The sequence below is a fragment of the Ectopseudomonas toyotomiensis genome (assembly GCF_017167985.1).
Lineage (GTDB): Bacteria > Pseudomonadota > Gammaproteobacteria > Pseudomonadales > Pseudomonadaceae > Aquipseudomonas > Aquipseudomonas toyotomiensis.
In genome coordinates, this window is the sequence record NZ_CP070505.1 from 3,892,836 (window position 1) to 4,003,955 (window position 111,120).

A 111,120-nucleotide genomic window follows, 5' to 3' on the forward strand; every position below is an offset into this window, starting at 1 on the left:
TCGATGGGCCTGCCCAGGAGGTGCTGAAAGTTGATGGCCAGGCTCAGTGCGTCACTGGCGCGTTGGCTGACCAGGTCAGTGAAGGGCAGGCTTGGCCTGCTCGCCAGTTGGCTGTCGAGCAATTGAGCAACTGGTATGACATTCGTGTCGTGGGTCAGTCGCGCATAGCCAATCGTCCGGCAGTCGTTCTGGTGCTGGCGCCCAAGGACCAGCATCGCTACGGCTTCGAATTGCACTTGGACCGGGAGACCGGTCTGCCGTTGAAATCCCTCCTGTTGAACGAGCGTGGCCAGCTACTGGAGCGCTTCCAGTTCGCTCAGCTGGATACCTCTGTACCTGTTGAGGATGCCATGCAGCCGAGTTCGAGCTGCAGGCCGGTGCGTTTTCGTGCTGCCGACAGCATGGCCGAAGGTACCTGGCGATCCGACTGGCTGCCGCCGGGCTTTACTCTGACTACTGCGCAGGTACGCCGCGTGCCTTCCGCTGATGATCCCGTCACCTATCTCATGTATGGCGATGGCCTGGCGCGATTCTCGGTTTTTCTCGAACCCCTGAAAGGTCGCGTCGTCGAGGATGCGCGCAGCCAGCTGGGCCCAACCGTCGCGGTTTCGCGGCGGATGAGTACCGACTCTGGTGATGTCATGGTGACCGTGGTGGGTGAGATTCCCTTGGGGACTGCCGAACGCATCGCCCTGTCCATGCGCACCGGAGTGCCTGAACAGGCTAGCCAATGATCGAGGAGCAGGGGCGTGTAGTGGCGCTCGAGCCCGGCGCTGTCTGGGTCGAGACGCTGCGCAAGAGCACCTGCTCCAGTTGTTCGGCCAATGCCGCCTGTGGTCAGGGCCTGATGGATCGTCTCGGTGTAGGCCGACAGCGCGGCTATGTGCGCGCGCTCAGTCAAATGCAGCTGGCGATTGGCGATAGCGTGATCATCGGTGTGCGCGAAGATCTGCTGGTGCGCAGTTCTCTGCTGGTTTATCTGCTTCCGCTTCTGGGTCTGTTTGCCGCAGCGCTGCTGGCGGACGGTCTAGGTCTTTCCGAACCTCTGGTGATCCTGGCAGGCCTGAGTGGCCTGTTCGCCAGTTGGCTGATGGTTCGCTGGCGCGCCGCTCGCGTTGCCGAGAACCCCTTATTGCAGCCCGTTGTCCTACGTACGCTGCTGGTCACTGTGCCAGCGGCCGGTTGAGAGTGTCCGAGTTTTACATGGGGAGTCGTAGTTCGATGAGAAAACTCAAGTCCATTGCGCCGTTGTTGGCGGTTGCCTTGCTCTGGGGGCAAAGTCTGCTGGCTCAGGCCAGCCTGCCTGATTTCACTGATCTGGTAGAAGAGGCCTCGCCTGCGGTGGTCAATATCAGTACCCGTCAGAAGATGCCCGAGCGCGCCGTTGCCGGGCAGCCAGGCTTGCCTGATCTGGAAGGGCTGCCGCCGATGTTCCGCGAGTTCTTCGAGCGCAGCATTCCCCAGATTCCGCGTAATCCGGGTGGTCGCCAGCGCGAAGCGCAGTCGCTGGGTTCCGGTTTCATCATCTCGCCGGACGGCTACATCATGACCAACAATCATGTGGTCGCTGATGCCGATGAAATCATCGTGCGTCTGTCTGATCGCAGCGAGCTGGAAGCCAAATTGATTGGTGCCGATCCGCGTAGCGACGTCGCGTTGCTCAAGGTCGAGGGCAAGGACCTGCCTGTGGTTCGCCTGGGTAAGGCCGATGACCTGAAGGTCGGCGAGTGGGTGCTGGCCATCGGTTCGCCGTTCGGCTTTGATCACTCGGTGACGGCAGGGATCGTCAGCGCCAAGGGGCGTAACCTGCCGAGCGACAGCTACGTACCGTTCATCCAGACCGATGTGGCGATCAACCCGGGCAACTCTGGCGGCCCACTGTTCAACCTGCAAGGTGAAGTGGTGGGTATCAACTCGCAGATCTTCACCCGTTCCGGCGGTTTCATGGGGCTGTCCTTTGCCATCCCGATGGAAGTGGCCATGCAGGTGGCCGACCAGCTCAAGGCTGATGGCAAGGTGACCCGCGGTTGGCTCGGTGTGGTGATTCAGGAGGTGAACAAGGATCTGGCCGAGTCCTTCGGTCTGGACAAACCGGCTGGCGCGCTGGTCGCCCAGGTGCTTGAGGATGGTCCGGCGGACAAGGGCGGCCTGCAGGTAGGTGACGTGATTCTCAGTCTCAATGGCAAACCGATCATCATGTCGGCTGACCTGCCGCACCTCGTGGGTGGCCTGAAGCCGGGTGAGAAAGCCGAGCTGGATGTCGTACGTGATGGCTCGCGCAAGAAACTCAACGTCACCGTCGGCACGTTGCCGGAGGAAGGTCAGGAACTGGCGTCGTCCGGTTCGGCGCAGGGTGGCGAGCGCAGCAACAACCGCCTGGGCGTTACTGTGGTGGAGCTGACTGCCGAGCAGAAGAAAGGCCTCGACCTCAAGGGCGGGGTGGTAGTCAAGGAAGTGCTCAATGGACCTGCGGCCATGATTGGCCTGCGTCCTGGTGACGTGATCACCCATCTGAACAATCAGGCCATTGACTCCACCAGCACCTTTACCCAGGTGGCGCAGGATCTGCCGAAGAATCGTTCGGTGTCCATGCGGGTGCTGCGTCAGGGGCGTGCCAGCTTCATTACCTTCAAGCTGGCCGAGTAACCCAGGTACGTTGAAGAGGGCGCTTTCGGGCGCCCTTCTTCGTATCTGCACCAGCGCTGTGCAGACGTGACGCCGTTGCGAGGGATCGGGTACAATCCGCGGCTATTTTCGGCAAGCGTCTTGCCCGTGCCTTCTTTGAGTGTTGATCTGTGAGTGACCTGAGTCATATCCGCAATTTTTCCATCATTGCCCACATTGACCACGGCAAGTCCACCTTGGCTGACCGTTTCATCCAGATGTGCGGCGGTCTCACCGCGCGTGAAATGGAGGCTCAGGTCCTGGACTCCATGGATCTGGAGCGTGAGCGCGGCATCACCATCAAGGCCCACAGCGTCACGCTGCACTACAAGGCGCAGGACGGCAAAACCTATCAGTTGAACTTCATCGATACGCCCGGCCACGTCGACTTCACCTACGAAGTCTCGCGTTCGCTGGCTGCCTGCGAAGGTGCGCTGCTGGTGGTCGATGCTGGTCAGGGCGTCGAGGCGCAATCGGTTGCCAACTGCTACACCGCCATCGAGCAGGGCCTTGAGGTCATGCCGGTGCTGAACAAGATGGACCTGCCGCAGGCCGATCCGGACCGCGTCAAGGACGAGATCGAGAAGATCATCGGCATCGACGCCACCGACGCCGTGGCCTGCAGCGCCAAGAGCGGCATGGGTGTGGACGAGGTGCTTGAGCGCCTGGTGCACACGATTCCTGCCCCGACTGGCGATATCGAAGCACCGCTGCAGGCGCTGATCATCGACTCCTGGTTCGACAACTACCTGGGCGTGGTCTCGCTGGTGCGTGTGCGTCACGGTCGGGTGAAGAAGGGCGACAAGATCCTGGTCAAGTCCACCGGCAAGGTGCACCTGGTCGACAGCGTTGGTGTCTTCACGCCGAAGCACACCGCTACTGCTGATCTGAAAGCCGGTGAAGTAGGCTTCATCATCGCCAGCATCAAGGACATCCACGGTGCGCCGGTGGGCGATACCCTGACCCTGTCTTCGACCCCGGAGGTCGAAGTGCTGCCAGGCTTCAAGAAAATCCAGCCGCAGGTCTACGCTGGGCTGTTTCCGGTGAGCTCCGACGACTTCGAGGATTTTCGCGATGCCCTGCAGAAGCTGACGCTCAACGATTCGTCGCTGCAGTACATGCCGGAAAGCTCCGATGCCCTGGGCTTTGGCTTCCGTTGCGGCTTCCTCGGCATGCTGCACATGGAGATCATCCAGGAACGCCTGGAGCGCGAGTACGACCTGGATCTGATCACCACCGCGCCGAGCGTGATCTACGAGCTGGAACTCAAGACCGGCGAAACCATCGTCGTCGACAACCCCTCCAAGCTACCGGACGTTTCGTCCGTCGCCGATTTCCGCGAGCCGATCGTCAACGCGACCATCCTGGTACCGCAAGAGCATCTGGGTAACGTCATCACCCTGTGCATCGAGAAGCGCGGCGTGCAACGCGACATGCAGTTCCTCGGTAGCCAGGTGCAAGTGCGTTACGACATGCCGATGAACGAAGTGGTGCTGGACTTCTTCGACAAGCTCAAGTCCACCAGCCGCGGCTATGCGTCGCTGGACTATCATTTCGATCGCTACCAGTCCGCCAACCTGGTCAAGCTGGATGTACTGATCAACGGCGACAAGGTCGATGCCCTGGCATTGATCGTGCACCGCGATAACGCCGCCTACAAAGGCCGTGCGTTGACCGAGAAGATGAAGGAACTGATTCCTCGGCAGATGTTCGACGTGGCGATCCAGGCAGCCATTGGCGGCCAGATCATCGCGCGGACCACTGTCAAGGCGCTCAGAAAGAACGTACTGGCCAAGTGCTACGGTGGCGACGTGAGCCGTAAGAAGAAGCTGCTGGAGAAGCAGAAGGCCGGTAAGAAACGCATGAAGCAGGTCGGCAACGTGGAAATTCCACAAGAAGCCTTCCTTGCCGTGCTCAGGTTGGATAGCTAAGGCTCTATGTCGATCAATTTCCCGCTCCTGTTGGTTATCGCGGTTGCCGTTTGCGGCTTCCTGGCCCTGATCGATCTGATCCTGCTGGCTCCGCGCCGCCGTGCGGCGATTGCGGCGTACCAGGGGCGGGTCGACGATCCCGACGACAGGGTGCTGGAGCGCCTGAACAAGGAGCCGTTGCTCGTCGAGTACGGCAAATCCTTCTTCCCGGTGCTGGCTATTGTGCTGGTATTGCGCTCGTTTCTGGTCGAGCCGTTCCAGATTCCTTCCGGGTCGATGAAGCCGACCCTGGAAGTGGGTGATTTCATCTTGGTCAACAAGTTCGCTTACGGCATTCGTCTGCCAGTGATCGATGAGAAGATCATCGAGGTGGACAACCCGCAGCGCGGCGATGTGATGGTGTTTCGTTATCCCAGCGATCCGAGCATCAACTACATCAAGCGCGTGGTCGGTCTACCGGGCGATCGTATCGAGTACACCCAGGGCAAGCGCCTGCTGATCAATGGTGAGCCTGTAGCCGAGAAACTGATCGGCGAAGAAGCTGGTAGCCTGGGCAGTGCGACGCTCTACCAGGAGCGCCTTGGTCAGGTCGAACACACCATCCGCAAGGAAATGACCCGCATGCGCCGCGAGCCTGGCGGCCAATGGGTGGTGCCGGAAGGGCACTACTTCATGATGGGTGATAACCGTGACAACTCCAACGACAGCCGTTACTGGCGTGATCGTCATATCCCTCAGGAGCTGTGGGGCATGGTCCCGGACGACCATATCGTCGGCAAGGCCTTCGCCATCTGGATGAGCTGGCCGGAGCCCAAGACCAGCAATGTGCCCAATTTCTCTCGGGTCGGCCTGATTCATTGAGCACTGGCGCGCTGTTCAATACAGCGCCGCAGGCTATAAATAATCTAGCCGTCAGGCTTTCCAACAAGACCGTTCATTGGGGATACACATGACTTTCGCGCGCTCGCAGCAGGGGCTTTCCATTCTGGGTTGGCTGATGGTTCTGGCCGTGGTGGCATTCTTCGCCAGCACAGCATTCAAGATGTTGCCGCACTACATGGACTACATGTCCATGGAGAAGATCATTACTTCGGTGGAAACCGACAAGGCGTCGGATGTGCGCACCGTTGGTGAGTTTTACAACCATGTGAGCAAGGGCATGCAGGTCAACAACATTCGTGACCTGAATCTGCGTGATGTGCTCAAGGTGACGCAGGAGAACAATGAATTCCGCGCCCACCTCAAATATGAAAAACGCGAGCCACTGATCGAGAACCTCGATCTGGTGGTGAATTTCGACAAAGAATTTCGTGTACGGATGCCGTGAGTCCAAATCTGTCCCGCCTCGAGCGCAAGCTCGGCTATAGCTTCAAGGACCAGGACCTGATGGTCCTGGCCCTGACCCATCGCAGTTTCGCCGGCCGCAACAATGAGCGGCTGGAATTTCTCGGTGATGCCATCCTCAATTTCGTAGCCGGTGAAGCGCTGTTCGAGCGTTTCCCGCAAGCCCGCGAAGGCCAGCTATCGCGCTTGCGCGCGCGCCTGGTCAAGGGCGAGACCCTGGCCGTGCTGGCGCGCGGTTTCGAGCTGGGCGAATACCTGCGCCTGGGCTCTGGTGAGCTGAAAAGCGGCGGGTTCCGTCGCGAGTCGATCCTGGCCGATGCCCTGGAGGCGCTGATTGGCGCCATCTATCTGGACGCCGGTATGGATGCAGCACGCGAGCGCGTGCTGGACTGGCTGACCGGCGAGCTGGACGGCCTGACCCTGGTCGACACCAACAAGGATCCGAAAACACGCCTGCAGGAGTTCCTGCAATCGCGTGCCTGCGAGCTGCCTCGTTACGAGGTGGTGGACGTACAGGGCGAGCCGCACTGCCGTACCTTCATGGTCGAGTGCCAGGTTTCCCTGCTCAATGAAAAGACCCTGGGCCAGGGCGGCAGCCGGCGTATCGCCGAGCAGGTCGCTGCGGCTGCGGCGCTGATCGCCCTCGGGGTGGAGAATGGTAATGACTGATGCACCTGTGACCCGTTGCGGCTACGTCGCCATCGTCGGCCGGCCCAACGTGGGCAAGTCGACGCTGCTCAACCACATCCTCGGGCAGAAGCTGGCGATCACCTCGCGCAAACCGCAGACCACCCGCCACAACATGCTCGGGATCAAGACCGAGGGCGAGGTTCAGGCTGTCTATGTCGATACCCCGGGGCTGCACAAGAACAACGAGAAGGCACTCAACCGCTACATGAATCGCAGCGCCAGCACAGCGCTGAAGGACGTTGACGTCGTGGTGTTCGTGGTCGACCGCATGCGCTGGACCGACGAAGACCAACTGGTGCTGGAGAAGGTGCAGCACGTCAAATGCCCGATCCTGCTGGCGGTGAACAAATCCGACCGCCTGGAAGACAAGAGCGAACTGCTGCCGCACCTGGGCTGGCTGGCCGAGCAATTGCCGCAGGCCGAGATCGTGCCGATCTCCGCGCTGCAGGGGCAGAACCTCGATACCTTGGAGAAGCTGGTGGGCGAGCGCCTGCCAGAGTCCGAACACTTCTACCCGGAAGACCAGATCACCGACCGCTCCAGCCGTTTCCTGGCTGCCGAGCTGATCCGCGAGAAGATCATGCGTCAGCTCGGTGCCGAGCTACCGTACCAGATCACCGTGGAGATCGAGGAATTCAAACAGGAAGGCCGCATTCTGCATATCCACGGCCTGATCCTGGTGGAACGTGACGGACAGAAGAAGATCATCATCGGCGACAAGGGCGAGCGCATCAAACGCATCGGTCAGGAAGCGCGCAAGGACATGGAAACCATGTTCGACTCCAAGGTGATGCTCAATCTCTGGGTCAAGGTCAAAGGTGGCTGGTCCGACGACGAGCGCGCCCTGCGCTCGCTGGGTTACCTGGATTGATCGGGGCGCCGTGCGCATCCTTGTCGTTGCTCATGGCGCATTCTGGCGGTTACCCACATGATTCCTGCCGCCTACGTTCTGCATAGCCGTCCGTACAAGGAAAGCAGCGCCCTGGTGGATTTCTTCACCGCTCAGGGGCGCGTGCGTGCCGTACTGCGCGCCGCTCGCGGCAAGATCGGCAGCATTGCCCGGCCTTTTGCGCCGCTGGAGCTGGAACTGCGTGGGCGCGGCGAGCTGAAGACTGTCGGCCGCCTGGAAAGCGCCGGTATTCCGCTGCTGTTGACGGGCGAGGCGCTGTTCTCTGGGCTCTATCTCAACGAACTGCTGATCCGCCTGCTACCGGCCGAAGATCCGCACCCCGTGATGCTCGAACACTACGGTCTGACCTTACAGGCACTGGCTGCTGGTCGGGCGCTGGAACCGCTGCTGCGCGCGTTCGAATGGCGCCTGCTGGACGAGCTGGGCTATGGTTTCGCCCTGGATCGTGACCAGCACGACCAACCCATCGATCCAACGGCACTTTACCGCTGGCAGCAGGACATCGGCCTGGTGCCGGTGGTACAACTGCAACCCGGTGTGTTCCAGGGCAGCGAGCTGCTGGCCATGGCCGAAGCTGACTGGCAAACGCCTGGCGCGCTGGCCGCTGCCAAGCGCCTGATGCGCCAGGCGCTGGCACCTCATCTCGGCGGCAGGCCCCTGGTCAGCCGCGAACTTTTCATGACGCTCAAGGAGTCCAAGCGTGACTGAGGCCAATCGTATTCTGCTCGGCGTGAACATCGACCACGTCGCCACCCTGCGCCAGGCGCGTGGCACACGCTACCCGGACCCGGTCAAGGCCGCGCTGGACGCCGAAGAAGCCGGTGCCGACGGTATCACCGTGCACCTGCGCGAAGATCGCCGACATATCCAGGATCGTGATGTACGCGTGCTGGCCGATGTGCTGCAGACGCGGATGAACTTCGAAATGGGCGTCACCGATTTCATGCTCGGTTTCGCCGAGCAGATCCGCCCGGCGCACGTGTGCCTGGTGCCGGAAACCCGTCAGGAGCTGACCACCGAAGGCGGTCTGGACGTGGCCGGGCAGGAGGCGCGGATTGCCGCCGCTGTCGAGCGGTTGTCATTGGCTGGTTGTGAGGTATCACTGTTTATCGATGCCGAAGAGCGACAGATCGAGGCGGCCATGCGCGTCGGTGCGCCGGCCATCGAACTGCACACCGGACGGTACGCCGATGCCCATACGGCGGAGGAAGCGGCTCATGAGCTGTCGCGTATTCGTGATGGGGTGATCTGTGGGCTGAACCACGGCCTGATCGTCAACGCCGGTCATGGCCTGCATTACCACAACGTCGAGGCAGTGGCCGCGATCATGGGCATCAACGAGCTGAACATCGGCCATGCGCTCGTCTCACATGCGCTGTTCGTGGGCTTCAAGCAGGCTGTCGCCGAGATGAAGGCGTTGATCGTGGCCGCCGCCAACCGAGGCTAATGGTAGGCGCGCACTGGGTCGCGTAACGTTATGCCGCCGATCAACTATCGGTCGGGCGCTGACTTCTCCGCGCACCAAGCAAGCACCGCGGTATCCCGGGTGCGCACGGCGCACCCTACTTAGCCTTGCGCAAACGCTTGAATCATCTGTGTGGCGAGCGCCTCGATGGCATCGTTACGCTGATGGCCGCGTATCAATTTGATGTGGTACTCGCCTAGCGGCGGCAGCCCCTGTTCTGCGCCTAACCGGCGCAGTGGTGGCCTGACCAGGCTGCGTGGGAAGGGCGCGATGGCCAGGTCGGCGGTCATTGCCGCCTCCTGGCCAGCGCACTGCTCGCAGGAATAGGCGATGCGATAGGCCACACCCTGACGATCCAGTGCGTCGAGCGCGGTGCGGCGCCAGGCGCAGCCCGGGTTGGCCAGGGCCAGCGGTAAGGGCGAGCGCTGCATGGCCAGGCCACCGTCACGCCCGGCCCAGACCAGCTCCTCGGAATAGATCACTTCGCCGCGCGCGTCATCCAGGCCGTCGTTGCCGGCGTTGATCAGGGTCAGGTCCAGCTCGCCGGCATCCAGCTTTGCCACCAGATCCACACTGCGCCCGACATTGACCTCGACCTCCACGGCCGGATGGCTGCGGGCGAACAGAGTCAAGACACTCGGTAGTACGCGGTCGCCGATATCGTTCGGCGTGCCAAAGCGCACGCGGCCGGTCAGCGTCGGGGTAAGAAAGCGTGCCACCGCTTCCTCGTTGAGCTTGAGCAATCGCCTGGCATAGCCGAGTAGCACCTCGCCTTCGGCGGTCAGGCGAACTTGCCGTGCTTCGCGGATGAACAGGCGCTGGCCGAGGGTTTCCTCCAGACGCTTGATCTGCAGGCTGACGGCCGCAGTGCTGCGAAATACCTGCGCGGCGGTGCGGGTAAAGCTGCCGCTGTCGGCGATGGCGACGAAGGTGCGCAGCACATCGTTTTCCAGAAGCGGCAGGGAGATGGGGGCTGTCGCGTTCATAGTCGTTAAATATTTCTTAATTAGATGTTTGATATTTGTCGTTTGTTTGAACGATAGGCGCGTTTCATCCTGATCGCAAGCCCGGCAAGAAGCCGGCCGCGAAACGGAGGAAAGGTCATGAACAGTTCGAGCAATCGCGACAAGTCGCGCCCAGCCATGCCCGAGTTCTATATGCCGGCCATGTGGCCGCTGGATCTGCAAAACGCCATCGTCGACTGGATCGGCGCCTGGTTCTGGCGGCGGCGCATGCGCCGCCTGCTGGCGCAGGACATCGAGGGAAGGATCCGCCTGGGCGGTGCCCGTGGCGTGGTGGAGCAGGGCGCCAGTGAACCGCTGCGGCTTATCGCACAGCGGCGTGCACGTTGGCTGCGGCGGTAGCAGCAATTGTTGCAAGAGGGGTGCAGCCCGTAGGGCGTACTCGGCTTTGGCTTCCTGCGTCGCTCTACCTCCTGCATCCATGCAGTCGTCGCGAAGCAGTACGCCGTTGCGAAGTGAGGTTCATGCTGAGATCCGAGGATGCACCGATGGCGGACTGTTCGCTTCGCTCCTGAGTCCGCCCTACGAGCGGCTGGCGTCCCGGGCCGCCCTACGGCTTGCGTGCGATCAGCACGGCGCGTGTCGGTGCCGGCAGGCCTTCGATGGTGCGGCTGTGGTCGGCCGGGTCGAGAAATTCGGGCAGCGACTGGAAGCGCATCCACTCGGTGGCGCGTTGTTCCTCCACCGAGGTAGTGCTGACGTCGACGCAGCGCACGTCCTCGAAACCGGCGCGGCGCAGCCAGCGCTCCAGCGCCGGCACTGAGGGCAGGAACCAGACATTGCGCATCTGCGCGTAGCGGTCTTCGGGCACCAGCACCTGTTCGGCATCGCCTTCGACCACCAGGGTTTCCAGTACCAGCTCGCCGCCCTTGACCAGGGTGTCCTTGAGGTCGAGCAGATGGTCGATGGGCGAGCGACGGTGGTACAAGACGCCCATGGAGAACACCGTATCGAAGCCCTGCAGCTTGGCCGGCAGTTCCTCGAAGGCCAGCGGCAGGTGCCACACCGGTTGCTCCGGCAGATAGCGTTTCATCGCCAGGAACTGGCAGAGGAACAGCCAGTTGGGATCGATGCCGACCACGCTGTCGGCACCCGCGCCGAGCATGCGCCACATGTAGTAGCCGTTGCCGCAACCGACATCGAGGATGCGCTTGCCGGCCAGATTCAGATGCGGGGCGACGCGCTGCCATTTCCAGTCCGAGCGCCATTCGGTGTCGATGTGCACGTCGAACAGCTCGAACGGCCCCTTGCGCCAGGGAATCAAGCCCTGCAGAGCAGCCTTCAATTGTGCACGGCTCGACTCGTCGCAGGCGCCGCCGAAGGCGAAGCGCTGAGCCAGTTCTACCTCGCTCACCGGCAGATCCGGCAGAGCCTGGACGGCGCCGTACCAGCGGGTGAGGTCGCCGTGACCGATGGCTAGTTTGGCATCGAGTTGCCCAGGCAGGTCGGCTGTCCATTCTTGTAGCGGAGTGCCAGCCAGTTGCGCCTGCAGGGCATCGAGGTCCAGATCGCGCATCATGGCAGGGCCACCAGCGAGGCGAAGTTCAGGCACTGGAACCAGGGCAGCACCTTGCTGAAACCGGCGGCGAGCAGGCGCTCACGGTGCTGCTCGAGGCTGTCGGGTAGCATCACCTTCTCGATGGCGCTGCGCTTCTGCGCGATTTCCAGTTCGCTGTAGCCGTTGGCGCGTTTGAAGGCGACATGCAGCTCGGTGAGTAGCTCATGTTCGGCGGCGTCCTCGAAGCGCAGCTTCTCCGAGAGGATCAGCGCGCCACTGGGCAGCAGCGCCTGGCGAATGCGCGTGAGCAGCTCCAGGCGCCGCTCCGGCGGGATGAACTGCAGGGTGAAGTTGAGCGTGACCAATGAGGTGGGCTGCAGATCGAGGGCGAGAATATCGGCCTCGATCACCTCCACCGGCAGCAGCTCCTGGAACATGGCGTCCTGGGCATGCAGGTATTCGCTACAACGCGCGACCATGGCCGAGGAGTTGTCTACGGCGATCACCTTGCAACCGTCGACGCGCACATGACGGCGCAGCGCCTGGGTCACCGCGCCGAGCGAGGCGCCGAGGTCGTAAAGGGTGGTGTGCGGCTGGGCGAACTGGCCGGCGAGCACGCCGATGTTCTCGACGATGGTCGGGTAACCTGGCACCGAGCGCTTGATCATGTCGGGGAAGACCCGCACCACATCCTCGTTGAAGACGAAGTCGGGCACCTCGGGTAGAGGCTGGGCGAATAGACGATCAGGTTCTTGGCTCACGGCAGTCGCAACGGGTAGCGGAAAAGGCCGGCATTTTAGCCAAGTGTGGCGCAACAGTCAGGCGCTGTTGCTGCGTTGGAAGGCCGAAGCGGTGATGCCCCACTGACCGAGCCAGTAGGTGAGGATGATGGCGTAAGGCGCGGCGTCGAAGCTGGCGACGAAGCGGTCGATGCCGATCAGGCTGTCGGAGAGCACGAACAGTGCCGCGCCGCCGGCTGCGAGCCAGGTGGAGCGCGGCTGCAGATGCGGGTGACCGATGCGGGCCAGGGCGCGCCAGAGCATCAGGCAGATGGCCGTGGCATAGCAGGCCACCGGGATCAGCAGCTCGCCCAGGCCGCTGCTGGCCAGTATGGCGAACATTGCACCGCCGGCAACCAGTGCCAGTAGCAGGGCAGCGAGGGCAGGCTGCCGGCTGTCGGAGCAATAGGCGCGCAGGTAGGCCAGGTGGCCGAGCAGAAAGGCGCCGAGGCCAAATACGAACAGATCGCCGGGCCAGTCCAGGAGGATGTCGCCAGCCAGCGAGAACACCAGGCCGATGCCGATCCAGCGGCGGTAGGTGCCGGCTGGCGCCTGGCGCAGCCAGAGCAGCAGGGCGATCACCGGGATGCCCTTGGTCAGCAGGCTTAGTTGTGCATCGCCGGTGATCCGGCCGTAGAGAAATACCGCAGCACCCGCCAGACCGAGCAGCAACCAACGCATAGCAAGACTCCCTTCGTTATTGGAATGGCGCGACTATGCCCAGCGACCGAACGGCTGCCAACGCAAGGGATGCCAAATCGAGGGGCGGATCGTGCCGCTACTCGACGCCGCCGGCAGTATTGGGCACCGTATGCGTTCGTTCAGGAGAAGCGCATGTCGATATCGCCACCTGTCACCGAGCTGATCGAGCGCCTTTACCGCGAGGAGTCGCGCCGCGTTCTCGCCACCCTGATCCGTCTGTTGGGGGATTTCGACCTGGCCGAGGAGGCGCTGCACGAGGCGTTTCGCAGTGCGGTCGAGCAATGGCCGCAGAGCGGTGTGCCGGACAATCCGCGCGCCTGGCTGGTCTCCGCCGGGCGCTTCAAGGCCATCGACAACCTGCGTCGGCAACGTCGCTTCCAGCCGTTGGACGAGCAGGTCGAATTGCCAGATGAGAGCGACGCCGAAGGGGGCGAACTGCTCGAGGACGACCGCCTGCGCCTGATCTTCACCTGTTGCCACCCGGCGTTGGCCAGTGATGCCCAGGTGGCGCTGACCCTGCGTGAGGTGTGCGATCTGACCACCGAGGAGATCGCCCGCGCCTTCCTCTCCAGCCCGGCGACCCTGGCCCAGCGCATCGTGCGGGCCAAGGCGAAGATTCGTGACGCGCGTATTCCCTATGAGGTGCCGGGGCGCAGCGAGCTGCCCGAGCGGCTTGAGGCGGTGCTGCGGGTGGTCTATCTGGTGTTCAACGAAGGCTACTTCGCCAGCTCCGGCGATTCGCTGACCCGCGGCCAGCTGTCCAACGAAGCGATTCGCCTGGGACGGCTACTGCTGGAGTTGCTGCCCGAGCCGGAAGTGCAGGGACTGCTGGCGTTGATGCTGTTGCACGAATCGCGACGCGCTGCGCGCAGCGGCGTCGATGGCGAGGTGATTTTGCTGGAGGCCCAGGATCGCAGCCTATGGAGTCGCGAATTGATCACCGAGGGCGAGGTGCTGGTGCTGCAGGCGCTGCACTCGCGGCGTTTCGGCCCCTACAGCCTGCAGGCGGCCATTGCTGCTGTGCATGCCGAGGCGGCCAGTCTGGAAGAAACCGATTGGGCGCAGATCGTCGGCCTGTATGACGAGCTGCTGCGCCTGAACCCTTCGCCGGTGATCGAACTCAACCGCGCCGTGGCACTGGCCATGCGTGACAGTGAGCAGGCGGGACTGGTGGAGATCGACCGATTGCTGGCTGCAGGCGAACTGGAGGGGTACCACCTGGCCCATGCGGCGCGGGCCGATCTGCTGCGTAGGCTTGGCCGGCGCGAGCAGGCAATCGCTGCCTACCGCCAGGCACTGGCGCTGGCGCAACAAGGGCCGGATCGGCAGTTTCTGCAGAGCAGGTTGGATGAGTTGGAAGCACACCAGGCGGGTGATAGGCCGTAGGGTGCGCTGTGCGCACCGCAAACGAGTGAGTGCTGGATGGAGCGCTGTGGCCGCTGAACCCTATAAGGGATAAGGCCGGCTAGGCCGCTGGCACCTCATTCTTCGGCGCCAGCGGTCGGTGCGCACGGCGCACCCTACGATTGCCGATGCCGTGCTTTAACCCGCTACCAGTACGCGAATCGCTTCCAGGCGCAGGGCGGCCTTGTCGAACATCGCCAGGCTCTGTTCGCGCTGCTCGCGCAGGGCCTCGATCTCGCTGTCGCGTACGCTCGGGTTGACCGCGCGCAGGGCGACCAGGCGCGCCAGTTCCTCGTCCAGTTCGGCGATCAGGCGACGCTTGGCCTCGGCGACACGCTCGACATGACGCGGCATGACCTTGGCTTCGGCGTCGTTGATCTGCTTGGCCAGCACATCGCGCTGGGCCTGGACGAACTTGTTGGCGCTGGCCCGCGGCACGCTTTCCAGCTGGTCATTGAGGGTTTCGAAGCCGACCTTGGCGGCCAGGTCGTTGCCGTTGGCGTCGAGCAGGCAGCGCAGTGCCGCCGGTGGCAGGAAACGACCCAGCTGCAGTTTGCGCGGGCCGACCACTTCGCTGACGTAGAGCAGCTCCAGCAGCACGGTGCCGGGCTTGAGCGCCTTGTTCTTGATCAGCGCCACCGCGGTGTTGCCCATCGAGCCGGACAGCACCAGGTCCATGCCGCCCTGCACCATGGGGTGTTCCCAGGTGAGGAACTGCATGTCCTCGCGGGCCAGGGCCTGCTCGCGGTCGTAGGTAATGGTCACCGCCTCGTCGTCGCCCAGGGGGAAGCTGGCGTCCAGCATCTTCTCGCTGGGGCGCAGGATCAGGGCGTTGTCGGAGTGGTCTTCGCTGTCGATGCCGAAGGCGTTGAACAGCTCTTCCATGTAGATCGGCAGGGTGAACTGGTCGTCCTGCTCGAGGATGGCCTCGACCAGCGCCTCGCCTTCACCGGCACCACCGGAGTTCAGTTCCAGCAGACGGTCACGGCCGCTGTGCAGCTCGCCTTCCAGGCGAATGCGCTCGGCGGTGGCTTCGTCCACCAGTTGCTGCCACTGGCCGTCGTCACCGTTTTCCAGCAGCGGCAGCAGGCGTGGGCCGAACTGGTGCTGCAGGGCGTTGCCGGTGGGGCAGGTGGCGAGGAAGGCGTTCAGCGCCTGGTGGTACCACTGGAACAGACGTTCCTGCGGGCTGTTCTCCAGGTAAGGTACGTGCAGCTGGATGCGATGTTTCTGGCCGATACGGTCGAGACGGCCGATGCGTTGTTCGAGCAGGTCCGGGTGAGCCGGCAGGTCGAACAGCACCAGATGATGGGCGAACTGGAAGTTGCGGCCTTCGGAGCCGATTTCCGAGCAGATCAGCACCTGTGCGCCGAATTCTTCGTCGGCGAAGTAGGCGGCGGCACGGTCGCGCTCGAGGATGCTCATGCCTTCATGGAACACCGTGGCCGGGATGCCGGAGCGCACGCGCAGGGCGTCTTCCAGATCCAGCGCGGTCTCGGCGTGGGCGCAGATCACCAGCACCTTGAATTTCTTGAGCATCTTCAGGGTGTCGATCAGCCATTCGACGCGCGGGTCGATGCGCCACCAGCGCTGCTCTTCGTCGATATCGTCCTGCGCCTGGTAGCTGACTTCCGGGTACAGCTCGGCATGCTCGCCCAGCGGCAGTTCCAGATATTCATCGGGGCTCGGTAGCGGGTAGGGGTGCAGCTCGCGCTCAGGGAAGCCCTGTACGGCAGCACGGGTGTTACGGAACAGCAGGCGACCGGTGCCGTGGCGATCCAGCAGCTCGCGTACCAGGCGGGCGCGTGCTTCTTCGTCGCCGCCGTCGATGGCGTCCAGCAGTTCGCGACCTTCATCACCGAGGAAGCCGCCGATGGCGTCGCGCGCCTGGGCGCTGAGCTTGCCCTGGTCGAGCAGCTCCTGCACCGCTTCGGCCACCGGGCGGTACTGGCTGCTTTCGGCGCGGAAGGCTTCAAGGTCATGGAAACGGGCCGGGTCGAGCAGGCGCAGACGGGCGAAGTGACTGTCCTGGCCGAGCTGTTCCGGGGTGGCGGTGAGCAGCAGCACGCCGGGGATGACCTCTGCCAGTTGCTCGACCAGCGAGTATTCGGCGCTGGCCTGCTCCGGGTGCCAGACCAGGTGGTGGGCTTCGTCGACCACCAGCAGGTCCCAGCCGGCGGCGAACAGCGCGTCCTGGGCCTTTTCGTCGTCCTTCAGCCACTCCAGGGCGACCAGCGCCAGCTGGCAATCCTCGAAGGGGTTGCTGGCGTCGCTTTCCATGAAACGCTCGGCGTCGAACAGCGCGACGTCGAGGTTGAAACGCCGGCGCATTTCCACCAGCCACTGGTGCTGCAGGTTTTCCGGCACCAGGATCAACACGCGGCCGGCGCGACCGGAGAGCAGCTGGCGATGAATCACCAGGCCGGCTTCGATGGTCTTGCCCAGACCCACTTCGTCGGCCAGCAGTACGCGCGGGGCGATACGGTCAGCCACTTCACGGGCGATGTGCAGCTGGTGTGCAATCGGTTGCGCGCGAGCACCGCCCAGGCCCCAGAGGGACGACTGCAGCAGGCGGCTGTTGTGCTCGAGGCTGTGGTAACGCAGGGCGAACCAGGCCAGCGGGTCGATCTGGCCGGCGAACAGGCGGTCGCTGGCCAGGCGGAACTGGATGAAGTTCGACAGCTGGGTTTCCGGCATGGTCACCGGTTTATGCTGGGCATCGAGGCCGTGGTAGACCAGCAGGCCGTCGACGTCCTCGACCTCCTGCACGGTGAGCTTCCAGCCCTCGAAATGGGTGATCTCGTCACCCGGGGCGAAGCGTACACGGGTCAACGGGGCATTGCGCGTAGCGTACTGGCGGGTTTCGCCGGTGGCCGGGTAGAGCACGGTGAGCAGGCGGCCGTCCTCGGCGAGGATGGTTCCCAGACCCAATTCCGCTTCGCTGTCACTGATCCAGCGTTGCCCCGGTTGATATTGCGCCATGCCTGTCTGTCTCCCGCGTGAAAAAGCCGGCTATGTTAACGGATGCGGCGTCACGGCCAAAGCGGTCATGGCACTATTGCCGTGCGGCTTAGTCAAAAGTGTAGCGAGCGCCGGCTAAAGTCGCGGCTCACGGGGCCGACAGCCTGACCAAAGGAGGTGCTGCAACGTGCTACCGCCTATCCCCCATAGCCTGGTGCCGGTCACTGCCACGCAGGACGTGATCAAGCCCAAGCCTGAGATTCCCCCGGTGACCCCGGCCGAAGGCAGCGCCAAGGAAAGTGCGCTTAGCCTCGACAAGCGTCATCCACAGGAAACCGAGGAGCTGCTGCGCGAAGAACAGCGCCGTCGCCAGCGTCGTGGCTACACCCCCGAGCAACTGGCTGAGGCCGAGCCGGAAGAGGTGGAGCAAGCGCTAGGTGATCTGCCCCGGCGAGGGCTGTGGGTAGACGTTGAAGTCTGAGACACTCCTTTTCATTCTCGTTCATGTAGATCGTCATGCTGTTCGCCGACCCTTTGCCTGTACTCGCCGATGCCGAACTGGATTATCTGCCCGGCTGGGTCGACGCTGCCCTGGCCGATAGCTGGCTGCAAGCACTGGTCGAGCAAACGCCCTGGCAGCAACCTGAGTTGTTCATCCATGGTCGCTATCACCGCACGCCACGGCTGACGGCCTGGTATGGCGACCCCGAGGCGCGTTACCGCTATTCAGGGAAGATCCACGAGCCCTTGCCCTGGACGCCGCTGCTGAACGAGATTCGCCAACGGGTCGAGAAAGAAGTCGGTCAATCGCTCAATGCCGTGCTGCTCAATCATTACCGCGACGGCCAGGACTCCATGGGCTGGCACAGCGATGCCGAGCCGGAGCTGGGGCGTGATCCGCTGATCGCCTCGCTCAACCTGGGCGGCAGCCGGCGTTTCGATCTGCGCCGGGTTGGTAGCACGCGCATCGAACATTCGTTGACGCTGGAGCATGCTTCGCTACTGGTCATGCGCGGGCCGACCCAGCATCATTGGCAACATCAAGTGGCGAAGACGCGCCAAACCTGCGCGCCGCGCCTGAATCTGACCTTTCGCCTGATCCGGTTTCCGCTATGAGCCATGACGACAAGCTGATCGACTTTGCCGCCGAGCGCGACAAGCGTATCCACGACCTCAACGACAAGCGCCTCAACGAGATGCGCCAGGTTTTCGAGCAGGTGTTGCCGATCGGCAAGGCCAAGAAGAAGTCCAAGAGCAAACCCAAGAAACGCTGAAAATCCCGCCGTTCAATCGTTGTGCACGGCTGCCAGGCCGTGCTTCCCGCCTCGTACCCTCTCGATTTCTTGACCTGCGTCAGTATTCCCGTAGGCCCGCTCGCGCCTGCTCGTCGGCCATTGACCCAGATCAATTTTCCCGCCGCCAGCGCTGATAACGTGAAGCCATCCCAGACAGACAGGCACAACAGGAGGCAGCCATGTTCGTCGATACAGTGGTTCTCGCCGGAGTCGGCACCGTACTTCTGATGGTCGCGTTCTTCGGGGGTGTTGGTTACTTCATCTGGAAGGATGCGCACAAGCGCAAGCAGAGCTGATCCTTCCAGTTCAATGGGCACGCAAGGCAATTCGGGCGACTTCGGTCGCCCTTTTTTTATTTGCGCGTGGCCCTCCTGAGATCGCAGCACCTTCTGGACATAAATACTTAGCTAGCTAATAATTGAGTTTCGCACGGAGGCGCAACTCAATCGCTACAGCTATGTTCAGGGCTGAGATTCTTTCAGGTAGCCATCGTGCGTGATTCCTTGCTGGCGTTTCTCGCGCCAAGCTCGCAAGCCGTTCAATTTGCCATCAAGACCCTGCTCGGCGGTGGGCTGGCGTTGTGGTGCGCGCTGCGTTTTGGCCTGGAGCAGCCGCAGTGGGCGCTGATGACCGCGTTCATCGTCGCCCAGCCGCTGTCTGGCATGGTGGTACAGAAGGGCCTGGCACGGCTGCTCGGCACGCTGGTCGGCACCTTCATGGCTGTGGTGATGATGGGGCTGTTCGCCCAGGCGCCGCTGTTGTTCGTGCTGGCGTTCGCCCTATGGCTGGCGCTGTGCACGGCTTCCTCGACCATGCTGCGCAGCGCCTGGTCGTACTCTTTCGTGCTGGCCGGCTACACGGTGGCGATCATCGCCTTGCCGGCCATCGGCAAGCCGCATGTGGTGTTCGACGAGGCCATCGCCCGTTGCACGGAAATCTGCCTGGGCATCACCTGCGCTACGCTGAGCAGCGCCTTGCTCTGGCCGCAGCGGGTCGAACGACAACTGGCGCAGCAGGCGCGTAACGCCTGGCAGGCTGGCGTGGCAGCCTCGCGCCAGGCGCTGGCTGGCGAAGCCGACTCGCGGCAAGGCTTGCTGGAAGTGCTGGCGCGCATCGTCGCCGTGGATGCCCAGCGTGAGCACGCCTGGTTCGAGGGCGCGCGTGGTCGCCAGCGTGCTGTGGCGCTGCGCGTGCTGAGCCGTGATCTGCTCGGCATGCTGCGTCTGGCTCGTGGTGTGGCGCGGCAGTGGCGACAACTGAGCAGCAGCGAGGCGCAGGCTGTAGCGCCCTGGCTGCAAGTGGTGGATGAGCGCCTGCAGCAGGCACAACCGGTAGGCTTGCTGGAGTTGGGCGAGCAACTGCGCCAGGCGGCGCAGGACGAAGAACTGAGCAGTGGCCAGCAACTATTGCTGGAGCGCTTGATGGTGCTGCTGTTGCGTGTCGAGGATGCCAGTCGCGCCTTGCTCGCGGTCGAGGAGGGCAGGGCACCGGCCGATGCGCCGCGCGCCTTGTCCTGGCACTACGATTGGCAGAGCGCGCTGGTGTATGGCTCGCGCAGTGCGCTGACCTTCCTGGTTCTGGCTGCATTCTGGCTGGCCACTGGTTGGACCCACGCCACCGGTGCGCTACTGCTGGCCTGCGTGGTCTGCAGCCTGTTCGCCCGGCTCGAAGCGGCGCCGCAGATCGGCATGATGTTCCTGCGCGGCATCTTCTACGCGCTGCCAGTGGCGTTCTTCGTCGGGCAGATTCTGATGCCGCAGATCGACGGCTTCGTGATGCTCTGCATGGTGCTGGGTGTGCCGCTGTTCTTTGGTGTGCTGGGCATGGCCAAGCCAGCGACGGCTGCGACCTCGACCTCGTTTTGCCTGCACTTCATCGTGCTTTGTCTGCCGGCGCCGGGTGTCGGCTACAACGTCGAGTTCTTCCTCAATGAGGCGCCCGGCATGCTGATGGGTGTCGGTTGCGCGGTGATGGCCTTCAAGCTGGTGGTGCTGCGCAATCCGGTCTGGCATGGCCGGCGCCTGATGCAGGCGATCCTGACCGACCTCGGCCGCTTGACCCGTCGCGACCTGGGCCGCGCCGAAAACTGGTTCGGCGGGCGCATGGCTGATCGTCTGCTGCAGTTGGCGCGGCATTATCCGGCGCGGCCGGATCAAACACGTAGCGGCTGGGACGATGGCGTGGCTGGCCTTGATCTGGGCGACGAGTTGCTGCATCTGCGCAAGTGCCTGGCCAATGCCGATGCTGGCCTGGCACGGTCGCAGCAGCGTTTCCTGGAACGCCTCGACGACGCGCTGGAGCATGGCCCCGCGCCAGGCCGCGAAGATGATCTGAACGCAGCGGTGGGCGAACTGCAGGAGGCCCTGCGCGCCTGCATGCCCAGCATCGACAAGCGCCTGGCCGAGGCAGCGCTGTTGCAGCTGCAAAACGGTTGGCGCTACTGGTGCCAGCTCAGAGGAGAGACTAATGGGTTTGCATGAGTGGTCGCTGGGTGGCGTATTGCTGAGCCCGATGGCGGCCTACGCGGTATTGGCGCTGTTGCTGACTGGCGTGTTGCGCCTGGGCTTGCAGCGCATAGGGTTGTCGCGCTGGATCTGGCACGAAGCCCTGTTCGATTGTGCCTTGTATGTCTGCGTGCTGGCGGCCGTGATGGTCGCCCTGGCGCATTGAGGAGAGAAAGCATGCGTTCGACCATTCGAGTCGGCATAACCCTGGCCATGGTGGTGGCGGCGATCTTCGCCGGCTCCTGGATCTGGCAGCACTACATGTATTCGCCCTGGACGCGCGACGCCCGCGTGCGCGCCGACGTGGTGACCATCGCCCCGGACGTGTCCGGCTGGGTGGTCGAACTCAAGGTGCATGACAACCAGCAGGTCAAGGCAGGCGACCTGCTGATGAGCATCGACCGCGACCGCTATCAGGCGGCGGTAGAGAAGGCCAGGGCGGTGGTGGACATTCGCCGCCAGCAGTTGAGCCTGCGCGAGCACGAGGCCTCGCGCCGTTCCCGTCTGGGCGCCCAGGCGATCAGCGCCGAATTGCTGGAAAACGCGCAGATCAATGCCGAGATGGCGCGCAGCGAGTACCGCGAAGCGCAGGCTGATCTGCGTGTGGCCGAGCTGAATCTGGCGCGCAGCGAAGTGCATGCCCCGCGCGATGGACAGATCACCAACCTGGTGCTGGCGCAGGGCAACTATGTGAATGCCGGGCAGGCGGTGATGGCGCTGGTCGATACCCAGTCGTTCTACGTACAGGCGTATTTCGAGGAGACCAAGCTGCCTCGCATTCAGGTCGGCGCGTCGGTGGAGGTCTGGTTGATGGGCGGTGATCAGCAGCTTCGTGGTGAGGTGGACAGTATCAGTCGCGGCATCACCGACCGCAACGCCAGCCCGGACGGGCAACTGCTGGCCGATGTCGAGCCGACCTTCAACTGGGTGCGCCTGGCGCAGCGCATTCCGGTGCGCATCAGGCTCGATGAAGTGCCGGATGGCATGGTGCTAAGCGCCGGTATGACTGCCAGCGTAAGGGTGGAATAGCGCGTTTTCGCAGCTGTAGGAGCGGCTTCAGCCGCGAGCTCTTCAAGGGTAATCGCGGCTGAAGCCGCTCCCACGGTCGCTGTTCGCATGAGTTCATAGGGTGGACTACGCGAAGCTTGTCCACCGCTTGCACTGACGCAATGGTGGATGAAAGAAGCGTCATCCACCCTAGGATCCAATGAGCGTGATCAGGCGCGCTCGATGCTGGCCGGCGTACGGCGCATCAGCACCTTGCCGTGGCGGATGGATACCAGCGCGTGGCCCTGGCTGCGCACCATCTCGTAATCGTCCGGTGCCGAGAGGATCAGCAGGTTGGCCGGGCGGCCCACTTCCAATCCATAACGCTCGCCGAGCGCCAGGGCGCGGGCCGAGTTGTCGGTAATCAGGTCCAGGCTGCGCTTGAGGTCCTCGTAGCCGAGCATGTGGCAGATATGCAGGCCGGCTTCGAGGATGCGCAGGATGTTGCCGTTACCCAGCGGATACCAGGGGTCGACGATGGAGTCCTGGCCGAAGCAGACGTTCATCCCGGCACGGTCGATCTCCGCCACGCGGGTCAGGCCTCGGCGTTTCGGGTAGGTGTCGAAGCGGCCCTGCAGGTGGATGCTCTCGGTGGGGCAGGAGATGAAACTGATGCCGCTCATCTTCAGCAGGCGGAACAGCTTGGAGCAGTAGGCGTTGTCGTAAGAGCCCATGGCGGTGGTGTGGCTGGCGGTGACGCGCGCGCCCATGCCACGCACGCGGGCTTCCTCGGCCAGCACTTCGAGAAAACGCGACTGCGGGTCGTCGGTCTCGTCGCAGTGCACGTCCACCAGGCAGCCGCTGCGCTCGGCCAGGTCCATGAGGAACTTGATCGACGATACGCCCTGGTCACGGGTGTTCTCGAAGTGCGGGATGCCGCCGACCACATCGGCGCCCAGCTCAATGGCCTGCTCCATCAGCGCGCGACCGTTCGCATAGGACTCGATGCCCTCCTGCGGGAAGGCGACGATCTGCAGGTCGATCAGGTGGCGGGTTTCTTCGCGCACTTCGAGCATGGCCTTGAGCGCGGCCAGGGTCGGGTCGGTGACGTCGACGTGGGTGCGCACGTGCTGGATACCGTGGTCGACCAGCATGTCGATGGTCTTCTTGGCGCGCGTCTTGGTGTCTTCATGGGTGACCAGCGCCTTGCGCTCAGCCCAGCGCTCGATGCCCTCGAACAGCGTGCCGCTCATGTTCCAGGCCGGCTCGCCGGCAGTAAGGGTGGCGTCGAGGTGGATATGCGGCTCGACGAAGGGCGGCACGACGAGATTGCCGGCAGCGTCCAGGTCGCCTTCTGCAATGGGATGCAGGGCATGCTGGGCCTCGATGATGGCGATGTGCTCATCGTCCAGGGTGATGCGGTGCAGGCCGTCGCGGCCACGCAGGCGGGCATTGTGGATGATCATGAAAGTTCCTCTCAGGCAGGCGACGACAGGCGCCGGATCAACAGCGCGACGCTGATGTTCAGGCGGTCGTGCGGGTCTTCGAACGAGCAGCCGGTCAGCGCTTCGATGCGCTGTAGGCGGTAGCTCAGGGTATTGCGGTGAACGTTCAGGCGTTGCGCGGCCAGGGCCAGGTTGCCGTTCTCGGCGAACCAGGCCTCCAGCGTCGGCATCAGCACAGGTTGGTGGCGCGAGTCGTCGCCGATCAGCGGGCCGACCACGCGCTCGACGAAGCGATCGAGCAGGCTGCGGTCGCGAATCGCGCCGAGCAGCTCCAGCACGCCTAATTCATTGAAACTGCACAGGCCCAGGCGCTCGGGAAAACGCTGCGCCACGGCCAGGGCCTGGCGCGCCTCACCCAGGCCCTGGGCGAAACGCGGTGCATCGCAACCGGCGCTACCCAGGCCGAGGAACAGACGGAGCGGGCCGAGCTGCGGGCGCAGTTCGTCGAGCAGCATGGTCATGGCCTGGCGGTTACGGGCTTCGGCATGGGCATCGGGGCAGGGCAGCAGGGCGATCCAGTGACGGCCCTGGCTGACCAGTGGCAGCGCGTCACCGAGTTCGCCGAGGCTCTGTTCCAGGCGCCGTTGCAGCAGTTGCTGACGGCTCTGCAACTGGCGCTCGGCGTCTTCGTCGGGCAGATCACCGAACAGTTGCTCGCTGCCGTCGAGGCGCAGCAGCGCCACCTGACGCGGCACATGCAGTGCCAGGCCCAGGCTGTCGCCGCGTTGCAGCAATACGTCGAGCGATTGGTAATCGCCGTCAAGTACCTGCTCCAGCACGTGCTGGCGCGAGCGGCCGAGCTGCTGTGCGTGAACCAGGGCGGTGCCGATGGCCTGGGTGACGACCACCATCTTCAGCGCGTAGGGCTGCTCGATCAGCGGCAGGTTCAGGCGCTCGGCTTCGGCGATGACGCTGGGCGGGATGGCCTGGATGAACTCGGCGCCGGTAAGGATGACCAGGCCAGCGACCACGCGCTCATGGCCCTCGCGCACCAGGCGCAGCAGGTTGGCTTCGTCGCGCGGGTGGTTGATGCCGGTGACGAAGATCAGCTCGCCGCCCATCACCCAGTCGGCGATGCCTTCGTTCTCGGCCACGTAGGGCCAGCGCACGGCATTGTCGCGCCCGGCCTGGCCAGCACGCAGATGCATGCTGGCCAGGCCGGGCAGGGCGAGCACGTCGGCGACGGTCAGGCTCACGCGCCAGCGACCTGCTGGCGGCTGGCCAGGGCCTTGTTCAGCTCGAACAGCACCACGTAGGCCAGGGCAGCCACGGCGATGCCCACCAGCGGCGCGACCCAGGGCGAGAAGTAGGCGCTCACCGCACCGATCAGATAGGCGCCCAGGCCGACCCAATTGAATGCGGGCAAGCGCACATCGGCCAGTTTCGGATAGCGCGCGCGGTGGCCATAGAAGAAGTCGGCCATGATCACACCGCCAATCGGCGGGATGATCGAGCCGAGCAGGATCAGGAAGGGAATCAGCATTTCGTACATGCCGCCGATGGCCAGCAGCGTGCCGATGCCGGCGCCGACCAGGGTCACGGTCTTGCGCTTGCCGGTGCGCAGCAGGTTGCAGCCGGCGGCGGCGAAGTTGTAGATGGTGTTGTCCTGGGTGGTCCACAGGTTGAGAAACAGCATGACCACAGCGGCCATGGACAGGCCCTGCAGCACCAGCACTTCGACCACGTCCGGTTGCTGATAGACGATGGCGCCATAGGCACCGGCGACGATCATCAGGCCATTACCGATGAAGAAGCCGAACAGGCTGGCCAGCACCGCGACGCGGCCACTCTTCGCGAAACGCGTCCAGTTGGTGGCCTGGGTGGCGCCGCTGACGAAGGTGCCGAACACCAGGGTAATGGCCACGCTCAGGCTCATGCTCTCGGACGGTTCCACCGCGAGCAGGCCGGCGAGGCCGCCGATATCACGGGTGGCGATCCACAGCGAAGCCACCAGCAGCACCAGCATGGCCGGCACGGCGATCCGGGACAACAGATCCAGACCCTTGTAGCCGACGAAGGCGGTGAGGCAGAAACCGAAGCCGAACAGCACCATCAGCGGGATGGTCAGGCCTTCGGGCAGGTCGAGAATCTTCACCAGGACGATGGCGATGGTCGCCGTACCCCAGGCGTACCAGCCGATCTGGGTAAAGCCGAGAAGCATGTCGGACAGCTTGCTGCCCACTTCGCCGAAGCAGAAACGGCCCATCAGTACCGAGTTCAGCCCGCTGCGACAGGCGATCAGGCCCAGCACGGCGGCATACAGACCGAGCAGCAGGTTACCGATCACCGCAGCCCAGAGCAGGGTGGTGAAATCGAAGGCCATGCCGATCTTGCCGCCTGCGAACATGGTGGCGGTGAAGAAGGTGAAACCGAACAGCAGGATGGAGGTGGAGAACAGCCCCTTACGTGCGCCGTTGGGCACCTCGCTCAGGGGGTAATCGCTATCTGGGGTGGCGTTGCTCATGGACCTGGCTCCGGTTAAGGGTGTGAAGCCTTGGCGATAGCAGGGGACGTGCCAGAAAGCAGCGCAGCGGGCTGCTTGGTAAGGTAGTCAAAGGGTTTTGTGCGAAATGCACAAAGAAATGCGCTTATACGGCGCCAGGTCGCTCAAGGTTTGTGAGTGTAGAACAAAAGTGGTGCGCGACGCAGCGGTCGCGCACCAGTGTGTGGCGATTCAGTTGACGGTAACTTGCGGCATCGGTGGCATCGTTACGGTCTGCTCGCTGGCCGGGGCGAGCACTTCGGCTTCGCCGTCGACCACTTGCTTGCCGTCCTGGTTGTACACGCGGGTGGCGATGCGCACGCGGTTCTTCGGCAGTTTTTCCAGCACTTCCAGCTTCACGGTCAGGGTATCGCCGAGTTTTACCGGGCGGGTGAACTTCAGCTGTTGGCCAAGGTAGATGGTGCCCGGGCCAGGTAGGCGGCAGGCAATGGCGGCGCTGATCAGCGCACCGGTGAACATGCCGTGGGCGATGCGTTCCTTGAACATCGTTTCGGCAGCGAAGGCAGCGTCCAGGTGTACCGGGTTGTTGTCGCCGGAGACGGCGGCGAACAGCTGTACATCGCGCTCTTCCACAGTCTTCTCGAAGGCCGCTTGCTGGCCGACGCTGAGGGCTTCGTAAGGGATATTGGTGACCTGAGTCATGGACACTCCTTGATTGGGTTTCGACCATGGCTCAGCGCCTGCTGCAGCCAGTCGATCAGGTGGGCGGTGACCTCGTCGCGATTGCTCTCGTTGAGCAGCTCATGACGGGCCTCGGGATAAATCTTCAGTTGCACGTCGCGCACACCGGCCTCGCGCAGGGCGCCAGCCAGATCACTCAGGCGCTTGCCGTCGCTGACCGGATCGCGCGAGCCGCCGATCACCAGCAGCGGCAAGTCGGCATCGATCTGCGCCAGGTTGCTGGGCGGGGTGATGTGCTGCAGGCCATCGAGCAGGTCGCACCACAGCTGCGTGGTGCAGACGAAACCGCACAGCGGGTCGGTCACGTATTTGTCCACTTCCGCCGGGTCGCGGCTGAGCCAGTCGAAGGCCGTGAGGTTGGGCTTGAAAGCCTTGTTGAACGAGCCGAAGGAGAGAAAATCGATGACCTTGCTGCGTCCTTTGGGGCCCAGACGCCAGCGCTCGAAGCCGGCGATCAGTCTGGCGGCCTTGTACAGCGCCACGGGCTGGTAATTGGAGCCACAGAGCACGGCGCCCTGCAGGCTGCAGCTATGGCCCAGCAGATAGGCCAGGCCGATGTAGCTGCCCATGCTGTGGCCGAACAGGAAGATTGGCGTATGCGGGTGCTGCTGGCGAATGTGGTGGTTGAGGGTGGACAGGTCGCCGACCACCTTGCTCCAGCCGTCTTCATCAGCAAAGTGGCCAAGGGTGCCACGTTCGGCGGTAGCGCCATGGCCGCGCTGGTCCAGCGCATAGAGCGCTAAGCCTGCCGCGACCAGGGCTTCAGCCAGGCGTGCGTAGCGCAGGCTGTGCTCGGCCATGCCATGGGCCAGCATGATCGCCGCGCGTGGCGGCTCGTCGCCGTACCAGTGATTGACCTGCAATGGTGTGCCATCGCTGGCGTTGATAACGAAGGCGTCGTGGCGCATGGCGAATCCTTGTGCCGGGAGTTGGCGGCATTGTGCACCTTGGCCGTCATCACGCAAAGCACAGTCGAATTTCTACCCAGCCGCAAAGATCGGTTACGAATCACTACATTTATTGCGAAATTCAGCCCATCAATGACGCCTTCGAGCTATTTGCGGCGCCGCTCTGAACTGCTACTTTCCGGGCAGTCCCGCACTGCGGGCCAGATCACTTCAGGGGAAGAGGACAAGAACAATGCAACCTGATTTCTGGGACGACAAGCGCGCTCCCGGCGTGCCTAACGATATCGACCTGTCCAGCTACAAGTCGGTGATCGAAGTATTCGAGCGCTCATGCAAGCGTTTCGCCGACCGTCCGGCCTTCAGCAATCTCGGCGTGACGCTGACCTATGCCGAGCTGGATCGCCTCTCCGCGACCTTCGCCGCCTACCTGCAGAAGCACACCGACCTGAAACCGGGCGATCGTATCGCGGTGCAGATGCCCAACGTGCTGCAGTATCCCATTGCCGTGTTCGGCGCCATGCGTGCCGGGCTGATCGTGGTCAACACCAACCCGCTGTACACCGCGCGCGAGATGCGCCACCAGTTCAAGGATGCCGGCGTGCGTGCGTTGGTGTACCTGAACATGTTCGGCAAGTTGGTGCAGGAAGTGCTGCCGGATACCGAGATCGAGTACCTGATCGAAGCCAGGATGGGCGACATGTTGCCGAGCCTCAAGGGCTGGCTGGTCAACACCGTGGTGAAGAAGGTCAAGAAGATGGTGCCCGACTACCATCTGCCCCAGGCCATTGCCTTCAAGCAGGTGCTCAAGCAGGGCCACGGCCAGACGCTGACGCCGGTCAAGGCCAGTCACGACGACATCGCCGTGCTGCAATACACCGGTGGCACCACCGGTGTGGCCAAGGGCGCCATGCTCACCCACGGCAACCTGGTGGCCAACATGTTGCAGGTCGACGCCTGCCTGGCGCAGCTCGGTGACGACGGCACGCCGCTGATGAAACAGGGGCAGGAGATCATGATCGCGCCGCTGCCGCTGTACCACATCTATGCCTTCACCGCGAACTGCATGTGCATGATGGTCAACGGCAACCAGAACGTGTTGATCACCAATCCGCGCGACATCCCCGGCTTCGTCAAGGAGCTGGGCAAGTGGAAATTTTCTGCGTTGCTGGGTCTGAACACCCTGTTCGTCGCGCTGATGGATCACCCCGAGTTCAAGAACCTCGACTTCTCCAACCTCAAGGTCACCAACTCCGGTGGTACCGCGCTGGTCAAGGCCACCGCCGAGCGTTGGCAGCAGATGACCGGCTGCACCGTGGTGGAAGGCTACGGCCTGACCGAAACCTCGCCGGTGGCCAGTACCAACCCCTATGGTGACAAGGCGCGTCTGGGTACTGTCGGCATTCCGGTGCCGGGCACGGCGTTCAAGGTGATCGACGACGACGGCAACGAGATGCCGCTGGGCGAGCGCGGCGAGCTGTGCATCAAGGGGCCGCAGGTGATGAAGGGCTACTGGCAGCGCGAGGAAGCGACCGCCGAAGTGCTCGACGCCGAGGGCTGGTTCAAGACTGGCGACATTGCCGTGATCGACGCCGACGGCTTCGTGCGTATCGTCGACCGCAAGAAGGACATGATCATCGTCTCCGGCTTCAACGTGTACCCCAATGAGATCGAGGACGTGGTCATGGCCCACCCGAAAGTCGCCAGCTGCGCGGCCATCGGCGTGCCGGACGAGAAGTCCGGCGAGGTGGTCAAGCTGTTCGTGGTGCCGCGTGATGGCGGCGTTACCGTCGAGGAGCTCAAGGCCTACTGCAAGGAAAACTTCACCGGCTACAAGGTGCCCAAGCACATCGTGTTCAAGGACTCGCTGCCGATGACCCCGGTCGGCAAGATCCTGCGTCGAGAGCTGCGCGACATCGCCTGACCCAAAGCCCCTCCCCACCGTTGGGGGAGGGGCTTTCCCGCCTCAACTGCCCTCGGGCAGTCCAATTGTTGTGATTTAGTAACTACCTTCGCGTGTTTCATGCAGCCCAGGGCTGCATCACCGGCAGAGACGAGCTAGGCTCTACGCGCTGCAATATGCGAGCTAGAGGCTTTTCGCGGGGTAACTAAGACAAGGACGGCCTGTGACTGCGTGGTCTTTTTCGGTCACTTTTGCGACTCTCAAGGCCATGTTTGGTGCTGGTCGGCCTCTGGCAAAGCTGCTACTCTCGGCGCGCTTCCGGGCCCTGGGCCAGCGGGAAAGCGAGCTATACACACAACAAACAACCGCCGTCGCGCGGTGAAGATCAGCTGTTGCTTAGGAGTGGGCTTCCATGACCGAAAACTTCTGGAAGGACAAGTATCCCGTTGGGGTTGCTGCCGAAATCAATCCCGATCAGTATCCGAACATCCTCGCGGTATTGAAAGAGTCCTGCCAACGCTTCGCCGACAAGCCTGCTTTCAGCAACCTGGGCAAGACGCTCACCTACGGCGAGATCTACAAGCTCTCCGGTGACTTCGCTGCCTACCTGCAAAAGCACACCGATCTCAAGCCCGGCGACCGCATCGCCGTGCAACTGCCCAACGTCCTGCAGTACCCCATCGTGGTGTTCGGTGCCATGCGTGCCGGCCTGGTGGTGGTCAACACCAACCCGCTGTACACCGCGCGGGAAATGGAGCACCAGTTCAACGACTCTGGCGCCAAGGCGCTGATCTGCCTGGCCAACATGGCCCACCTGGCCGAACAGGTCGTGCCCAAGACCGGCGTCAAGACCGTGATCGTCACCGAAGTTGGCGACATGCTGCCGACCTTCAAGCGCCTGCTGGTCAATGCCGTGATCAAGCACGTGAAGAAGATGGTGCCGGCCTACAACCTGCCCAAGGCTGTCAAACTCAACGACGCCCTGGCCAAGGGCCGTGGTCAGAGTTTTGCCGAGGCCACTCCGAGCAACGATGACATCGCCGTGCTGCAGTACACCGGCGGCACCACCGGCGTGGCCAAGGGCGCGATGCTCACCCATCGCAATCTGGTGGCCAACATGCTGCAGGTCAAGGCACTGATGGGCGCCAACCTCAACGAAGGTTGCGAGGTGCTGATCGCGCCGCTGCCGCTCTATCACATCTATGCCTTCACCTTTCACTGCATGGCGATGATGCTGATCGGTGGCCATAACATTCTGCTGACCAACCCGCGTGACCTGCCGGCGGTGGTCAAGGACCTGGCCAAGTACCGCTTCACCGGTTTCGTCGGCCTCAATACCTTGTTCGTTGCCCTGTGCAACAACGAGGACTTCCGCAAGCTGGACTTCTCCAGCCTGAAGCTCACCGTCTCCGGTGGTATGGCCCTGCAACTGGCTACCGCCGAGCGCTGGAAGGAAGTCACTGGCTGCGCCATCTGCGAAGGCTTCGGCATGACCGAGACCAGCCCGGTGGCTACGGTCAACCCGTTCAGCGCCATCCAGCTCGGCACCATAGGCATTCCGCTGCCATCGACCCTGTGCAAGATCGTCAACGACGACGGCCAGGAACTGGCGATCGGCGAGATCGGCGAGCTGTGCGTTAAAGGCCCGCAGGTGATGAAGGGCTATTGGCAGCGTCAGGAAGCCACCGACGAAATCCTCGACGCCGAAGGCTGGCTGAAGACCGGCGACATCGGTCTGATCCAGGAAGACGGCTACCTGCGCATCGTCGACCGCAAGAAGGACATGATTCTGGTGTCCGGCTTCAACGTCTACCCGAACGAACTGGAAGACGTGCTGGCAACCCTGCCGGGCGTGCTGCAGTGCGCCGCCATCGGTATTCCGGACGAAAAATCTGGTGAAGCGATCAAGGTGTTCGTGGTGGTCAAGCCGGGCGAAAGCGTGACCAAGGAGCAGGTGATGGAGCACATGCGCGCCAACCTCACCGGCTACAAGGTGCCCAAGGCTGTGGAATTCCGCGATGTGCTGCCGACCACCAACGTTGGCAAGATCCTGCGCCGCGAACTGCGTGACGAAGAGCTGAAGAAGCTGGGCAAGAAGTGATTCGAGCCTGCTGAAACGAAAACCCGCTACGGCGGGTTTTTTATTGCCTGGCGACCTGGATGGTAGGGCCGGTAGGGCGTACTCGGCTTTGGCTTCCTGCGTCGCTCTACCTCCTGCATTCATGCAGTCGTCGCGAAGCAGTACGCCGCCAAGTTTTCGCTGGAACGTCGTGCTGCCAGGCGTGGCATGGCTGGGCGGGCTACTCGCTTCGCTCGTTAGGCCGCTCTACGCGACGCGAAGAGGGCGGGTGCGGAACTGTCCACTGTCAGGGGTGAAGCGGGACGCCAAGAGCATCAACACGAGCGTTGCAGCGGCCATCGCCATCCAGCTCAGGCGCAGGTCGTCGGTGTACTGGCGTAGCAGACCAGCCAGCAGCGGCGCGGTGGCGGCGATCAGGTAGCCGCCGCCCTGCACGAAGGCCAGCAGGTCACCAGTCTGGCGTGGGTCATCCAGGTGATCCTGGGCCACCACCAGCGAAAGCGGGAACAGCGCGCCGATGCCCACGCCCAGCAACATGCAGATCGGCACCACCAGTTGCAGCGGTGCCAGCATCAGACCGAGCAGCCCGGCCAGCAGCGCCAGCAAGACCACCGCCAGCAACACGCGTCGATCCGGGTAGCGTGGCAGCAGGCTCGATGCCAGCAGGCCGGCGACTACTTCGCAGAGCGTCAGGGCAGCCAGCAGCAGGCCGCTGGCCTGCGCGCTCCAACCCAGTGAGGTGTAGTAAGGCGGCAACCAGGCCAGCACCAGCGTGTAGCCGGCGGTGCCGATGCCGAAGAAACTCATCAACAGCCAGGCCCTTGGTGAGCGCCAGACATCCAGGCGCGGCAGCTCGCTCGACGTTGCGACTGCCTGCGCAGGCGCGGCTCGGTACCAGAATGCGACAGCGAGCAGAGCGGGTAATGTCCAGCTCGCCAGCGCCCACGACCAGCCTATCGACTGCGCCAGCCAGGGCGTCAGCGCCGCGCCGAATGCGGCGCCACCCATGATCGCGCAGCTGTAGAAGCCGATCAGGCGGCCGCTGTCAGTGGGGAAGCGCGACTTGATCAGGCCTGGCAAAAGCGCCTGAACGAACGCGATTCCCGCGCCAGCCAGCAATGCGGTGATGATCAGGGTGCTGGAGTCAGGCAGTAAGCCGCGCACCAGGCAGGCGAGGGCGATCAGCAGTACGCCGAAGAGAATTCCGTTGTTCTCACCCAAACGTTTGTGCAGCAGGCCGGCGGCCAGAGCGCCAATGCCCATGATCACCACTGGCAGGCTTGTCAGCAGGCTGGCACCGGCATGATCCAGACCGGTGTCGAGCTGAATACGGTCGAGCAACGGACCGATGGCCGCCAGCACCGGGCGTAGATTCAGGCCGAGCAGGACGATGGCGATGAGCAGCAAGGTCTGGCGCTTCATGCTTGTGCTTCCTTCGCGCCACGCCAGGCCACCAGCAGCACGCCGCCGACGATGCACAGCGCCGCCAGCAGCATCGACAAGCTGCCCTGTTCGCCGAGCAGGCCGATGGCGATGGCGGCGCCGGTGATTGCCGCCACCGAGCCGATCTGGCTGAGAAACACCGTGCCGGCCAGGTTCTGCAAGACGAAGAACAGCGCATAGACCGCCGCGAACAGCAACATTTGCAAGGCCAGCAGGCCCACTGCCGCGGTGTTTTCCAGACGTGGTGCGAGGTCGACGCCGAACAGGCCCAGCGGTACCAGCAGCAGTGCGCCGCCGAGCAGCATGCCGGGGGCCAGGGACAGCGGGCTGGCGCCAGCCGGCCAGTAGCGGGCGCGGTAGATATTGCCGAGCGCCAGGAACACCGGCACGCAGAGTGCCGCCAGCACCCATAGCAAGGGGCTGTCGCCGGCGTTGAGCTTGCCCAGGGCCAGCAACAGACTGCCGGCCAGGCCGATGCAGATGCCCAGCAGACGAATGCGGCTCAACCCTTCCATGCGCAAGGTCAGGGCCAGCAGGTAGGTGATCAGGGGCGGGAAGGCCAGGCACATCGAGGCGAAGCCGGCGCCGACATGGCCAATCGAGCTGAACAGCAAACCGTTCGGCACAGCGATGCTGAGCAGTCCCGAGGCCAGGTAATAACCCAGCAATTCTGGACGGGTGCCAGGGCGCTCGCCGCGTATCCAGGTAAACAGCAACAGAAGTAAACCGCCGCCCAGCAAGCTCCAGAGCAGGTAGGCCATGGCCGGCCAGCCAACGTTGCCGGCCAGCTTCACCAGGATGCTGGTCAGCCCCATCAAGGCGCCTATGGCCAGCAACAAGGACAAGGCGAGAACAGGACGAAAATGGGAGCCGGGCATGCAGCTGCCTCCTGGGGGTGAATGCGTTACGATGCAAACATTCTTTTTGAAAAGTATCTTGATGGCAAGATAAATTGAGGGCGATATGCAAGACCGTGCACAATTGGCTGCCGAGCAGTGGCTTCGACAGCGGCCGGATCTGGATGGTTTTTCCATGGCGGTGATCGGCCGCCTGGGCGAGCTCAGCCAGGTGATCACGCGTGATCACCTGTTGCCATTCTTCACCGAGCACGGCCTGCAGGCCGGGGAGTTCGACCTGCTTGCTACCTTGCGCCGCTCGGGTGAGCCTTACGCACTGATGCCCACGGCGCTGTACGAGAGCGCGATGATTTCCTCGGGCGGCATGACCAGCCGCATCGACCGACTGGAGAAGGCCGGGTTGATCGAACGGCGCAAACACCCCAGTGACCGCCGTGGCGTGCTGGTGGCACTGACCCCGGCCGGCTTCGAATTGATCGACGGCATTCTCGAAGCCCATGTGGCCAACCTGCAGCATGTGCTCTCAGGATTGACCGCCGCCGAGCAGCAGACGTTGCATGAATTGCATGGCAAGTTGTTGGCGGGGCTGGTTCAACAGGGCGCCGAGTGATTGTCGATGACACCCGCGCACCTGCGTGTTAGCGAGTCCGTCACTAAGGAAGGTGCACCTCCAGTGGTGGACGCTGGAGCGTCGAAAGCTGCGTCCCCACGCAGAGTGGGAACCATCATCCGGGCACAGGGAGGCCGCCGATATCGTTATGAAAAAGAGTGCAATCCTGCTCGGGATGGCTCTGGCATTGACCGCGCTATGGCTGAATTTGGGGTTCTATGAGACCTACTTTGCCGAAGACAATCGTGCTGTGTTCTTCATCAAGAAATACCCGACATTGCAGGTTCGGTTCGAGAACATCTTCCTGTCGGATCAGGATGACAAACCCTTGGAGCGCCTCAGCGATGAAGAGCGAAGCGTGGTGATCGAATACTGCAAATACCGGCTAGGTATCGAGACTGAGCTGAAGACGCAGGATGAGTTGGATGCTTGCAAGGAGAAGTAAGCAGGTGGGCTGGGTTGCGCGTGGCGATACCCGGATTGCTGGGTCGACGGATTTTGCTGTCGATGACTCCCGCGCTCCAGCGTGGCCGTTATCAAGCGGTCTTTCTTCCGGCAACTACCTATCGCCTGCCTCTTGATCAGCTCACATCCGGTGATGTTCCAGCAAAAAATCCACAAACACCCGTACCCGCGCCGGCATCGCCGAGCCGCCGACGAACACCGCATGAATCGGTTCCCGATCTCCGGGGTTGAAGGCTTGCAGCAGCGGCACCAGATCGCCGCGTTGCAGGTCTTCAGCCACGCTGAATTCGCCGATGCGAGCGATGCCGGCGCCGACCCGGGCGAACTGCGCCAGTGCCTCGCCGCTGCTGCATTCGATATTGCCGCAAACCTTCAGTGAAAACGCCTGGCCGTCGCGGGTAAAAGGCCAGTTGGGTTCGGCGCGGCGGAAGTTGAAGCGCAGGCAGTTGTGCTCCAACAGGTCTTCCGGTCGCTGCGGCGTGCCGTGGCGTTGCAGGTAGTCGGGGGAGGCCACCACCACCTGACCGGTTTCGCCCACCTTGCGGGCGGTCAGCGGGCTGTCCGGCAGGTGGCCGAAACGCACGGCCACGTCAGCCTGGCCACCAAGGATGTCGACCACCTCGTCGCCCAGGCTGAGGTCGACGGTGATGTTCGGGTAACGCGCGCTGAACGCCGCCACCAGCGGCACGATGGTCATCCGGCCATGGCCGAGCGCGGCACTCACGCGCAAGCGGCCCCGCGGCACGCCCTGGTCGGCGATGGCTTCTTCGACCTCCGCCATATCGGCGAGGATGCGCCGGGCACCGCGCAGATACGCCTCGCCCTCGGCGGTAAAGGTGATTGCGCGGGTGGTGCGCAGCAGCAGGCGCGTGCCGAGGCGCTGCTCGGTGCGCGCGATGATGCGGCTGACCGCCGAAGGTGTCAGCCCCAGTGCACGTGCAGCGGCCGACAGGCTGCCTTCCTCCGCTACGGTAGCGAACACCACCATGTCACCCGAACGCCCGTTGAAATCCATTTGTGCTCCGTAAGCAAAGGTGTTTGCCAGAAATGCCATCTACCGCCGCGAAGGTTTGGATCCTAGCATTCGCGGCATAGATGAGGAGCCTTTCCATGCGTATCAATCCACCACTCGTTGCACTCGCAATCGGTGCCTTCGGCATCGGCGTTACCGAGTTCGCCCCCATGGGTATGTTGCCGGGCATCGCCACCGATCTCGGCGTTTCCATTCCCGCTGCCGGCCTGCTGGTCAGCGCTTACGCGCTGGGCGTGCTGCTCGGCGCGCCATTGATGACCCTGACCACCGGCAAGATTCCCCGGCGCTACCTGCTGATCGGGCTGATGGCCATCTTCACCCTGGGCAACCTGATGTCGGCCCTGGCGACTGACTACACCAGCCTGCTGATCGCGCGGGTAGTGACCTCGTTGAACCACGGCGCTTTCTTCGGCGTCGGCTCCATCGTCGCCGCCAGCGTGGTCGCACCGGACAAACGCGCCGGAGCGGTGGCAGCGATGTTCATGGGCCTGACCCTGGCGACCATCGGCGGCGTACCGCTGGCAGCCTGGTTCGGTGAGGTACTCGGTTGGCGCACGGCGTTCTGGGGCATCACCGGCCTGGGCGTGTTGGCCATGCTCGCGCTGTGGTTCGCCTTGCCCAACGTGCCGCTACCGAAAAGCGACGGCGTGCTGGCTGAGATCCGCGTGCTGGGTCGTGGCCCGGTGCTGGCAGCCTTGGCCCTGACCGTGATCGGTTCCAGCGCGATGTTCACCGTATTCACCTACATCGCGCCGATCCTCAGCAGCGAGACCCACGCGTCCACCGCCTTCATCACCGCCATGCTGGTGCTGTACGGCATCGGCCTGACGCTGGGCAACGTGTGGGGCGGCAAGGCGGCGGATCGCTCCGTCGACCGCACCCTGATCGTCTCGCTCAGTGCACTGATCCTGGTCTTGCTGGCCTTCACCGTGCTGATGCGCTGGCCACTGCCGGCAGCCGTGGCCATCCTGATCTGGGGCATCGCCAGCTTCGCCATCGTGCCGCCGCTGCAAATGCGCGTGATGGAAGCCGCCAAGGCCGCGCCCAACCTGGCCTCGGCGGTGAATATCGGCGCCTTTAATCTGGGTAACGCGATTGGCGCAGCATTGGGCGGTGCGGTGATCAAGGCGGGGTTGGGCTACCCGGCGATCTCGCTGGCCGGTGCGGCGATGGCAGGGTTGGGGCTGCTGATGGTGCTGGGGTTTGCCTGGCGCTCCAGAGGTGCAGCGGCGGTAGCGGTTTAAAAGAGACACCTGAGAAGGGGGTAAATCCCCCTTCCGGTTTACGCCTTCGCAGCAGGGCTCAAGCGAAAGCTGACGCCCATGCGGTTGAACGCGTTCATGGCTGCGATAGCCGCCGTAAGGTCGACGAGGTCTTTCGGAGTGAATGCGGACGATGCTGCGGCATAAGCTTCGTCAGAAGCATGCGTTTCACTGACCAGCGTCACTTCTTCCGTCCAGGCCAAGGCGGAACGTTCCTGCTCGGAAAACAGATGCGCGGCCTCATGCCAGACCGGCACCAGAACGAGCTTTTCTACTGACATACCTCCCTTGATCAGATCTCGCGAATGGATATCGACGCAGTGCGCGCATCCATTGATTTGCGATGCCCGCAAGAACACGAGATGTATGAGTTGAGGCGGCAGGTTCGTTCCGGTGGTGACGAAATGGTGCAGACCACTCAGTGCTTTAGCTGCACCGGGTGAAGCATCAAACCAGTGAAGACGAGTCATAGAGCATTACCTTTGGGGATGGCGGAATCAGTAAGGTCTGCCCAATTAGGACAACTAAGAGGATCAAGGTATTGATCCAATTAAAGGCTTAATGAATGGTCCACTTTTGCGGAGCGGTCTATCCCGGAGCTGTTGGACTGTTCGCTGCGCTCCTAAGTCCACCCTACTCGTCGGCGTCCCGGTCCACCCGTGCTCATCCTGCTCCCTGCGTCCAGGTGCGTAATCTGCGACAATCCCGCCTTTGCCCTGATTGCCTCGATCCAGATGACTGACCTCGCCACGCTGCAGAAGAAACTCGACCACGTCATGATCGCCGAGCGCCATCGCTTGCGCCGGCAGTTGCATGAGCTGCAGAAGCATCCCGATGAGGCCAAGCTGGCGCAGTGGCTGGAGCGTTTTCAGGCGTCCAGCGACAAGGTGGCGGCGCGGCGTAGCAGCATCCCGGTGATGCGCTACGACGATGCGCTGCCGATTGCTGCCAAGCGTGATGAGATCAAGGCCGCGCTGGAGAAGAGCCAGGTGGTGGTGATTGCCGGTGAGACCGGTTCGGGCAAGACCACCCAGTTGCCGAAGATCTGCCTGGAGATCGGCCGGGGTGTGCATGGCCTGATTGGCCATACCCAGCCGCGTCGGCTGGCGGCGCGTAGTGTGGCGACGCGGGTGGCCGAGGAGATCGGCACGCCGCTGGGTGAGCTGGTCGGTTATCAGGTGCGTTTCGAGGATCAGAGCAAGGACGGCACGCTGATCAAGCTGATGACCGACGGCATTCTGCTTGCCGAAACCCAGCACGACCGCTTTCTGGAAAAGTACGACACGATCATCGTCGACGAGGCGCACGAACGCAGCCTCAATATCGACTTCCTGCTCGGTTACCTGAAAACCCTGTTGCCGCGTCGCCCGGATCTGAAGCTGATCATCACTTCGGCGACCATCGATCTGGAGCGCTTTTCCAAGCATTTCAACGACGCGCCGATCATCGAGGTGTCCGGTCGCACCTATCCGGTGGAAACCTGGTATCGCCCGCTGGCCGCCGAGGTGGATGAGGAGGGCGAGCGCCTGCTCGATGACCTGTCCATCGACCAGGGCATTCTCGCCGCGCTGGACGAGATCGCCGAGCACGAGCGCAGCGTGGGCAAGCGCCCAGGCGATGTGCTGGTGTTCCTGCCCGGTGAGCGCGAGATTCGCGAGGCGGCCGAGGTGCTGCGCAAGGCCAACCTGCGTTTTACCGAGGTGCTGCCGTTGTATGCGCGGCTGACGCCCGCCGAGCAGCAGAAGATTTTCGCGCCCATGGCCGGGCGCAAGATCGTGCTGGCCACCAACGTCGCCGAAACCTCGCTGACCGTGCCGGGCATCCGCTACGTGATCGACAGCGGCACGGCGCGCATCAGCCGCTACAGCTACCGCGCCAAGGTGCAGCGCCTGCCCATCGAGCCGGTGTCGCAGGCCAGCGCCAACCAGCGCAAGGGCCGTTGCGGGCGGGTCGAGCCGGGTATCTGCATTCGTTTGTACAGCGAGGAGGATTTCCTCGGGCGCCCGGAATTTACCGACCCGGAGATTCTGCGTACCAACCTGGCGGCGGTGATCCTGCAGATGCTGCACCTGCGCCTGGGCAGCATCGAGGACTTTCCCTTTATCGAGCCGCCAGACGGCAAAGCCATCAGCGACGGCTTCAACCTGTTGCAGGAGCTGTCGGCGGTCAACCGCGAAAGCCAGCTCACGCCCATCGGCCGGCAACTGGCACGCCTGCCCATCGACCCGCGCCTGGGGCGCATGGTGCTGGAAGGCGCCAAGCAGGGCAGCCTGGAGGAAATCCTTATCGTCGCTGCCGCGCTGTCGGTGCAAGATCCGCGCGAGCGACCGATGGATCGCCAGCAGGCCGCTGATCAGGCTCATGCGCAGTGGAAGGATGTGGACTCGGACTTCGCCGCGCTGATCAACCTGTGGCGCGGCTTCGAGGAGAAGCGCCAGGAGCTGGGCAGCAACCCGCTGCGTACCTGGTGCAAGAAGAACTTCCTCAACTACATGCGCCTGCGCGAATGGCGCGATGCGCACCGGCAGCTGGTACTGATCGCCCGTGATCTGCAGTTGATGGGCAAGGGCGGGCAGAACCGCTCGGAGGCGCAGGGCGAGCAAACGGCTAACGCGCCGCAGCCGACCAAGGACACCCGCGTCAACGCCATCGCCCGTCAGCAGGCCGAGGCCAGTGAGGCAGCGGTGCGGGCGAAGAACTACGCCGCCGTGCACAAGGCGATTCTCGCCGGCCTGCTCAGCCAGATCGGCCAGAAGACCGAGGAGGGCGACTACCTCGGCGCGCGCCAGCGACGTTTCTGGATTCACCCCTCCAGCGTGATCGGGCGCAAGAAGCCCAACTGGATCATGGCCGCCGAGCTGGTGGAAACCACCAAGCTGTTCGCCCGCATGGTGGCGAAGATCGAGCCGGACTGGATCGAGCCGCTGGCCGCGCATCTGGTGAAGAAGAACCATCTGGAACCGCACTGGGAGAAGAAGCGCGGCCAGGTGGTGGCGTACGAGCAGGTCACCCTGTACGGCATGATTATCGTTGGTCGCCGCCCGGTGCATTACGGCCCCATCGACCCGCCGGTGGCGCGCGAGATGTTCATTCGCGAGGGCCTGGTGCGTGGCGAGATCAACAGCCGCGTGCGCTGCCTGACCGCCAACCGCCAGTTGCTCGAACGCCTCGACGAGCTGGAGGCCAAGTCGCGTCGCCGCGACATTCTCGCCGACGAGGAAACCCTGTTCGGCTACTACGACGCGCGCATCCCGCAGGACATCTACCAGGCCGCCAGTTTCGAGGCCTGGTACAAGAAGGGCAGCGCTGCCGACCCGCAACTGCTGATCATGCGCGAGGAAGACGCCCTGGCCCGCGATGCCAAGGAAATCACCGCCGCGCAGTACCCGGACACCTTGCGCATCGGCGAGCTGCAGTTGCCGCTGAGCTATCACTTCGAGCCCAATCACCCGCGTGACGGCGTGACCCTGCGCGTGCCGGCGCCGCTGTTGCCGCAGCTGCAACCCGAGCGCCTGGAGTGGCTGGTGCCAGGCCTGCTGGAAGCCAAGTGCATCGCCCTGGTGCGCGGCCTGCCCAAGGCGCTACGCAAGAACTTCGTGCCGGTGCCGGACTTCGTCGGCGCCGCGCTGGACAAGCTGGTGTTTGGCCAGGGTTCGTTGCCACAGGCCCTCGGTCATGAGCTGCTGCGCATGACGGGCGCGCGGGTATCCGACGAGGCCTGGGCGGAAGCGGCTGAAAGCATCGAAAGCCACCTGAAGATGAATATTGAGGTGGTCGATGCTCAGGGCAAGTTTCTTGGCGAAGGCCGCGACCTGGCCGAGCTGACCGCGCGCTTCGCCGAAGCCAGCCAGGCTGCGTTGGCCATCCCGCAGCAGAGCGACAAGCCGAAAGCGGTGGAGGCCAAGGCCTTTGCCGAAGTGGCCGAGAAGGCGCAGCAGAAGATCGCCGGGCTTTCCATGACGGTCTACCCGGCCTTGGTGGAGGAGGCTGGGGTGGTCAAGGAAGGGCGCTTCCCGACTCAGGCCGAGGCCGACTTCCAGCATCGCCGTGCATTGCAGCGTTTGCTGTTGCAGCAACTGGCCGAGCAGGCCAAGTTTCTGCGCGGCAAGCTGCCGGGGCTGACCGAGTTGGGCCTGCTGTATCGCGATATTGGTCGCGTCGAGGCGCTGGTCGAGGACATTCTGCTGGCCAGCCTGGATGCCTGCATCCTCGAAGGTGAGGCCACGCTGCCGCGCGACGGTGCGGCCTTGGCGCAACTGGCCGAGCGCAAGCGTGGCGACTGGACGGCGCATGCTGAGCGCATCGCCCGCCTGGTGCTGGAGATTCTCAAGCTCAACCACGGCTTGCAGAAGCGCTTCAAGGGCAAGATCGACCTGGCCCAGGCCATGGCGCTCAACGACATCAAGCAGCAACTGGCCAACCTGGTGTATGCCGGCTTCGTGCGCGAGACGCCGGGCGAGTGGCTCAAGGAGATTCCGCGCTATCTCAAGGCCATCGAACAGCGCCTGGACAAGGTCGGCGCGCAGGTACAGCGCGACCGAGTATGGGCGGGCGAGCTCACCGGCTACTGGGAACAGTACAAGGCGCGTGCTGCCAAACATGCCCAGGAAGGCAAGCGCGACCCGCAGCTTACCCTGTATCGCTGGATGCTGGAGGAATACCGCGTGTCGCTGTTCGCCCAGCAACTGGGCACCAAGATGGCGGTATCGGACAAGCGCCTGAGCAAGCAGTGGACGCTGGTTGAAGGTTGATGATCGGCGCTCGCCCCGGTACTGGGGCGAGCTACCCACTGATGAATGCGGAAACCGAGAAAGATGAGCGCAAGTGAAGAAAACTCCGGGCTGGGGCGCCGTGGCTGCCTGGGCCTGTTCCTGGCCGGCCTGGCCTTTGTCGTACTGATTTTCGCCGGGCTGATCTACATCATGACCCGCCCGCAGGACAGCGAGATCGAAGCCGGCGAGCGCGCGGCCATCGAGGCCTGCTGGAAGAGCGCGCAGGCCACCGAGCGCAGTTTCACCGAGGAAAGTTGCCAGGAGATGGAGAAGCAGTTCCTGCGCAAGTTCGGCCATCAGCCATGAACCTGCTCAAGCGCCTGAGCTTCAAGCATCTGGTGGTGGGCTTCTGCGTATTGGCGCTGGGCATCGTGGTGCTGATCTGGTGGCTTAGCGGCGCGGCCTATCTGCGGCCCTATGCCGAGCAGACGGTGATCTTCGGTCAGGGCGAGTTGAAGCTGCCCCCTGAACTGGCTGGCCCTGGCCCCATTCGCGTGGTGCACTTCTGGGACCCGGATTGCCCCTGCAACGCGGAAACCGACGCGCACCTGCGCTATCTGATCGGCCTGCACCGCAATGCCGATGTCGCGTTCTACAGCGTGCAGAGGCCGGGCAGCACAGGTGAGATCGCGCCGTTCCTGCGCGGGCGGATGAAACCTTTGCCGGGGATCGAGGGCATGGAGGCGCTGCCGGCCAGCCCGGCCCTGGCGATCTGGGATCGCGACGGCAACCTGGCCTATGCCGGCCCTTACAGCGAGGGGCTGGTATGCAATTCCAGCAACAGCTTCGTCGAGCCGGTGCTCGATGCGCTGACCCAGGGGCGCCATGTGTCCCTGGCCAGTGGGTTGGCGGTGGGGTGTTATTGCGCCTGGAAGTAGTGGGGGAGGCCTGTTGTCGGGTTGGGAGCGGGGTAGGGTTGCCTGTGCCTGTGCCTGTGCCTGTGCCTGTGCCTGTGCCTGTGGGAGTGTTTAGCCGCGATGCTTGTCGCGGCTGAAGTGGAATGCCGCCCAGCTCATCCCACAAAAGCCCCCGAGTCGGCCGCAATTGCGTAGCCCGGATGCAACCGGGGCATGCATCGAATCTGTATGCGGGTTTGGTATAGCTATCGCGGCTGAAGCCGCTCCTACGGAATAGGGGTAGGAGCGGCTTCAGCCGCGATGCGTTTTGGCCGCGCTCAATTGCCCCGGATTGCATCCGGGCTACAACACCAGCCGTCCTCGCCTCTACTTGACCCCGCTCTGCACTCAGCCTTTCGCGAGGCTCACTCTCCTCGCCTACGCATTCGAAAACCTCGAAATCTCCTAAATGTCAAGGCAGGCCGTGCGGTCAGCTAGAGGCATCTTTCCTTTCCATGATTCCTGTCAATTTGCTGACAAACAGCTCTAAATCGGGGCTGTGATCATTTGTCGCACCCCTGTGCTTCTTTGCTGGCTTCTTGCTGCAAAGTGTTTCAAATCTTTGCGTAAATGTTTCGAAACATGTCACAGGGCTGCTGTAAGTTCACTCATAAGTAGGCCGCTAACGAATTGTATGAGGCCCTTTTAGCCGGCAACATCCGCGCTTCCCACGGTTTACCGCTTCGCTTGCACGGATGCTCAAGCTCTGAGTTCTCGCTGCCGGCCTTTTACTCGTTGGGCCGCACGGCAACTGAAGCCGACTGTGGGGCTCACTCAGTTGAAGGTCGTGACATGAAAGAAGAGAAATACCATCGTTGTTTGCGCTGGCTGGTGATGGCGATTGCCTTCTCGGCGCTCGGTGGATGTGACTGGGCACTGTTCAACTCGAAAGGGCAGATCGGTGTCGAGCAGGGCAATCTGATCCTGATCTCCATCGGACTCATGCTGATCGTGGTGGTACCCGTGATCATCATGACCTTCCTGTTTGGCTGGCGTTATCGCGAGTCGAACGAGAAGGCCACCTACATGCCCGACTGGGCACATTCGCACAAGATCGAACTGGTCGTCTGGGGCGTTCCGCTGATCATCGTCGCGGTTCTGGCGGTCATCATCTGGCAAACCTCGCATTCGCTCGACCCCTATCGTCCGATCGAATCGGACAAGCCGGCGCTGAACATCGAAGTCGTGTCGCTCGACTGGAAATGGCTGTTCATCTACCCGGATCAGGGCGTGGCCGTGGTCAACGAGCTGGTGATTCCGGAGAAGACCCCGGTGACCTTCCACATCACTTCCGACACGGTGATGAACGCGCTGTCGATCCCGCAGCTCGGCGGGATGATCTACGCCATGGGCGGCCAGCGCACCCAGCTCAACCTGATCGCCAACGAGCAGGGTGAGTTCTTCGGCCAGTCCGGCAACTTCAGCGGCGAAGGCTTCTCGGCCATGCGCTTCACCACCCACTCGGTCAGCGACGACGCGTTCGCGCAGTGGGTCGACAAGGTCAAGCAATCGCCCGAGGTCATGGACTTCGCCACCTTCAAGCAGGTGGGCGAGCCGGGCGAAATGGTCAACCACCGCTACCCGGTCTACCCGATCCGTTACTTCGGCCAGGTCGAACCGAACCTGTTCAACAAGGTGATCGGGCAGTACGTGACCCTGAAAGATTCCCACAGCACGGCCATGCACGAAGCAGCGGAGGTGCAGGAGTGAATATGTTTGGAAAACTGACTCTGGACGCGATTCCGTACCACGAGCCCATCATCATGATCACCCTGGCCGTCGTGGCGCTGGGTGGTCTGGGGCTGTTCGCGGCGGTGACCTACTTCAAGAAGTGGGGCTACCTGTGGAGCGAGTGGCTCACCTCGGTGGACCACAAGAAAATCGGCGTGATGTACATCCTCGTCGCGCTGGTCATGCTGGTGCGTGGCTTCGCTGACGCCATCATGATGCGCACCCACCTGGCGATGGCCCACGGTGACGGCCAGGGCTACCTGCCGCCCGAGCACTACGACCAGATCTTCACCGCGCACGGCATCATCATGCTGATCTTCGTGGCCATGCCACTGGTCACCGGCCTGATGAACATCGTCGTGCCGCTGCAGATCGGCGCGCGTGACGTGGCCTTCCCCTACCTGAACTCGCTGAGCTTCTGGCTGTTCGTCGGCGGCGCGCTGCTGATCAACCTGTCGCTGGGCCTGGGCGAGTTCGCCAAGACCGGCTGGGTGGCTTATCCGCCGTTATCAGGGATTCAGTACAGTCCCGGCGTGGGGATGGACTACTACATCTGGAGCATGCAGTTATCGGGCTTGGGGACGACGCTGACGGGGGTCAACTTCATCGCCACCATCCTCAAGATGCGTGCACCGGGCATGAGCCTGATGAAGATGCCGATCTTCACCTGGACCATCCTGGTGACCTGCGTGCTGATCTGCGGCGCCTTCCCTCCGCTGACTGCGACCCTGGCGATGCTGTCGCTGGACCGCTACCTGGATTTCCACTTCTTCACCAATGAACTGGGCGGCAACCCGATGATGTACGCCAACCTGTTCTGGATCTGGGGTCACCCGGAGGTGTACATCCTCATCCTGCCGGCGTTCGGCGTGTTCTCCGAAGTGGTGGCGACCTTCTCGCGCAAGACCCTGTTCGGCTATGCCTCGATGGTCTGGGCGACCGCGGCCATCGGCGTGCTGTCGTTCGTGGTGTGGCTGCACCACTTCTTCACCATGGGCTCGGGGGCCAGCGTCAACGCCTTCTTCGGCATCATGACCTCGATCATCGCCATCCCCACCGGGGTGAAGATCTTCACCTGGCTGTTCACCATCTTCCGTGGCCGTCTGCAACTGAACGCCATGACCTGGATGACCCTGGGCTTCCTCGTGACCTTCTCCATCGGCGGCATGACCGGCGTGCTGATGGCGGTACCGGCGGCGGACTTCGTGCTGCACAACAGCCTGTTTTTGATCGCCCACTTCCACAACGTGATCATCGGCGGTGCGGTGTTCGGCTACCTGGCCGGCATCATCTACTGGTTCCCGAAAGCCTTCGGCTTCAAGTTGCTTGATCGCTTCGGCCGCTACTCGTTCTGGTGCTGGCTGATCGGCTTCTACTTCGCCTTCATGCCGCTCTACGTGCTGGGCTTCATGGGCATGACCCGTCGCCTCAACCACTTCGACAACCCGGCCTGGGTGCCGTGGGTGCAGGTGGCCGTGGTCGGCGCCGTGCTGATCGGTATCGGCATCGTCTTCACCGTGGTGCAGTTCGTCACCAGCTACATCAAGCGCAAGGAAAACGTCGACGTCACCGGCGACCCCTGGGATGGCCGTACCCTGGAGTGGGCGACGTCCTCGCCGCCGCCGTTCTACAACTTCGCGGTCATCCCGACGGCGGACAAGATCGACGCGTTCTACGAGGCGAAGAAGAACGGTGTCGAGCTGATGCCTGCGCCTGAGCACTACGAGCCGATCCACATGCCGAAGAACACCGGTAACGGCCTGGTGGTGTCGGCGTTCGTCATCGCCTTCGGCTTCGCCATGATCTGGCACATCTGGTGGCTCGCCATCGTCGGTCTTGTCGGCGCCGTGGTCAGCTTCATCGTGCGTTCCTACGACGAAGACATCGACTACTACGTGCAGCCCGAAGAGATCGCGCGGATCGAGCAGGCGCACCACCAAACCAAAGCCAACGCAGTCGTACAGGCCTAACCATGACCGCTTACGAACCCCATTTTCCACATGACGCTCATGGCCACGGCCATGAGCACCACCACGACACCAGTGGCATCAAGCTGTTCGGCTTCTGGGTTTACCTGATGACCGACCTGCTGATCTTCGCCACGGTGTTCGCCACCTTCGCGGTACTGAGCAACTCCTTCGCCGGTGGCCCCACCGCCAAGGAAATGCTCGGTGGCGGCTTGCACCTGGTGCTGGTGGAAACCTTCGCCCTGCTGTTCTCCAGTATCACCTACGGCATGGCCATGCTCGCCACCTACCGTGGCGACAAAGGCGCGGTGCTGCGCTGGCTGGGCATCACCTTCCTGTTCGGCGTGAGCTTCATCAGCATCGAGCTGTATGAGTTCCGCCACCTGATCCACGAAGGTGCCGGGCCGCAGGTCAGCGCCTACTGGTCGGCGTTCTTCACCCTGGTCGGCACCCACGGCCTGCACGTCAGTGCCGGTCTGCTGTGGATGCTGGTGCTGATGTTCCAGGTCGGCAGCCGTGGCCTGACCGACACCAACAAGACCCGCGTTGGGCTGCTCAGCCTGTTCTGGCACTTCCTCGACGTGGTGTGGATCTGCGTGTTTACCGTCGTCTACCTGATGGGGGTGCTGTAAATGGCTCACCAAGACAATCACGCCGCCCACGCCGTGGGCTTCAAGGATTACCTGACCGGTTTCATCCTGTCGGTGATCCTCACGGTGATCCCTTTCATGCTGGTCATGCATCCTGAAGTGCTGGGCCTGAGCCGTGGCGCGACGCTGATCACCGTGGTGCTTTTCGGCCTGGCGCAGGTGCTCGTCCACCTCGTGTACTTCCTGCACATGAAGACCGACGCAGAAGGCCGCTGGAACGTCGTTTCGATGATCTTCACCGTGCTGATCATCGCGTTCGTGGTCGGCCTGTCGGTCTGGATCATGTGGAGCATGCACTATCACATGATGATCAACTGATGCTGGCGCTCCTGAAGCAGTACCTCAACCTCGCCAAGCCGGGCATCGTCTTCGGCAATCTGATTTCCGTCACGGGCGGTTTCTTCCTGGCTTCGCGTGGCGATATCGATCTGGCGCTGTACTTCGCGACAGCGCTGGGGGTTTCGCTGGTGATCGCCTCAGGCTGCGTGTTCAACAACTACATCGACAGGGACATCGACCAGAAGATGGAGCGCACCCGTAACCGGGTGTTGGCGCAGGGGCTGGTTTCACCTGCGCACGCCATCGTCTATGCCTGCGTGCTCGGGGTAGCGGGGGTGGCGTTGCTGTATGCCGCCACCAATACCCTGGCGGTGATGCTGGTGCTGATGGGCTTCGTGGTCTACGTCGGGCTCTACAGCCTGTGGCTCAAGCGCGGCTCGGTGTACGGCACCCTGGTCGGCAGCCTGTCCGGGGCGGCTCCGCCCGTGGTTGGCTACTGCGCGGTGAGCAACGAGTTCGATGCCGGCGCGGCCATCCTGTTGTTGATCTTCAGCCTGTGGCAGATGCCGCATTCCTATGCCATCGCCATCTTCCGTTTCAATGACTACCAGGCCGCGAACATCCCAGTGCTGCCCGTCATCAAGGGGATCTCGGCTGCCAAGCGGCAGATCGTGCTGTACATCGCCGCCTTCGTGGTCGCGACCCTGATGCTGACGCTCAGCGGCTACGCCGGCTACAGCTACTTCGTGGTCGCCGCGCTGAGCGGTGCCTACTGGCTGTGGATGGGCGTGTCGGGCTACAAGGCGGTCGATGATCGCGTGTGGGCGCGCAAGCTGTTCACCTTCTCCATCATCAGCATCACCATGCTCAGCGTGATGATGTCGGTGGATTTCATCTCCTCGCCCGAGCAGGTATTGGTGACCTCCATCAATCACCTGTGCAGCCAGTTCGCCGGCAGCGCGCAGGGTATCTGCGCGGTGGTCGCCGGTATCTGACCGGTCTTGTGGGAGGGCTTCAGCCGCGATTGTCGCCGCTGAAGCGCCTCCCACGGCTGAGCCCCGCCCCGGGGCGAAGCTTTGCCGACACCTGCCAGTCTGTCGCTACTGAAGCCCGATCTACCCTACGCAATCACCTGCAACTTTGGCCAGGTGGCCAGCCAGTTCTTGTCATGCAGGCGCTGTTGGTAGATCTGACTCTTCTCGTTCTGAAAGCGCCCGGCCGGGCGCACGATAAGGCCGAACAGATCCTCCAGGCCGAGCGGCGCGGCGACTTCCAGCCTGTCTTGTTCATCGAGCCTTATGGCCACCGCCGTCGCGGTCTCTGGCCAGTGCCGCATCGCTTCGGTAGCCGAGGCATAAGGTGCATCGCCATTGCGCAGATGCATGCGTGCCTGATTCTTCACCGACCACTGCAGCGATTCGTCCCTGTGGTGCAGCACCGTCTCCAGTTCAGCGTCGCGAGTAGGGGTGGTTTGGCTGCGGTCGAACCAGATCACGTCGATATCTTCAGGTAGCGGGGATGGCGTGCGTTGGTGCAGGTCATCCCAGACTGCGCTGCGCACGAAACCGGCGGCCACCCAGCAATCGGGCAGGTCGAGCTCGCGCACCTGTTGCAGGATGCGCAAGCGCTGTGGGTCCTTGGCAATGAGGGTCTGGAGTTGAGCAGCGAGATTCATGTGCGCAGCCTATCAGCGGTGCCCGTTGCTTGCCTGCTCAGTTCATCCAGCGCTTCTGGCCTGCTTCCAGATCACGCAGCCTGCTGAATCGCATGGCACCGATACTGACCTTGAGGACCAACCCAGTGGTGGTCGGGCGTCGCTTTGCACTAAAGTCCCCGAGCCGGTCGCCGGGACGGATTTTCCCGGCCAGAGATTTTCGAGGGAGGCGCTTGATGCGTTTACCGCGCATGCGCAACGTGATGGCCTGGACGCTGGTAGTGCTGTTGTTGATCGTGGTGGCCTTGCTCGGCATTCGTATCGCCGGGCTATCGTCGTTGCCCGCACTGGAGCCCTGGCACCGCCTGGTGCCGCAGGAGCTGGAGGTCAGCGAGCTGGACGCTGCCGACTGGCAAGCCTATCTGGCCGCCGAGGCGGCCTTGTTCGAGCGCCTGCAGAGTGAGTTGGTCGAGCCGGTCACGGCCTCCGGCACGGCGCCATACAGCCGCTACGCCAGCGACAGCCCGGTCTACCCCGGCAATCTGCCGCGCGACTGGAATCGCTCCTTCACTCTGCAGCCGCCAGGTCCGGCGCGGGGCGTGGTGGTGTTGTTGCATGGCCTGACCGACTCGCCGTACAGCCTGCGCCATATCGCTCAACACCTGAGCGAACAGGGGCTGTTAGCGGTGGTGCCGCGTATGCCTGGCCATGGCACGGTGCCGGCGGCGCTCACTGCTGCGCACTGGGAGCAATGGCTGGCCGCTACCCGCCTGGCCGTTCGCGAGGCGCGGCGCCAGGTACCGGACGGGCCGCTGTATCTGATCGGCTATTCCAATGGCGGTGCGCTGGCGCTGCGCTACAGCCTCGCCGCGCTGGAGGACGAGCAGCTGGCTATGCCGCAACGCCTGGTGCTGATTTCGCCGATGATCGGTGTCACCAGCTACGCCCGCTATGCCGGGCTGGCGGCCCTGCCGGCGTTGCTGCCGGCCTTCGCCAAGTCGGCCTGGATGAACGTGCTGCCGGAGTTCAATCCGTTCAAGTACAACTCTTTTCCAGTGCATGCGGCGCGGCAGACCTATGAGCTGACCAGCGAGGTGCAGTCTGCCTTCGATGCCGCCGAAGCCGATGGCCGTCTGTCACGATTGCCACCGGTGCTGGCCTTTCAGTCGCTGGCCGACAGTACCGTGAGTACACCGGCCGTGGTGCGCCATTTGTTCGAGCGTTTACCGGCCAATGGCAGCGAACTGGTGATCTTCGACATCAATCGCTCGCAGGCGGCCAGCTCGCTGCTGCGGGCGGACATGAGTGGCTTGCTCGAGACCTTGCTGCCACCGGCCCAGCGTGACTACGACCTGACGGTGGTGGGCGTTGCACAGGGCGGTGGTCGTCAGGTCGAGGCGCGGCGAATCACCGCCGGCGAGCGTGAGGCGCGGGTGACGCCATTGAACGTCGATTACCCGAGCCAGCTGTTTTCGCTGTCACACGTTGCACTGCCGTTTCCCACGGACGATCCGCTGTATGGCAGCGAACCGACCTCAGAGGAGTTCTACGGCGTAGCCCTTGGCACGCTGGCGCCGCGTGGTGAGCACGGCGTGCTGGTGGTGGGGCTCGATAGTTTGCAGCGTATGACGTCCAATCCCTTCTACGCCTATTTGCGCGAGCGCATCGACGAAGACCTGTAGGTGGCTCGGTGCGCACGGCGTCCGACCGTAGGGTGCGCCGTGCGCACCGAGTGGTTTGAGGGGTTACAACCGGAAACGCCCCACCAGCCCATCGAGCTGCGTCGATAGCGCCTGCAGGTCGCTGCTGGCCTGGTTGAGCTGGTCGGCGATATGGGTGGTGCCGACGGTCAGCTCGTTGATGTCGACGATGTTGCGGTTGATGTCTTCCACCACGCTGGACTGTTCCTCGGTGGCGGTGGCGACCTGGATGTTCTGGTCGCTGATCTGGCCGATATGGCTGTTGATCTGCTCCAGTGCCGCCGACGCCTTGCTCGCATATTCCACCACCAGCGCGCTCTGCCGTTGGCCCTTGGCCATGGCCTCGACGGCCGAGCGTGATTCGTTCTGCAGGCGGTCGATGACCTGCTGGATTTCCTCGGTGGAGGCGCCGGAGCGGCTGGCCAGGGTGCGCACCTCGTCGGCCACGACGGCGAAGCCGCGCCCTTGCTCGCCAGCACGCGCCGCCTCGATGGCGGCGTTGAGGGCGAGCAGGTTGGTCTGCTCGGAAATGCTGCGGATGGTGTTGAGCGTGGTGCTGATGGCGTCGGTCTGGGCGGCCAGTGCCTCGATCACCTTGGCGGCTTGCTCCAGTTCGCCGTTGAGGGCATCGACCTGGCGATGCGCCTGGCTGACCACGGCGCTGCCGTCGCTGGCATGCTGGGTCGCCTCACGGGCGACTGCTGCGGCGTTCTCGGCGTTGCGCGCGATCTCGTTGACCGTCGAGCCCAGTTCGTTGATGGCGGTGGCCACCTGCACCGTGCGGTCGCTTTGCGCCGTGCAGTTGCTCTGGGTCAGGCGCGCGCGCTCGGCCACATCGCGGGCCATGCCCGAGAGCTGGCGCGAGTTGTCGGCGAGCTGGCGCATGGCGCCGTGCACCTTGTCGATGAACTGGTTGAAACTGCGGGCGATCTCGCTCAGCTCGTCCTGGCCGTGCAGTTCGATGCGGGTGTCCAGGGCCAGGTTGTCGGCCGCCTGGCCCAGGCTGCTCTGCAACACCGCCACACGACGACGTAGCTGCACCACGATCAGCCAGGAAATGATGATCGACACCAGCAGGCCGGTGGCGATGATGGCGATCTGGCGGGTCAGGCCATCGTCATAGCTTTGCGCGCTGTGCAGGTTCTGCTGTTCAGCCTGCTGCAGCAGGGCATCGAGCAGGTCGTTGGCGCCCTGGCGCATCACGCCGTAGGTCTTGGCGTACTGGTCGCGATAGATCTGCTGCGCCTTGGCCATGTCGCCGGCGTCGAAGGCGGCGAGCATCGGGTTCAGTTCATTGCTGACCAGGGCCTCGAACTGGTCGAGCAGTTGCTGCGCCTGGGCCTTGCGTTCCGGGTTGACCTGGGCCGCCACGGCCTGGCGCATCGCTTCGCGCATGCCGGGCACGTCCTCGTTGCGGGCGTCCTGCACGCGCGATTTCACGCCACGCTCGTCACGCAGCGGGGTTTCCTGCAGCAGCATCATGTCGAGCCCGACGCGCATACGCGGGATGCGCGAGGCGACCTCGGCCATGGCGCGCATCGGCGCAGCCGTATTGAGATAGAGCACCTCCGTGTCCCGATGCATGCTCGACATGCTGCTCAGGCTGGTCAGCGCCACCAGCAGCAGGGCGATGCAGGGAATCGCCACCGCGATGATCAGGCGGGTTTTCAAAGAGAGGGCGTCGAGACGCATGGGCAGACTCCATTTCGAGATAGGGCGCAGGGCGACGCTCAGCCTATCGGGCCGATGTTGCCGCTCTTGTATCGGCAGCGATGGCCAGGTGCATGAGGGCAAAGACGAGCGCTTTGACGAAAAGGAGTAGGCCGGCACAGCTGTCGGCGCAGAAGGGGTGATGGCCGCCGGCAAGGTCGGCCATCAGGGTTCAGGCTTGCAGCAACGCATCCAGTTCGCCGCCACGTTCCAGTGCGGCGAGGTCATCGAAGCCGCCGACATGATGCTCGCCAATGAATATCTGCGGCACGCTGCGGCGTTTGCTGCGCTGCAGCATCTCCGCCATCTGCTCGGGCGAGCGACTCACGTCGATTTCCTTATAGGTCACGCCCTTGCGCGTCAGCAGCGCCTTGGCGTTGATGCAGTAAGGGCAGTATGCGGTGGTGTAGAGGGTGACGGCTTGCATGGTGTACCTCCGGCGTCATCAGACGGCTACTGGTGGAAAGTCGACAACGGTTTCGGCCAGGTTGTTGAGGTAATTGGTCAGCGTCATCAAGGCGACGTTGGCCACCACTTCGACGATAGCGGCCTCGCTCAGCCCGTCATCGCGCGCGGCTTGCAGCTGCGCATCGCTGAGGCGGCCGCGGCTGTCGATGATCTGCCGGGTCAGGCGCGCCACGGCATCGAACTCGCCATCGCGGGCGCTGCGAATGTCCGCTGCGCTCAGGCCAGCCTTGCCGGCGAACAAGGTGTGCGCGGCCAGGCAGTACTCGCAGCCGTTGACCTGTGAGCTCGCCAGCGCCACCACTTCGCGCGCCTTGGCGTTCAGTGTGCCCTTGCCGAGGGCCTGGGACAGCGCCAGGTAGCCGCTCAGCGCGGCCGGGGCATTGGCCAGGGTGGCAAAGGTATTGGGGATGAAACCGAGGCCCTTGCGGATGCCTTCCAGTTGCGTCTGGGCGCTGGCAGCGGTTTGTTCGAATGGCAGTGCGGTGATGCGAGTCATGGTGATTCTCCAGTCTTGGGTGGGGAGCTTGTCGTTCAAGCCTGGAGCCATGTTAGGTAATCGACCTGGCTTTTCGGATTCAGATCGTCGATCTTATGCGACAGATCGTCCAATAGTGCGAGATGACCATGGATCGCCTTTCCAGCCTGCTGCATCACTTCAACCTGCACGCCAGCACCTTCCACCGGGGTGGTTTTTGCGGCACCAGCAGCCATGGCGAGCATGAGCCGCACGGCTACATCCACCTGCTGCGTGCCGGGCGCATGAGCTTTCGCGAGGGCGATGGCCGCGAACTGCGTCTGGACGAGCCGAGCCTGATTCTGGTGGCCAGGCCGCGCCTGCACCAGATGACAGCCAGCGAGGCTGACGGTGCCGAACTGGTCTGCGCGACGCTGGCCTTCGACGGCGGCATCGACAATCCGCTGTCGCGTTCACTGCCGGGTGCCATCGTCAAACCGCTGCGCGAGTTGCCGAGCCTGAGCGGTTGCCTGGACTGGCTGTTCGCCGAGGCGGCGGGGGAGGATTGCGGGCGCGAACTGGTGCTCAATCGCCTGTTCGAGCTGATGGTGATCCAACTGCTGCGTCATCTGATGAACAGCCGCGAACTGGCCTCGGGGATGATGGCTGGTCTGGCCGAACCACGCCTGGCGCGGGCGCTCAATCAGTTGCACGAGAAACCGCAGCATGGCTGGTCGGTGGCCGAGCTGGCGGCGCTGGCCGGCATGTCGCGCGCCAGTTTCGCCGCGCATTTTCACGATGTGGTCGGTGCTACACCGGCTGATTATCTGGTGGGCTGGCGCGTCAGCCTGGCGCAGAAGCGTCTGCGCGAGGGCCGGCCCATGGCGCTGATCGCCGACGAGGTCGGCTATGAAAGCCCCTCGGCCCTGGCCCGCGCTTTTCGCCGCAAGGTAGGGGCGAGTCCCAGCGAGTGGTTGCGTCAGGTCGCTCAATAGGCGAAATGGGCGATGGCTTGCCTGACCTTGTCCAGCGCGTCTTCCAGTTGCGCTAGGGTGACCGAGCCAAGGGCCAGGCGCAGCGCATGGGGCACCTGCTCCGAGGTGCTGAACGGCTCAGCGGTGGAGACCGCCACCTGCTCGTGCAGCAGGCGCGCCACGACCTGATCGGCGCGCACCTCGGCCGGTAACGGCAGCCAGAGGAAATAGCCGGCCTCATGGCCGATCGGTTGCAGGCTGGCCAGTACGCGCCGCGCCAGTGCTTGCCGGCAGCGGGCGTCCTCGCGCTTCTGCGCTTGCAGGCGGGCCAGTGTGCCGTCTTCGATCCAGGCGCAGACCAGCGCCGTCATGATGCCCGGGGTGTTCCAGGTGCTGGCGCGGATGCTGCGCTCCAATGCTGCGACCCAGACGGCAGGCACAGTCAGGTAGCCAACCCGCAAGCCGGTGGCGATGTTCTTCGAAAAGCCAGATACATGCACCGTGCGTTCGGGCGCCAGGGCGGCCAGTGGCGCGGGTGCCGAGCTGGCCAGGAAGGCGTAGGCGGCATCCTCGATGATCAGCAGATCGTGCTCGCGGGCGATGTCGATCAGGCGCTCGCGCTGTCGCTGATCGAGTACCCAGCCCAGCGGGTTGTGCAGGGTCGGCATGCTGTAGATCGCCCGTACCCGGCGCGTTCTGCACAGCGTCGCCAGGGCATCGAAATCGGGGCCGCTGGCGTCGCAGGGTACTGCCAGCAATTCCACGCCGCGCGCGGCGGCGGCTGCCTTGAAACCGGGGTAGGTGAGGGCGTCGACCGCGACCACGTCACCGGGCTTGAGCAAAGTCTGCAGGGTCAGCGCCAGTCCATGTTGGGCGCCGTTGACGATCAGCACCTGTTGCGCCGTGACCGGGATTCCCTGATCCGTCAGGTGTCTGGCCAGCAATGCCCGCTCATGGGGGCGCCCGGCATGCGGCTGGTAGCGCAGCAGCGCCTCCAGGTCACCGGACAATGCCAGTTGACGCAGGGCCTGGCGCAGCAGGTCGGCCTGCCCCGGCAGCGTGGGGTAGTTGAAGTTGAGGTCGAGCATGCCGCGCTCGGTCGCCGGCTGGTCGATACCGTGGCCAGGCGCCAGGCTGGTCTCGCGCACGAAGGTGCCGCGTCCGGTTTCGCCACTGACCAGGCCCATGGCGTGCAGCTCCGTGTAGACCCGTGATGCGGTGACCAGGGCGATGCCGTGCTGCGCGGCCAGTTCGCGATGCGTGGGCAGGCGTGTGCCGGGCGCGAGCGCGCCACAGCGGATGTCGGCGGCCAACTGATCGACCAGTTGCTTGTAGCGCGCGCGAGGCATGGGTTGTATCCACGACAATTATTTGATTGTCATGATCATTGCCCCGAAGCTGCGTGGCAACCCGTTTCTTCACAGGAGCTGCCATGCACATCGCCATTCTGACCTTCGAGGGTTTCAACGAGCTCGACTCGCTGATCGCTTACGCCATTCTCAACCGCATTCGCCGGCCCGACTGGCGCGTCAGCATCGCCAGCCCAGCTGCGCGCGTGACATCCATGAACGGGTTGGTGATCGATAGTCAGATCGATCTGCAGCAGGCCTGCGCGGCCGATGCGGTGATCGTCGGCAGTGGCATGCGCACCCGTGAGGTGGTGGCGGATGAAGCGCTGATGGCGCAACTGCGCCTCGACCCGGCGCGCCAACTGCTGGCGGCGCAGTGTTCCGGCACGCTGCTACTGGCTCGGCTCGGCTTGCTCCACGGCGTCGCCGCCTGCACCGATCTGACCAGCAAACCCTGGGTGGAGGCAGCGGGCGTGGCAGTGCTCGATCAGCCACTGTTCGCCCATGGAAATGTCGCCACGGCGGGTGGCTGCCTGGCGTCGACCTATCTCGCCGCCTGGGTCATCGCCCGTCTGGTCGGCCTCGACGAGGCGCGCCAGGCGCTGCACTACGTGGCGCCGGTGGGTGAGAAGGTGCAGTACCTGGCGAGGGCGATGGCGGCGATCGGTCCTTATCTTCAAGGCCGTACAGAGGCGTGACGGGTTCGTGCATCGCGGCAAGCTGTCGTACCATCGCCGACTGACCCCGCCACGAGCCTTCGCGCATGTTCGAAATCCAGCCCATCGACCCCGCCTACTACCGCCAGCAGACCCGCCGCAGCACCGTGGTGATCGCGGTCATCTTCGTGGCGCTGGCCATGCTCTGCGCCACGCTGAGCACGCAGGCATTCGGCACGCCCGGTGGCGACAACTTCAAGTGGAACCTGCTCGGTGTGCTGGCGGGGCTCGGCCTGACCATTGCCCTGGTGCGCCAGCAACTCTGGTCGCGGCCGTTCATGGCGCCGGCCGTTTACGGCTGGCGACTCAAGCGCAGCCTGATGCGCGTCACCAACGTCATGCATCACGTCAAGGCGGGCGTGGCGCAGGGCGATGACAGCGCGATGAAGCTGCTGCGCTTCTACCACTTGGGGGTGACTCAGATGCATCAGCTCGACGGCAACTCCAGCGAGCTGAGCCAGATGGTGCGCGAGATCGACAGCCATCGCGAGGCGATGGCGCAGCAGGGGCTGGACATCGAGCAGACGCGGCTCGACCTGGCTTGGCTGGAGCGGGTCAAAACGTTTAGCTGAGCACTTCTTGTTGATCCAGGTTTGGAGTCACAATGACTTTAAAGTGGTCATTGTGACCTTATCTCCTTGTTGTCATTAGCACCTGTTTTTTCTTATCTATCTGTTTTTGATAGAGAAAATACATGGCACAGAATCTGACTATCTCCGGGTGCAATACCCATTAAAGGAGACATCAGATGAAATCCATTGCCTTGCTTGCCCTTTCCCTCGGCCTCGCGGCCGCCAATGTTCTGCAGGCTGCCGAAGTGCTGGCCGAACGTGAAGAAAACTCGGTGGGTGCCGGTTTCGGTGGTTTGTCCGGCCTGATGCTGGGCGCCGCCGCGGGTGGCCCTGTCGGTGCGCTGGTCGGTGGCGCCGCCGGGCTCTGGTCGGGCGCACAGGTGCAGGCTGCCACGGGTAATAGTGGCACCGCCTATATGGTGCGCCACCAAGACGGTCGTGAGCAGTGGGTGCGCTCGCCCAAGGAGCGCTTCGCGCTGGGTCAGCAGGTGGAGATGAACGGCATCCGCCTGCAAGCGCAGTAAGTCGATCTCAGCGCGGCTCTTGGAAGCCGCGGCACTCATGCTCTTTTGGCTTCGAGGAACTTCATGAATACGAATTTTCAGGGTCGTCTGGCTGTCGTCACCGGGGCCAGCTCGGGTATCGGCCTGGCTGTGTGTGATCTGTTGCTGCAGCGCGGCGCGCGCGTGCTGGCTTTTTCACGGCGTCTGGGCGCGTTGGAAGCGCTGCAGGCGTTGCATCCAGAACAGCTGCATTGGTGTGCGGGGGACGTCACCGATATCGACGCGCTGCATGGGCTGGCCGAGCGGGCGGGGCGGCTCGGGGCAGTCGACTATCTGGTGCCCAACGCCGGAATCGCGCGGCTGGCGCCGGGCTGCGACATGCAGGCGTTCGAGCAGCAGTGGCAGGTCAACGGCGCCGGTGCAATCAATACCTTTCAGGTGCTCAGGCCGCATCTGGCGAGGCCTGCGTCGGTGGTGTTCATCAGTACCTTTCTGCGGCAACTGGGGTTTGCCGGGCTCGGCGGATACATCGCCAGCAAGGCGGCGCTCTCGGCGCTGGTACGTAGTCTGGCGCTGGAACATGCCGGCGATGGGCTGCGGCTCAATCTGGTTTCACCAGGGCCGACGGCGACACCGATCTGGAACAGCCTGGGCCTGGCCGACGATGCCTTGGCGGGCGTCGCCAGTGAGGTTGGCAAGCGCCTGGTCGACGGCGAGTTTCTCGATCCGCAGGCGATTGCCGAGGTGGTGCTGTTCCAGCTGAGCAATGGTGCACGCGGCGTCCACGGCCAGGATTGGGTGGTGGACAAGGGCTACACACTGCAATAAGTCAAGTCGGGGTGGCAGGGCTGCCGCCCCGATTCGGCGACATATCCACTGACATTTGGCGTGGTGCACGCCCGCCGCTTAAAGGTTTTTGAAAGGTTCGCCTCTTAGCCTCCGCACGCGCCTTTCGCGTGCCTTACAAGAAAAAGAGGAGAAAGCGGTTTGTTGACCCTGATTGGCCTGTTGACCATCTGCAGCCTGGTTGTGCTGCTGCTTATCGGGCGCATGTCGCCTGTTCTGCCATTGATCGTGGTGCCGTTGCTGGGCGCTCTGGCCGCGGGCTTTGGCCCGGAGGCGATTTCCGGTTTCTTCACCGATGGCATCGGCCGCGTGACGGCGATTGCCACCATGTTCGTGTTTGCCATCACCTTTTTTGGCGTACTGCAGGACACCGGGCTGTTCCGCCCGCTGATCGGTGGCATGGTCCGGCTTACCCGTGGCAACGTGATCGCGGTGACCGTCGCCACGGCGGTGATCGGCATGCTGGCGCATCTCGACGGCGCCGGCGCCACCACCTTCCTGCTCACCGTTCCCGCCTTGCTGCCGCTGTACAAGCAGTTGCGCATGAGCCCCTACCTGATGCTTCTGTTGCTGGCGCTGGGTGCCGGCATCTTCAACATGCTGCCCTGGGCCGGGCCGCTGGGTCGTGCCTCGGCGGTGACCGGTATCGAGGTCACCGAGCTGTGGCGTCCGCTGATCACCATTCAGGGCATCGGCGTGGTGCTGTTGATTGCCCTGGCGGCGCTGCTGGGCTGGCGTGAACAGCGCCGTATCGCCGCCGGCAAGAGTGGGGACGAAGGTGTGCTGGTGGAAACCAGCACTGACCTGCATGAGCCGAGCGTCGAGGAGCGTGAGCTGGAACGCCCGCGTCTGCTCTGGGCCAACGCCACGCTGTTCCTGGCGGTGCTGGTTTCGCTGTTCTCTGGCGTGTTGCCGGCTGGCTACATCTTCATGATCGGCCTGTGTCTGGCGCTGCTGATCAACTATCCGGGCGGCAAGGCGCAGATGCAGTGCATCTCGGCGCATGCCCCGGCTGCCCTGAGCATGGGCATGATCATCCTGGCGGCGGGCTCGATGCTTGGCATCTTCACCGGTACCGGCATGCTCACTTCCATTGCCCAGGACCTGGCGCAGGTGCTGCCGGCACCGCTGGTAGGGCAGATGCACATCGTGCTGGGGCTGTTCGGCCTGCCGATGGAGCTGATGCTGAGCACCGACGCCTACTACTTCGGGCTGCTGCCGGTGACGCTGGAAGTGGTCGGCGCCCAGGGCGTCGAGCCGGCCAGCGTGGTCTATGCGCTGACCATCGGCAACATCATCGGCACCTTCATCAGCCCGTTCTCGCCGGCACTGTGGCTGGCACTGGGTCTGGCCGGGCTGGACCTGGGCCGGCACATTCGCTACTCGCTGTGGTGGATGTGGGGCTTCTCGCTGGTGCTGTTCGGCGCGGCCTGGGGGCTTGGGTTGTTCTAGCGACGGTCTGCAGTGCATCTGACGCCCGGGCTTGCCCGGGCGTTTTGCGTCAGGACAACGGCCTGTTAGCTGATTTCCACCTGGTAACGGAAGCTCTCCGCCGCCGCACGTGACAGGCGATATTCCAGCGGCGTGCGGTCGTAGCCCAATGCGGTGCGTTCGATGACCACGCTCGGGCTGGTTTCGGCCACATCCAGAATGGCAGCGAGCTCTGCATCGGCTGCGGAGACGGTAAGGGTTTCCTGGGCCGAGGCGATGCGCTGGCCGCAATGCTGCTCGTAGAAGGGATAGAGCAATTGCGGGAAGTCGTCGGGGGCGATATCCAGCAGAGCGCTGAAGCGCGAGGCGGGCAGCCAGATACGTTCATGGAACAGCGGGCGGCCTTCGATCAGGCGCAGGCGCTGGAGAAAGACGCAGGGCTCGTCTTGGCCCAGTTTCAGGGCCTGGCTGACGGCGGCGTCGGCAGGCACCTGACGGCAATCGAGGACACGGCTTTGCGGCACCTGAGGCTGGCCGCTGGCGCTGACCTGACGAAAGAAGCGAAACAGCGAGCCGTCGAAGTTCGGCCGCCGCACGAAGGTGCCGCGGCCCTGGGCACGCAGCAGCAGGCCTTCTGCGACCAGGGTTTCCACCGCCTTGCGCACCGTTCCCACGGCCACGCCGTACTGGCGGGTCAACTCCGCTTCGGTGGGGATGGCTTCGCCGGGCAGCCATTCGCCTGCGGCGATCTTGCCCAGCATTTCGTCGCGTAACCGCTGATACAGCGGCAGGCGTTCGTCCTGTCCGAGAGCCGTGGTGCTCATAAACCTCACATCCGCAATTCGACCGGCCGTCACTTTACCACCGGGTAGCGCGTTGACAGCGCTCGATCTCTATCTATACAGTCATCTATTCATGTATATGACTATATGTATTTATAAGAATAGCCGCTTCATGTGATCGGCTCGAACAAGAATCGACAGAGGTATCGCTTCGTGACGCCCATGCCTTATGCCGCTATCGCCGGCATCGACACCCACGCGCACATCTTTCGCCAGGACCTGCCCATGATTCCTGGCCGCCGCTACAGCCCCGGCTATGACGCTTCCGTGGAGCAGTACCTGACCCACCTGGAGGCTTGCGGGCTGTCCCACGGCGTGCTGATCCAGCCCAGCTTTCTCGGCACCGACAACCACTACATGCTCGAGGCGTTGCAGCGTTTCCCGGAGCGTTTGCGTGGCGTCGCGGTGGTCGACGCGCAGGTCAGCGATGCCGAGCTGGACGAATTGGCCGCCGCGGGTGTGGTGGGAATACGCCTGAATCTGATCGGCAAGGTGCTGGAGGACTACACGGGGCCGGCCTGGAACGGACTGTTGCGCCGCCTGGCGCGACGCGGCTGGCAGGTGGAGATCCAGCGTGGTTTCGACGACCTGGCGCTGATCGTGCCGGCGATTCTCGAGTCAGGCGTCACCCTGGTGATCGATCATTTCGGCCTGCCGGCACCGAGCGTGCAGCTGGACGATCCGAAGCATGACGCTTTCTTCGATTTGCTCGGCCAGGCGCCGGTGTGGATCAAGCTGTCGGCGGCCTATCGCAGCCAGTCCGACCTGAGCCGTGCCCAGGCCATCGAGGCGCGTCTGCGTGAGGCCTGTGGTGGCGTCGGTCGCTTCCTCTGGGGCAGCGATTGGCCCAACACCCAGTTCGAGTCGCAGACCCGTTACGATCAGCAGTTCGCGCTGCTCGAGGCCCTGCTGCCCAACCCCGAGGAGCGCCGTCGCGTTCTGGTGGACAACCCCGCAACCCTGTTCGGTTTCGCCTCGGCGTAACCGTCGCTCACATCAGAACAACAAAAGGAATCAAATCATGATGAGCCTGCTCGTCGTCGCCGCGATCGTCCTCGCCGTCGCGTTGGGGTACACCACCAAGATCAACATCGGCCTGTTCGCCATTGCCTTCGCCTACCTGCTGGGCTGCTTCGGCATGGGCCTGAGCCCGGGCGACATCATCAACATGTGGCCGCTGAAGATTTTCTTCGTGATCTTCTCGGTCTGTCTGTTCTACAGCTTCGCCACCGTCAACGGCACCCTGGAAAAACTCGCCGGGCATCTGCTGTATCGCTGCCGTGGCGTGCCGCACCTGCTGCCCTATGCCATTTTGCTCACCTCGGGGGTTATCGCTGCCATGGGCGCCGGTTACTACACCGTGCTGGCCTTCATGGCGCCGCTGACCCTGCTGCTGTGCCAGCGTACCGGCATGAGCCTGATTCTCGGCGGCATGGCGGTGAACTATGGTGCGCTGGCCGGGGCCAACTTCGTTTCCAGTCAGAGCGGCATCATCTTCCGCGGCCTGATGACCGGTGCCGGCATGCCCGAGAGCGAGGCCTTCGTCAACGCCCTGGCGATCTTCGCCAGCACTGCAATCATCCCGGTGCTGGTGATTTCCGCGTTCGTCTTCCTCGGTGGCCACGGCCGCAACCTGAAGAATGCGGTGCTCGCCGCCGATCTGCCGGAGGCCTTCAATCGTGAACAGAAACTGACCCTGCTGCTGACTCTGCTGATGATGGTGTTGGTGCTTGCCGCGCCCTTGGCGCTGCTGGCCTTTCCGGACAACGCCACGGTCAGGTTCGTCAACAGCAAGGTGGATATCGGCCTGATTGCCAGCGTCTTCTCGGTGATCGCACTGCTGCTCAAACTGGGTGACGAACGTAAGGCCATCGCCTCCGTGCCCTGGGCCACGCTGATCATGATCTGCGGCGTCGGCATGCTGATCTCGATCGCGATCAAGGCCGGCACCATCGACGCCCTGGCGTCCTGGATCGGCGGCAACATCCCACCGTTGATGGTTCCGGTGGCCTTCGGTGTGGTGGCGGCACTGATGTCGATCTTCGCCAGCACCCTCGGTGTGGTGACGCCGGCACTGTTCCCCATGGTGCTGCCGCTGGCGGCTTCGATGTCGATCGATCCGATGATCATCTTCATCGCCATCGTGGTCGGTGCCCAGGCCACCTCGATCTCGCCGTTCTCCTCGGGTGGCAGCCTGCTGCTGGGCTCGTGCACCGATGACAAGGCGCGCTCGACGCTGTTCTCGCAACTGCTGCTACGCGCCGCGCCCATCGGCTTCGTCGCCGCCATGCTGTTCAACCTGGCGCTGACTTTCCTGTTCTGATGTAAAGGGTTCTTCGTATAGTTGGGGAAGGTGTGAGTTGATACCGGACTGGCAAGTTTCTGTGCGTATCGCTTACTGGCTTAGCACTATCCATTACCGCGTCTGCTGAACGTTTGGGTTGCGCCCCTTACGGGCGCCACACCTTTCTTGCTTGCCCAAGAAAGGTGTGCCAAAGAAGGGCACCCCGACATCCGGGTTTCGCTACGCGAAACTTCCCTCGCTCCGGCGCTGCTCCGGGGGCCGGCTTACATGGGCCATCCCTGGCCCATTAAGCCTTTCGCCGCATCCATGCGGCTCATCCCCCTGCGCAACACCTCCACTCGGCCTCCTGAAGGGGACCGGGCCGCGAGCTTGCGTAATCTTCGCAAAATTGAAATTAGCGGCGTCTGGCTTTTGCCTTTGCTCTTCAACTGCGATGGGACAGACGACGCCCAAGTCCCCTTCAGGAGGCCGAGTGGAATCGCCGTGGAAGGGGTTGAGCGACATGGATGTCGCGAGAGCTGCGATGGGCCAGGGATGGCCCTTCGCAGCGTGCCCCTGGAGCGGTGATGGAGCGAGGGAACCCCGGCGTAGCCGGGGCCGTATGCAGGGGTGTGTTTCTTTGCTTACTTTCTTTGCACAAGCAAAGAAAGTGAGTCGCCCGTAAGGGGCGAAACCCATCAGTCCAGGCGACGCGTTAACGGATAGTGCCAGCACCGAAAGAACACACATAGTTGCCAGTCCGGTGCCAAGCGTATCCCCCGCGAGAGTGCGAAGAACCTGAAAAAAGCCCCGAAATCGCGTGATGCCGGGGCTCTATCCCCGCAAGTCCGTATCGCTATTTCAGCCGATAACGCGCCAGTTCATCCGGGCCCAGCAGGCGCAAGCGTCCCGGCTCTAGCTGATAGATGTCTTCCGCCAGGCTTACGTCGACACCCATGTCACGAAAGTACCTGGCCGGGCTGAACGACTGGCTGCCATGGGCGGCCTGTGCCAGTGCCGAGTCACCAGCGGGGAAGGGTGGTCGGCGCAGGGCAACGTGGCCGTTGATGGTTCGTTTGGTGCCAGCAGCGAGCAGGTAGATGCAACTGCCCTGGCACAGGCCGCCTGAAGGCACCAACGCCTCGAAGCCGGTTTCCCGTAGCAAGCGGCCCATGCGTATGGCCTCCGGGGCGCTGCCGCCGATGCTGTCGAGCAGCACGACCTTGCGCTTGTGCTTGCCCGGGTTGGCGCGCAAGCCCTGCAGCAATTTCTCGTAGTCGCCCGGAACGATCTCTTCGGAAATCTTCACCGCCAGCAGGCCGGCGTTAGCTTCGACTTCCACCTGTGCGTGGGCGGTCAGCGCGGTGAACAGGGTGGTAGCGACCAGGGCGAATCGTAAACGCTGGGCAATCATCGGGTGGGGTACGCGATAGTGGCTCGGGAGGTAGACGATACCTGCCGGCGCACCATCTCGCATCTGTCAGATTTGCCCGTCTTTGTGCTGCACCTTCCAGGCCCAGGCGAACAGCAGCAGGCCGCCGATGGCGGTGGCTGCACCGATGTAGCCGGTGACCGTCCAGCCCATGCCGGCGCTGATGGCCAGGCCGCCGAGCCAGGGGCCCAGCGCGTTGGCGACGTTGAACGCGGCGTGATTGGACGCGGCGGCGAGTGTCTGCGCGCCCGTGGCGACGTCCATCAGATGGGTCTGCAGGGCCGGGCCGAGGGCGATCATGGTGCCGAGGGCGAAGATCGCCGGCAGGATCGTCCACAGGCTGTGCGCGGCGAATGGGAAGACCAGCAGTACCAGGGTGCTCCAGGCCAGAATCCAGGCCACGGCGCGCAGGCGCAGGCGGTCGAACAGCCAGCCGCCGGCACTGTTGCCGACGATGCAGCCGGCGCCGAACACGCCCATGGCCAGGGGAATCCAGCCGGGGCCGACCTGGGTAACGTGGAGCAGGGTCGGCGCCATGTAGCTGAATACGCAGAACATCCCGGCGAAACCGATCGAGCCGATGCCCAGGGCCAGCCAGATCGGCGCGCGGTTGAAGGCGCGCAGTTCGCCCGAGGGGCTGCTGCGCTGCTCGTGCGGGTCGGCGGGGAGGAAGATCGCCACCATGGCGATGGTGGTGATGGCGATGATGCCGACCAGGGCGAAGGCGTAGCGCCAGCTCATGAACTGGCCGAGCCAGGTGGCTAGCGGGTTGCCGATCAGGATGGCCACGGTCAGGCCGGCCAGCACCCGGCTCACTGCCTTGGCGCGCTTGTGCGGGGGCGCCATGGAGGCGGCCACCAGCATGGCGATGCCGAAGTAGGCACCATGCGGCAGGCCGGCGATGAAGCGGAAGATCAGCAGCGGCTCATAACTTGGTGCCAGGGCGCTGGCGAAGTTGCCAAGGGCGAAGCAGCCCATCAGCAGCAGAAGCAGGATGCGCCTTGGCAGGCGGGCGCCGAGCAGGGCCAGCAGCGGTGCGCCGACCACCACGCCGAGGGCATAGGCGCTGATCACGTGGCCGACCTGCGGCTCGCTGACCCCAAGATCGGCGGCGACGTTGGGCATCAGGCCCATGATGGCGAACTCGCCGGTGCCGATGGCGAAGCCGCCGAGGGCCAGGGCGAGTTGAATGAGAAGGATCGCGCCCGGCGACAGACTCGTCGCGGCGTCGGATGCAGAACTGTTCATGAGAAACCTGGAAGGGCGAGAAGCAAGCGCGCAATTATAATCTCCGAGCGCCTTGCTTGGGTATTGGCCAGCGCTCTATTTCGGGCTTGGAGATGGATGGCCGGAGTCGTTCAGGGCCTTCACGTAGTCGACGAAGGCACGCAGCGGCGCCGGTACGTGACGCCTGCTGTGGTAGTACAGGTACGGCCCGTCGAAGTGCTGCCACCAGTCCTGCATGAAGGGTTGCAGCTGGCCGCTGGCGAGGTGCGCCGCGATGTACTCCTCGAAGGTGTAGAGAATGCCGTGACCGGCGCAGGCTGCAGCGATCAACAGATCCTGCGACGAGCTGACCAGGCGGCCCCCGGGGGCGATTCGCAGGGTGCGTCCCTCCTGTTCGAACTCCCACACGCCGAGCTTGCCGCTGGCGAAGCGGTAGCCGAGCAGGCGATGTTCGCTCAGTTCGCTGGGGTGTTGCGGCGTGCCATGGCGCTGCAGGTAGCTGGGCGCCGCCACTGCCATGAAACACTGCCGGCGTGGCCCGATGGGGATGGCGATCATGTCCTTGGCCAGGCTTTCCTCGTAGCGAATACCGGCGTCGTAACCGGCGCCGATCACGTCGATGAAGGTGTTGTCCATGTTCACTTCCAGCGCGATGCCAGGGTAGCGAGCGAGAAAGCCGTCCAGCAGCTGCGGCAGGATGTGCCGCGCGATCACGCCGGGCACATGCAGGCGCAGTGAGCCGACCGGGTTCTGTGGATCTTCCTGCAGGTCGTTGAGCGCCGTGTTGATCTCGTCCAGCGCGGGGCGCAGGCGCTCCAGCAGGCGTGCGCCGATTTCCGTCGGCGTCAGGCCGCGCGTGGTACGGTTGAGCAGGCGCACGTCCAGTTCCTTTTCCAGGCGGCGCACGCAATCGCTCAGCGACGAGGCCGACATGCCGCGGCGTTGCGCTGCGACGCGAAAGCCACCGGCCTCGACCACGGCAGCGAACAGAGCGACGTCGGATAGATTTGGTTGGCGCATGGGCGTCGGCTAGGTGATGACGAAGGGTCCGATAATGCGGCGCAGCGGCCGCTTTGCCAATCCTGAGGGGCGCATGCAGGGATGTAGCCCGGATGAAATCCAGGAATGTAGATCCATGACTCCGGATTGCATCCGGGTCAGGTTTTGCGTCCGCGAAACACCTGGTAACTGTCCGCCTGACCGTATGCGCTGTTCGGCTTTGGACGGCTTATCGTACGCGTCGTCTGCCCGCACTCTATGTCCTGTACGTGCGCCTGGTCTGGCGCATCGAGTCAACGGACACGAGGAATCAGCCGATGGACAAGAAGAATGCTGTGGGGCGAGGCCATTCGCGTCGTGATGCCCTGAAACTGTTTGGCGTCGTGGGCGGTAGCCTGGCCTTGCAAGGAGTGTTGGGCGGGATGCCGACATTCGCCTGGGCCAGTCCCACACCGGGGTGGCAGGCGAGCGACATGCCGGCGCTGACCGGCAAGCGCATGCTGGTCACCGGCGGCACCAGTGGTATGGGCTTCGAGGACGCCCTGGCCCTGAGCGGGGCTGGGGCGCAGGTGATCATCGCCGCGCGCAATGCACAGCGCGGCGCCGAGACTATCGAACGTATTCGTGCTCAGGTACCCGATGCGCGGGTGCGTTTCGAACAGCTGGATCTGGCCGACCTGGCTTCGGTACGCAGCCTGGCCCAGCGCCTGAACGCCGAAGGCGAGGTGTTGGATGTGCTGATCAACAACGCCGCGATCATGGCGCCGCCTCAGCGCGGCGTATCTCGCGATGGTTTCGAGATGCAGCTGGCAACCAACTTCCTCGGCCATTTCGCGCTCACTGGCTTGCTCCTGCCATCACTGCGCAAATCGCCCGACCCGCGCGTGGTGACGCTGGCGAGCATCGCCGTGAACCGTGGCCGTATCAACTTCGATGACCTGCAGTCGGAGAACAACTACAACCCCTACGCCGCCTATGCGCAGTCGAAGCTGGCCTGTCTGATGATGGCCTTCGAGCTGCAGCGGCGCAGCCTGGCCAATGGCTGGGGCGTGCGCAGCGTCGCCGCGCACCCTGGCGTCGCCGTTACCGAGCTGGTCGAGCGCGGGCCAGGACTGCAAAGCGAGTTCGCTCAGCAGTGGGCGAAGGATCGCGATGTCTATCACTCGGCGGCGCAGGGTGCGCTGTCGTCGCTGTTCGCGGCGACGGCTGCCGAGGCCGAGGGCGGGCGCTACTACGGGCCGACCGGCGAAGAGGAAAAACGCGGCCCTTTGGGGCTGGCCAAGGTGCCGGAGGCTGCGGCGGATGCCGATGATGCGGCGCGCCTGTGGTCGGTGGCCGAGCGCCTGACGGGCGTCAGGTACGGCTGAGTCATGCCGGCGCGCTGTACCGGCGCGCCCTTTCGAGGAATTTCGCATGTCATCGTCAACGATGGCGCAGCGCGTGGCCGTGGCCATCAACGCGCAGCGCAATGAGCTGTGGCCGGCGCTGGCCGGTTTCACCCTGTTCTTCTGCCTGTTCTCGGGCTATTTCATGCTGCGGCCGATCCGCGAGGCGATGGGCATCGTCTCGGGGGTGGAGAGCCTGCAATGGCTGTTCACCGCCACCTTCGTGGTGATGCTGATCGCGGTGCCGTTGTTCGCCTGGCTGAGTTCGCGGGTGCCGCGGATTCACTTCATCGACTGGGTGTATGGTTTCTTCACCCTGAATCTGGCGTTGTTTGCCCTGTTGTTCTTCAGTGCTGAAGAGAGTGTGTGGCTGGCGCGCAGCTTCTACGTGTGGATTTCGGTCTATAACCTGTTCGTCGTCTCGGTGGCCTGGAGTCTGATGGCTGACGTGTTCGACAGTGAACAGGCCAAGCGCCTGTTCGCCTTCATCGCCGCCGGTGCCAGCGTTGGCGGCCTGGTCGGCCCGGCGTTGAGTGCCTTGCTGGTGAGTACGCTGGGGCAGAGTGGGCTGATTCTGCTGGCTGCAGTGCTGCTGGCCGTGGCGCTGTCGCTCAAGCAGGTGCTGATGCGCTGGCGCGAGGAGGGTGGCGCGGGGCGTGCCGGTGCCGTGCGGGCGGAAAGCCCGCGGCGCCCGGTGCCGGGCAATCCGTTCAGTGGCCTGATGCGCGTGCTGTCTTCGCCCTACCTGTTTGGCATCGCCGGTTTCGTCATCCTGCTGGCGACGGCCAGTACCTTTCTCTATTTCGAGCAGGCCCGCCTGGTGGCCGAGCTGTTCCCGGATCGCGCCGCGCAGGTTCGCGTGTTCGGCGTGATCGACTTCGTGGTGCAGGCCGGCGCGCTGATTGCCCAGTTGTTCATCACTGGGCGTGTCGCGCGACGTATGGGCGTGCGGGTGTTGCTGGCCTGCGTGCCGCTGCTGGTGTGTGTCGGCTTCATCGGTCTGGCATTGATGCCGACCTTTGCCATGCTGGCGGCGTTGATGATCGTGCGCCGTATCGGTGAATACGCCTTCGTGCGGCCAGGACGGGAAATGCTCTTCGCGCCGCTGGATGCCGAGAGCAAGTACAAGGCGAAGAACTTCATCGACACGGTGGTCTATCGCGCGGGCGATGCCATGAGTGGCTGGCTCAAGAGCCTGCTCGACATGCTGGCTCAGGGCGCCTGGTTGGTGGCATTGGTGGGCGCTGCCTGTGCGGCGCTGTGGGGATTGCTCGGTTGGTACCTCGGCGGGCAGGCCGATCAGCGTAGTGCCGAGCAGCAGTTGGCGGCGACCAGCTAGCTCAGTGCAACCCTGCCTTTGCAGCGATACGGGAGTCGGTGCTCGACTCCCGCAACAACCCCATCAATCTCGTGCGGGGATGGTCAGGCCGCGCTGCACTGCCGGGCGGGCGAGGAAGGCATCGAGCACGCGGCGCACGTTGGCGAAGCGTTCGAACTTCACCAGGTCACCGGCCTTGTAGAAGTCCACCAGGCAGCGCACCCAGGGCAGTACGGCGATATCGGCAATGCTGTACTCGCCCATGATCCAGTCGCGGCCTTGCAGGCGCTGATCGAGTACGCCAAGCAGGCGTGCGGATTCGGCCACGTAGCGGTCACGCGGGCGTTTGTCCTCGTACTCGGCACCAGCAAATTTGTGGAAGAAACCGAGCTGGCCGAACATCGGTCCCAGGCCGCCCATCTGCCACATCAGCCATTGAATCGTCTCGTAGCGGGCAGCGGCGTCCTGTGGCAGCAGCTTGCCGGTCTTTTCCGCGAGGTAGATCAGAATTGCCCCGGACTCGAACAGCGCCAGCGGATGGCCATTGGGCCCATCGGGATCGAGGATGGCGGGAATCTTGTTGTTCGGCGCCAGCGAGAGAAACTCGGGGCTGAATTGATCGTCGCTGGCAAAGTCGACCAGGTGAGGTTCGTAGGGTAGGCCGATTTCTTCCAGCATGATCGAGGCCTTGACGCCGTTGGGCGTGGGCAGCGAGTACAGCTGCAGGCGCTCGGGATGCTGGGCGGGCCATTTGCGGGTGATGTGGAAGGGGCTGAGGTCGGTCATGTGGAGTTCCATGTCGAATGGGCCTAAGAGCCTGTTCACGATCTGCTGCGCGTCGGTGCTACTGCGTTAAAAACAAGCTCTAGCTCGCGAGATCCTGAACAGCCTCTACGAAAGGGGCGATCAGAACACGAGTGGCTGGGGTGCAGGAAATCGATCCAGTTGCTAGTAGTCATCGACTCGAGCAATCCTGCCTGGTTCCCTGCGTGCGAGCGAGGCGGTATGGTGGGTTTTTCATCCACCCGGCACGGAACCCATCGGCATGAGCCTGCACGGTACTTACGATTCCCAGAACATCTTCGCCCTGATCATTCGTGGCGACTTGCCCTGCTACAAACTCTACGAGGACGACGATGTGCTGGCCTTCCTCGATCTGTTCCCGCAATCCAGGGGCCACAGCCTGGTGATCCCCAAGCGCGCTGCTGCGCGCAATATTCTGGAAATCGACGACGCCAGCCTGGCCAAGGTCATGGCCGTGGTGAAGAAGGTCACCCAGGCAGTCGTCGACGAACTGCAGCCCGCTGGTGTGCAGGTGGCACAGTTCAACGGCGCGCCTGCCGGGCAGACGGTGTTCCATATCCACATGCACGTGATCCCGCGCTTCGAGGGCGAGGGGCTGGGTATTCATGCGGCCACCAAGGCCGACCCGGCCGAGCTGGAAGCGCTGCAGGCACGTCTGGTCAAACGCCTGCAAGGCTGAAGCGGTATTGCCCCGGACGAGTGACTCGCCCGGGGCATCAGGCAACCTGTGGGTTAGCCGTTCTGGTTGCTCAGCCCGCCCCACTCGACGAAACGCACGGCGTGCACTTCGCCCTGGCTGTCGCGGTAGACCATGACGCTGGGCACTACACCGCTCTTGCGGCTGTTGTCGGTGCGCTGCAGAACCTGGTCGATGTCCAGCTGCATGCCGTACTGGTATTCCTGCACTTCTACTTTGGTGTTGACGGGGGCTTTCTCGCTGGCGAAGGCCATGGGGGCGAAAGCGGCGATGAGGGTGGCGTTGAGGGCTGCGAATTTCATCTGGGTAGTCTCCGATTAGTTGCGCCGACTTAGGTGGCGCTGGGTTCGAGAGAGATGAAAACACTGCGCCCTTCATTACAGAAATCGATGTTTGTGCTAGCGAAAATCGCTGTCATCGATATCTTGCCCACAGGCTCGCCAAGGCCAATACTCAGGCGGCATTCATCTGCCCACGGAGGGCTTCATGCGCTCGATCCTCATCGCTCTACCGCTGTTGCTGCTGGCCGGTTGTTCATCGTTTCGGGGCGACCCCGAGCACATCAAACCGGTACCGGAAGATCGCCTGTTGGCCTTTCAGGAGGCGCGGGCGAACAGTGCGCAGATCGTGGTCAATCGCGACTTCGGGGTGATGGGAGGCGGCTGCTTCGTGGCCATCGAGGTGGATCGCAAGGTCGCTGCACGCATCGGCGTCGGCGAGGTCGCGACCTTCCAGGTGCCGCCCGGCACGCGCGTGGTCGGCATCACCCCGGATCGTATGGACGACACCCTGTGCGGCATGGGCCGCCTGCTGCGGGAGGTGGCAGTGCCGGTGAAAAGTGGGGAGATCCAGCACCTGCGCATCGTCAGCCAGAACAAGGGTGGCTTCGATATCCGCCCGGACAAGCCCTGATTCGGTGAGAGCGGTTGCGGGTCGGTGACCCTGCGCAAATGCTTCACTGACGATCAACCTCATCGGCCAGCAGCGTTTCCAGCCAGTTCATGAAGGCGCGCACCCGTCGCGGCAGATGACGCCCGTGCGGGTGCAGCAGATGCACCGGCATGGGCGGCGCGACCCAATCGTCCAGCAAGCGACACAGACTCCCACTCTGCAAATGCGTGCGCATGCCGATCAGCGGCGCTTGGATGATGCCCAGACCACCGATGCAGGCCCCGTGGTACGCGTCGATATTGTTCACCGTTATCCGGCCACTCATGGGCAATTGCTGCAGCTTGCCGTCACGTTGATATTCGAAACCGTCTGGGCGTGTGCCAAAGGCGGTCACGTAGTGGATCAGGCTGTGCCCGCTGAGGTCGTCCAGGTTTTCGGGCGTTCCATGCTCGGCCAGATAAGCCGGGCTGGCACAGTTGACCATGGACAGCTGGCCCAGTGGTCGCGCTACCAGGCTATCGTCGTCGATGGCGCCAATGCGCAGCACGCAATCGAAACCTTCGCGCAGTGGGTCTACGCGGCGGTCACTGCAGCCTAGTTCGATCTCCAATGCCGGATGTTGCGCGAGAAATTCATCCAGACGTGGCGCCACCAGACGCCTGGCTATTTCCGTTGGCATATCCACTCGCAGGCGCCCGCTCAGTGCGCCGGCATCCTGGCGGAACAGGTTCTCCAGCTCGTCCATCTGTGCCAGCACTTCACGGGCGCGTTCGTACAGCGCCTGGCCGTCCTGAGTCGGACGCACCCGTCGGGTGGTGCGGTGCAACAGACGGGCATCGACCAGGCGTTCCAGGTCACGCACCTGCTCAGACACCGTCGAGCGCGGCAAGCCCAGACTTTCGGCGGCCTGGGTAAAACTGCTCAGTTCGGTGACACGTTGAAAGGTACGCAGCAGCTCCAGCTTGTTCATGATGGCGGCCCAGATTGTTCGCTCGTGGCGATCAGTATTTCCGGTTTTTCTGGATTTATCAGTATTTGATCGATCAATAACCTGTGATTGAACTTCATCACCCATCACAGGAGATTCACCATGACTCGCAAAATCGCACTCATCACAGGCGCCAGCCGTGGCCTCGGCCGCAGTGCGGCTAAACATCTGGCTGCTCAAGGCGTGGATATCATAGGCACCTATCGCAGCCAGGCGGATGACGCGCAGCAGTTGGCCCACGAGATCGAAGCGCAGGGTGGCCGAGCGCTGATGCTGCAATTGGATGTCAGCGACAGCAGCAGCTTTGCCGCATTCGCCGAACGTGTGGAGGTTGGTTTGCGTGAGACCTTCGCGGCTGAGCGTTTCGATTTCCTGATCAATAACGCCGGTATCGGCATCCATGCCGCCTTCAGCGAAACCACTGAGCAGCAGTTCGACGAACTGATGAACATCCAGCTCAAGGGCCCATTCTTTCTCACCCAGCGCCTGCTGCCGCTGATGGTCGACGGCGGCCGGATCATCAATGTCTCTACCGGCTTGGCCCGTTTCAGCTTGCCGGGTTACAGCGCCTATGCGGCGATGAAGGGCGGCGTCGAAGTGTGGACGCGTTATCTGGCCAAGGAACTGGGTCCGCGCGGCATAAGCGTGAATGTACTGGCTCCCGGCGCCATCGAGACCGACTTCGGCCATGGCGTGGTCCGCGACAATGCTGAGGTCAATGCCTTTATCGCCGGCAATACGGCGCTGGGGCGAGTCGGTTTGCCCGATGATATCGGCGCAGCCTTCGCGCTGCTGCTGAGCGATGCTGGCCGCTGGATCAATGGTCAGCGTATCGAGGCGTCAGGTGGGATGTTCCTCTGAGAGCCTGAGCGGCAGTTCCCGACGGCACCGGCTGTGGCGGTTAGAATCTCTGAGCCAGAACAGGGAGATAAGCCGCAATGGGATTACCGATAGCGATAGTGGGAGCGGGTACAGCCGGCCTGGCCAGTGCCATATTCCTCGCCCGCCAGGGTTACGCGGTGCGGTTGTTGGAGCGTGTCGAACAGCTGCAGCCGGTGGGCGCCGGCATCCTCTTGCAGCCTTCCGGCCTGGCGGTGCTGCAGCGTCTGGGCCTGCTGGCCGAGTGCACCGCGTTGGGGGCGCCGGTCAGCCGCCTGTACGGCACCAGCTGTCAGGGCCGGGTGATCCTCGACACCCGTTATCACGACTGGCAGCCGGGTAGTTTCGGCCTTGGCATTCACCGCGGCGTGTTGATGACGGCATTGCTCAATGCCGCGCAGCGGGTGGGCGTGCAAGTGGAAACTGGTGTGAGCGTCAGCCGTTTCGAGCAGGCCAGCGGCCAGGTTCGCCTGCTGCAGGAGCAGGCGGATGGCCGTGAACAACCCCTGGGCGATTTCGCCGCGCTGATCCTGGCCGATGGCACGCGTTCGATCCTGCGTGCGCAGATGCAGGTGCGGCAGTGGTCGCGCCCCTATCCCTGGGGCGCTCTATGGAGCATGTTGCCAACTTCGCCGGCGACCGAGTCCGGCGAGCTGCGCCAGTGGTACCGCGGCTGCCGCGAGATGTTCGGGCTGATGCCGACCGGCTGCACCCATCAGGCACGCGAGACCTCGTTGATCAGCCTGTTCTGGAGCCTGCCACTCAGCGAGCACGAGAGTTGGCGCAGTAGCGGGCTGGAGGCCTGGAAAGCCCGCGTGCGCAACCTCGCTGGCGAGGCTTCAGAGGCCTATCTGCAGCAGATCGATAATCCCGCGCAATTGACCCTGGCGGCCTATGCCGACGTGCGCATGCAACGCTGGAACGATGGTCGCGTGCTGGCCATCGGTGATTGCGCCCACGCCATGAGCCCGCAACTGGGGCAGGGCGCCAATATGGCGCTGGTCGATGCCGCTGCACTGGCCGATGCGCTCGGCAATGTCGGTGACCAGCACGCGCTCGACTGGAACGCCATTTTCACCCGCTACGGTGATGCCCGTCGTGATCATCTGCGCTACTACCGTCAGGCCAGCCGCTTGCTGACACCGATGTTCCAGTCCAACAGCAACACCCTGGCGGTGTTGCGCGATATCGCCCTGATGTTGGCTCGGCACAACAGTTTCGGCCGCCAGCATGCCGTCAGCACCCTGGTTGGTGCACGCGGCGGCTGGCTATGGTCGGGGGCGCAAAAGCGCGAGCTGCACGCTTGGAAGGGTGAGTGCGAGGTCTGGGAGTAGCCTGCTGGCCGGTCGCTCAGCCGCGCTGCAGCTCGAGCAGCGCCTTCTGGCTCAGGTCCAGCCACTCCTTGTGTAGCACTCGATAGTGCCGGGCGGAGCGGCGGGCGTGGGTCTGGATCTGCTGCAGCAGTTCGATGGCCTCGCGCTGACGTCCCAGTCGGCGCAGCAGCAGGGCATAGCGATAGTTCGCCTCGGGGCTGGCGCAGTAGCTGCCGAGGGCGCGGTATTCCTCTTCGGCCTTGAGGTCGTTGCCCTGGCCTTCCAGCGCGCGGGCATACAGCAGGTGGCCGTCGCTGGAGCGGAAGTCGGGGTTGTGGGCGATCAGTTGATCGAGGCTTGCCTGGCAACCGGCGAAGTCGCCCAGGGCGAAACGTGCCCTGGCCAGGCCGAGGAGGATATCCGGGGCGTCGCTGTGGATGCCGCGCAGGGCTGTCTGATAGTGCTGGGCCGCTTCTTCGGCCTGCCCCATGCGCAGCAGTTCATCGGCCAGGTTGACGCGGGTATCACGGGTGTCGCGAATCTCCAGTTCGTCGCGCAGGGCGCGCAGGTGGCGCTCGGGGTCGATGCTGTCGTGCAGGCGGTTGAGTGTCTGCCGGCCGCGTCGGCTGCCGAGCAGATCCGGCAGCATGATGCCGAGGAAGTAGATCAGGCAGCCGAGGCCAGGCAGGGCGATGATCAGGTACAGCCAGTAGCGTTCCTGGCCACTGCGCACCACATGGAGGCCGCAGGTGACTTGGCAGGCGATGACCAGCAGGGCGAGCAGAGGCATGAGGCGGTCCAGTCCTTTGGAGTGCGAGGGGAGGCTTATCAGAGCATGGATCGGCCCCGTTGTCAGGTGACGTATGCACGGCTGTGGCCTGCGTCACGTGGTAGGCTGCGCGGCGGATTCCATGTTCATAAGGATGCGTGCATGCCGTCGTCGCTGGAGATCTTCGCCAACCTTTTCTATCTGGTTTCGGTCGTGCTGGCGGCGCGCAATTCGGTGCACACCTGGGCCGTCGGCCTGGTCGGCTGCGTGCTGTTCGGCTGGCTGTTCTTCGGCGTGCAGCTGTATGCCGATGTCACCTTGCAGATCTTTTTCATCGCCACCAGCCTGCTGGGTTGGTGGAGTTGGGTGCGCGGTCGCCAGGGCGAGGCGCTTCCGATCAGTCGTGCCAGCATGGCCGGATTGGGCCTGGCGCTGCTGCTCGCGGTGGTCGTGGCGGGCGCATACGGCGCCCTGCTGCACTATTTCACCGACGCCTACGCACCTTTCATCGATTCCCTGGTGCTGACTTTCAGCGTGCTGGCGCAATTGCTGCTGATGCGCCGCAAGCTGGAAACCTGGTACGGCTGGCTGCTGGTGAACACGCTCGCGGTGCCGCTGTTCGCCTCACGCGAGCTGTACCTGACGGCGTTCATCTACCTGCTGTTCTGGTGCAATGCCTGGTACGGCCTGTATCGCTGGCGCCGTGAACTGAACGCGCAGGCTGCCTGAATGAGCAAGCGGTTCGCCTGCGGGCTGGTGGTCGGCAAGTTCGCGCCGTTGCACCTGGGGCACGAATGGCTTATCCGCCAGGCGCAAGAGCAATGCGAGCAACTGGTGCTGCTCAGTTGGGCCTACCCGGAACTTGCCGGTTGCGAGCCGGATCGACGGGCGACCTGGCTGCGGCTGCGCTTTCCCGAACTGCGCAGCTGGGTGGTCACGCCTGAGTGGGTTGCCCAGCAACGCGCACGCGGCCTGGCGCTGCCAGAGCTTCCCCACGAACCCGATCCCGATGCTGTACAGCGCCAGTTCGTCGCCGACTTTTGCCAGGCAGTGCTCGGCCACCCGGTGGACGCGGTGTTTACCAGCGAGGCCTACGGCGATGGCTTCGCCGCGCACTTGAGCGAATGTTTCGGCCGGCCGGTGCAACATGTCGAGATCGACCGCGCGCGCGTTCAGGTGCCGGTGTCCGGTACGCGTCTGCGCGCCGATATTCATAGCCTGCGCCACTACCTGGCGCCGCAGGTGTATGGCGATTTCGTCGAGCGCATCGCCTTGCTCGGCGGCGAGTCCACCGGCAAGAGCAGCCTCGCCCTGGCATTGGCCGAGGCCTTGGGTACGCGTCACGCCGCCGAGTACGGTCGCGAACTCTGGGAAGAGCGGGGCGGTGTGCTCGCCTATGACGACCTGCTGCGTATCGGCCGTACCCAGGTTGCCCGTGAGCAGAGCCTGGCCGGGCAGTGCCAGCGTTACCTGGTGTGCGACACCACGGCGCTGACCACGCTGTTCTATTGCCGCGAGTTGTTCGGGCGGGCCGAGGCCGAGCTGGAGCAGTTGGCCGAGCGGCACTATCACCACCTGTTCCTGTGCGCCGATGACTTCCCCTTCGTGCAGGACGGCACCCGTCAGGATGAGACCTTTCGCCGCCGGCAGAACCAGTGGTACGCGCAGGAGCTGACGCGGCGCGGCTGGCCATTCACACGGCTGACCGGCTCTCTGCAACAGCGCATCGAGCAGGTGCTGCATCGCCTGAGCGGAACCTAGTCGGAGGCAGTTGGTGTACACGGCGCACCCTGCGTTCGAACGAGCGAAGCACTTGTCGGGATAGCCGCGGGTGGTGTTGCGTAGGGTGCGCTGCGCGCACCGGCTTGTGGGACACGCCTGGAGTTCAGCCAGCCATAACTGCAATTAGCGGCGCGCAACGTCTGGTCGGCCTTGCGACACGCTACGAGACTTGTCGGCCATCCATGGCTGGGCGAGGATGCGCGTTTTCGACCGAATCGGGATCGTCATGCGTCGTCTGCCTTCGCTCACCGCCCTGCGCACTTTCGAAGCGGCCGCGCGGCATGCCCACTTCGGCCGCGCAGCTGCTGAGCTGTGCGTCACCGACAGCGCCGTCAGCCACCAGATTCGCCAGCTCGAAGAGCAACTCGGCAGCACGCTGTTCGAGCGCGACGGCCGTCAGGTACGCCCGACGCCGCAGGCCAGGCGCCTGCTGCACAGCCTGCAGCAGGCCTTCGAGCTGATTGGCGAAGCCTGCGACGAGCTGCGCGATCCCGGTTCGCAGGCGCAACTGCGCGTCGCGGTTACCGCAGAGTTGGCGCAGAAATGGCTGGTCGGGCGCCTGGCCGACTTCGCCGAGCGCCACCCGCAGATCACCCTGCATCTGCATGAGCAACCGCTGGAGGCGACGCTGCCGGGCAGCGAGATCGATATCGCCATCACCTATGGCACCGGCCCGGACGATGCCAGCGCCTACTTCGTGCGGCCGCTGCCGACTCTGCAGTTCTTCCCGGTGTGCAGCCCGGGCCTGTTCAACCAGTCGCCGCTCAAGCACCCGCGCGACCTGGCGCGTCATTGCCTGCTGCATGACGATCAGGACGGCAAGACCTGGACCGCCTGGCTGACCACTCATGCTGGCGATATCCAGCCGACCCGGCATCTGTATCTGGGCCATGCCGGCCTGACCATGGAGGCCGCAGCACGCGGCCAGGGCGTGGCCATCGGCGACAACCTGACCAGTGCCGAAGACCTGGCCAGTGGTCGCCTGGTGCGCCCCTTCGCGGCCCAGGTGCCGTCGCTAGGGCAGTACGCGCTGGTGTGCGAGCGCCTGCGTCTGGACAAGCCGGCAGTCGCTCATTTCATCGAATGGCTCACTGATCAGCTGGTCGATCTGTGAATTGAATTCAAGGGTTCCGCGATTATCGTCATTGGTCGTAGTGGCATCGCCGGGCGTACTGTCGGGCTACTTCCAGCCACTGACGAGGAGCCGCGCGATGGCCCGTACCCTGACCTCCCTGCCCAAGGCCGACGGCTTTCGTCTGCCCGGCGAATTCGAAACCAAGAGCCGCTGCTGGCTCGGCTGGCCGGAGCGCCCGGACGTATGGCGCAACGGCGGCAAGCCGGCGCAGAAGGTCTGGGTCGAGATCGTTGCGGCCATCGCCAGCAGCGAGCCGGTCACCGTCTGCGCCTCGGCGGCGCAGTACGCCAACGCTCGGCGCCTGCTGCCGGCGCATGTGCGGGTGGTGGAAATGACCTGCAACGACACCTGGTTCCGCGACAGCAGCCCGGCCTTTCTGGTGCATGACGAGACGGCCGAAGTGCGCGGTGTGGACTTCGAGTTCAACGCCTATGGCGGGCTCGATGGCGGGCTTTACTACCCCTGGGACAAGGACGATCAGATCGCGCAGAAGATTCTCGAGATCGAAGGCTTTGATCGCTATCGCGCGCCTTTCATTGCCGAAATGGGCGGTATCCAGAGTGACGGCCAGCGCACCCTGTTGACCACCGAACAGTGCCTGCTCAACCGCAATCGCAACGCCCACCTGGGCAAGGACGAGATGACCCGCAGGCTGTCGGATTACCTCGGTGCCGAGCAGGTGATCTGGCTGCCGCGCGGCTGCAAGTTCGACGAAACCGATGGCCATATCGATGACCTGGCCTGCTTCGTTCGCCCTGGTGTGGTGGTGATGCAGTGGACCGACGACCGCACCGACCCGCAATGGGAAATCTATCAGGAGGCTTACGACATCCTGCGCAGCGTGCGCGATGCCCGTGGCCGTGCGCTGGAAGTGCACAAGCTGCCGCAACCGCGCGTATTGGAGTGGACCGAGCAAGAGGCCGAAGGCCTGGATCAGGATGGCACCACCCACACCCGTCAGGCCGGCACGCAGATCTGCGCCTCGTACATCAATTACTACGCCGGCAACTCGGCCATCGTCCTGCCGCTGTTCGGCGACGCCAACGACCGTGTGGCCCAGGCCACCCTGGCCGAGCTGTTCCCGCAGCATCGCATCCTCGGCATCGAGAACTCGCGGGAAATCCTGCTGGGTGGCGGTAACGTCGCCTGCATCACCATGCCGCAATACGCCGCGCCCCAGCGCGCCTAGGAGGCCCGGATGAAACTGCCTGCCAGTCTGCTGGCCGTGGCCATTGCCGCCTGCGCACACGCGCAGGCCGGCGCGGCGCAGCAGCAGGTCAACCTGTATATCTGGAGCGAATACCTGGCCCCGGACACCCTGGCTTCATTCGAAGAGAGGACCGGTATCCGCGTGGTGGTCGATCACTTCGATTCGCTGGAAACTGTGGAAACCAAACTGCTCACCGGCGGCAGTGGTTACGACCTGGTGCTGACTGCCGGCCAGCACCTGAGTCGGGCCATCGCCAGCGGTGCGTTGCGTGAACTGGACAAGACGCAGCTGCCGCACTTCGCCGGGCTGGATGACGAGTTCACTCAGCACATGGCCAAGTTCGATCCGGGCAATCGCTACGCCGGACTCTACGTCTGGGGCACCACCGGTTTCGGCTACCAGGCGCAGGCCATCGCTCAGCGCATGGCCGATGCACCGACCGATAGCTGGGCGATGCTGATGGACCCGCAGGTGGTGGCGCGTTTCGCCGACTGCGGGGTGAGTTTGCTCAATGATCCCAACGAGGTGTTTGCTGCCGCTCTTTCCGCTACCTGGGGCTGGATATCAACCGGCAGAATCTCGATGACCTGAAACAGGCCGAGGCCCATCTGGCCAAGGTGCGACCGTTCATTCGCTACTTCGACAATGACCGCAACATCAGCGATCTGGCCAACGGCAACACCTGCCTAGCGATGGCCTGGAATGGCAATGTCGCCATCGCCGCGGCACAGGCCGAGCAGGCCAACAAGGACTTCCAGCTGAGCTATCGCATCCCGCGTGAAGGGGCTCTGCTGTGGTTCGATGCCATGGTCATCCCGCGTGATGCGCCGCACCCGGAAGCCGGGCTGGCGTTGATGGACCACCTGATGACGCCTGAGGTGATCGGCGCCATCAGCAACAGCATCTACTACGCCAATGCGGTGCCAGCGGCCGACGCCTTCGTCGATCCGGCGATTCTCGCAGACGCCGGCACCTATCCGCCGGCCGAGCTGCGCGCCACGCTGTACACCAAGAATGACAACAGTCGCGAGTTCAACCGGGCGCTGACCCGTGCGTTCAGTCGGCTGAAGTCGGGTCGGTAGCTGTCAGCGATAGCGAGCGAGGATGGCCTCGAACTCGCCATCCTGTCTCATCTGCACCAGGGCACGCAGCAGCGCCTGGGTCGGTACGTCCGGCTCGTCCCGGACGATGCAGGCGATCAGGTCCGCGCTGATTTCAGCGAGCGCATGCAGACGTTGCTCGGCTGGCCGGTCGCGATTGAACCAGGCCAACGCCAGGTGATTGCTGATGGCATAGCGGTAGCGGCCGGCTTCGAGTTTCTCCAGGGCCAGTTCCTGGGTGCGGGCGTCTTCGCGGTGTATGGCGCCATTGGCCAGCAGCGGCTCCAGGTTCGGATAGCTGAAGCCCAGCACCGTACCCAGGCGCTCATCCCGCAACTGCTCCAGCTTGAAGTCAGGGTCGGCGTTGCGCGCGACGATCAGGTCGTGCTGCACCATGAAGGGCAGGCTCCAGATGTACTGATGATGGGATTCGACGAGCCAGTCTGGATTGACGTAGCAGCGCACGTCGATCCCGCCGCTGACCAGCAAACGTTGGACGCGCAGGCGCGGCAGCACCAGCATCTCTGCATGGCGGCCGACCTTCTGCGCCAGGCGCATTTGCAGATCGTAGAGAATCCCGCCCGTAGCCTGGCCATCGACGATCTTTATCATCGGCATGGCCCAGCTCTCGGACACCGAGAAACGTAGCGGGCGCTGCTCCTCGGCCGAGGCTGCGAGGCACAGTAGAAACAGCAGGGCGCAAAGCGAAAGGCGCATGCGGTTACCGGTTCATGACGTTAGATGCCGCGCCGAGCTTGGCCGTGACAGACTGGGCGACGGCCTCTCAGGCAGGTGCCGGCTCGAAACTGTCGGCGCGCGCCATGCGCCACATGCGCTCGTAGAACTCCCCTGCGATCTGGCCGCTGAGCAACTCGCCCGGCGCGAGAAACACGTGCTGTTGGGCGAACAGCTTGATCTCTGTAGCCGACATGCGCTGCACCAGGTGCTTGGCATCGATCTGCGCCGGGTGGTCGAGGCCGGCGGCGGCGAGCATTTCGGCCAGCGCCTTGAGCGTGTTGCGGTGGAAGTTGTAGACGCGCTGGGCCTTGTCCTCGACCACCAGAGCGCGCTGGCGCAGCGGGTCCTGGGTGGCCACGCCGGTCGGGCACTTGTTGGTGTGGCAGGACTGCGATTGTATGCAGCCGATGGCGAACATGAAGCCGCGCGCCGAGTTGGCCCAGTCTGCGCCGATGGCCAGCACGCGGGCGATATCGAAGGCGCTGACGATCTTGCCGCTGGCGCCGAGCTTGATCTTGTCACGCAGGTTGCTGCCGACCAGGGTGTTGTGCACGAACAGCAGCCCTTCGCGCAGCGGCACGCCCAGGTGATCGGTGAATTCCAGTGGCGCCGCACCGGTGCCGCCTTCCTTGCCGTCGACGACGATGAAGTCGGGTAGGATGCCGGTCTCCAGCATGGCCTTGACGATGCCCATGAATTCCCACGGGTGGCCCAGGCAGAACTTGAAGCCGACCGGCTTGCCGCCGGACAGCTCGCGTAGCTGGGCGATGAATTGCAGCAACTCGGTCGGCGTGGAGAAGGCGCTATGGCGCGAGGGCGAGATGCAGTCCTCACCCATCGGCACGCCGCGGGTATTGGCAATTTCCTCGGTGACCTTGTGTTTGGGCAGGATGCCGCCGTGGCCCGGTTTGGCGCCCTGGCTGAGCTTGATCTCGATCATCTTCACCTGCGGGCTGGCGGCCTGGGCGGCGAAACGCTCGGGGTCGAAGCGGCCGTCGGACGCGCGGCAACCGAAGTAGCCGCTGCCCAGCTCCCAGACCAGATCGCCGCCGTGCTCGCGGTGATAGGGGCTGATGCTGCCTTCGCCGGTGTCGTGGTAGAACTCGCCGAGTTTCGCCCCTTCGTTGAGCGCGCGAATGGCGTTGGCGCTGAGCGAACCGAAGCTCATTGCCGAGATGTTGAACAGCGACGCCGAGTACGGCTGGCTGCACTGCGGCCCGCCGATCTCCACGCGAAAGCTGCACGGATCTGTCAGTGGTGCCGGGCGCATCGAGTGGCTGATGAACTCGAAGCCGTTCTGGTACACATCGCTCAGTGTGCCGAAGGGTTTGTCGGCCCCTTCGTTCTTGGCGCGGGAATACACCAGCGAGCGCTGTGCGCGGGAGAAGGGCAGTTGTTCGGCGTCGCCTTCGAGCAGGTACTGACGGATTTCCGGGCGAATGCCTTCGACCAGATAACGAATGTTGCCGAGGATCGGGTAGTTGCGCCGCACCGCATGGCGCGTCTGCAGCAGATCGCCGATGCCGATCAGGCTGAGCACGCCGCTGAGCAGGGTGAACGGCCACAGCCATTCATGGCCAAGGAAGGGTAGGCTGGCCAGGGTGAACAGCACGCAGAAGGCGAAGAATGCGTAGCGGCTGAGCAGGGAGAGGTTCATGCAAGCTCCAGATGCGCGGATCGAGATAAGACTTTAGACCAAACGGCTATATTGGGTCATGTTCTGTCCACCTAGACACTCTCAAGGGCTGAGGACGAACCCCCTCGCCCTGTGGCACACTCAGTGGCCCGGAGCCAACCGTCGCAAGAGCTTGGCCCAAGTCTCCCGATTTTCGGCCTGCGCCATTGTCGCCGGCCTACTGCCTGAGGCCGCCAGCGGCCGAGAAGAGGAATGAGCGTGCATAACGTCGTCATCAGTGGTACCGGCCTCTATACCCCGGCCAACAGCATTTCCAACGACGAGCTGGTGGCATCCTTCAATGCTTATGTACAGCAGTTCAACGCCGATAATGCCGAGGCCATCGCCCGCGGTGAGGTGGAGGCGCTGAGCGAGTCCAGCACGGGCTTCATCGAGAAGGCGTCGGGCATCAAGAGCCGTTTCGTCATCGACAAGGAAGGCATTCTCGATCCGCTGCGCATGGTGCCGCGTATCCCTGAGCGTTCCAACGAAGACTGGGGCATCCTCTGCGAAATGGCCGTGGGCGCCGCCAAGGAAGCGCTGCAGCGCGCCGGCAAGACCGTCGCCGACATCGATGGGGTGATCGTCGCCTGCTCGAATTTGCAGCGCGCCTATCCGGCGGTGGCCATCGAAGTGCAGGCCGCGCTGGGCATCCAGGGCTGGGGCTACGACATGAACGTGGCCTGCTCCTCGGCCACCTTCGGCATTCAGGCCGCGACCACCGCGATCCAGACCGGTCAGGCCCGCGCCATCCTCATGGTCAATCCGGAAATCTGCACCGGTCACCTCAACTTCCGCGACCGTGACAGCCACTTCATCTTCGGTGACGCCGCCACTGCGGTGATCATCGAGCGTGCCGACCTGGCCACCTCCAAGCACCAATTCGATGTGGTCGGCACCAAACTGCTGACCCAGTTCTCCAACAACATCCGCAACAACTTCGGCTTCCTCAACCGCGCCGCGGAAGAGGGCATCGGCGCGCGCGACAAGCTGTTCGTGCAGGAAGGTCGCAAGGTGTTCAAGGACGTCTGCCCGATGGTCGCCGAGCTGATCGCCGCGCATCTGGCCGAGCACCAGCTCAGCGTCAGCGACGTCAAGCGCTTTTGGCTGCATCAGGCCAACCTCAACATGAACCTGCTGATCGCGCGCAAACTGCTCGGCCGCGACGCCGAGCCGCACGAGGCACCGGTGATTCTCGACACCTACGCCAACACCAGCTCGGCCGGTTCGGTGATCGCCCTGCACAAGAATCAGGACGACCTGCCGGCGGGCAGCCTGGGTGTTCTAAGCTCCTTTGGTGCCGGTTATTCGATCGGCAGTGTAATTTTGCGCAAGCGTTGAACTCTCTGTAGGAATGCCTGACGCGCGTAGAACCTGTTTCACGATCTAGCGAGCTAGAGCCAGGCAAGGCGAAAGCAGCCGAAAAAGCGCAGTTTACTAGCTGTAAATGAGCATTTTGAGGTTGGTTTCAACGCAGCATGGCCGACGCGCAGCAGATCGTGAACAGGTTCGTACAGGGTTTGCTCGTGCGCGCCAGGCCCTACCATGGGAGTTCTATGTCCGATACCGATCTGTTGGATCGTCTGCTCGCCGGTGAGCAGACGGCCTATCGCGAGCTGGTAGCTCGCTACCAGGGGGCGATGCGCGCGGTGGCCTACGCCATCGTCGGCAGCCGCCATGCCGATGAGGTGGTGCAGGATGCCTGGCTCGCCGTGGTGCGCAGCCTCAGCGGCTTTCAGGGGCGCTCCAGTCTCAAGACCTGGCTGCTGACCATCACCGCCAATACCGCCAAGACCCGTCTCAAGCACAACCGTCGCGAGGTGCTGCTCGACGACCTGGCTGCGCCGCATGGCACGGTCGGCGACGAGCGTTTCTCCGATGACGGCCACTGGCTGCTGGCGCCGCATGCCTGGCACCAGGACAGCCCCGAAGCCCTGCTCACCGAGGACGAACTGCGCCAGTGCCTGGAACACACCCTGGCCAGCCTGTCAGAGTTGCAGGCCAGCGTGCTGGTGCTACGCGAGCGTCAGGGCCTGGAGTTGGAGGCGATCTGTAATCTTCTCGACATCTCCCTCTCCAATGCCCGTGTGCTGCTGCACCGGGCACGCCTGAAAGTCTTTGCCACCCTGGAACATTTCGAGGAGACAGGCCAATGCTGACCTGCAAGGAATTGGTCGCTCATTCCAGCGATTATCTCGACGGCCAACTGACGCTACGCCAGCGCCTGGCCGTACGCGCGCACCTGGCCATGTGCGGCAACTGCCGACGTTTCATCCGCCAGATGAAACTGACCCAGGTGGTGATTCGGCAGATGCCGGATGAGGAGTTACCCGAACTCGACGCGCTGGCCGAGCGCCTGGCGCAGAACCGGCGTAATCAGGGGTGAACAGCGTGCTTGGTGGACGGCTTGGTGTCGCACTCCCAGGCAAGCCATTGCGTGGATGATGCTGTTTTCATACACCGCTTGCGGTAGTTGTTCGGGCTACTTGCTGTCGAGCAGGGGGAGTCCTGCAGCGGAGCAAGGCCGATAACAATGATGATCCCAGGGATCGATTGAACGCTTGGCCCCCGCTGCGCGAACTACAGAATGGCCAGGGCGAAAAGCCCACAACAGGCCGGATATACGAATGCAACCGCGCTGACGACAGGTGCAAAGGCAAAGCTTTACTCACTACTTGTGGGGAGAGTCCATATACCATTTGTTAGGTTGCCTCATTAATGAGTTTAACCTGGCTAAACCATTGCTCTTGCTTCAGTGGGTACTTATATAGAACGGAATTATATTTGAATCCGGCTTCTCCAAGTAAGTGCTCGGATATGGCTTTCGATGCTTCTACTGCGGAGAATAGTGCTGACCTTGCCATTTCGAGAGACGTTAAAGCTGAGCGCTTATGCACAGTTGCATTGCGCCGTGCTCTTAAATGGTCTGCTGATTTCAAGGGTTCTTGAGTTAGGTCAAACTTCGTGCCAGTTATAATTTCTGGCCATTCTTCTAGGGCTTTCTTAAATGAGGTATTTTGATACTTATTTTCGATTTTTGTGAATTGTTTTGGGTTGCCATCGGTTATGACTCTCACGCATTGGAAGAACATTATTTCGATCAATTGATGTGCCGCTATCAGGACCATTTGAGAGAGTGGCCCGTGATGAGTCTCGGATTGATACTCATGCGCTGGAAGCTCATTTGTTACTAGCCAATGAGCGGCAATGTATGTTTCTGACCACGCGTCTAAGTTTAGCCAGCCTGTAGTGGTTGTATGTATTATCACGGTAGCAGCCATAACGTATGGTTAAGGGACGGGCTTTAGCCCGTCCCAGTGAGCGATTTGAACCAGTTCTTAGGCAAATCTCGGCATGATCACCTAATAGTCAGGAAAAAAGCTCATGTTACTTCGCTCACTCCATTTAATTTTCCTTGATGGACGTGATGGTCTACTTGCGCGGCTTGATTTAGAAGGTCTACTCATCCTGGATGATCTGCTTGGGCGCGATTTTCGGCTGGGGCGCGATGGCCCACCAGAACTATGAGTTGTAAAAAATGCATATTCCCCATTCCTGTAATCAATGATGCTTCCATTATATATCCAGCCTAGATATTGGCCTGAGTATGAAATTATGTATTCATTGTTATAAAGGTAGGCTAGCGGAGTTCCGTCGTAATGGTAAAAGTGCTCGCCGTTGCTGTATAGGTAAAAAAGTGGCGCGCCAGTGCAGTCATAAAAAGGCGTAATTTCGCCTTCTGGAAATGGATTGGACTCGCTATTCATAAACTCTCCGTGTTAAATGTCATTAGCATAGATGCCTAACGTCGTGGTCAGTGGGCCAGTGTAGTGGAGTAAATTTTATGGTCAGAAGAGCGAAGCGATACCATAAAATTTCGTAGCGTAACTGGTTCCACTGCACCACCTTGTTAAGCATTTTGAGTAAAGGAGCGCTCAATGTCGTAGCCAATTTCTGAACCGTGCTCGCCAAACATACGGATATATTTCTTTATCTCCGTTCGTCCAGCACTTCCAAATATCAGTTTGTTAAGTGTGGCTCTTACGCCAAATTGATTCCTTATGTTCTCCAGAGGGTTGCCTTGGGTGGCAATTTTGAAAATACCCATTCCCGCTTCCATTGTTACAGGAGTGGAGGTAGAACCATATCCGATTTTCTTGTCCACATATTGGCTTACTGAATCCAGCTGCCGCCGGTACTTCAAAAGGCTTTCGGTGTCATCATCGCTCATTGCATTTTGGAACATTTTCAACCAATCACGCAGTGACTGAAAATCATCCCTCATTTGTAGGGCAATGGAAATCATTTGATCGGCCGAGCTAGATTCTTGAATTACCCTAATAGGCAACGCTGGAATATTGATATATGACGAAAAAAGGGCATCATTGCCATATATCTTCTTAGTCACGCTTACTTTTTTATCATTTAAAAAAGTCGTCAGCTGATGTAAAGCATCAGCTGCGGGCAACATGAACCCAGAATTCACAAACAATCTTTTTCTCAGGGGGTGTGGGGTGTAGCTTTTTTTGTACACGAAACTTCTGGCACACATCCCAGCCCCTCCCCACAGTGTCGCCGACAAAAGTGGGTGTGGCGTTATTCTATGATCATTCCAACCATCAACATTTTCTTGATGAGCTTGTCGCAAAGACTCTGTCGAACAAATGTGCTCTATTATCCGATCACGTGGCCCTGCTATTTTTTCGGGCTCAGACAAGAAAGGGTAAGCGCGCACAACACCAAGGCTTTTTGCCTCAAGTATTGGGCTATTAATCCTTTCCCATGAATACGTAAATTTTTCTTCGACCAATATTTCATCACGAAGTATGAGGTCTGTAATAAAATCAAATAGAGCCTCTGTCTGAATAACTGCACTTGAAATAGGCCTATAAGAATGCCTCTCATCTTCAAGTACAATTTCTCCAGCAGCATCGCGCTCAAGCCCATCAGTAAAAAGGGTCATAATATCTTGAAGAGACCAATTATCAGCAACTATCCCTTGAGCCATCATTTCTCCTATTGCTTAACGCTTGGTTAAGGGGCGGGCTTTAGCCCGTCCCAGTGAGCGAAGCGAACGGTTTGAATCAGTTGTTATACGCCACGTGAAATGGTGCAGTCCCTTATTAATGGAGACAAAAAGAAGCGATCTATTACTCCTGAAACTGTAACCACATCGCCTTTTCTTAAAATTAGGAGCGCTTCTTTGTGCTTTGAGTCGAACACAGCAACCACATGTGCGGCATGAGTCGGTTCGCTTTCGGGCATGAGGCTTGTCCAAAGTAACCCATCTTTTTCTTCTGTAACATCGCCTAGGCGAGCGCGCCAGAGGATTTTTTGGCCTGTATAGCTCTTTTCGAAGTGACTGCGCTGGAGCTCAGTTAGTGCGGCGTCTTTCCATGATTTATAAAAGGAAACCATATCGTTCAGTAACGTCGTGCTTTGGCTCAGAGCTTCAATGTTTTGAACTGAATCAGTTTGTAAGGTGGGTAATTTTGGTTCGGGCGTAAATTCGTTGTTGGTGCGCTGCGGAGTAAATTGAATTTGCTCTGGGCGCTGAAATTCTTTCTTTAGTTCATCAAGGTTTTTTTCTAATACGGAAATGCGGAAATCTCGCGGCTTTACATATAGGGTATCAAAAATTTTCCAGGCCGCGGCAATAGCTGGAATGATTACCAAGGCCAGGCTTACCAAAGGATTCTGTTGAATTATTTCAAGCATAGTTGGCCTTGTGTGTATAACAGTCATTAGATGGAGGGCGATACTAATCTGATAGTAGAGCCTTCCATCTAACTCCGCACCATCCCGTTTCGCTTCGCACTAAAAATCCTTTCCAGTCATGGCCTTATCGCTGTGCTCCGGCAGTCCGCTGTATTCGCTTGACCTCCTCTTTTTGCTTCAGCATTACGCTTGGCGCACCGCGCGCGGTGGATGACACTTTTTCATCCACCGTTTGCGCTGGCTGTTCGGGCTACTGTCTATCGAAAGCCTCGCCGCTGAAGCGCCTCCCACGGGTGCGGTGGATGTTTTGGTGCCTGTGGGAGGGGCTTTCGGCTCTGGCATCCTGCTTCGCTCTACCTCCTACATCCATGCAGTCGTAGCCGCGACTGGTAGCGGACAACGCTCCCGGATTTCATCCGGGCTACGAAAAACTTTTTTCGCCCGCTGTAACGCCCGCATCCCTGCCTCGTCCATTGCTGCGAGGGCGCCAACCTGGCGCCGTATTCGAAACCGATGGAGAGATGCCATGAAACAACTCAATACCCTGACTGCCACCCTGGGCGCTGCACTGCTGACTTCCATGGCGTTTACTGCCCATGCCGCCAGCAACCCCTTCGCTGCGCAGGAATTGGCCAGCGGCTACAGCCTGGCCGCTGCCGAGAAGGCGCAGGAAGGTTCCTGTGGCGAAGGCAAATGCGGTGGCGAGATGAAAGCCGATAAGGAAGGCAAGTGCGGCGAGGGCAAGTGTGGTGCCGAGAAGAAGGCCGATGCCGAGGGTAAATGCGGCGAAGGCAAGTGCGGCGGCGAGAAGAGCGAGTAAGGGCAGGGGAGGACGGATCATGCACCTCGCACACCTCACCGGCGCCGGTCTCGGCCTGCGTCGCGGGCTGCTCGCCGAGCTAATCGGCGATCATGCCAGCGGCGCCGACTTTCTCGAAGTGGCGCCGGAGAACTGGATCGGTGTCGGTGGCCGCCTGGGCAAGCAGTTGCGCGCCCTGAGCGAACGCCGGCCGTTGCTGTGCCATGGTCTGTCCCTCAACCTCGGCGGCTTCGCGCCGCTTAATCTGGAACTGCTGCACGCCATCAAGGGCTTTCTCGACGAGCACGGCGTGCTGGCCTACAGCGAACACCTGTCGGCCTGCGCCGACGATGGCCAGCTGTATGACCTGATGCCTCTGCCGTTTTCCGAAGAGTCGGTGTTGCGCATCGCCGAGCGTGTGCGCATCGTTCAGGACGTGCTGGAGCGGCCGCTGATCATCGAGAACGTCTCGGCCTACGCGCGCCTGCCCGGCGAGCTGGACGAGGCGGATTTCGTTCGCGCCGTGCTGGAACGTGCCGACTGCCAACTGCTGCTGGACGTCAACAACGTCTACGTCAACAGCCTGAACTTCGGCTTCGATGCCGAGGCCTACATTGCCGCGATGCCCAGTGAGCGCATCGCCTATTTGCACGTCGCCGGTCATTACGATCAGGCGGCAGACCTGAAGATCGACACCCACGGTGCGCCGGTGATCGACCCGGTGTGGGCACTGCTGAGCAGCGCTTACGTGCAGCATGGCGTGCGCCCAACGCTGCTGGAGCGCGATTTCAACTTCCCGCCGCTGGCCGAGCTGTATGCCGAGCTGGCGCATATCCGCGGCCTGCAACAGGCGGCGCAACCGCTGAGCAGGTACGGCACATGAGCGGCATCGAACGGCAGCGCGACTTCGCTACACGTATTCGCCAGCCTGAGGCGCAGTCATTGCTGCCGGGCATCACGGCCGAGCGCATGGCGGTTTACGAGGAGCTGTTCTTCAACAACGTCGCCAGCCTCGTCGGCGGCGCCTTTCCGGTGCTGCGCGGGATTCTCGGGGCCGAGCGCTGGCAGCGGCTGCTGCGGGCGTTCTTCGCCGAGCATCGGGCGAGCACGCCTTACTTTCTTGAGATCAGCCAGGAGTTCATTGCCTGGCTGCAGCAGGGTTATCGCGCCGAGCCTGACGACCCTGCGTTCATGCTGGAGCTGGCGCATTACGAGTGGGTCGAGCTGGCGCTGGATGTCAGCGATGCGCAGTTGCCCGAGCGCGGTTGGTCGCCATTAGCCTGGCCGCTGGCGTATCGCTGGCCGGTGCAGATGATCGGTGTCGATCATCAACCCACGCAGCCGCCTGCCGAGCCGACCTGCCTGCTGGTCTGGCGCGACCGCCAGGATCAGGTGCGCTTCATGCAACTGGCGCCGTTCGCCTACCAACTGGCGCTGCGCTTACAGGCCGGCGAGCCGCCTGTGCAGGCGCAGCTGGAGTTGGCCACGGCCCATGGCCTGGCGGCGGATCGTGCCTATTTCGACAATGCCCGTGCGCTGCTGGATGACTGGCAGGCGCGCGATATCTGGTTTCCGTATTCCGAGGACTGACCACCATGATCGCTTTGCTCAATCGTTTCCAGGATGCGCTGGAGGCTACCCGGCGCCTGGATTTTCTCGGCCCGCTGTTGCTGCGCCTGTATCTGGTGCCGGTGTTCTGGATGGCCGGTACACAGAAACTGGCCGACATCGACGCTACCGCCGCCTGGTTCGGCAATCCGGACTGGGGCCTGGGCCTGCCGTTTCCCGAACTGCTGGCCTGGGCGGCAGCGCTGACCGAGGCCGGTGGCGCCATCCTGCTGCTGTTCGGCTTTGCCGTGCGCTGGATCAGCATTCCGCTGATCGTCACCATGCTGGTGGCGATCTTCGCCGTGCACTGGCCCTATGGCTGGCAGGCGATTGCCGACCCGTCCGCGCCGTTCGCCAACGAGCGCGTGCTGGCGGCGGCGGAGAAGCTCGAACGGGCGCGCAACATCCTGCGTGAGCACGGCAATTACGACTGGCTGACTGGTAGCGGCAAGTTCGTGGTGCTGAACAACGGTATCGAGTTCGCCGCCACCTACCTGGTGATGCTGGTGGCGTTGTTCTTCAGCGGGGCAGGGCGCTGGTTGAGCGTCGATTACTGGCTCGCGCGGCGTTTCCGACCATCGCGCTAGCCCAGCGGATTGTCGCGACGTCGACTTTCGCGAAACTCGCCCGGCGTCTGCCCGGTCCAGCTCTTGAAGCTGCGGTGGAACGAGCGTGACTCGGTGAAACCCAGGTAGCAGGCGATGTCCTGGATCGCCAGGTCGCTGCGCAGCAGGTAGTGCTCGGCCAGCTCCTGGCGTAGCTCGTCGAGTATCTGTTGGTAGCTGGTGCCGGCCTGCTGCAGGTGGCGCTGCAGGGTGCGCACGGTCATGTCGAACTTCTCCGCCACCCGTTCCTTGCGCGGCAGGCCGTCCTTGAGCAGCAGGCGCAGGGCGTTCTTCACCCGTCGCGGCAGCGGCTCGTCCTCGTCCAGCCCGGCCATCAGGGTCAGGGCATGTTCTTCCAGGGTGCGCAGCAGGTTGGCGTCGGCCTGGCGTAGCGGCACGCCGAGATAGTCCAACGGCACCAGCAGGGCGTTGCAGGGTTGTTCGAACAATACCGGGCAGCCGAACAGCGCCTGGTATTCCTCCAGCTCGGTACCGGCCGGTTGCGCATGCTCGAACCAGACCTCGCGCGGCGAATGTTCGGAGTCGGCGATCCAGCGCGCGTACAACAGCCAGGAGGCGAGCACGTTCTCCACCATGTGGCGGCGCACGTCCGGCGCCTGATGACGGCAACTCCAGATCAGCCGCACGTGATCCTCGGCGGCTTCGATGCGGCTGGTGCCCATGTCGCCCACCAGTTTCTCGTAGGGCACGATGCGGCCCATGGCTTCGCCCAATGTGGCGCAGTTCATGGCGATGTAACCGAGCACGCTCCACGAGCCGGGCTGGACGAAACGCGCCGAGTGCAGGCCGAACAACGGGTCGCCGGACATCTCCATCAAATGCATCAGCAGGCGCTCATGCACCTCGCTGGGAATCCGCTTGCCGTTGTCGGCCAGGTCCTGCGCCTGGATACCGGCTGCGGCCAGGGCGCGGTCGATGTCCAGGCCGAGTTGTTCGGCCTGACGCAGGTACTTGAGCAGGGCGGGAACCGAGGTATAGCCGAGGTTTTCCATGGATTCTTCTTGTTCTGGGGTGCCTGTCTTGATTGGCGATAAGGCCTGTCCCGATTCGACAGTGACGGAAATCGGCGGCTGGCTAGTATAGGCAGCCATAAGTGCTGATCGGAATGGGGGATGCGATGCGACGCTGGAACGGATGGGGAGACGAAGCGACCGAGGTGGAACTGCCGGCCCATGGCGAAGCCTTTCTCGCCGAGCTGATCGGGCCGGGCCAGCGTCTGGCCGATGCCAGCTTGCAGGAGGTGCTGGCGCGCGTGCCGGCGTCGCGCCTGGCGCCGCATCCACTGATTTGTCAGGACGCCGAAGTGCGCGTGCGCCATGCCCGTGGCCAGAGCCTGCCGGACTGGCTGGCCATGCGCTCCGGTGAGTTCGGCCTGTTTCCCGATGGCGTCGCCTGCCCGGAAAGTGCCGAGCAGATCCGCGAGCTGCTGGCTTGGGCGCAAAAGCATGACGTCACCCTGATTCCCTACGGCGGCGGTACTTCAGTGGCCGGCCACATCAACCCGCAGGCCGGCCAGCGCCCGGTGCTGACCCTGTCGCTGGAGCGCATGACGCGCCTGCTGGATATCGACGAAGACAGCCTGATCGCCACCTTCGGCCCTGGCGCCAATGGCCCGCAAGTCGAGAGCCAACTGCGCGCCCGTGGCTATACGCTGGGGCACTTCCCGCAGTCCTGGGAGCTGTCGACCCTCGGCGGCTGGGTCGCCAGCCGCTCCAGCGGCCAGCAGTCGCTGCGCTACGGGCGCATCGAGCAACTGTTCGCCGGCGGCAAGCTGGAGACCTTCGCCGGCACTTTGGAGATCCCCACCTTCCCGGCGTCGGCCGCCGGCCCAGATCTGCGCGAGCTGGTGCTGGGGTCGGAAGGGCGCTTCGGGGTGATCTCCGAGGTGCGCGTGCGCATCAGTCGCCTGGCCGAGCAGGAACGCTTCTATGCGGTATTCCTGCCCAGCTGGCAGCAGGCGCTGAGCGCCATCCGCACGCTGGCGCAGGCGCGGGTGCCACTGTCCATGTTGCGCCTGTCCAACGCCATCGAAACCCGTACGCAGCTGGCCCTGGCCGGCCACCCGCAGCAGATCGCGCTGCTGGAGAAGTACCTGGCGCTGCGCGGCGCCCGTGACGAGAAATGCATGCTGACCTTTGGCGTCACCGGCAGTCGGGTGCAGAACGCCGCCTCGCTGAAACAGGCGCGGCGCCTGCTGAAAGGTTTTGGCGGCGTATTCACCGGCAACCTGCTGGGCAAGAAGTGGGAGCACAACCGCTTCCGCTTCCCCTATCTGCGTCACGGTCTGTGGGAGCGCGGCTACCTGGTGGACACCCTGGAAACCGCCACCGACTGGTCCAACGTCGACAACCTGCTGAACAGGGTCGAGGCCAGCCTGCGTGACGAGCTGGCCGGCGAGGGCGAGCGAGTGCACGTCTTCACCCACCTGTCGCACGTCTACGGCGAAGGTTCGAGCATCTACACCACCTACGTATTCCGCCCCGGCGCCGATTACGCCACCGCCATGGCGCGCTGGCAGCGGCTCAAGGCGGCGGCCAGCCGTACCATCGTCGAGAACCGCGGCACCATCAGTCATCAGCACGGTGTTGGTCGCGATCACGCGCCATACCTGGCGGCGGAGAAGGGCGAGCTGGGCATGGCCACGCTGCGCAGCCTGGCCATGCATTTCGACCCCGACCAGCGCCTGGCGCCTGGCGTGTTGCTGCAGGACTGAGCATGGAGCCCTGGAACGCCACCTGGCGCATGCGCGCGCTGCCCGAGTTGGCCGCGAATGACTGGGATCTGCTGGTGATCGGCGGCGGCATCTGCGGTGCCGGCATCCTGCGTGAGGCGGCGCGGCGCGGTTGGCGCTGCCTGTTGCTGGAGCAGCGCGACTTCGCCTGGGGCACCTCCAGCCGCTCGTCGAAGATGGTCCATGGCGGGCTGCGCTACGTCGCCAAGGGGCAGTTGGGGCTGACCCGGGACTCGGTACGCGAGCGCCAGCGCCTGCTTGGCGAGGCTCCAGGACTGGTAGAGCCGTTGAGTTTCGTCATGCCGCACTACCGCGGCGGCTTCCCTGGGCCGAAGGTATTCGGCGGCCTGCTCAGTCTGTACGACGCCCTGGCCGGCAAGCGCAATCACCTGTTCTACCCGCTGCAGCAGTTGCGCTACCTGGCGCCCGGTATTCGCGAGAACGGCCTGCTCGGCGGCACGCGCTTCTTCGATGCGGTGACCGACGATGCCCGCCTGGTGCAGCGCGTGCTGGGCGAGGCGCGCGCCGAAGGCGGCGAGGCGCTCAATGGCATGCGTGTGGTCGAGTTGTTGCGTGAAGCGGGGCAGGTGGTCGGCGTGCTAGCCGAGGATATCGAGACGGGCAACCGCTACCGTCTGCGCAGCCGCGCCGTTGCGCAGGCCACCGGTGCCTGGGCCGATCGCCTGCGCCAGCCTGGCAATGGTCGCATTCGTCCGCTGCGCGGCAGCCACCTGCTGCTGCCAAACTGGCGCCTGCCGGTGGCGCATGCCTTCAGCTTTATGCACGTCGCGGATGGACGGCCGGTATTCGTCTTCCCTTGGGAAGGCGCGACGGTGATCGGCACCACCGATCTCGATCATGATGACGAGCTCGATCATGAAGCCGCCATCAGCGCCGAGGAGGTCGACTACTTGCTGGCCGCCTGTGCCCAGCAGTTCCCGACCGCCGAGGTCACGCGCGCCGACGTGCTGTCAACCTGGGCCGGCGTGCGCCCGGTGGTGAGCGATGGTGGCAGCGCTCTGAAACCCTCCGACGAGAAGCGCGAGCATGCGCTGTGGATCGAACCGGGCAGTGTGACCCTGGCCGGCGGCAAGCTGACCACTTTCCGCCTGCTGGCGCTGGAGGTGCTGCGTGCCTGTGCCACGTTCGTCGGCAAGCCGGTGGATGATCAGGGCGGCGCGGTCTTCGCTGCGAGTGCGCCGACACCGATGCCGGCATTGACTCCGGCGCAGCAACGCCGTCTGGCCGGGCGCCATGGTCGTCAGTTGGGTGAGGTACTGCGCTTGATCGACGAAATCGGCGCTGATTGCGTTGCCGGTACCGACACTTTGTGGGCCGAACTGGCCTGGGCCGCCGAGGGCGAGCTGGTGCTGCACCTGGACGATCTGCTGCTGCGCCGCACCCGCCTGGGCCTGCTACTGGCAGGTGGCGGCCGCGCCGAGCTGCCGCGTATCCGCGCGCTGTGCCAACCACGGCTCGGCTGGAGCGATGCGCGCTGGCAGCAGGAAGAAACCAACTACCTGGCGCTATGGCAACGCTGTTACAGCCTGCCGTAGGGTGCGCTGTGCGCACCAACGAACGACCACGATAAGGACCACACCTTGAGCGAACCAAGCTACCTGCTGAGCATCGACAACGGCACCCAGAGCGTGCGCGCGCTGCTGTTCGATACCCAGGGCAACCTGCTGGCCAAGGGCAAGGTGGAGCTGGATCCCTATTTTTCCAGCCAGCCGGGCTGGGCCGAGCAGGACCCGGAATACTACTGGGCCAGCCTCGGCGAGGCCTGCCGGCTGCTGTGGCAACAGGTGGATATCGACCGCCGCCTGATCAAGGGAGTGGCCGTGACCACCCAGCGCGGCAGCATCATCCATGTCGAGGAGCAGGGTGCGCCGCTGCGCCCGGCGATTCTCTGGCTCGACCAACGCCGCGCCGAGGTGGCGGGGCGGATCAAAGGGCCCTGGGGCTGGCTGTTCAAGCTGGCGCGTGCCGAGGAGGCGGTCGATCATTTCCGTGGCCAGGCCGAGGTCAATTGGGTGGCTCAGCATCAGCCGGACATTGCGGCACGCACGCACAAGGTGCTGTTGCTTTCGGGTTTTCTCACCCATCGCCTGTGTGGTCGCTTCGTCGATTCGGCCAGCAGTTGCGTGGCCTACCTACCTTTCGACTACAAGCGCCTGCGCTGGGCGGCGCCGGGCGACTGGAAATGGCAGGCGCTGAAGGTGCGCCCCGAGCAACTACCCGAGCTGTTCAAGCCGGGCGAGCGACTGGGCCAGATCAGCGCCGAGGCCAGCCGCTATACCGGTATTCCCGAGGGCCTGCCGCTGATCGCCGCCGGCGCCGACAAGGCTTGCGAAGTGCTCGGCTCCGGCGCGCTGGAGGCCAGCACCGCGTGCCTGTCTTACGGCACCACGGCGACCATCAACACCATACGCAGCCGCTATCTGGAAACCATCCCGCTGATTCCGCCGTATCCGGCGGCGCTGCCGGATCACTTCAACACCGAGGTGATGATCTATCGCGGTTTCTGGATGGTCAGCTGGTTCAAGCGCGAGTTCGGTCTGCGCGAGATGCAACGCGCCGAGGCGCTGGGCGTGCCGCCCGAGGCGCTGTTCGACGAGCTGGTCAACGCCGTACCGCCGGGTTCCATGGGCCTGATGCTGCAGCCGTACTGGACGCCGGGCATCCGTGAGCCGGGGCTGGAGGCCAAGGGTTCGATCATCGGTTTTGGTGATGTACACACCCGTGCCCATATCTATCGCGCCATTCTCGAAGGTTTGGCCTATGCGCTGCGTCAGGGCAAGGAACGTATCGAAAAGCGCTCCGGCACCCGCATCGAGCGCCTGCGCGTGTCCGGTGGCGGTTCGCAGAGCGATGCGGCGATGCAACTGACCGCCGATATCTTCGGCCTGCCGGCCGAGCGCCCGCATCTGTACGAAACCAGCGGCCTGGGTGCGGCGATCAACTGCGCGGTAGGTCTGGGCTTGCACCCGGATTACCCGAGCGCCATCGCTGCCATGACCCGCGTCGGCCAGGTATTCCAGCCGAACCCGGAGGCCCAGCGGGTTTACCAGCAGCTCTACGGGCAGGTCTATCAGCGCATGTACCGTCAGCTCAAACCGCTGTACCAGCGCATTCGCAAGATCACCGGCTACCCGGCGTAGGGCGGACTCAGGAGCGAAGCGAACAGTCCGCCATTCTTTGGTGCTACACCAACTCAGCGGCGTACTGCTTCGCGACGACTGCATGGATGCAGGAGATAGAGCGACGCAGAAAGCCAAAGCCGAGTACGCCCTACGTCACTTCAGAAAAAAGATCGCCCTCCGAAGTGGAGGGCGATGGGTTTGTGCATCAGGCGACATCCACCAGCACGATCTCGCTGTCTTCCTGCGCCTCGATGCGGATCAGCGTTTCATCGGCGATGGCCACGCCATCGCGTGCCTTGACGGCTACGCCGTTGACACTGAAAGCACCAGTCGCGCCCACCAGATAGGCCTTGCGACCCGGTTGCAGGGCGTATTCGGCGCTCTCTCCCGCCTTTACCGTGGCAGCTACCAGGCGTGCGTCGGTACGGATGCGCAGGGCGTCGACATCTTCCTCGTAACCGCTGGCCAGGGTGACGAACGATCCCGAGCGGTCGCCTTTGGGGAAAGGCTTGGCGCCCCAGGAGGGCGGCAGGCCGGCCTGGTTCGGCTGGATCCAGATCTGGAAGATCTTGGTGGTTTCATCCTCCAGGTTGTACTCGCTGTGGGCGATGCCGGTGCCGGCGCTCATTACCTGCACATCGCCGGCCTCGGTACGGCCTTTGTTGCCCAGGTTGTCCTCATGGCTGATGGCACCTTCGCGAACGTAGGTGATGATCTCCATGTCGCGGTGCGGGTGCGGCGGGAAGCCCGAGTGCGGTGCGATCTCGTCGTCGTTCCAGACGCGCAGACGGCCCCAGTTCATCCGCTCGGCGTCGTAGTATTCAGCGAAGGAAAAGTGGTGACGGGCGTTGAGCCAGCCGTGGTGAGCACCACCGAGTTGTTCGAACGGACGTACATCGATCATGGTCAATCCTCCAGTCATGCACGAGTTCAGTCCCGTGCAGCGTTGATGGGTGAATGATCCATTTGGATTGATCGATTTAAAAGCGCAATTTTTGCGGTATTGATATCGATTAATTTGATTAATTTCTGCGGGGGCCAGGCACTGGGCTTTCGCTGATCCTTTCAAGGAGGACGCGCAATGCGCGAACGCAAGGCCTGGTTGATCCTGCATGGCAAGCAGGCGCTGAACGAAGAAGTGAGGGCAGCGGTGAACGGCCTGCGTGAGCGCGGCTGGGATTTGGCCGTGCGCCTGACCTGGGAGGCCGGCGACGCCGAGCGCCTGGTGCAGGAGGGGCTGGCCGGCGGCTACCCGACCGTGATCGCGGGCGGCGGCGACGGTACCTTGCGCGATGTCGCCGAGGCCATGCTGGAGGCCGGCGGCGAGGCCAGCCTGGCCATGCTGCCGCTGGGCACCGCCAACGACTTCGCCCGTGCTGCCGGGGTACCGCTGGCGCCGATGGAAGCCCTGCAGTTGCTCGAGATCGAACCCCGCCCGGTGGATCTGGGCCTGGCGGACGGACGGGTATTTCTCAACATGGCGACCGGCGGCTTCGGCTCCACCGTTACCGCGCATACCTCCGAGGATCTGAAAAAGGTTTTCGGCGGCGCTGCCTATCTGCTCACCGGCCTCAGCCGATTTGCCGAACTGCGCTCGGCGTTCGGCCGTTTCCACGGGCCCGGTTTCGAGTGGGAAGGAGATTTTCTCGCCATGGGCATCGGCAATGGTCGTCAGGCCGGGGGCGGCCACGTGCTGTGCCCGGAAGCGCTTGCCGACGACGGCATGCTCGACCTGTGCATCGTGCCAGCGCCACAGGACATTCCGGCGACCCTTGGCACCCTGTTGTCGGGAGGTATGCTCGGGCTGGAGACGGTGTCGATCCGTGCGCGGCTGCCCCAGGTCGAGCTGGAGGCGCCGGAAGGCCTGGCCCTGAATCTCGATGGCGAGCCGACGCAAAGCAATCGCCTGCGTTTCGAAACTCGCCCGGCAGCGTTGCGCATGCACCTGCCGCCGGGGTGCGCGTTGCTGGGCGGTGCCGGCTAGGCAGCCGCTCAGTCGTCCGGGCTGATGATGCCCTCGCGTACCGCGTAGAGCACAAGGCTCGGCACGTCGTGGATCTGCAGGCGTTTCATGATCTGTGCACGATGTGCCTCGACGGTCTTAACGCTCAGCCCCAGGCCGTTGGCGATGGAACGGGTCGATTCACCACGGGTGATCAGACGCAGGATCTCAAGCTGACGTTGGGTCAGGCCGTGCTCGGAATGGGCGTTGACCTTGGAGACTGCCTGTTCGATCACCGGTTGCACAATGGCCGAGCTCAGATAACGGTCGCCGCGGCGCACCGCTTCCAGCGCCATGCGCAGTTCGAACGCCGCGGCGTCCTTGAGCAGGTAACCGTGGGCACCTTTTTGCAGGGCTTCGAGTACCACTTCCGGGCCGGTGTGCATGGACAGGATCAGCACCTTGCAGTCTGGCGAGTGACGATTGAGTACCTGCAGAGCTTCGAGACCGCTGACCCGCTTCATGGAGATGTCCAGCAGGATGATGTCGGGCTCCAGCTCGCGGGCCAGTTCCACGGTTTCCTTGCCGTCCTCGGCCTCGCCGACGATGGTGTAGTCGTCGATGTCCTGGATCATCGCGCGCACGCCGGCGCGAATTACCGCATGGTCGTCGGCCAGCAACACCCGGCAGGTCATGGCCGCAACGCCCTGGCAGGTCGAAGTGGGATTTGAAGAGAGGAACTGTGCATGAGGGACGCTCCTTTTTTGTCCGGACAGAAGTCCGGAGATCCATGGCAAGCGGCCGGCCTGCAGGTGACGCGGAGGGTGTTGCGAATCCGAGGGATGAAACTGCGGCGCCGCACCGGCAGAGCATAGTCGATGCTGCCGAGATGTCAGGTCGGGCCTGACGGATCGGTCAAGCCAAGCGGCCTCAGCCGCGCCCGTACTGCTCGATCAACCGCGGTATGCCCTGCAGCGATTCGGTGCCCTGTGCTGCGCCGAGGCGCAAGGCCTCCTTGGGCATGCCGAAGACCACACAGCTGGCCTCGTCCTGGGCCACTGTGCGCGCGCCGGCTTCGCGCATGCTGAGCAGACCGCGGGCGCCGTCGTCGCCCATGCCGGTCATGATTACCCCGAGCGCGTTGTGCCCGGCATGCCGGGCCACCGAGCGGAACAGCACGTCCACCGAAGGCCGGTGGCGGTTGACCGGCGGGCCGTCGAGCACTTCGACGAAGTACTGCGCGCCGCTGCGCTTGAGCTGCATGTGGCGGCCGCCCGGCGCCACCAGCGCCAGACCGGGGCGTACGCGGTCCATATGCCGCGCCTCGCGCACCTCGATGGCGCAGACGCTGTCCAGACGTTGGGCGAAGGCAGCGGTGAACTTCTCCGGCATGTGCTGGACGATGACGATGCCGGGGCAATCCACCGGCAGTTGACGCAGCACCACCTCCAGGGCCTGGGTGCCGCCGGTGGAAGTGCCTAGCGCTACCACCCGGTCGGTGGTGGTCAGGTGAACAACAGCCGGGGCGCGTTCGCTTTTTACTGCCGCGGCGGGCGGCGCTTCGACGGCCTTGCGCGGCATGGCGCGTGGCTGACTGCGGGCGGCGATCTCGATCTGCCGGATCAGGTCGCCGGACATCTGCTGCAGGCTTTCGCGCAGGCCCAGCCTGGCCTTGGTGAACACGCCCACCGCGCCGGCTGCCAGTGCATCCAGGGTCACCGCGGCACCGGCCTCGGTGAGGGTGGAGCAGATGATCGCCGGCGTCGGCCGTTCGGCCATGATCTTGCGCAGGAAGGTGATGCCGTCCATGCGTGGCATTTCCACGTCCAGCACCAGCACGTCTGGCCATTGCTTGTGCATTTTCTCCAGGGCGAACAGCGGGTCGGCGGCCTGACCGATCACCTGAATGCCGGGATGGCTTTCGAGGCAGGCAGTCAGCACCTGGCGCACCAGCGCCGAGTCGTCGACGATGAATACCTTGATCTGTGCGGCGCTGGGCATCTTGGCACTCCAGGCTGTGGCGTCATTGGCGCTCGAAAACCGACGGGCGCAGGGTACGCAGCGGCAGGCCGAAACCATGCAGGCTTTCGGCATGGCCGATGAACAGCAGACCGCCCGGGCGCAGGCGCTCGAGTAGGCGGTTGACGATCTCGCGCTTCTGTTCAGCAGCGAAGTAGATCAGCACGTTGCGCAGGAAGATCACGTCGAACGGGCCGATGCCCTGAGGCAGCGGACGCATCAGGTTGACCTCGGCGAAGGTCACCCGATGGCGCAGCGGCTGGTTGATGCGCAGCAGCCCCTCGCTTTCCTCCACACCGCGCAGGCAATGGCGCTTGAGCCAGCCGGCGGGGAATTGGCTGGCCTGGTCGATGGAGTAGGTGGCACTGCGCGCACGATCCAGCACCCGACGGCTGATATCGCTGGCGAACACCGACCAGTCCTGGGTGCGTGCATGTTCGGCCACCGTCATCGCCATACTGAACGCCTCTTCGCCGGAGGAACTGGCGGCGCTCCACAGGTGCAGCGGCCGGCGCTGCCTGGCCACCCACTCGCCGAGCACAGTGAAGTGCTGCGGCTCGCGGAAGAAGTAGGTTTCGTTGGTGGTCAGCAGATCGATCACGGTACGCCGTTCGTCCACCGATTCCGGCCGGTTGAGCAGTTGCAGATACTGGCTGTAGTCCTGCAGCTGCAGCGAGCGCAGGCGGCCCATCAGGCGTCCTGCGACCAGGGTGCGCTTCTGTTCGGCCATGCGAATGCCCGATTCCTCCAGCATCAGGCGCTGGAGGAAGCGGAAGTCTTGATCATTGAGTTTGGGCAGGTGACCGCTGGGCATCAACTGGCCTGCTGGGCGAGGCTCAACTGGCGGATATCGTCGAGCGAGAGCACCCGGCGTACATCGATGATGATGGTGAAACCACCATTGTCCCGGGCCATGCCGGCGATGAAGTCAGTGCGGATGCCGGCGCCGAATGGCGGCGCCTGCTCGACCTCGCCCGGCTCGATGTCGAGCACCGCGTCGACCGCATCGACCACCAGGCCGATGCGCTGCTGTTGCTCATCCAGGTTCAGCTCGATGATCACGATGCAGGTGCGTTTGCCCGGCCGGGTCAGCTCGAAGCCGAAGCGCGCGGCCAGGTCCAGCACCGGTACCACGTTGCCCCGCAGGTTGATCACGCCGTGGATGAAGCTCGGCATCATCGGCACCGTGGTTACCTGGCCATACTCGATGATTTCCCGCACCAGTTCGATGGGCAGGGCGTAGCGCGCGTCGCGCACGCGAAACGACAGGTGCTGCACGCTGTCCGGTGGCGCCACCTGATGGCTGGCGGATAGACCATTCATGCCAGGGCCCTCAGTTGAAGTTGACGAACTGGCCTTCATCGGCCGGTGCCGCAGACGTCTTGCGTTCGCTGCGGCGCAGCTCGCGCACGTTGCTCGGGCTGCGCTCGTCGCGCCGCGGCGGCTTGGTTGCGCTGCCGGTGCCCAGGTGGAAGTAGCTGATCAGCTCCTGCAGCTGGCTGGCCTGGGCGTTCATTTCCTCGGCGGTGGCCGCCAGCTCCTCGGAAGCCGAAGCGTTCTGCTGGGTGATCTGGTTCATCTGGCCCATGGCGATATTGATCTGCCCGGCGCCGGTGCTCTGTTCCTGTGAGGCGGCGGTGATCTCCTGCACCAGGTCCGAGGTCTTCTGGATGTTCGGCACGATCTGATCGAGCAAGGCGCCGGCCTGTTCGGCCAGGTGCACGCTGTTGCTGGCCACGCCGCCGATTTCCTGGGCGGCCACCTGGCTGCGTTCGGCGAGCTTGCGCACCTCGGCCGCCACCACGGCGAAGCCCTTGCCGTGATCACCGGCGCGCGCCGCTTCGATCGCCGCGTTGAGGGCCAGCAGATTGGTCTGGTAAGCGATGTCGTCGATGATGCCGATCTTGTCGGCGATCTGCTTCATGGCCAGCACCATGTCGCGCACGGCCTGGCCGCCCTGCACGGCATCGTTGGCGGCCTTGCCGGCGATGCCGTCGGTGATCTGCGCGCTCTCGGTGTTCTGCGCGATGGAGGCGGACATCTGTTCTACCGAGGCGGTGGTTTCCTCGACACTGGCGGCTTGCTCGGTGGCGGCCTGGCTCAGTGATTGCGAAGTGGCGCTGACCTCCTCGGAAGCCGAGGACAGCGAGTCGGCGGCACTGCGCACGTCGGCCATGACGCTGCGCAGGCGCTCGGTCATGTGCTGCATCGAGGCCAGCAGGCGGCCGGTCTCGTCGCGGCTATCGACCTCTACACTGACCGTCAGGTCACCCTCGGCCAGGCTGTTGGCGACGCCCACCGCGCGGTTCAGCGGCCGCGAGATGGAGCGGGTGATGAAGATGCCGATGGCGAAGCCGAGCGCGGCGGCGATCAGGATCAACACGATCATCTGGGTGCGCGAGCTCAGGTAGATATCGGTGATCTGCTGATTGGCATCCTTGGCCCGCTCGCGCTTGTGCACAACCACCTCGCTGAGCAGGTTGTCGATGATATCGCCGCGTCGGGCCAACTCGGGCATCTGCGCGCTGGCCAGCGTCTCCGAGGCTAGTGCGCCGGAGGCCAGATAGGACCTGAGTACCTGCTCCAGCAGCACGGCGTAGTCGTTCAGCGGATCGTCCAGACGATCCACGTAGGCCTTGCCTTCTGCGGTCAGGAAGGAGTTCTTGGATTGCTCGATCAGCGCCTTGGTGTCGCTCAGGGCCTTGAAAGCTCTGTTGGCAGCCGTGTCACGGCCGGCTTCGTCGCTGGCCAGCAGCGCGGCCCGCAGCGAGCGGCCGGCGACGATCAGCTGGGTATTGGCTTCCTGCAGGGCATTGAGACCGAGCATGTCGTTCTCGTACATGCGGTCGGACAGATGGCTGACCTCGGCCAGGTTGCGGATGCCCAGCGCACCGATGGCGACCGTGAGGATCACCACCAGGGTAAAGCCGGCGATCAGCCTGACACCGATCTTGAGATTGCGGATGAATTGCATGGTGGGTTACTCCTCAGGAGCCGCTGATGTGCGGATGCGACTGGCGACGATCGCCGCCGTTGGCTTCGACATGGTTTTGCAGATGACGGAAAAGGCTGGGGATATCCAGGATCAGGGCGACCTGCCCGCTGCCCAGGATGGTCGAGCCGCCGATGCCTTGGAGATGCTGGAACAGCAGGCCAAGCGGCTTGATCACGGTTTGCAGTTCGCCGTGCAGGTGGTCGACTACCAGCCCGGCCTGTTGCCGGCCGAGGTTGACCACCACGATGTTGCGGCGCTTGCTGCGACTGGCCGGCAGGTCGAAGTGCGCGGCCAGGGAAATGCACGGCAGCGGTTTGCCGCGCAGGGTCAGGTAACCGTAGGTGCTGTCGCCGAGCTGATCGGCATCCATTTCCAGGCACTCGGTGACCATGTCCAAAGGGACTACAAAGAATTCTTCGCCGAGGCTGATCAGGAAGCCGTCGATGATCGCCAGCGTCAGCGGCAGGCGGATGCGGAAGGTGCAGCCGGCGCCGAGCACGGAATCGATCTCGATGCTGCCGCGCAGGCCGTCGATGACGCTGCGCACCACATCCATGCCGACGCCACGGCCGGAGAGATCGGAGACACTGTCGGCGGTGGAGAAGCCGGCGGCGAACACCAGGGCGTGGATGTCCGGTTCGGCCAGGTTGGCCTGGGCGTCGATCAGGCCGCGGTCGATGGCCTTCTGGCGGATACGCTCGGTATTCAGCCCGCGGCCGTCGTCGGCCACTTCGATGACGATCATTCCCGACTCGTGGTAGGCATTGAGCTGCAGTTGGCCCTCGGCCGGCTTGCCGGCGGCCAGGCGCTGCTCGGCGGACTCGATGCCGTGGTCGATGGCGTTGCGTACCAGGTGGGTGAGCGGGTCGGCGAGCTTGTCGATCACCGACTTGTCCAGCTCGGTATCGGCACCACGGATCTGCAGGCGAATGTCCTTGCCCAACTGTTGGCTGACATCGCGCACCACCCGGTGGAAGCGGTTGAAGGTGTCGCCGATCTCGATCATGCGCAGTTTCAGCGCCGCCTCGCGGATTTGCTCGACGTGCTGGTTGACGGTCTGCGTGCTTTCCACGCAACCGGCATCGCCGTGGGCCTGGGCGCGCAGCTGGGCGCCGGCGGCGCTGATCACCAGCTCGCCGACCAGGTTGATCAGTTCGTCGAGCTTGTGCGCGGCGACGCGGATCTGCGTACTTTCCTGGCTGCGTTTTTCGCGCACCGACTGCTGCTTGGCCAGGGCGGCATTGACCACCTGCGGCGCCACCATGCCTTCTTCCACCAGCAGGCTGCCCAGTGGCGCCTTCTCCGGTTCTGCCTGTGCCTGCAGGGCCAGGCCCTGGTTGAGTTCGTGCTCGGTGAGCAGGCCGCTGGCGACCAGCATGCTGCCGATGCGCTGGTCGGTTTCCGGCAGCTCCTGGATCAGCCGCAGATAATCCTCCTGGGCGCTGTGTGGCGGCAGGATGCGCAGGGTGCAGAAGTCATGAATGAACGCGAAAACTTCCTCTATCTCGGCCTTGCTGGCTTCGCTGCACAGGTCGATTTCCAGACCGATGTAGCAGCTCTCCGGGTCCATCTCGGCCAGCGAAGGCAGGGCCTCGTCGATCACTTCGAGGCGAAGGATGTCGCCCAGACGCGTCAGGTAGCGAACGAAGGACGCTGGGTCGAAGCCGTTGCGCAGCAGATCCGCTTCGAATCGCAGGGAAATGTGCCAGGCTCCATCCGCGTCGCAGCCGGCGCAGCGCTCGAAGATGCCGCGTTGCGCACAGGAACGTGAAGGGACCACTGGCGCGGTAGTGGGCTCGACGCTTGCGGGCGCGCCATAGGCGGCGAGGGCGGCGAGCAGTTCGTTCTGGTGCGTCTCGTCTACCGGCAGCTCGCCGGAGTCGACGTCGATCAGCCCCACCATGCTGGCGATTTCGTCCAGGCAACGCAGCATCAGCGAGACCAGCGCGGGCTCCAGCGTGCGCTGGCTGTCGCGCACCGACATCAGCAGGCTTTCCAGGTGATGGGTGAAACTGACCAGTGGCGTCAGGGAAAACAGCCCCGCCGAGCCCTTGAGGGTGTGCATGGCGCGGAACAGGCCGTTGACCGCATCTTCGTCCTCGGGCGTCTGGTCCAGCTGCAGCAGGTACTCCTCGGCCTGTTTGATCAGGTCGCCGGCTTCGTCGATGAAACCGCGGAGCAGTTGGCTCCATTGATCTCCATTGAGCATCTGCGTCTCCGGCTCAGGCCTGCGCCGTTGGGGGTGTGGGAAGGAGCGACTGCAGACGCAGCATCTCCAGCAGCTCGCGCGGAGCGTCGGCGGTGCTGACGACTTCCAGGCGCGTCTGCTGTTGCCTCAGCTGACGCTGCAGGGCCAACAGCAGCTGGGCGCCGGCACTGTCCAGTTCTTCCAGCTGGCCGAGGTCGAGCTGCCAGTGGCCGCCCGCGGTGCTGCCGATCAGCGCGGCCAGCAACGCCTCGTGGGCCTGGCGCACCTCGTAGATGGTCAGGCTGCCGACCAGCGCCAGGCGCTCGGGCTGCTGCCGTGGGTCATGGATCAGTTCGAACATTTCAGCTGGCCAGCTTGTCGACGGCCGCCAGCAATTGCTGCGGCTGGAACGGCTTTACGATCCAGGCCTTGGCACCGGCGGCCTGGCCTTCGGCTTTCTTGCCCTGTTCGCTCTCGGTGGTGAGCATGACGATGGGGGTGAAGCGGTATTCGTTGCGCGCCTTCACTTCCTTGACCAGGCCGATGCCGTCGAGGTTGGGCATGTTCACGTCGCTGATGATCAGGTTGATCTTCTGTCCGTTGAGCTTGCTCAGGGCGTCGCGCCCGTCCACCGCCTCGATGACGGTGTGGCCGGCGCCGGAGAGGGTCATCTTCACCAGCTGGCGCATGGAGAGGGAGTCGTCGACTATCAGAATGGTCTTGGCCATGCCGGGTTGCTCCTTGGCTGATCAGAAAAAGGTCACGTCGTCGTGCTGTTTGGCGCTGCGCCGGCCACCATGGCGCTCTTCATCGGTGGTGAAGCGGTCGCGCAGTTCCTTGAGCCAGCGTGTCGGGTTGGCGAGGATGCCGTCCTGCTCGCGTACGGCCTGCTGCAGGCGACCCAGGTCGATCTGCAGATGGTCGAGCATCTGGTCGCTGCGGTCCTGGAACTGCAGGCTGACGATGATTTCCTGGATGTCTGCCTGGGTGGTGCGGGCGTCCTGCTGCAGCTGCAGGGAGCTGCTGGAGAGTTCGTCGAGGTTGGTGCTCAGGCGCTGCATCACTTCGCCGGCGACCTGGTCGAGGTAATCGAGATTGCTCTTCTCGCTGCCGGAGAGTTCCTCGGCGGCGATCACCGTGGCGCGGATCGCCTGGTTGATTTCGCCGACCTTTTCGCCCATGCGCTGGCCGGTCTCGGCGGACAGGCTGGAGAGCTTGCGCACCTCGTCGGCGACCACCGAGAAGCCGCGGCCATGCTCGCCGGCGCGGGCCGCCTCGATGGCGGCGTTGAGGGCTAGCAGGTTGGTCTGGCTGGCGATGTCCTGCACCAATTTCGACATCTTCTGCAGCTCGCTGGCGTAGCTGTCGAGATGGGCGATGGTGCCGAGCAGCTCGTTCTTGCGCGCACTGGCGCCATGGAAGGAGGCGATGACTTCGTCCAGGCGCTGATGCGCCTCGCGCAGGCTGTCGGCTACGCCGCCACCGCCGATGGCCTGTTCCGAACTGCTCAGGGTCTGCTCCAGGCGGCCGCTGAGGCCGGCGAAGCGTTCGAACAGACGCTGGATGTTTTCCTGTACCAGCTGGCGCACCTGGCCGAGGTTCTGGCTCCAGGCTGGCAGCACTTCGAGCAGCAGCGGCTCGACACGTGGCTGCGGCGCCGCGTCGATGGGGGCTTCATCCAGGCTTGCAGCGAGAGGCAGGGGCGCACGCACGGGGCGCTGAAAAATCGCGGCCAGCGCACTGATGGCGCAGCCTGCACCGATCAGCCAGGGCATGCCGGCGGCAAGCCCGGCGAGGCTGATGGCGATACCTGACCAGAGAGCGGAGTAGGCGAGCACGGGAGCTGATCTCTATCGGAGGGGGAATGCTTCAACGATAGAGACTGGTACGTCGGTGCGATATCGGGGACTCCCCTAGGGGCCCCTAGGGGCGCCCCGATGACGATTGCTCGAGACAGGGCAGGCTGGTATCTGTAAAGGGCAGCGAGTATGGTGGCAGAAAGCCAAGCTGCGGCTTTTTCAGGGCCTGCCGATAACCTGGTACCAGGGCTTCGCGCCTGGTCCGCATCCGTTCATATTTCAGCAGGAGCAGGCGATGGCCGGCATTCTCGACTCCGTCGATCAACGTACACAGCTGGTCGGCGAGAACCGTCTGGAAATTCTCATGTTCCGCCTGGCTGGCCGGCAGTTGTTCGCCATCAACGTGTTCAAGGTGCAGGAAGTCCTGCAGATGCCCAAGCTGACGCTGATGCCGCAGCGCCACCGCTTCGTCTGCGGTGTGGTCAACCTGCGCGGTCAGACCTTGCCGGTAATCGATCTGTCCCAGGCCATCGGCATGCGTCCGCTGGTGCCGGATGAGCGCAGCACCATCATCGTCACCGAGTACAACCGTTCGGTTCAGGCCTTCCTGGTCGGCAGCGTCGACCGCATCCTCAACCTCAACTGGGAGTCGATTCTGCCGCCCCCGGGGGGCGCAGGACGTCAGCATTACCTGACCGCCATCACCAAGGTCGAGGACCAGATCGTCGAGATCATCGATGTGGAGAAGGTGCTCGCCGAGATCGTACCGATGAGCACCAAGGTTTCCGCGGAAAAGCTCGCCGACCCGCTGCTGGAGAAGGCGCGCGGGCGTGAAGTGCTGCTGGTGGATGATTCCAGCGTGGCGCTCAGCCAGCTGCGCGATACCCTGACGCAGTTGGGGCTTCGTCTGCACATGGCCAGTGACGGTCTCAAGGCCCTCAACCTGCTGAAGAAGTGGGCTGACACCGGTGAGGTGATGACCGACAAGCTGCTGATGATCTTCACCGATGCCGAGATGCCGGAAATGGACGGCTATCGCCTCACCAGTGAAATTCGCAACGACCCGCGCCTCAAGGATCTCTACGTGGTGCTGCACACATCGCTGTCGGGCAGCTTCAACGAGGCGATGGTGAAGAAGGTCGGCTGCGACAATTTCCTCTCCAAGTTCCAGCCGGACAAGCTGGTCGATGTGATTCGTCAACGTCTCGAGTTGGACGAACCTCGCTGAAGTGGCGGCAGGGCGGGTGAACATGCCGAGCGTTGCCGTCGAACGGGCAGCGTTTTCCGGGGCTCGGTGCTTGTGAGCATCGCCGTCAGCTCGTATAACGGCGTTTTGCCGACAGGAAGCTGACCCATGCTGAGTCTCTCGGGGCTGTACCGTTACCCGCTCAAGTCCGGCCGCGGCGAAGCGCTGCAGCGCAGTGCGGTCGACGGACTTGGGCTGCATGGCGATCGGCGCTGGATGCTGGTCGACGCCGACAACGGCCGTTTCATCACCCAACGTCTGCTACCGCAGATGAGCCAGTTGAGCGCCCTGTACGATGCGCGCGGTGGCCTGACCCTGAGTGCGCCGGGTCGTGAGGATCTGTCCGTGGCGCTGCCCGACCCCGAGCAGGATCTACGTGGCGTCGTCGTCTGGCGTGACAGCCTGCGCGTGCCGGATGCTGGCGATGCAGCGGCGGCCTGGCTCAGTGACTTGCTGGGCAAGCCTTGCCGCCTGGTGCAGGTGCCGGAAGGCCGCACCCGCCAGGTCGACACTGCCTATGCGCAGCCGGGGGATCGCGTGGCTTTCGCCGATGGCTTTCCACTGTTGCTTATTGGCCAGGCATCGCTGGACGATCTTTCGCAGCGAGTCGGGCAACCCCTGTCCATGCTGCGTTTTCGCCCAAACCTGGTGGTCACCGGCGGTGAGCCTTATGCCGAAGACAGCTGGAAGCGCATCCGCATTGGCGAGGTGGAGTTCGAGGTGGCCAAGGGCTGCTCGCGCTGCATCCTCACCACTATCGACC

Annotated in this window: 108 protein-coding genes and 1 pseudogene (2 of these 109 running past the window's edge); 65 read left to right on the plus strand and 44 right to left on the minus strand. The window is 63.3% G+C overall.

Features of this window, described 5'->3' with window-relative positions; all coding sequences use genetic code 11:
- The 10 genes from JWV26_RS18000 to pdxJ all read left to right on the plus strand — a co-directional run.
- A protein-coding gene (locus JWV26_RS18000) for a MucB/RseB C-terminal domain-containing protein (RefSeq protein ID WP_206417476.1) crosses the window boundary here: on the plus strand, positions 1 to 734 show its 3' portion. Its footprint begins 214 nt before the window's first position; 734 of the gene's 948 nt are visible here — the last part of the coding sequence; the start codon falls outside the window, past its left edge; the stop codon is at positions 732 to 734.
- Positions 731 to 1,186 (plus strand): SoxR reducing system RseC family protein, encoded by a 456-nt coding sequence (locus JWV26_RS18005; protein WP_196455877.1) that lies wholly within the window; start codon positions 731 to 733, stop codon positions 1,184 to 1,186. The genes JWV26_RS18000 and JWV26_RS18005 overlap by 4 nt, the downstream gene beginning before the upstream one ends.
- Before the next feature lie 35 nt (positions 1,187 to 1,221).
- Positions 1,222 to 2,646 carry a DegQ family serine endoprotease gene (locus JWV26_RS18010; protein ID WP_072422618.1) on the plus strand — a complete coding sequence of 475 codons (1,425 nt, stop codon included), beginning with the start codon at positions 1,222 to 1,224 and terminating at the stop codon, positions 2,644 to 2,646.
- Positions 2,647 to 2,795: 149 nt separating this feature from the next.
- A complete protein-coding gene (gene lepA, locus JWV26_RS18015; RefSeq protein ID WP_072422617.1) occupies positions 2,796 to 4,595 on the plus strand; it encodes a translation elongation factor 4 in 1,800 nt (599 codons plus the stop codon).
- Positions 4,596 to 4,601: 6 nt separating this feature from the next.
- The gene (lepB, locus tag JWV26_RS18020) at positions 4,602 to 5,456 is read left to right on the plus strand and encodes a signal peptidase I (protein WP_206417477.1); all 855 of its coding nucleotides are present in this window, start codon (positions 4,602 to 4,604) and stop codon (positions 5,454 to 5,456) included.
- Between the two features lie 88 nt (positions 5,457 to 5,544).
- Entirely contained in the window at positions 5,545 to 5,922 is a 378-nt protein-coding gene (locus JWV26_RS18025; RefSeq protein ID WP_093049217.1) for a DUF4845 domain-containing protein, read from the plus strand.
- Positions 5,919 to 6,608, plus strand: coding sequence for a ribonuclease III (gene rnc, locus JWV26_RS18030; RefSeq protein ID WP_017677760.1), 690 nt, complete (start codon positions 5,919 to 5,921; stop codon positions 6,606 to 6,608). Before JWV26_RS18025 ends, rnc begins: the two co-directional genes overlap by 4 nt.
- Entirely contained in the window at positions 6,601 to 7,500 is a 900-nt protein-coding gene (gene era, locus JWV26_RS18035; RefSeq protein WP_017677759.1) for a GTPase Era, read from the plus strand. Before rnc ends, era begins: the two co-directional genes overlap by 8 nt.
- A 57-nt stretch (positions 7,501 to 7,557) precedes the next feature.
- Complete coding sequence (recO, locus tag JWV26_RS18040; protein ID WP_192981283.1) at positions 7,558 to 8,247, plus strand: DNA repair protein RecO; 690 nt, start codon at positions 7,558 to 7,560, stop codon at positions 8,245 to 8,247.
- Positions 8,240 to 8,986 (plus strand): pyridoxine 5'-phosphate synthase, encoded by a 747-nt coding sequence (gene pdxJ, locus JWV26_RS18045; protein WP_072422613.1) that lies wholly within the window; start codon positions 8,240 to 8,242, stop codon positions 8,984 to 8,986. Before recO ends, pdxJ begins: the two co-directional genes overlap by 8 nt.
- 119 nt (positions 8,987 to 9,105) lie before the next feature.
- On the opposite strand, the gene JWV26_RS18050 is transcribed toward pdxJ, so the two are convergent.
- Positions 9,106 to 9,990: a LysR substrate-binding domain-containing protein gene (locus JWV26_RS18050; protein WP_072422612.1), complete on the minus strand. Its 885-nt coding sequence runs from the start codon at positions 9,988 to 9,990 to the stop codon at positions 9,106 to 9,108.
- Positions 9,991 to 10,107: 117 nt separating this feature from the next.
- On the opposite strand from JWV26_RS18050, the gene JWV26_RS18055 reads away from it, so the two are divergent.
- Entirely contained in the window at positions 10,108 to 10,368 is a 261-nt protein-coding gene (locus JWV26_RS18055; RefSeq protein WP_079784230.1) for a hypothetical protein, read from the plus strand.
- Between the two features lie 208 nt (positions 10,369 to 10,576).
- On the opposite strand, the gene cmoB is transcribed toward JWV26_RS18055, so the two are convergent.
- From cmoB to JWV26_RS18070, 3 genes are read right to left on the minus strand one after another with little or no spacing between them, the layout of a single operon-like run.
- The gene (gene cmoB / locus JWV26_RS18060; protein WP_206417478.1) at positions 10,577 to 11,545 is read right to left on the minus strand and encodes a tRNA 5-methoxyuridine(34)/uridine 5-oxyacetic acid(34) synthase CmoB; all 969 of its coding nucleotides are present in this window, start codon (positions 11,543 to 11,545) and stop codon (positions 10,577 to 10,579) included.
- Positions 11,542 to 12,285 (minus strand): carboxy-S-adenosyl-L-methionine synthase CmoA, encoded by a 744-nt coding sequence (cmoA, locus tag JWV26_RS18065; protein ID WP_074913002.1) that lies wholly within the window; start codon positions 12,283 to 12,285, stop codon positions 11,542 to 11,544. The genes cmoB and cmoA overlap by 4 nt, the downstream gene beginning before the upstream one ends.
- A gap of 57 nt (positions 12,286 to 12,342) precedes the next feature.
- On the minus strand, positions 12,343 to 12,984 hold the full coding sequence (locus tag JWV26_RS18070) for a lysoplasmalogenase (RefSeq protein WP_079784227.1): 642 nt from the start codon (positions 12,982 to 12,984) through the stop codon (positions 12,343 to 12,345).
- Between the two features lie 153 nt (positions 12,985 to 13,137).
- On the opposite strand from JWV26_RS18070, the gene JWV26_RS18075 reads away from it, so the two are divergent.
- The gene (locus tag JWV26_RS18075; protein WP_206417479.1) at positions 13,138 to 14,391 is read left to right on the plus strand and encodes an RNA polymerase sigma factor; all 1,254 of its coding nucleotides are present in this window, start codon (positions 13,138 to 13,140) and stop codon (positions 14,389 to 14,391) included.
- 156 nt (positions 14,392 to 14,547) lie between these two features.
- On the opposite strand, the gene rapA is transcribed toward JWV26_RS18075, so the two are convergent.
- On the minus strand, positions 14,548 to 17,391 hold the full coding sequence (gene rapA / locus JWV26_RS18080) for an RNA polymerase-associated protein RapA (RefSeq protein ID WP_079784225.1): 2,844 nt from the start codon (positions 17,389 to 17,391) through the stop codon (positions 14,548 to 14,550).
- A 166-nt stretch (positions 17,392 to 17,557) separates the two neighbouring features.
- Here rapA and JWV26_RS18085 point away from each other — a divergent pair, with 166 nt between their 5' ends.
- From JWV26_RS18085 to JWV26_RS18110, 7 genes are all read left to right on the plus strand, one after another.
- Complete coding sequence (locus tag JWV26_RS18085) at positions 17,558 to 17,851, plus strand: aspartate-semialdehyde dehydrogenase (RefSeq protein ID WP_079784224.1); 294 nt, start codon at positions 17,558 to 17,560, stop codon at positions 17,849 to 17,851.
- Positions 17,852 to 17,886: 35 nt separating this feature from the next.
- Positions 17,887 to 18,486, plus strand: coding sequence for an alpha-ketoglutarate-dependent dioxygenase AlkB family protein (locus JWV26_RS18090; RefSeq protein ID WP_079784223.1), 600 nt, complete (start codon positions 17,887 to 17,889; stop codon positions 18,484 to 18,486).
- A complete protein-coding gene (locus tag JWV26_RS18095; protein WP_093049229.1) occupies positions 18,483 to 18,644 on the plus strand; it encodes a hypothetical protein in 162 nt (53 codons plus the stop codon). Before JWV26_RS18090 ends, JWV26_RS18095 begins: the two co-directional genes overlap by 4 nt.
- A gap of 200 nt (positions 18,645 to 18,844) precedes the next feature.
- Positions 18,845 to 18,961 carry a cytochrome c oxidase subunit CcoM gene (gene ccoM / locus JWV26_RS24545; protein ID WP_017361612.1) on the plus strand — a complete coding sequence of 39 codons (117 nt, stop codon included), beginning with the start codon at positions 18,845 to 18,847 and terminating at the stop codon, positions 18,959 to 18,961.
- A 195-nt stretch (positions 18,962 to 19,156) separates the two neighbouring features.
- Positions 19,157 to 21,145: an FUSC family protein gene (locus JWV26_RS18100; RefSeq protein WP_079784222.1), complete on the plus strand. Its 1,989-nt coding sequence runs from the start codon at positions 19,157 to 19,159 to the stop codon at positions 21,143 to 21,145.
- Positions 21,132 to 21,335, plus strand: a complete 204-nt coding sequence (locus tag JWV26_RS18105; protein ID WP_079784221.1) for a DUF1656 domain-containing protein — start codon at positions 21,132 to 21,134, stop codon at positions 21,333 to 21,335. The genes JWV26_RS18100 and JWV26_RS18105 overlap by 14 nt, the downstream gene beginning before the upstream one ends.
- An 11-nt stretch (positions 21,336 to 21,346) precedes the next feature.
- Positions 21,347 to 22,198, plus strand: coding sequence for an efflux RND transporter periplasmic adaptor subunit (locus tag JWV26_RS18110; RefSeq protein ID WP_079784220.1), 852 nt, complete (start codon positions 21,347 to 21,349; stop codon positions 22,196 to 22,198).
- Positions 22,199 to 22,386: 188 nt separating this feature from the next.
- Here JWV26_RS18110 and codA read toward each other — a convergent pair whose 3' ends face one another.
- The 5 genes from codA to JWV26_RS18135 form a co-directional block, all read right to left on the minus strand.
- The gene (codA, locus tag JWV26_RS18115) at positions 22,387 to 23,622 is read right to left on the minus strand and encodes a cytosine deaminase (protein ID WP_079784219.1); all 1,236 of its coding nucleotides are present in this window, start codon (positions 23,620 to 23,622) and stop codon (positions 22,387 to 22,389) included.
- An 11-nt stretch (positions 23,623 to 23,633) separates the two neighbouring features.
- Positions 23,634 to 24,857 carry a PucR family transcriptional regulator gene (locus tag JWV26_RS18120; protein WP_079784218.1) on the minus strand — a complete coding sequence of 408 codons (1,224 nt, stop codon included), beginning with the start codon at positions 24,855 to 24,857 and terminating at the stop codon, positions 23,634 to 23,636.
- A complete protein-coding gene (codB, locus tag JWV26_RS18125; protein ID WP_206417480.1) occupies positions 24,854 to 26,125 on the minus strand; it encodes a cytosine permease in 1,272 nt (423 codons plus the stop codon). Before codB ends, JWV26_RS18120 begins: the two co-directional genes overlap by 4 nt.
- Before the next feature lie 210 nt (positions 26,126 to 26,335).
- Positions 26,336 to 26,806, minus strand: a complete 471-nt coding sequence (locus JWV26_RS18130) for a MaoC family dehydratase (RefSeq protein ID WP_021488478.1) — start codon at positions 26,804 to 26,806, stop codon at positions 26,336 to 26,338.
- Positions 26,803 to 27,753, minus strand: a complete 951-nt coding sequence (locus JWV26_RS18135) for an alpha/beta hydrolase (protein ID WP_206417481.1) — start codon at positions 27,751 to 27,753, stop codon at positions 26,803 to 26,805. The genes JWV26_RS18130 and JWV26_RS18135 overlap by 4 nt, the downstream gene beginning before the upstream one ends.
- Positions 27,754 to 27,985: 232 nt before the next feature.
- Here JWV26_RS18135 and fadD2 point away from each other — a divergent pair, with 232 nt between their 5' ends.
- Both fadD2 and fadD1 read left to right on the plus strand, forming a co-directional pair.
- Entirely contained in the window at positions 27,986 to 29,674 is a 1,689-nt protein-coding gene (gene fadD2 / locus JWV26_RS18140; protein WP_072422578.1) for a long-chain-fatty-acid--CoA ligase FadD2, read from the plus strand.
- A 391-nt stretch (positions 29,675 to 30,065) separates the two neighbouring features.
- Positions 30,066 to 31,754, plus strand: a complete 1,689-nt coding sequence (fadD1, locus tag JWV26_RS18145) for a long-chain-fatty-acid--CoA ligase FadD1 (protein ID WP_072422577.1) — start codon at positions 30,066 to 30,068, stop codon at positions 31,752 to 31,754.
- Between the two features lie 225 nt (positions 31,755 to 31,979).
- Here fadD1 and JWV26_RS18150 read toward each other — a convergent pair whose 3' ends face one another.
- Positions 31,980 to 33,155: a cyanate transporter gene (locus JWV26_RS18150; protein WP_079784215.1), complete on the minus strand. Its 1,176-nt coding sequence runs from the start codon at positions 33,153 to 33,155 to the stop codon at positions 31,980 to 31,982.
- Positions 33,152 to 34,054: a DMT family transporter gene (locus tag JWV26_RS18155; protein WP_079784214.1), complete on the minus strand. Its 903-nt coding sequence runs from the start codon at positions 34,052 to 34,054 to the stop codon at positions 33,152 to 33,154. The genes JWV26_RS18150 and JWV26_RS18155 overlap by 4 nt, the downstream gene beginning before the upstream one ends.
- Before the next feature lie 85 nt (positions 34,055 to 34,139).
- On the opposite strand from JWV26_RS18155, the gene JWV26_RS18160 reads away from it, so the two are divergent.
- Both JWV26_RS18160 and JWV26_RS18165 read left to right on the plus strand, forming a co-directional pair.
- A complete protein-coding gene (locus JWV26_RS18160; protein WP_079784213.1) occupies positions 34,140 to 34,643 on the plus strand; it encodes a MarR family winged helix-turn-helix transcriptional regulator in 504 nt (167 codons plus the stop codon).
- A gap of 148 nt (positions 34,644 to 34,791) precedes the next feature.
- Positions 34,792 to 35,088, plus strand: coding sequence for a hypothetical protein (locus JWV26_RS18165; RefSeq protein WP_079785316.1), 297 nt, complete (start codon positions 34,792 to 34,794; stop codon positions 35,086 to 35,088).
- Between the two features lie 141 nt (positions 35,089 to 35,229).
- Here the strand turns inward: JWV26_RS18165 and JWV26_RS18170 are convergent, their stop codons facing one another.
- Positions 35,230 to 36,123 (minus strand): LysR family transcriptional regulator, encoded by an 894-nt coding sequence (locus JWV26_RS18170; RefSeq protein WP_079784212.1) that lies wholly within the window; start codon positions 36,121 to 36,123, stop codon positions 35,230 to 35,232.
- Positions 36,124 to 36,218: 95 nt separating this feature from the next.
- On the opposite strand from JWV26_RS18170, the gene JWV26_RS18175 reads away from it, so the two are divergent.
- Positions 36,219 to 37,385: an MFS transporter gene (locus JWV26_RS18175; protein WP_079784211.1), complete on the plus strand. Its 1,167-nt coding sequence runs from the start codon at positions 36,219 to 36,221 to the stop codon at positions 37,383 to 37,385.
- A gap of 38 nt (positions 37,386 to 37,423) precedes the next feature.
- Here the strand turns inward: JWV26_RS18175 and JWV26_RS18180 are convergent, their stop codons facing one another.
- Positions 37,424 to 37,873, minus strand: a complete 450-nt coding sequence (locus JWV26_RS18180) for a carboxymuconolactone decarboxylase family protein (RefSeq protein ID WP_079784210.1) — start codon at positions 37,871 to 37,873, stop codon at positions 37,424 to 37,426.
- Positions 37,874 to 38,137: 264 nt separating this feature from the next.
- On the opposite strand from JWV26_RS18180, the gene hrpA reads away from it, so the two are divergent.
- From hrpA to cyoE, 8 genes are all read left to right on the plus strand, one after another.
- A complete protein-coding gene (gene hrpA, locus JWV26_RS18185) occupies positions 38,138 to 42,154 on the plus strand; it encodes an ATP-dependent RNA helicase HrpA (RefSeq protein WP_206417482.1) in 4,017 nt (1,338 codons plus the stop codon).
- A 63-nt stretch (positions 42,155 to 42,217) separates the two neighbouring features.
- Positions 42,218 to 42,481 carry a hypothetical protein gene (locus JWV26_RS18190; protein WP_021488493.1) on the plus strand — a complete coding sequence of 88 codons (264 nt, stop codon included), beginning with the start codon at positions 42,218 to 42,220 and terminating at the stop codon, positions 42,479 to 42,481.
- Positions 42,478 to 43,053 (plus strand): DUF6436 domain-containing protein, encoded by a 576-nt coding sequence (locus JWV26_RS18195; protein WP_206417483.1) that lies wholly within the window; start codon positions 42,478 to 42,480, stop codon positions 43,051 to 43,053. The genes JWV26_RS18190 and JWV26_RS18195 overlap by 4 nt, the downstream gene beginning before the upstream one ends.
- 810 nt (positions 43,054 to 43,863) lie before the next feature.
- Complete coding sequence (gene cyoA, locus JWV26_RS18200; protein WP_206417484.1) at positions 43,864 to 44,781, plus strand: ubiquinol oxidase subunit II; 918 nt, start codon at positions 43,864 to 43,866, stop codon at positions 44,779 to 44,781.
- A 2-nt stretch (positions 44,782 to 44,783) separates the two neighbouring features.
- Positions 44,784 to 46,772: a cytochrome o ubiquinol oxidase subunit I gene (gene cyoB, locus JWV26_RS18205; protein WP_206417485.1), complete on the plus strand. Its 1,989-nt coding sequence runs from the start codon at positions 44,784 to 44,786 to the stop codon at positions 46,770 to 46,772.
- Between the two features lie 2 nt (positions 46,773 to 46,774).
- Complete coding sequence (gene cyoC, locus JWV26_RS18210) at positions 46,775 to 47,401, plus strand: cytochrome o ubiquinol oxidase subunit III (RefSeq protein ID WP_093049257.1); 627 nt, start codon at positions 46,775 to 46,777, stop codon at positions 47,399 to 47,401.
- Positions 47,402 to 47,737: a cytochrome o ubiquinol oxidase subunit IV gene (gene cyoD / locus JWV26_RS18215; protein ID WP_013714713.1), complete on the plus strand. Its 336-nt coding sequence runs from the start codon at positions 47,402 to 47,404 to the stop codon at positions 47,735 to 47,737. It begins immediately after the preceding gene.
- Complete coding sequence (gene cyoE, locus JWV26_RS18220) at positions 47,737 to 48,693, plus strand: heme o synthase (RefSeq protein ID WP_072426018.1); 957 nt, start codon at positions 47,737 to 47,739, stop codon at positions 48,691 to 48,693. The genes cyoD and cyoE overlap by 1 nt, the downstream gene beginning before the upstream one ends.
- Before the next feature lie 125 nt (positions 48,694 to 48,818).
- On the opposite strand, the gene JWV26_RS18225 is transcribed toward cyoE, so the two are convergent.
- Positions 48,819 to 49,373, minus strand: a complete 555-nt coding sequence (locus JWV26_RS18225) for a nucleotidyltransferase family protein (RefSeq protein WP_206417486.1) — start codon at positions 49,371 to 49,373, stop codon at positions 48,819 to 48,821.
- 215 nt (positions 49,374 to 49,588) lie between these two features.
- Here JWV26_RS18225 and JWV26_RS18230 point away from each other — a divergent pair, with 215 nt between their 5' ends.
- Positions 49,589 to 51,034 carry an alpha/beta hydrolase gene (locus tag JWV26_RS18230; RefSeq protein WP_206417487.1) on the plus strand — a complete coding sequence of 482 codons (1,446 nt, stop codon included), beginning with the start codon at positions 49,589 to 49,591 and terminating at the stop codon, positions 51,032 to 51,034.
- 63 nt (positions 51,035 to 51,097) lie between these two features.
- Here JWV26_RS18230 and JWV26_RS18235 read toward each other — a convergent pair whose 3' ends face one another.
- From JWV26_RS18235 to JWV26_RS18245, 3 genes are all read right to left on the minus strand, one after another.
- Positions 51,098 to 52,744, minus strand: coding sequence for a methyl-accepting chemotaxis protein (locus JWV26_RS18235; RefSeq protein WP_206417488.1), 1,647 nt, complete (start codon positions 52,742 to 52,744; stop codon positions 51,098 to 51,100).
- Positions 52,745 to 52,934: 190 nt separating this feature from the next.
- Complete coding sequence (grxC, locus tag JWV26_RS18240) at positions 52,935 to 53,189, minus strand: glutaredoxin 3 (RefSeq protein WP_072426014.1); 255 nt, start codon at positions 53,187 to 53,189, stop codon at positions 52,935 to 52,937.
- Between the two features lie 18 nt (positions 53,190 to 53,207).
- Positions 53,208 to 53,726, minus strand: coding sequence for a carboxymuconolactone decarboxylase family protein (locus tag JWV26_RS18245; protein ID WP_072426013.1), 519 nt, complete (start codon positions 53,724 to 53,726; stop codon positions 53,208 to 53,210).
- A gap of 122 nt (positions 53,727 to 53,848) precedes the next feature.
- On the opposite strand from JWV26_RS18245, the gene JWV26_RS18250 reads away from it, so the two are divergent.
- A complete protein-coding gene (locus tag JWV26_RS18250; RefSeq protein ID WP_072426012.1) occupies positions 53,849 to 54,679 on the plus strand; it encodes an AraC family transcriptional regulator in 831 nt (276 codons plus the stop codon).
- Here JWV26_RS18250 and JWV26_RS18255 read toward each other — a convergent pair.
- Complete coding sequence (locus JWV26_RS18255; RefSeq protein WP_206417489.1) at positions 54,673 to 56,007, minus strand: aminotransferase-like domain-containing protein; 1,335 nt, start codon at positions 56,005 to 56,007, stop codon at positions 54,673 to 54,675. The genes JWV26_RS18250 and JWV26_RS18255 overlap by 7 nt on opposite strands.
- Before the next feature lie 83 nt (positions 56,008 to 56,090).
- On the opposite strand from JWV26_RS18255, the gene JWV26_RS18260 reads away from it, so the two are divergent.
- The 5 genes from JWV26_RS18260 (at position 56,091) to JWV26_RS18280 (ending at position 60,096) form a co-directional block, all read left to right on the plus strand.
- Complete coding sequence (locus JWV26_RS18260; protein WP_206417490.1) at positions 56,091 to 56,705, plus strand: DJ-1/PfpI family protein; 615 nt, start codon at positions 56,091 to 56,093, stop codon at positions 56,703 to 56,705.
- A 65-nt stretch (positions 56,706 to 56,770) separates the two neighbouring features.
- Entirely contained in the window at positions 56,771 to 57,295 is a 525-nt protein-coding gene (locus JWV26_RS18265; protein ID WP_206417491.1) for a DUF3087 domain-containing protein, read from the plus strand.
- Between the two features lie 176 nt (positions 57,296 to 57,471).
- Positions 57,472 to 57,819, plus strand: coding sequence for a hypothetical protein (locus JWV26_RS18270; protein ID WP_206417492.1), 348 nt, complete (start codon positions 57,472 to 57,474; stop codon positions 57,817 to 57,819).
- Positions 57,820 to 57,882: 63 nt separating this feature from the next.
- A complete protein-coding gene (locus JWV26_RS18275) occupies positions 57,883 to 58,626 on the plus strand; it encodes an SDR family NAD(P)-dependent oxidoreductase (protein WP_017677706.1) in 744 nt (247 codons plus the stop codon).
- A gap of 159 nt (positions 58,627 to 58,785) precedes the next feature.
- On the plus strand, positions 58,786 to 60,096 hold the full coding sequence (locus JWV26_RS18280) for a CitMHS family transporter (RefSeq protein ID WP_206417493.1): 1,311 nt from the start codon (positions 58,786 to 58,788) through the stop codon (positions 60,094 to 60,096).
- Between the two features lie 65 nt (positions 60,097 to 60,161).
- Here the strand turns inward: JWV26_RS18280 and JWV26_RS18285 are convergent, their stop codons facing one another.
- Entirely contained in the window at positions 60,162 to 60,899 is a 738-nt protein-coding gene (locus tag JWV26_RS18285) for a GntR family transcriptional regulator (protein WP_206417494.1), read from the minus strand.
- 180 nt (positions 60,900 to 61,079) lie between these two features.
- Between JWV26_RS18285 and JWV26_RS18290 the strand changes: the two genes are divergently transcribed.
- Together JWV26_RS18290 and JWV26_RS18295 are read left to right on the plus strand one after the other, a co-directional pair.
- Complete coding sequence (locus JWV26_RS18290; RefSeq protein ID WP_206417495.1) at positions 61,080 to 61,901, plus strand: amidohydrolase family protein; 822 nt, start codon at positions 61,080 to 61,082, stop codon at positions 61,899 to 61,901.
- Between the two features lie 37 nt (positions 61,902 to 61,938).
- Entirely contained in the window at positions 61,939 to 63,240 is a 1,302-nt protein-coding gene (locus tag JWV26_RS18295) for an SLC13 family permease (protein ID WP_206417496.1), read from the plus strand.
- An 817-nt stretch (positions 63,241 to 64,057) separates the two neighbouring features.
- Here the strand turns inward: JWV26_RS18295 and JWV26_RS18300 are convergent.
- From JWV26_RS18300 to JWV26_RS18310, 3 genes are all read right to left on the minus strand, one after another.
- Entirely contained in the window at positions 64,058 to 64,615 is a 558-nt protein-coding gene (locus JWV26_RS18300) for a COG3904 family protein (protein ID WP_079785315.1), read from the minus strand.
- A gap of 66 nt (positions 64,616 to 64,681) precedes the next feature.
- Complete coding sequence (locus tag JWV26_RS18305; protein WP_072426003.1) at positions 64,682 to 65,881, minus strand: MFS transporter; 1,200 nt, start codon at positions 65,879 to 65,881, stop codon at positions 64,682 to 64,684.
- A 75-nt stretch (positions 65,882 to 65,956) separates the two neighbouring features.
- Positions 65,957 to 66,880, minus strand: coding sequence for a LysR family transcriptional regulator (locus JWV26_RS18310; protein WP_206417497.1), 924 nt, complete (start codon positions 66,878 to 66,880; stop codon positions 65,957 to 65,959).
- 296 nt (positions 66,881 to 67,176) lie between these two features.
- On the opposite strand from JWV26_RS18310, the gene JWV26_RS18315 reads away from it, so the two are divergent.
- Positions 67,177 to 68,226, plus strand: a complete 1,050-nt coding sequence (locus JWV26_RS18315; RefSeq protein ID WP_093049280.1) for an SDR family oxidoreductase — start codon at positions 67,177 to 67,179, stop codon at positions 68,224 to 68,226.
- Positions 68,227 to 68,272: 46 nt separating this feature from the next.
- Positions 68,273 to 69,583 carry an NTP/NDP exchange transporter gene (locus JWV26_RS18320; RefSeq protein ID WP_206417498.1) on the plus strand — a complete coding sequence of 437 codons (1,311 nt, stop codon included), beginning with the start codon at positions 68,273 to 68,275 and terminating at the stop codon, positions 69,581 to 69,583.
- Between the two features lie 63 nt (positions 69,584 to 69,646).
- Here the strand turns inward: JWV26_RS18320 and JWV26_RS18325 are convergent, their stop codons facing one another.
- The gene (locus tag JWV26_RS18325; protein ID WP_206417499.1) at positions 69,647 to 70,348 is read right to left on the minus strand and encodes a glutathione S-transferase N-terminal domain-containing protein; all 702 of its coding nucleotides are present in this window, start codon (positions 70,346 to 70,348) and stop codon (positions 69,647 to 69,649) included.
- A gap of 259 nt (positions 70,349 to 70,607) precedes the next feature.
- On the opposite strand from JWV26_RS18325, the gene JWV26_RS18330 reads away from it, so the two are divergent.
- On the plus strand, positions 70,608 to 71,045 hold the full coding sequence (locus JWV26_RS18330; RefSeq protein WP_017677695.1) for an HIT family protein: 438 nt from the start codon (positions 70,608 to 70,610) through the stop codon (positions 71,043 to 71,045).
- Positions 71,046 to 71,098: 53 nt separating this feature from the next.
- On the opposite strand, the gene JWV26_RS18335 is transcribed toward JWV26_RS18330, so the two are convergent.
- Positions 71,099 to 71,365 (minus strand): DUF2790 domain-containing protein, encoded by a 267-nt coding sequence (locus JWV26_RS18335; RefSeq protein WP_021488517.1) that lies wholly within the window; start codon positions 71,363 to 71,365, stop codon positions 71,099 to 71,101.
- Positions 71,366 to 71,549: 184 nt separating this feature from the next.
- Here JWV26_RS18335 and JWV26_RS18340 point away from each other — a divergent pair, with 184 nt between their 5' ends.
- Positions 71,550 to 71,975: a 3-isopropylmalate dehydratase gene (locus tag JWV26_RS18340; protein ID WP_206417500.1), complete on the plus strand. Its 426-nt coding sequence runs from the start codon at positions 71,550 to 71,552 to the stop codon at positions 71,973 to 71,975.
- Positions 71,976 to 72,018: 43 nt separating this feature from the next.
- Here the strand turns inward: JWV26_RS18340 and JWV26_RS18345 are convergent, their stop codons facing one another.
- A complete protein-coding gene (locus tag JWV26_RS18345) occupies positions 72,019 to 72,924 on the minus strand; it encodes a LysR family transcriptional regulator (protein ID WP_017677692.1) in 906 nt (301 codons plus the stop codon).
- A gap of 120 nt (positions 72,925 to 73,044) precedes the next feature.
- On the opposite strand from JWV26_RS18345, the gene JWV26_RS18350 reads away from it, so the two are divergent.
- Positions 73,045 to 73,803, plus strand: coding sequence for an SDR family NAD(P)-dependent oxidoreductase (locus JWV26_RS18350; protein ID WP_206417501.1), 759 nt, complete (start codon positions 73,045 to 73,047; stop codon positions 73,801 to 73,803).
- 98 nt (positions 73,804 to 73,901) lie between these two features.
- Positions 73,902 to 75,155: an FAD-dependent oxidoreductase gene (locus JWV26_RS18355; protein ID WP_241201229.1), complete on the plus strand. Its 1,254-nt coding sequence runs from the start codon at positions 73,902 to 73,904 to the stop codon at positions 75,153 to 75,155.
- Positions 75,156 to 75,171: 16 nt separating this feature from the next.
- Here JWV26_RS18355 and JWV26_RS18360 read toward each other — a convergent pair whose 3' ends face one another.
- Positions 75,172 to 75,924, minus strand: coding sequence for a tetratricopeptide repeat protein (locus tag JWV26_RS18360; protein WP_093049292.1), 753 nt, complete (start codon positions 75,922 to 75,924; stop codon positions 75,172 to 75,174).
- 141 nt (positions 75,925 to 76,065) lie between these two features.
- On the opposite strand from JWV26_RS18360, the gene pnuC reads away from it, so the two are divergent.
- The 5 genes and pseudogenes from pnuC to JWV26_RS18385 all read left to right on the plus strand — a co-directional run bounded on the left by pnuC (position 76,066) and on the right by JWV26_RS18385 (position 81,112).
- Positions 76,066 to 76,632 (plus strand): nicotinamide riboside transporter PnuC, encoded by a 567-nt coding sequence (pnuC, locus tag JWV26_RS18365; RefSeq protein WP_206417503.1) that lies wholly within the window; start codon positions 76,066 to 76,068, stop codon positions 76,630 to 76,632.
- A complete protein-coding gene (locus JWV26_RS18370) occupies positions 76,633 to 77,664 on the plus strand; it encodes an AAA family ATPase (RefSeq protein WP_206417504.1) in 1,032 nt (343 codons plus the stop codon).
- A gap of 247 nt (positions 77,665 to 77,911) precedes the next feature.
- Positions 77,912 to 78,799: a LysR substrate-binding domain-containing protein gene (locus tag JWV26_RS18375; RefSeq protein ID WP_017677680.1), complete on the plus strand. Its 888-nt coding sequence runs from the start codon at positions 77,912 to 77,914 to the stop codon at positions 78,797 to 78,799.
- 97 nt (positions 78,800 to 78,896) lie between these two features.
- Positions 78,897 to 80,009 (plus strand): agmatine deiminase, encoded by a 1,113-nt coding sequence (aguA, locus tag JWV26_RS18380; RefSeq protein ID WP_206417505.1) that lies wholly within the window; start codon positions 78,897 to 78,899, stop codon positions 80,007 to 80,009.
- Between the two features lie 9 nt (positions 80,010 to 80,018).
- Positions 80,019 to 81,112, plus strand: a pseudogene (locus JWV26_RS18385) (extracellular solute-binding protein).
- 3 nt (positions 81,113 to 81,115) lie between these two features.
- On the opposite strand, the gene JWV26_RS18390 reads toward JWV26_RS18385, so the two are convergent.
- Complete coding sequence (locus tag JWV26_RS18390) at positions 81,116 to 81,847, minus strand: substrate-binding periplasmic protein (protein WP_206417506.1); 732 nt, start codon at positions 81,845 to 81,847, stop codon at positions 81,116 to 81,118.
- Between the two features lie 67 nt (positions 81,848 to 81,914).
- Positions 81,915 to 83,525: an FMN-binding glutamate synthase family protein gene (locus tag JWV26_RS18395; protein WP_206417507.1), complete on the minus strand. Its 1,611-nt coding sequence runs from the start codon at positions 83,523 to 83,525 to the stop codon at positions 81,915 to 81,917.
- 237 nt (positions 83,526 to 83,762) lie between these two features.
- Here JWV26_RS18395 and JWV26_RS18400 point away from each other — a divergent pair, with 237 nt between their 5' ends.
- The 3 genes from JWV26_RS18400 to JWV26_RS18410 all read left to right on the plus strand — a co-directional run bounded on the left by JWV26_RS18400 (position 83,763) and on the right by JWV26_RS18410 (position 85,929).
- Entirely contained in the window at positions 83,763 to 84,884 is a 1,122-nt protein-coding gene (locus JWV26_RS18400) for a beta-ketoacyl-ACP synthase III (protein ID WP_206417508.1), read from the plus strand.
- Between the two features lie 215 nt (positions 84,885 to 85,099).
- Entirely contained in the window at positions 85,100 to 85,702 is a 603-nt protein-coding gene (locus tag JWV26_RS18405) for an RNA polymerase sigma factor (protein ID WP_206417509.1), read from the plus strand.
- Complete coding sequence (locus JWV26_RS18410) at positions 85,696 to 85,929, plus strand: anti-sigma factor family protein (RefSeq protein ID WP_206417510.1); 234 nt, start codon at positions 85,696 to 85,698, stop codon at positions 85,927 to 85,929. The genes JWV26_RS18405 and JWV26_RS18410 overlap by 7 nt, the downstream gene beginning before the upstream one ends.
- Positions 85,930 to 86,245: 316 nt before the next feature.
- Here JWV26_RS18410 and JWV26_RS18415 read toward each other — a convergent pair whose 3' ends face one another.
- From JWV26_RS18415 to JWV26_RS18425, 4 genes are all read right to left on the minus strand, one after another.
- Entirely contained in the window at positions 86,246 to 86,824 is a 579-nt protein-coding gene (locus tag JWV26_RS18415; RefSeq protein WP_206417511.1) for a hypothetical protein, read from the minus strand.
- A gap of 81 nt (positions 86,825 to 86,905) precedes the next feature.
- Complete coding sequence (locus JWV26_RS24650; protein WP_420890274.1) at positions 86,906 to 87,310, minus strand: 4-fold beta flower protein; 405 nt, start codon at positions 87,308 to 87,310, stop codon at positions 86,906 to 86,908.
- A 143-nt stretch (positions 87,311 to 87,453) separates the two neighbouring features.
- On the minus strand, positions 87,454 to 88,551 hold the full coding sequence (locus tag JWV26_RS18420) for a hypothetical protein (protein WP_206417512.1): 1,098 nt from the start codon (positions 88,549 to 88,551) through the stop codon (positions 87,454 to 87,456).
- 83 nt (positions 88,552 to 88,634) lie between these two features.
- A complete protein-coding gene (locus JWV26_RS18425; RefSeq protein ID WP_206417513.1) occupies positions 88,635 to 89,261 on the minus strand; it encodes a hypothetical protein in 627 nt (208 codons plus the stop codon).
- A gap of 526 nt (positions 89,262 to 89,787) precedes the next feature.
- On the opposite strand from JWV26_RS18425, the gene JWV26_RS18430 reads away from it, so the two are divergent.
- The 4 genes from JWV26_RS18430 to JWV26_RS18445 are packed head-to-tail and all read left to right on the plus strand — an operon-like array spanning position 89,788 to position 92,255.
- Positions 89,788 to 90,081, plus strand: a complete 294-nt coding sequence (locus JWV26_RS18430; protein WP_112210593.1) for an HvfA family oxazolone/thioamide-modified RiPP metallophore — start codon at positions 89,788 to 89,790, stop codon at positions 90,079 to 90,081.
- Between the two features lie 19 nt (positions 90,082 to 90,100).
- A complete protein-coding gene (locus JWV26_RS18435; RefSeq protein ID WP_206417514.1) occupies positions 90,101 to 90,943 on the plus strand; it encodes an HvfB family MNIO-type RiPP peptide maturase in 843 nt (280 codons plus the stop codon).
- A complete protein-coding gene (locus JWV26_RS18440) occupies positions 90,940 to 91,650 on the plus strand; it encodes an HvfC family RiPP maturation protein (protein WP_206417515.1) in 711 nt (236 codons plus the stop codon). Before JWV26_RS18435 ends, JWV26_RS18440 begins: the two co-directional genes overlap by 4 nt.
- A 5-nt stretch (positions 91,651 to 91,655) precedes the next feature.
- Positions 91,656 to 92,255: an HvfX family Cu-binding RiPP maturation protein gene (locus JWV26_RS18445; RefSeq protein WP_206417516.1), complete on the plus strand. Its 600-nt coding sequence runs from the start codon at positions 91,656 to 91,658 to the stop codon at positions 92,253 to 92,255.
- On the opposite strand, the gene gliR is transcribed toward JWV26_RS18445, so the two are convergent.
- On the minus strand, positions 92,252 to 93,286 hold the full coding sequence (gene gliR / locus JWV26_RS18450) for an AraC family transcriptional regulator GliR (RefSeq protein ID WP_093049324.1): 1,035 nt from the start codon (positions 93,284 to 93,286) through the stop codon (positions 92,252 to 92,254). The two genes, JWV26_RS18445 and gliR, sit on opposite strands and share 4 nt — an antisense overlap.
- Before the next feature lie 125 nt (positions 93,287 to 93,411).
- On the opposite strand from gliR, the gene JWV26_RS18455 reads away from it, so the two are divergent.
- The 3 genes from JWV26_RS18455 to JWV26_RS18465 are packed head-to-tail and all read left to right on the plus strand — an operon-like array spanning position 93,412 to position 98,186.
- A complete protein-coding gene (locus tag JWV26_RS18455) occupies positions 93,412 to 95,007 on the plus strand; it encodes an FAD-binding oxidoreductase (RefSeq protein ID WP_206417517.1) in 1,596 nt (531 codons plus the stop codon).
- A gap of 2 nt (positions 95,008 to 95,009) precedes the next feature.
- A complete protein-coding gene (locus tag JWV26_RS18460) occupies positions 95,010 to 96,581 on the plus strand; it encodes a glycerol-3-phosphate dehydrogenase/oxidase (protein ID WP_206417518.1) in 1,572 nt (523 codons plus the stop codon).
- Between the two features lie 45 nt (positions 96,582 to 96,626).
- On the plus strand, positions 96,627 to 98,186 hold the full coding sequence (locus tag JWV26_RS18465) for an FGGY-family carbohydrate kinase (RefSeq protein ID WP_206417519.1): 1,560 nt from the start codon (positions 96,627 to 96,629) through the stop codon (positions 98,184 to 98,186).
- 187 nt (positions 98,187 to 98,373) lie between these two features.
- Here JWV26_RS18465 and JWV26_RS18470 read toward each other — a convergent pair whose 3' ends face one another.
- Entirely contained in the window at positions 98,374 to 99,072 is a 699-nt protein-coding gene (locus JWV26_RS18470) for a pirin family protein (RefSeq protein WP_021488545.1), read from the minus strand.
- Between the two features lie 177 nt (positions 99,073 to 99,249).
- Here JWV26_RS18470 and yegS point away from each other — a divergent pair, with 177 nt between their 5' ends.
- Entirely contained in the window at positions 99,250 to 100,152 is a 903-nt protein-coding gene (gene yegS / locus JWV26_RS18475; protein WP_093049336.1) for a lipid kinase YegS, read from the plus strand.
- Positions 100,153 to 100,160: 8 nt separating this feature from the next.
- Here the strand turns inward: yegS and JWV26_RS18480 are convergent, their stop codons facing one another.
- The 9 genes from JWV26_RS18480 to JWV26_RS18520 form a co-directional block, all read right to left on the minus strand.
- The gene (locus tag JWV26_RS18480) at positions 100,161 to 100,805 is read right to left on the minus strand and encodes a response regulator (protein ID WP_093049339.1); all 645 of its coding nucleotides are present in this window, start codon (positions 100,803 to 100,805) and stop codon (positions 100,161 to 100,163) included.
- 235 nt (positions 100,806 to 101,040) lie between these two features.
- Positions 101,041 to 102,111: a protein-glutamate methylesterase/protein-glutamine glutaminase gene (locus JWV26_RS18485; RefSeq protein WP_074912875.1), complete on the minus strand. Its 1,071-nt coding sequence runs from the start codon at positions 102,109 to 102,111 to the stop codon at positions 101,041 to 101,043.
- 22 nt (positions 102,112 to 102,133) lie between these two features.
- The gene (locus tag JWV26_RS18490; RefSeq protein WP_206417520.1) at positions 102,134 to 102,943 is read right to left on the minus strand and encodes a CheR family methyltransferase; all 810 of its coding nucleotides are present in this window, start codon (positions 102,941 to 102,943) and stop codon (positions 102,134 to 102,136) included.
- The gene (locus JWV26_RS18495) at positions 102,943 to 103,452 is read right to left on the minus strand and encodes a chemotaxis protein CheW (RefSeq protein WP_072425969.1); all 510 of its coding nucleotides are present in this window, start codon (positions 103,450 to 103,452) and stop codon (positions 102,943 to 102,945) included. Before JWV26_RS18495 ends, JWV26_RS18490 begins: the two co-directional genes overlap by 1 nt.
- 10 nt (positions 103,453 to 103,462) lie before the next feature.
- Entirely contained in the window at positions 103,463 to 105,103 is a 1,641-nt protein-coding gene (locus tag JWV26_RS18500) for a methyl-accepting chemotaxis protein (protein ID WP_206417521.1), read from the minus strand.
- 13 nt (positions 105,104 to 105,116) lie between these two features.
- Positions 105,117 to 107,333 carry a chemotaxis protein CheA gene (locus JWV26_RS18505; RefSeq protein WP_206417522.1) on the minus strand — a complete coding sequence of 739 codons (2,217 nt, stop codon included), beginning with the start codon at positions 107,331 to 107,333 and terminating at the stop codon, positions 105,117 to 105,119.
- 13 nt (positions 107,334 to 107,346) lie between these two features.
- On the minus strand, positions 107,347 to 107,673 hold the full coding sequence (locus JWV26_RS18510; protein WP_206417523.1) for an STAS domain-containing protein: 327 nt from the start codon (positions 107,671 to 107,673) through the stop codon (positions 107,347 to 107,349).
- 1 nt (position 107,674) lies between these two features.
- A complete protein-coding gene (locus JWV26_RS18515; protein WP_003245288.1) occupies positions 107,675 to 108,040 on the minus strand; it encodes a response regulator in 366 nt (121 codons plus the stop codon).
- Positions 108,041 to 108,061: 21 nt separating this feature from the next.
- Positions 108,062 to 109,087 (minus strand): methyl-accepting chemotaxis protein, encoded by a 1,026-nt coding sequence (locus JWV26_RS18520; RefSeq protein WP_420890303.1) that lies wholly within the window; start codon positions 109,085 to 109,087, stop codon positions 108,062 to 108,064.
- Positions 109,088 to 109,406: 319 nt separating this feature from the next.
- Here JWV26_RS18520 and JWV26_RS18525 point away from each other — a divergent pair, with 319 nt between their 5' ends.
- Both JWV26_RS18525 and JWV26_RS18530 read left to right on the plus strand, forming a co-directional pair.
- The gene (locus tag JWV26_RS18525) at positions 109,407 to 110,339 is read left to right on the plus strand and encodes a chemotaxis protein CheV (RefSeq protein ID WP_072425964.1); all 933 of its coding nucleotides are present in this window, start codon (positions 109,407 to 109,409) and stop codon (positions 110,337 to 110,339) included.
- Positions 110,340 to 110,465: 126 nt separating this feature from the next.
- A protein-coding gene (locus tag JWV26_RS18530; protein WP_206417525.1) for an MOSC domain-containing protein crosses the window boundary here: on the plus strand, positions 110,466 to 111,120 show its 5' portion. Its footprint extends 152 nt past the window's final position; only the first 655 of its 807 coding nucleotides appear in the window; the start codon lies at positions 110,466 to 110,468; its stop codon lies off the right edge, out of view.

Excerpts from the sequence above, each read along its gene's own strand:
- JWV26_RS18005 (WP_196455877.1), top strand. The coding sequence starts at position 731 with ATGATCGAGGAGCAGGGGCGTGTAGTGGCGCTCGAGCCCGGCGCTGTC.
- JWV26_RS18010 (WP_072422618.1), top strand. The coding sequence starts at position 1,222 with ATGAGAAAACTCAAGTCCATTGCGCCGTTGTTGGCGGTTGCCTTGCTC.
- lepB (WP_206417477.1), top strand. The coding sequence starts at position 4,602 with ATGTCGATCAATTTCCCGCTCCTGTTGGTTATCGCGGTTGCCGTTTGC.
- JWV26_RS18025 (WP_093049217.1), top strand. The coding sequence starts at position 5,545 with ATGACTTTCGCGCGCTCGCAGCAGGGGCTTTCCATTCTGGGTTGGCTG.
- era (WP_017677759.1), top strand. The coding sequence starts at position 6,601 with ATGACTGATGCACCTGTGACCCGTTGCGGCTACGTCGCCATCGTCGGC.
- recO (WP_192981283.1), top strand. The coding sequence starts at position 7,558 with ATGATTCCTGCCGCCTACGTTCTGCATAGCCGTCCGTACAAGGAAAGC.
- JWV26_RS18050 (WP_072422612.1), bottom strand. The coding sequence starts at position 9,990 with ATGAACGCGACAGCCCCCATCTCCCTGCCGCTTCTGGAAAACGATGTG.
- JWV26_RS18055 (WP_079784230.1), top strand. The coding sequence starts at position 10,108 with ATGAACAGTTCGAGCAATCGCGACAAGTCGCGCCCAGCCATGCCCGAG.
- cmoB (WP_206417478.1), bottom strand. The coding sequence starts at position 11,545 with ATGATGCGCGATCTGGACCTCGATGCCCTGCAGGCGCAACTGGCTGGC.
- JWV26_RS18070 (WP_079784227.1), bottom strand. The coding sequence starts at position 12,984 with ATGCGTTGGTTGCTGCTCGGTCTGGCGGGTGCTGCGGTATTTCTCTAC.
- JWV26_RS18075 (WP_206417479.1), top strand. The coding sequence starts at position 13,138 with ATGTCGATATCGCCACCTGTCACCGAGCTGATCGAGCGCCTTTACCGC.
- rapA (WP_079784225.1), bottom strand. The coding sequence starts at position 17,391 with ATGGCGCAATATCAACCGGGGCAACGCTGGATCAGTGACAGCGAAGCG.
- JWV26_RS18090 (WP_079784223.1), top strand. The coding sequence starts at position 17,887 with ATGCTGTTCGCCGACCCTTTGCCTGTACTCGCCGATGCCGAACTGGAT.
- JWV26_RS18095 (WP_093049229.1), top strand. The coding sequence starts at position 18,483 with ATGAGCCATGACGACAAGCTGATCGACTTTGCCGCCGAGCGCGACAAG.
- ccoM (WP_017361612.1), top strand. The coding sequence starts at position 18,845 with ATGTTCGTCGATACAGTGGTTCTCGCCGGAGTCGGCACCGTACTTCTG.
- JWV26_RS18105 (WP_079784221.1), top strand. The coding sequence starts at position 21,132 with ATGGGTTTGCATGAGTGGTCGCTGGGTGGCGTATTGCTGAGCCCGATG.
- JWV26_RS18110 (WP_079784220.1), top strand. The coding sequence starts at position 21,347 with ATGCGTTCGACCATTCGAGTCGGCATAACCCTGGCCATGGTGGTGGCG.
- codA (WP_079784219.1), bottom strand. The coding sequence starts at position 23,622 with ATGATCATCCACAATGCCCGCCTGCGTGGCCGCGACGGCCTGCACCGC.
- codB (WP_206417480.1), bottom strand. The coding sequence starts at position 26,125 with ATGAGCAACGCCACCCCAGATAGCGATTACCCCCTGAGCGAGGTGCCC.
- JWV26_RS18130 (WP_021488478.1), bottom strand. The coding sequence starts at position 26,806 with ATGACTCAGGTCACCAATATCCCTTACGAAGCCCTCAGCGTCGGCCAG.
- JWV26_RS18135 (WP_206417481.1), bottom strand. The coding sequence starts at position 27,753 with ATGCGCCACGACGCCTTCGTTATCAACGCCAGCGATGGCACACCATTG.
- fadD2 (WP_072422578.1), top strand. The coding sequence starts at position 27,986 with ATGCAACCTGATTTCTGGGACGACAAGCGCGCTCCCGGCGTGCCTAAC.
- fadD1 (WP_072422577.1), top strand. The coding sequence starts at position 30,066 with ATGACCGAAAACTTCTGGAAGGACAAGTATCCCGTTGGGGTTGCTGCC.
- JWV26_RS18150 (WP_079784215.1), bottom strand. The coding sequence starts at position 33,155 with ATGAAGCGCCAGACCTTGCTGCTCATCGCCATCGTCCTGCTCGGCCTG.
- JWV26_RS18155 (WP_079784214.1), bottom strand. The coding sequence starts at position 34,054 with ATGCCCGGCTCCCATTTTCGTCCTGTTCTCGCCTTGTCCTTGTTGCTG.
- JWV26_RS18160 (WP_079784213.1), top strand. The coding sequence starts at position 34,140 with ATGCAAGACCGTGCACAATTGGCTGCCGAGCAGTGGCTTCGACAGCGG.
- JWV26_RS18165 (WP_079785316.1), top strand. The coding sequence starts at position 34,792 with ATGAAAAAGAGTGCAATCCTGCTCGGGATGGCTCTGGCATTGACCGCG.
- JWV26_RS18170 (WP_079784212.1), bottom strand. The coding sequence starts at position 36,123 with ATGGATTTCAACGGGCGTTCGGGTGACATGGTGGTGTTCGCTACCGTA.
- JWV26_RS18175 (WP_079784211.1), top strand. The coding sequence starts at position 36,219 with ATGCGTATCAATCCACCACTCGTTGCACTCGCAATCGGTGCCTTCGGC.
- JWV26_RS18180 (WP_079784210.1), bottom strand. The coding sequence starts at position 37,873 with ATGACTCGTCTTCACTGGTTTGATGCTTCACCCGGTGCAGCTAAAGCA.
- hrpA (WP_206417482.1), top strand. The coding sequence starts at position 38,138 with ATGACTGACCTCGCCACGCTGCAGAAGAAACTCGACCACGTCATGATC.
- JWV26_RS18190 (WP_021488493.1), top strand. The coding sequence starts at position 42,218 with ATGAGCGCAAGTGAAGAAAACTCCGGGCTGGGGCGCCGTGGCTGCCTG.
- JWV26_RS18195 (WP_206417483.1), top strand. The coding sequence starts at position 42,478 with ATGAACCTGCTCAAGCGCCTGAGCTTCAAGCATCTGGTGGTGGGCTTC.
- cyoA (WP_206417484.1), top strand. The coding sequence starts at position 43,864 with ATGAAAGAAGAGAAATACCATCGTTGTTTGCGCTGGCTGGTGATGGCG.
- cyoB (WP_206417485.1), top strand. The coding sequence starts at position 44,784 with ATGTTTGGAAAACTGACTCTGGACGCGATTCCGTACCACGAGCCCATC.
- cyoC (WP_093049257.1), top strand. The coding sequence starts at position 46,775 with ATGACCGCTTACGAACCCCATTTTCCACATGACGCTCATGGCCACGGC.
- cyoD (WP_013714713.1), top strand. The coding sequence starts at position 47,402 with ATGGCTCACCAAGACAATCACGCCGCCCACGCCGTGGGCTTCAAGGAT.
- cyoE (WP_072426018.1), top strand. The coding sequence starts at position 47,737 with ATGCTGGCGCTCCTGAAGCAGTACCTCAACCTCGCCAAGCCGGGCATC.
- JWV26_RS18225 (WP_206417486.1), bottom strand. The coding sequence starts at position 49,373 with ATGAATCTCGCTGCTCAACTCCAGACCCTCATTGCCAAGGACCCACAG.
- JWV26_RS18230 (WP_206417487.1), top strand. The coding sequence starts at position 49,589 with ATGCGTTTACCGCGCATGCGCAACGTGATGGCCTGGACGCTGGTAGTG.
- JWV26_RS18235 (WP_206417488.1), bottom strand. The coding sequence starts at position 52,744 with ATGCGTCTCGACGCCCTCTCTTTGAAAACCCGCCTGATCATCGCGGTG.
- grxC (WP_072426014.1), bottom strand. The coding sequence starts at position 53,189 with ATGCAAGCCGTCACCCTCTACACCACCGCATACTGCCCTTACTGCATC.
- JWV26_RS18245 (WP_072426013.1), bottom strand. The coding sequence starts at position 53,726 with ATGACTCGCATCACCGCACTGCCATTCGAACAAACCGCTGCCAGCGCC.
- JWV26_RS18250 (WP_072426012.1), top strand. The coding sequence starts at position 53,849 with ATGACCATGGATCGCCTTTCCAGCCTGCTGCATCACTTCAACCTGCAC.
- JWV26_RS18255 (WP_206417489.1), bottom strand. The coding sequence starts at position 56,007 with ATGCCTCGCGCGCGCTACAAGCAACTGGTCGATCAGTTGGCCGCCGAC.
- JWV26_RS18260 (WP_206417490.1), top strand. The coding sequence starts at position 56,091 with ATGCACATCGCCATTCTGACCTTCGAGGGTTTCAACGAGCTCGACTCG.
- JWV26_RS18265 (WP_206417491.1), top strand. The coding sequence starts at position 56,771 with ATGTTCGAAATCCAGCCCATCGACCCCGCCTACTACCGCCAGCAGACC.
- JWV26_RS18270 (WP_206417492.1), top strand. The coding sequence starts at position 57,472 with ATGAAATCCATTGCCTTGCTTGCCCTTTCCCTCGGCCTCGCGGCCGCC.
- JWV26_RS18275 (WP_017677706.1), top strand. The coding sequence starts at position 57,883 with ATGAATACGAATTTTCAGGGTCGTCTGGCTGTCGTCACCGGGGCCAGC.
- JWV26_RS18285 (WP_206417494.1), bottom strand. The coding sequence starts at position 60,899 with ATGAGCACCACGGCTCTCGGACAGGACGAACGCCTGCCGCTGTATCAG.
- JWV26_RS18290 (WP_206417495.1), top strand. The coding sequence starts at position 61,080 with ATGCCTTATGCCGCTATCGCCGGCATCGACACCCACGCGCACATCTTT.
- JWV26_RS18295 (WP_206417496.1), top strand. The coding sequence starts at position 61,939 with ATGATGAGCCTGCTCGTCGTCGCCGCGATCGTCCTCGCCGTCGCGTTG.
- JWV26_RS18300 (WP_079785315.1), bottom strand. The coding sequence starts at position 64,615 with ATGATTGCCCAGCGTTTACGATTCGCCCTGGTCGCTACCACCCTGTTC.
- JWV26_RS18305 (WP_072426003.1), bottom strand. The coding sequence starts at position 65,881 with ATGAACAGTTCTGCATCCGACGCCGCGACGAGTCTGTCGCCGGGCGCG.
- JWV26_RS18310 (WP_206417497.1), bottom strand. The coding sequence starts at position 66,880 with ATGCGCCAACCAAATCTATCCGACGTCGCTCTGTTCGCTGCCGTGGTC.
- JWV26_RS18315 (WP_093049280.1), top strand. The coding sequence starts at position 67,177 with ATGGACAAGAAGAATGCTGTGGGGCGAGGCCATTCGCGTCGTGATGCC.
- JWV26_RS18320 (WP_206417498.1), top strand. The coding sequence starts at position 68,273 with ATGTCATCGTCAACGATGGCGCAGCGCGTGGCCGTGGCCATCAACGCG.
- JWV26_RS18325 (WP_206417499.1), bottom strand. The coding sequence starts at position 70,348 with ATGACCGACCTCAGCCCCTTCCACATCACCCGCAAATGGCCCGCCCAG.
- JWV26_RS18330 (WP_017677695.1), top strand. The coding sequence starts at position 70,608 with ATGAGCCTGCACGGTACTTACGATTCCCAGAACATCTTCGCCCTGATC.
- JWV26_RS18335 (WP_021488517.1), bottom strand. The coding sequence starts at position 71,365 with ATGAAATTCGCAGCCCTCAACGCCACCCTCATCGCCGCTTTCGCCCCC.
- JWV26_RS18340 (WP_206417500.1), top strand. The coding sequence starts at position 71,550 with ATGCGCTCGATCCTCATCGCTCTACCGCTGTTGCTGCTGGCCGGTTGT.
- JWV26_RS18345 (WP_017677692.1), bottom strand. The coding sequence starts at position 72,924 with ATGAACAAGCTGGAGCTGCTGCGTACCTTTCAACGTGTCACCGAACTG.
- JWV26_RS18350 (WP_206417501.1), top strand. The coding sequence starts at position 73,045 with ATGACTCGCAAAATCGCACTCATCACAGGCGCCAGCCGTGGCCTCGGC.
- JWV26_RS18360 (WP_093049292.1), bottom strand. The coding sequence starts at position 75,924 with ATGCCTCTGCTCGCCCTGCTGGTCATCGCCTGCCAAGTCACCTGCGGC.
- pnuC (WP_206417503.1), top strand. The coding sequence starts at position 76,066 with ATGCCGTCGTCGCTGGAGATCTTCGCCAACCTTTTCTATCTGGTTTCG.
- JWV26_RS18370 (WP_206417504.1), top strand. The coding sequence starts at position 76,633 with ATGAGCAAGCGGTTCGCCTGCGGGCTGGTGGTCGGCAAGTTCGCGCCG.
- JWV26_RS18375 (WP_017677680.1), top strand. The coding sequence starts at position 77,912 with ATGCGTCGTCTGCCTTCGCTCACCGCCCTGCGCACTTTCGAAGCGGCC.
- aguA (WP_206417505.1), top strand. The coding sequence starts at position 78,897 with ATGGCCCGTACCCTGACCTCCCTGCCCAAGGCCGACGGCTTTCGTCTG.
- JWV26_RS18390 (WP_206417506.1), bottom strand. The coding sequence starts at position 81,847 with ATGCGCCTTTCGCTTTGCGCCCTGCTGTTTCTACTGTGCCTCGCAGCC.
- JWV26_RS18395 (WP_206417507.1), bottom strand. The coding sequence starts at position 83,525 with ATGAACCTCTCCCTGCTCAGCCGCTACGCATTCTTCGCCTTCTGCGTG.
- JWV26_RS18405 (WP_206417509.1), top strand. The coding sequence starts at position 85,100 with ATGTCCGATACCGATCTGTTGGATCGTCTGCTCGCCGGTGAGCAGACG.
- JWV26_RS18410 (WP_206417510.1), top strand. The coding sequence starts at position 85,696 with ATGCTGACCTGCAAGGAATTGGTCGCTCATTCCAGCGATTATCTCGAC.
- JWV26_RS18415 (WP_206417511.1), bottom strand. The coding sequence starts at position 86,824 with ATGGCTGCTACCGTGATAATACATACAACCACTACAGGCTGGCTAAAC.
- JWV26_RS24650 (WP_420890274.1), bottom strand. The coding sequence starts at position 87,310 with ATGAATAGCGAGTCCAATCCATTTCCAGAAGGCGAAATTACGCCTTTT.
- JWV26_RS18420 (WP_206417512.1), bottom strand. The coding sequence starts at position 88,551 with ATGGCTCAAGGGATAGTTGCTGATAATTGGTCTCTTCAAGATATTATG.
- JWV26_RS18425 (WP_206417513.1), bottom strand. The coding sequence starts at position 89,261 with ATGCTTGAAATAATTCAACAGAATCCTTTGGTAAGCCTGGCCTTGGTA.
- JWV26_RS18430 (WP_112210593.1), top strand. The coding sequence starts at position 89,788 with ATGAAACAACTCAATACCCTGACTGCCACCCTGGGCGCTGCACTGCTG.
- JWV26_RS18435 (WP_206417514.1), top strand. The coding sequence starts at position 90,101 with ATGCACCTCGCACACCTCACCGGCGCCGGTCTCGGCCTGCGTCGCGGG.
- JWV26_RS18440 (WP_206417515.1), top strand. The coding sequence starts at position 90,940 with ATGAGCGGCATCGAACGGCAGCGCGACTTCGCTACACGTATTCGCCAG.
- JWV26_RS18445 (WP_206417516.1), top strand. The coding sequence starts at position 91,656 with ATGATCGCTTTGCTCAATCGTTTCCAGGATGCGCTGGAGGCTACCCGG.
- gliR (WP_093049324.1), bottom strand. The coding sequence starts at position 93,286 with ATGGAAAACCTCGGCTATACCTCGGTTCCCGCCCTGCTCAAGTACCTG.
- JWV26_RS18455 (WP_206417517.1), top strand. The coding sequence starts at position 93,412 with ATGCGACGCTGGAACGGATGGGGAGACGAAGCGACCGAGGTGGAACTG.
- JWV26_RS18460 (WP_206417518.1), top strand. The coding sequence starts at position 95,010 with ATGGAGCCCTGGAACGCCACCTGGCGCATGCGCGCGCTGCCCGAGTTG.
- JWV26_RS18470 (WP_021488545.1), bottom strand. The coding sequence starts at position 99,072 with ATGATCGATGTACGTCCGTTCGAACAACTCGGTGGTGCTCACCACGGC.
- yegS (WP_093049336.1), top strand. The coding sequence starts at position 99,250 with ATGCGCGAACGCAAGGCCTGGTTGATCCTGCATGGCAAGCAGGCGCTG.
- JWV26_RS18480 (WP_093049339.1), bottom strand. The coding sequence starts at position 100,805 with ATGACCTGCCGGGTGTTGCTGGCCGACGACCATGCGGTAATTCGCGCC.
- JWV26_RS18485 (WP_074912875.1), bottom strand. The coding sequence starts at position 102,111 with ATGCCCAGCGCCGCACAGATCAAGGTATTCATCGTCGACGACTCGGCG.
- JWV26_RS18490 (WP_206417520.1), bottom strand. The coding sequence starts at position 102,943 with ATGCCCAGCGGTCACCTGCCCAAACTCAATGATCAAGACTTCCGCTTC.
- JWV26_RS18495 (WP_072425969.1), bottom strand. The coding sequence starts at position 103,452 with ATGAATGGTCTATCCGCCAGCCATCAGGTGGCGCCACCGGACAGCGTG.
- JWV26_RS18500 (WP_206417521.1), bottom strand. The coding sequence starts at position 105,103 with ATGCAATTCATCCGCAATCTCAAGATCGGTGTCAGGCTGATCGCCGGC.
- JWV26_RS18505 (WP_206417522.1), bottom strand. The coding sequence starts at position 107,333 with ATGCTCAATGGAGATCAATGGAGCCAACTGCTCCGCGGTTTCATCGAC.
- JWV26_RS18510 (WP_206417523.1), bottom strand. The coding sequence starts at position 107,673 with ATGTTCGAACTGATCCATGACCCACGGCAGCAGCCCGAGCGCCTGGCG.
- JWV26_RS18515 (WP_003245288.1), bottom strand. The coding sequence starts at position 108,040 with ATGGCCAAGACCATTCTGATAGTCGACGACTCCCTCTCCATGCGCCAG.
- JWV26_RS18520 (WP_420890303.1), bottom strand. The coding sequence starts at position 109,087 with ATGCCCTGGCTGATCGGTGCAGGCTGCGCCATCAGTGCGCTGGCCGCG.
- JWV26_RS18525 (WP_072425964.1), top strand. The coding sequence starts at position 109,407 with ATGGCCGGCATTCTCGACTCCGTCGATCAACGTACACAGCTGGTCGGC.